The organism is Candidatus Doudnabacteria bacterium (assembly GCA_037200925.1).
Taxonomy (GTDB): domain Bacteria; phylum Patescibacteriota; class Doudnabacteria; order UBA920; family O2-02-FULL-48-8; genus JBDTSL01.
Genome location: JBBCGO010000001.1, coordinates 389,945 through 505,287 on the forward strand (window position 1 = coordinate 389,945; position 115,343 = coordinate 505,287).

Consider the following 115,343-nt stretch of genomic DNA (forward strand, 5'->3'; position numbering starts at 1 on the left):
CATCACGCGACGCAAGCGCGGCCGCGCGACCGAAGTCGTATGCTTCGCGTACTGGAACGCGCCGGGTTTCGTTCCCTAAGGCCTACAACACTCCATAAGGTGCTGATCTCCAATCAGCGCCTCGTTTTTTTTATTAGAAAAAAGCGATCGTCCGAAGACGACCGCCACAACAAACTACTTGAGCATTGAGCCTGCTCTTGCCAGTTTCCTCTTCATCGACTGCAGAGCCTTGGCGCCTTTGATCTGCTGTTCATAGAAGATGATCATGTCCCGTGCCGCTTGTTGCCAGCTGACCAGAGGACTTGCATTCCTTTGGTTTGTCTTACAGCTTTTCGCGTCGCCTACAGGAAAAAATACGACTATCTGCGGATCGCGCTCTCCCGCCAGACCCATATAGTCGCAGACCAGAACCCTGTAATCCGGCCGAATAACATCAACTCTTCCCAGTTTGTTTTCGTGAACGAAATCCGCAAGCGGGTTGAGGAAGCTGCTCTGTATTTCCCCGGCCGTCTGCAGCCAGTCCGCAGGCTCAAACTGCTCCGGCACCGATATGCTCAAAGTAAGCTCGCTCATCTAGAAAGTCCTCCTTCAGGCAACCAAGCATATCAAAAACAACCATCTCATGTCAACGACTGAAATAAAAAAGCCGGCTCAATTACGAGCCGGCTTAATAATAATTTTAGTGTCTCCCGAAATGCCTGCCGTTGCCGTTGTCGCGCCGAGGGCCCCGGTCGTGCGGACGGTCGTCGATCGTCCCGCCTTCCGGCCGCGGGATCAAAACTTTGTGTGAAAGGTTGATCCGGCCCATGTGGTCTATTTCAACAACTTTGACTTCCAGTTCATCGCCGATCTTGACCACGTCTTCAACTGCTCCGACCCTGTGCCACGCCAATTCTGAGATATGGCACATGCCGTCATGGCCGGGAGTCAGTTCCACGAAAGCGCCGAAGTCCATGATCCGCACGACTTTTCCTTTGAAGACTTCACCGATTTTAATTTCCCTGGTCAGATTATGGATTATTTCCAAAGCTTTTTTCATGCCTTCGGCATTGTTGGACGCCACCATGACCAAGCCCGAGTCTTCAATGTCTATTTTAACTCCTGTGTCGGCAATAATTTTATTGATAATTTTGCCGCCGGTGCCGATGACATCGCGGATCCTTTCGGGATTGATCTGCATGGTCTCGATCCTGGGCGCCAAAGGCGACATTTCCGCACGCGGCTTATCAATGGTTTTTTTCATGACATCCAGAATATGCATGCGCCCGTCGCGGGCCTGCTTCAACGCCTGGTCCAGAATTTCCACAGTCAGACCCTTGGTCTTCACATCCATCTGCATGGCGGTAATGCCCTTTTCCGAACCAGTAACTTTAAAATCCATATCGCCGTTCGCATCTTCAATTCCCTGAATGTCGGTCAGAACTTTGAATTTACCGCTGCCTACATCCAGGACCAAACCCATGGCCACGCCCCCGATCATAGTTTCTATCGGCACCCCGGCATCCATGAGAGCTAATGTGGAGCCGCAAGTTGAACCCATGGAAGTGGAACCGTTGGAGCCCAAAGCTTCGGACACCAGCCTTAACGTATACGGGAATTTTTCTTTTGGCGGCATGACAACTTCTACTGCGCGCTCAGCCAAGGCGCCGTGTCCCACTTCGCGCCGGCCCGGCCCCCGCATGGGAGCCACTTCTCCTACTGAATATCCCGGAAAATTGTAGTGATGGATATATCTTTTCACCGTGCCGTCCACTGTAAAATCTTCCATGCCATCAAGGATCTGCGCATCGCCTGAGGAGCCGAGTGTCACTGTGGTCAGGATCTGTGTTTCACCGCGGTTAAATAAAGCCGAGCCGTGCGTACGGGGCAGGACACCGACTTCACAGGACACAGGCCGGGTGACATTCAGTTTTCTTTCATCAACGCGCAGTTCTTTTTCCAAAATGTTTGCGCGGACGATCTTCTTGGTCACCTTTTCCAGAGCTAGGTTCGTGTGAAGCTTGTGGTTCAAGGCGCGCTCCTCAGCGCCTTTATCTGCAAATACTTCGAGAATATGAGCATGGGTTTCTTCGCGCACAGCTTCGTTCTGCTTTTCGCGGATTTCTTTGGAGAAAGTGCCGTACAAGGCCTTTTGCAATTTATCTGTAGCGAATTTTTCCACTTCAGCCAAAACCTTTTCATCGGCCAGTTCGCGCTTAACTTCCGCCTTGGCCTCACCTACCTGCTTGATAAGATCGTTTTGCAGTTTGATCAGGTCAGCCAGATGCGGCTGGGCAAATTTAATCGCAGCGATCATATCGTCTTCCGTGATCTGCTTAGCGCCCGCTTCCACCATCAGTATATGTTCCGCGGTGCCTGAGACCACGAGATCCAGATCGCCTCCTTCGCGCTCTTTATAAGAAGCGTTGAGAATGAACTGCCCTTTATCGCGTCCCACTCGCACCGCAGCCACCGGACCGTCAAACGGAATACGAGAAATGCTGAGAGCTGCTGACGCGGCATTGATCGCCACCACGTCCGGATCATTCACTTCATCAACAGAAAGAATAGTCGCCACGACCTGCACGTCGTTACGCATGCCGTCCGGAAACAAAGGACGGATCGTGCGGTCGATCAGGCGGCCGGAAAGAATTGCTTCGTCGGTTGCCCGGCCTTCGCGCTTGATAAACCTAGAGCCTTTGATCTTGCCTGCGGCATAAAGCCGTTCCTCATAGTCCACCAGCAACGGAAAATATTCCATGCCCTCGCGCAAATTTTTGCTCATGACTGCCGTGGCCAAAACCACGGTGTCTCCAAGTTTGGCCAAAACAGAGCCGTCGGCCTGCAAAGCCAAAACGCCGGTTTCAAGAGAAAATTTCTTGCCGGCTAGATCCAAACTAACATTACCTTTTTTCATTTGTTACCTTTTTTGTATCCGCAATTGTGGTTTGAAGCACAGAAGTTATAACAGTCGCCAATTCTTGGAAACTAATATAGCCTCTTTGCTGTCAGCACTCAGCGGAATTAATTATTTAAAGATCATTTGTAGTCAGCCGATTTATCGGCTCACGCAGCTCATAAATGAGCTGACTACACTTGTTCTACTTATTCAATTTTAACTTATCAGTCAGTTTATCCCAACGCTTCTCGTCCTCAGCCTTCAAATACCTCAAAAGCCTGCGCCTATTGCCCACCATTTTCAGCAAGCCCCGGCGGCTGTGATTGTCCTTTTTGTGCTCATTAAGGTGCTCGGAAACCTTCTCAATTTCGCGGGTCAATATCGCCACCTGGACCTCCGGGCTGCCGGTATCGTCCTTATGGACCTGGAACTTCTTGATGATCTGCCCTTTTTCCTTGGGAGTAAGCATTCATTGCCTTTCTTCACGCAATGGCTAGGAAAACGCCATTTGTGTCTTAATACTGGTTCATTTTATCACTCCTTTAAAGACTTGGCAAGCCTATTTTGAGGCCTATTATAAGGCTTATATTGACGTGGCTCTTGACAAAATCCCAATTTTAGTGTATAATTATATATTAAGTTAATCTTATAACAAGTCAGGAGACCAAATGACAATATTTACATTCAAACTCAAAGTCGCTGCCGCTTCCCTATTTATAGGTGCGTTGCTTTTTGCAACTTCAATGCCTGCTTATGCCGACAGCAATTCGTTCACAAACAATGTCTCGGCAAACTTCAGCGCAAATCCGGGCAACTGTAATGAATTGAATCCAAACGCTGCCAGTTCATTTACTTGGACTGCCAACATAGTAAACAACGGCCCTGGCCATCTAACGGTCGTTAAAGCGTCTTTCCGCGATGATAAGGCCGGATGCGCTGCCACAAGCATAAACCTTGATCAAAGCTTGCTTGCAATGAGCGGTCAATCTGATTATCCTGAAAATTCTACGGGCGTAGCTTCATTTACTTATAATACTTCAGCCGTAAAATGCGGACGCGTCCAGCTTGATGCAGGATTCGTGGATGATTTCGGTCATCCGTTGGTCTTTATGGGTATCGTAGTTAACTACGGCGTGGATTGTGCTCCGGTTGTTGTTGCTCCAGCTCCGGCTCCTGCCCCAGTCGTAACTCCTCCCCCGGCTCCGGTCGTGGTTCCTCCTCCGGTTGTTGTTCCTCCGCCGGTTGTAATCCCGCCTCCAGTTGTCGTTGTTCCCCCGCCGGTTGTTGTTCCCCCGCCTTATGTCACTCCTTACGTAACTCCATATGTTCCGCCGTACGTGGCTCCTTATGTCACTCCATATGTGCCCCCTTACGTGGCCCCTTATCAGCCGCCGATCACACCTATAGTTGCAGGCGCAGTAACAACCTTCGTCGCTCCGAAAACAGGGGCGACATCGGATATAGTAATTGTGCTGGCAATCCTGACCACCTTGGGTTACCTGGCCTACAGAGTATACCGATCTAAAAAAATAGCGCTCGTAAGTTAAAGCAAAAACCCGTCTTCTGAAGACGGGTTTTTTGTTTGCAAAAATTTTGACTGTTTGTTTTCGGTTATATAATCTTTAGATAACTGATTCTGTTTGGTTAACTCCCATAAGAGGTACACTGCATGTCTAAGAAATATCCGCAAAGTCGTTCGGAAAACAAATCGGAAATGCAACGCCGGCTTGCCCGGCTGGTAGTCCCGCAAAGACTGAAGGAGATCGAAGCGCGGGAAAAGCATTTCGCTTCGATCAGAAAAACTCTCAAGAAAGAGGAGCGACTGCTGAAGATTGAAAAAGCAGAGGTGCTCAAACTCGCACGCAAAAGCCGCTCCCGACGAAAGCGATAAGAGTCTTTCCAAACAATCAGTGATACCCAGCATTCGGAAAACCGGCGCTGGGATTTTTTTATTCCTTTTTGTTATACTATAGTCGTACAATCTTCGATATTATTCATTGGGCGACATGACAGAAACAAAGAGCAAACTCCAAAAATACTCTCTCCAATTCCTTGAATACCTGGAAGTTGAACGCAATCGCTCTCGGCTGACTTTGCGCAACTACGACCATTATCTCAAAAGATTTGTGGATTTTTGCGCCAAGCAAGGAGTCACGGATCCTTCCGAAGTCGACCTGGAATTGGTCCGGTCTTATCGGCTTTTTTTGAACAGGCTGGCTGCGAAAGACAGACAGCTAAAAATCATCACGCAAAATTATCATTTGATCGCCTTGCGCAGTTTCCTGAAATATCTGGCCAAGCGGGACGTAAAATCCTTGGCTGCGGAAAAAATTGAATTGCCCAAAACTCCGGCCAGAACCGTGGAGTTCCTGGATATTGAAGATGTCGAACGGCTTATCAATGCAACTGACCAGGAAGACGATAAACTGACCAAATTGCGCGACCGCGCGATCCTTGAGATGCTTTTTTCCACAGGCCTTCGCATTTCAGAATTAGTAGCCATCAAGCGGGATAACCTCAATCTTAAACGAGGAGAATTTGCCGTGCGCGGAAAAGGGGATAAAATGCGCCTTGTTTTTCTTTCCAAAGAAGCTCTGGACCACCTGGCAAAATACCTGGATGAGCGCGAAGATAATTCCAAAGCCTTGTTCATCCGCCATGACGCCAAAGAATCCGTGGAAAAACAAATGGAATCCCTGTCAGAAAAGGCGTCCGGATTGACTGCCCGTACCATCCAGCGCATTATTAAAAAATATGCCAAACTCGCCGGTATCATGAAAAAAATAACGCCGCACACTCTGCGGCACTCATTTGCAACCGACCTGCTGACCAATGGCGCGGACCTTCGGTCCGTGCAGGAGCTCCTAGGCCATTCTTCTATTTCAACCACGCAGATCTATACGCATCTGACCAATAAAAGATTACGTGATGTGTACGAAAAATACCACCGCGACGGGAAATAGGGTATACTGAAAATATAACAAACCCCAGGAGGCCTTATGCAACGATTGGTTGCGGTCTATGCATCACTCGGAGCGAGCGCTGCATACAACGTCAGTGATATAGCTGATCTGGTGCTCGGGGAAAGCTTTCCGATCGAGTTCATCGGGACGTTTCAGGCATCTGACCAGATCAGGCAGCGCGTCCAACAAGGCATTCAATACAAAATGATCCTGTTGATCCCTTCGATGGACGAACTTACCGATGCCACCCGGCTGCTGGAAAAGCTGAAAACGGACCCGGAAACAAGGTCCATCCCCTGCATATTTGCCGGGCTTGATCTGGGCACGGACAGCGACTCCTGCGAGAACACAGAGGACGAAAGCAGTCCGGAAGTTAGGGCCTCTGCAATCCTATCGTCTGCTCCGCGTAGAATGAACTAAAAAGTGCCGGGAACTAACTAACCTGCGCACTTTTTCTTTTTGGATTTTATACTTTGACTGTTTCTTTGCTGGCTATCTGCTGCCGCCATAATGCCGCGTACAACCCTTGCTGACGTAAAAGCTCGCCATGGTTTCCCTGCTCCACCAACAAACCTTTTTCCAAAACATAGATAGTGTCCGCATGCATGATAGTGGACAATCTGTGAGCCACCAGCACATTGATGGAACTTCGCTGTTGTTTTTCAATCTCACGGATGGTCTGCGTGATCTGCTCTTCAGTGATGGAATCCAGGCTTGAGGTAGCTTCATCAAAGATCAAAAGTTCGGGTTTACGAAGCAGCGCTCTTGCTATGGCCAACCGCTGTTTCTCGCCGCCTGAAAGTCTAAGGCCTCCCTCGCCGATCCTCGTATCAAGTCCTAGTCCTCCGCGAAGCAGCAAACTATCCGCTGCAGACGCTTTCAGAGCTTCTACGCAATCAGTATCTGAAGCCTTGGGGGACGCGAACAATAAATTCTCGCGGATCGTGCCGGCAAACAGCTGAGTGTCCTGCGCCACCAAGCCGATGCGGCTGCGGAATTTTTCCGTGTTTAGATCTCTGATATCCACTCCAGCGAATTTGATGGTGCCGGCAGTCGGCTTATATAATCCCACGATCAGCTTGACCAAGGTGGTTTTGCCGCTCCCCGAGGGCCCTACGAACGCTACGGTCTGGCCGGCTTTGATCTCTACATTGATATTTTCCAGCGCCGGTTTGTCGCCTGTCTCATATTTGAAATCCACATTTTGAAATTTTATATCCGTGAGCTTTTTCACAGCGATCGGATGAGCCGGCTGTTTTTCAGGCTCGATCTTCAGGATCTGGTCCAGCCGGTCCAAACTGGCTTTCGCTTCCTGATACTGCTGGGCGACGTCGCCGAACTGTCCCAGCGGATTGAAGATCAGGAAAGAATAGAACAGCAATGAGAAAAACTGGCCGAACGTAATGCCGCCCGTAAATATCAGCCACAGCATCAGAAGCATCAGCCCTGACCTTAAGGCATTGATCGTCGTGCCCTGGATAAAACTGAACGTGCGGATAATTCTGATCTTTTCCAGTTCCAGAGTCAAAATTTTATTGTTGGTCTCATTCAAACGTTTAATTTCCTGGTTCTCGAGACCCAGGCTTTTTACCAATTCCACATTGCGGATCGTCTCTGTGGTGGATCCGGCCAAAGCTGCGGTTTCGTTGATTATCCTTTTTTGGGCGGCCTTGATCTTGCGGCTGATAAGGAAAGTCGTAATGCCTAAAATCGGGATCATGGCAAAGTAAACCGCGCCTACCATCCAGTTGACCCAGAACGCATAAATGATGACCAGCAGAATCCCGATCGTGGACAGAAACAAAATATTGACAGTGCTGGTAATGAAGGCTTGGGCATCGAGCCTGGCCTGCTGAAGTTTTTGTAAAAATTCACCGCTGCGCTGGTCTTCAAAAACCGCATACGGAAGGGAAAAAGAATGCTGAACGCTGTGCGAATACATTTGCGTCCCGACTCTCTGCACCACGACATTGAGGTAATAATCCTGAAAATTTTTGGCTATCCTTGATACCAGAGCCACGCCCACATCGGCCAGCAGCAGCAAAATGATGCCGCGTAAAAATACGGAATGCGACAGAGTTGCAATTTTGCTTACGTAGTCATCTACAATGATCCGGAAGATCTGGGGATCCAACATTGAAAACACCTGGTTGACCGTCGCCAGAGCGATGGTTGCACCAAGTAATTTTTTATATTTGGATAAGTATGACCAGAGGAGTTTCATGAGGTATAATTATAGCATGAGCTTAGCCACCTATAAAAAGAAACGGAAATTCAGCGAAACACCCGAACCTGAAGGCAAACCGATCAAAGCGAAAGGTGCCTTGCATTTTGTCGTGCAAAAACACCACGCCAGACAGCTGCATTATGACTTCCGCCTGGAACACGATGGGGTACTGGTAAGCTGGGCTGTGCCCAAAGGGCCATCATTGAAGCTTGCGGAAAAGCACCTGGCAATGAAGGTGGAGGACCATCCGGTTGATTACATGAAATTTGAAGGCAATATTCCGGCGGGCAATTACGGTGCAGGCTCGGTCATAGTCTGGGATTTTGGCACGTATTTAGCTCTTGGCACGAATTCAGTAGCGGACAGCGAGAAAGCTATCAAACAAGGACTGAGAGCCGGACAGGTCAAAGTCGTGCTCAGCGGCAAAAAGCTCCAAGGCGGGTTTGCCTTGATAAAACTGAAAAGCAACTGGGGCGGAAAAAATTCCTGGCTTTTGATCAAAGAAAAAGATTCTTTCGTAAAAAAAACCGACGTCACCAGGCAGGTTAAATCCGTCTTAAGCGGCAAAAGCCTTGCCCAGATCGCCAAAACAGATAAAGTTTGGAAATCGAATAAGAAAAAATGAGAGTCCGCCACATCAAACCCATGCTGGCAACGCTGGTTGATAAGCCGTTTGACGCGGATGGCTGGCTGTTTGAGGTCAAATGGGACGGCTTCCGCGCCATCGCCGAAGTTGAAAATGATCGTGTTGAAATATATTCCAGAAATCTTCTGTCTTTCAACAAGCGGTTTTCGCCGATCATCAAAAGTTTGCAGGGACACAAATTAAAAGCCGTCCTGGACGGCGAGATCGTGATCTTGGACAGCCGCGGCAAATCGCGTTTCGAGCTTTTGCAGCATTACCAGCAAACCGGCAAAGGGAACCTGGTTTATTATGTCTTTGATCTCTTATTTCTCAACGGCAAGGACCTCCGAAGCCAGCCGCTGCTTGAACGAAAAAAACTTCTCAAAAAAATCCTGCCCCGGAATGCCCTTATAAAATATTCGGAGCACGTTTTGGACCACGGCAAAAAATTATACGAGAAGGCCAAAAAACAAACCTGGGAAGGCATCATGGCCAAAGATTACCAAAGTCCCTACCGTGCGGGCAAAAGAACCAAAGAATGGCAAAAGATCAAAAACCGCCCGCAACAGGAAGTGGTTATCGGCGGATTTACCAAGCCTTCCGGCAGCCGCAAAAAATTCGGCGCTTTAGTCATGGGTGTTTACGAGCGGGGTAAATTACTATACATCGGACACGCCGGCACCGGGTTTGACGAACAAACTTTGAATTTGGTTTATAATAAACTAAAACCGCTGATCCAAAAAAACCCGGCATTTAAAAATCCGCCGGAAACCCGCGGAGAAACCACCTGGGTCAAACCCAAACTGGTCGGCGAAGTGGCTTTCGAAGAATGGACAGAAGACGGACATATGCGACAGCCGGCTTTCCTGGGACTTAGGCCCGACAAAAAAGCAAGTGAAGTAAGAAAAGAACTGCCTAAATAATATGAAACAAGAAACCACTATCAAAATTGAGGGAAAAGTTCTCAAACTGACCAACCTGGACAAGGTCTTCTGGCCGAAAGAAAAATACACTAAAGGCGACGTCATCGATTATTATCAAAAGATCGCGCCATATATTCTGCCTTATCTTAAAAACCGGCCGGAATCTTTAAACCGCCACCCCAACGGCATTACAGGCAAAAATTTTTTCCAGAAAGACGTGGACCACATACCGCCTAAATGGGCCAAGGTTGAAAATATCTATTCGGAATCCAACGATAAAGATATCCATTATTTGGTCTGCCAGGATAAGGCCACGCTGATCTATATGGCCAATCTTGGCTGCATAGAGATCAATCCGTGGAATTCCAGGATCGGCAAGCTGCATCATCCGGATTTTATGATCATTGACCTGGACCCGGAAAAAATTTCCTTTGACCAGGTTGTTGTAGTCGCCCAAACCGTGCACGAGGTTCTAAATTCATTAAAACTTCCAAGCTATTGCAAAACTTCGGGCGCAACCGGGTTGCATATCTATGTGCCTATGGGCGCCAAATATAATTACGACCAGGTCCGGCATCTGGCGCACCAGATCGTAATTTTGGTCAACAGCAAACTGCCGAACATCACTAGCCTGGAACGCCATCCGGCGAAAAGGCAGGGGAAGGTTTACTTGGACTATCTGCAAAATAACAAAGGCCAGACTTTGGCTGTCGCCTACAGCGTCCGCCCTAAACCCGGGGCTACGGTTTCAACTCCTCTGGAATGGAAAGAAGTGAAAAAAGGCTTGAGCCCGCAGGATTTTAACATCAAAAATATTTTCGCGCGTTTGAAAAAGAAGGGCGACCTCTGGAAGCCGGTCTTGGGCAAAGGGATTGACCTGAAGTCTGTTTTAAAACGTATTGAAAAATAAAAAATCCGCCTCAATACTTAAGATTGAAGCGGCGAGCAACTAATCGAACGGGTCACCGTTTGGGTCTGCTTTGCCAAAGGTTCGATGGAAACCGTCGTAGCTACTCCTCAGAGCTTGAGCTTCGTCACTGTCATACTCAGGGTCTTTCGGATTGTACTCGAAGGGCTGATCGTTTTCAGCAACGAAATTACGACACTCCGCGCATTCCTGCAGATGTTGTTTCAGTTCTGCCAGTCTTTCATCATCAATCCTGTCATCCAGGCCGCGAGCGAATTTGCGCAACAACGATTGGTTCAAGTCGCCCCAAACGCACTCCATCTTGAATTCCTCCTTCACGCCTATTTTCTCTTGTAACCCTTTTTTGTTCTAATTATGAATCTTACTCTACTTTGACCATTTTGTCAATACTAAAACAAAATAGCCTTTTCAGGCTCTTTCAAATTTTTTCTTTAGCGAGGGTGCTGCATAAAAAAGAATTCTGAGGCCGAAGTTGCATTACCGCAACGAGGCCGAGGACTTAGGCAATAAATTTGCGTCCAGCAATTTATTGCCGTCTTTTTTTGCAGTGCCCGAGCGTCTTACTGCACAGTTACGCTGATCGTATACGGTTTGGCGACATTGCTGGCCGGCCAGTAGGGCGTGAACTGGAATGACTGGTTGGCGGTGAACGAAATTGTTTTTGATTGGCCGGCAAGTACGGTGCCGGAATTGACCACGCTGCTTCGGAAATCCAAGCCGCCGTAATAAACATTCGTGGCGCTGACATTGAATGTGATCTCAACAATTGTTCCGGCCGCAACAGAAATCACAGAAGGAGTGGCATTGCTGTCATCAGCAGAAATTGTAAAGGTTTTGATCGAGGGCGTCGGAGTTGGGGACGGATTTGGTGCTGGGGTCGGGCTCGGCGCCGGCGCAGGCGTGGGATTGGGTGTTGGACTGGGAGCAGGCGTTGGAGTTGAGCCGGTTACGCTTGCTGTGCTATTTGTTGAAGTGCTTGAAGTTGTTGTGATCGGTGCAAAACTGAAACTGCTGAGAATTTTTTCATAATCCCCATCCGCCAGTTTGCCGTTGTCTTGCTTATCATATCCCTGGGAATAGCCGTCTACAAATATGTCATAGGAAGTGCCTTTGATGTAAGCATAGCGTTCAGGGCCTCCCTCGCCCGTACATGAAACTGAAGATACCGTTGCATTGGGGTTATTAATTTTATCTGCAGTGCATGCAGGTCCCTGGATTCCCGGATCGGCTGCAGGTTGCGGATGCAGAGCCAGATTGTATGACTGGTTAAAATAATCACTCGCCTGCTTCTGGATGGATGCGTCTTTAAGTGCCACCAAAACGAGTGTTCCCACATGAAAACCTTTTATCGGCGCGGCAGCAGTGCCCAGAGCTGAATTGCCGGAAATAGTGCCGGCTTTTACACCGGGCGGGTACTGCAGGCTGAAACCGTATTTGGCATTGTTATAAACCTTCCAATCAGCCGGAATTGGTGTAATATCCGGGGCCTGGCTGGTTTGATCCGGAGTCTGAGCGGGAGTAGTTTGGTCGGAAGGAGGGTTGGCAATCAGATCAGAGTTAGATTGTGCAACTGGGGAAGGTTTTTTGATCCTTTGGCGGATAACCAAAAAGCCGAACAGCAAAGCCGCCGCAGCCACGACCAGTATAACCACTAAAGTTGTGGACCCTTTCTGATTTTTCATGATACTAGTTTAACATATGTGCTGCCTCAAGCGAAAGCTAAGGACTTTGAGCGGTAATTCTACGATTTTTTCATCACCAGAAAAATCCCGGCATAAGAAACGGCAAGCATGATGACCCAGGCGGCGATGGCCATTTGCAGGGCCTTGTCTTCCCGTTTTTCCACTTCCCGAAGCGATCGGCCGGCTGCCACAAATTGGCCCGCATCATTCTTCACAGGTACGATCACTAGAGCTTGTCTTACATCCGGTCGCGGCTGCCAAGTGACAAGGAATTCTCCGCGTTGTTTCGCTGTATCAAAAACTCCGGCCGGCGGGGTAGGGATCTTGCCGTCCAGCAGCGCATCAGACATGATCGGGTTCCCCTGCTTATCAAAAATTACCAGGTATGGACTGAGGCTTTTTGCGATGTCAATATTCTGAATTGAAAAATGCGGCTGACTGCCGGCTTGAACCTGTATTGCCGCATCTTCCGCCATCTGGATCTGGGGATCATTGGCAGTCTGGCGCAGATCCTGCTGGACTTCGGCGTATACCAACCCGCAAATGCAGAAAATGAGCACAAAAGCAACGGCGTAAGGAATGTAAGATCTTTGCATTTTAAGCATAAATAGATTTTACCAATATAATAAAAAAAGTCCACCAAGTTATTCGCCTGGTGGAGGCAGTATGATCCCTTCGGGCTGGAAGATAGTCTTTCGCTCGCCCTCTTCCACGACGCCGACTTCTGTGATCGCGTGACCGACTTCTTTACCAATCCTTATAACGTCGTCGACTTGCGAAGGCGGTACGAACAGATACAGCCCCGCTCCATAGTTGAAGGTCTTCAGGCAGTCAAGCAGCGACACCCCGATCTCCCGCATGAATTTGAAAAGAGGAGGTACCTCCACCCAGGAATGGATCCGGTAGGTGTACGGCCTCTTGTCGAATGCGATCTTGCCGACACCGTCGCCGGTGGCCGCAAGCAGCGCATGGATGTCGACTTTCTGCTCCAGCAGGTGTTCAACGAATTTCACGTGCGATTTGATCGGAATGAGGCATTCTTCACCAAGGGTTCTTCCCGTAGGAAGCTTTGTGAGAAACTGATCGGGAAGCTCGCCGCTGGTCGCCCTTTTGATGACCAGGGAAATTCCGTTAGCTCCAAGGCCTGTAGATGGGTCAACGAGGATGCGGTCACCGGGTCTCAGGTCGCGCCCTGTGATGAGCCGGCGTTTCGGGGCGATGATGCCAGTGATCGAGCCGCTCAACGATGGCGCGCTCACGACCGGCGGCGCGGATTTGATCAGATACCGCAATGACGACGATTCGCCGGCCGGCAAAGCCATGCCGACTTCCCGGCAAACCTCAACGCAGCCGCGCGCATAGTCCTCGCTTCTCTTTTCGTCAGTGAACCATTCGCTGTCGCCGCAAGCCACCTCGTCCGTCCAGACGACCGGCATCGCGCCCTGCGAGATAACGTCGATCGCAATGATAAGAGCTGCGGCTCTGGCAACCACGTCGTAGTGGCTTTTGCCGGTGTTCTGATACATCCACTCCGCTATCCAGTTGAGATTGCCCAGGCCTTCCTGCGTCACGCACCACCAAGAGGTCAGTAGTCCCGAGTATTCAAAGACGGCGCCATGAGAATTGAGGACATCTTCGTTTACATAGACTTCCCGGCTGTTGGGGAAGTTGAGCGTCTGGCTTCCTGCTCGGATCATCGCCCGTTTGAAAGGCTCGATCTTGGTGTAGTCCACTCCGGCTGCCGCGTATTCGCCGCGCATCACACACATCCTTTCGAAAAAGGTCTATTGTCCCTGCTTTAGGTTTGGATAATAGTATAAGCAATATAGCCTTTGGACACAAACAAAAAAAATCAAATCCAGTGTTTAGTCATGAGCATAGTCATGAGCAAATTATTTTAATAAAAAACCTGACTGGATAACCCAATCAGGTCTTGATCGTTTCAACGCTAATAATCTCGAAATCCTCCGTGACCGGGTTAGCCAGCATATCAGACCCAATTTTCTCGGCAGCCGCCCGGGCTTTTTTGGGCGTGATGTCTTCAAATCTGATCAGGAAAAGCTTGGCAAGGGCCACACCTGCAACCTGATGGTAACCCTGATTCGTCAGCCGGACGAGCATATCAGCTTTTTCAGGATCCGGCACTTCAGGCTTATAGCGCACCAACATCTGAACTAGGACCTGACGCGGCTTTTGAACGACTCCCCGGCCTGCCTTTGCCATGATTCTCCCTCCCCATACGGGATGGCATTATAACAAAAAACTCCCCTTTCGGGGAGTCAACATATTATCCGCGTTTAGGCTTGGAAAAAACATACAAATACAGGATGTCCAAAATGCCTAAAGTGTTCACGATCAAAAGCACGACGAACCAAACAGGTTCATTGTTTTTGGCCGCTCTCCACAGCGCCAAGCCCTTCCAGACCAGGCTCCAGATGGCCAAGATCGAGATCACCGGAAGCCAGATTAAACTATGGTAATCAAGGGGATGAAATATCATACTATTATGATAACAAAAACAGCCTCACTTGTGAAGCTGTTTTCTTTTTCTACTTAAAGAGGTAATTACATTTCACCCTTGCATTCCTTACACCGCTTGACGTGGGTCAAGGCTTCATAAATTGCCGAAAGGGCGATTAAAGCATAAATTATCTTTACCAAAGTCACATTCCAGCCCCAAGTAGCAATATCCATGTGCCAAATTGCCAAGCCCCAGTTGAGACCGCCAATCACCAAAAGGATGAAGGTCCACATGTGCAAACCCATATGTTTTCCTGACATTTTGTTTCTCACCCCCTCAAAGCGTTAGCTATTTACCCATAAAGTATATGCCTGTTGAATTAGTTTGTAAAATAACCGGGCAATTGATAAAATGTAGAACTGGTTCCTGACATGTTCTTGGAGGAAAGGACGATGAAAATTCTAATACTCGGCGCAGGCGGCCGCGAACACTCGGTTGGAAAAAAGCTGGCTGAAGAAGGACATGAGATCTATGCCGCGCCGGGCAATCCCGGCATCGCACAGATCGGCCGCTGCGTCACGGAGCTGGACGTCAAGGATCACAAGGCCGTGATCGACTACGTGAAATCCAATGGCATCGGCTTTACGTTCGTAGGCCCTGAAGCTCCTCTTGATGCGGGGATCGTCGATGACTTCGAGCGGTTTGGCCTGCCTATTTTCGGACCCACTAAGATGGCGGCTCAGATCGAAACGAGCAAAGAATTCTGCTGCACGCTGCTGGAGGCGGCAAACGTCCCGATCCCGGCAACCCTGTATTACAATAATTTCGCCGCCATGGAACAATCGGTCGCGGGCTCAAGCGGCGGGATCGTGCTCAAAAAAAGCGGCTTGGCTGCGGGCAAAGGCGCGGAAGTTGTCCGCAACAGTACCGATTTGATCCCGGCATTGACCCGGCTCAAGAAACTCGGCGATGGCAGCTTTCTTGTCCAGACTATGGAAGAAGGTCCGGAGCTGTCATACTTCGTGCTTACTGACGGGACTGATTTCGTTTTCTTAGGCTCCGCTCAGGACTACAAGCCGTTGTATCCCGGCGGGCCGAACACCGGCGGCATGGGCGGTTTTGCGCCGCACCCGATTCTGACTTCAGAGCTTCAAAAGACCATCGACGAGACGGTTGTTCGCCCGACGATCAAGGCCTTGGCGGAGGTCAGCCGGCCATACAAAGGCGTGCTGTACATTCAGCTCATGATCACCAAACGTGGGCCGGTGGTCATTGAGATCAATTGCCGATTCGGCGACCCTGAAGCGCAGCTGATCATGCCGCTTCTTAACTGCGAACTGCTGCCGCTGTTGCAGGCAACAACGAAGTCCGGTTTCTTGCGGATGATGGAGGCGAAGTTCAAACCATGGGTGTCAGTCGGAATCGTCATGGCGTCTGAAGGCTATCCGGACGATCCAAAAACAGGCCGGTTCATCACAGGACTCGACCGCGAACCGGGGCCGAATGACCCCAATCACTACGCTTACGTGTACCATGCCGGTACGAAAATGGTGGAAGACCAGCTCGTAACTTCGGGCGGACGCGTGCTGACGGTTGTGGGCACAGACTCAGAGTACGAAATGGCCAAGAACATGGCCATGATGGCAGTGAGCCTGATCTGGTTCGAGGGTGAACAGTACCGGCCGGATGTCGGGAACGAAGCGATCGCAGCGCAGGCTGCGACCTGACATCGCTCTCCCAGGTCATTTCTGCTCTCACAAAAAGACGCTCAGTATTAAACACTGGCGTCTTATTTTTTTAAATATCCTATTCTCTGGGCTTTTGGCGGTACGGCAGCATCATCTTGCCGCAGTTGCAGTTTTGTTTGTGATCTTCCCGCCACTTTTCTTTTTGCTGCTCAGTTCCTTTCTCGGGAAAAGGATGTTGCTCATGCCACTTGGTATTCATAGTTTACTAAAAATATTTATAATTTTACTTTCTGACGAAAACCAAAGCATTCGGAAGCAACCTGCCGGGTCCTGTCTTATAAACCCCATTATAGACCATGGCAGCAGATCCCCCGCCATCAAGATTAAACGCATTATCAGCTCCAAGCGCCTGCATGATGTAGGCCAGGTCAAACACGGTTGCTGAGTGGGCTATTACCGCATATAGGGTCTGGCCAGTGAGGCCCAAACCTCCGCGGTCGCTTTTCACGGTGCGCTGCTTATCGTCAAGCGTGCTTTCTACGACCACGATCTGGCCATTCTGCACCAGCAGGGGTTCATTGGAAATTCCGGCAGTGATGGGTAAATTTGCAGAGATGAGGTCTTTATATTGATTGAAAAAATGCGCTGTTCCTGAAGTATCAAAAGCCAAAAACGGCATGTCTTCTTTAATATTATTATGGGCGTTGATCATCTTGTTCAGGCGGGAGTTATAAACTTTCCAGTAAAATGAATTGGTCTTGCCCGCGCATTCAGGATAACTTGTCGGACAAAAATATGAACCATGGATGCCGGCAAATCCCTGGTTCTGATTGACAAAATCGATCAGGGATTTTACCTGGCAATTATTAAGGCAGTCATTATCGTCAGCAGTATCAGTGACAACTTTGACCTGACTCGCATCAGCCGTCAGAATATCGACTGAGAAATTCCCGCGGCTCGTAGCCACGGTCTTTCTCTCATATGTAACCGCGGGTGCCGGCCCGCAGATAGTCCCGTTGTCGGCATAACCCAGAGTGGATGCCACCACTGCATTCTGCAAATTATATCCGAAATTGATAAAACAAGCGGTGGAAGGAAAAGATCTTTTGCCCATGCCTTCGATGACCCAAATAACTCCCCCGTCATTGATCAAGGACCCGGAACGATAAGACAGCAATGACCCGGCCGGTTTGGCCAGATCATTGGCATTGGCAGGCACGACCTCGGAAAAATTAAGCCCCCAGGAATTCAAAAGTGCAATTGAAGGAACACCTTGTCTCTGCGTGTCGGTCATGTACCAGACCGTGCCTGTGCCGTCAATCACGAACGAGCCGGAAAGGTGCGCTTCCGCTGCGGATGCGATGACCTGGCCCACGGGCAAGTTCAAAGTTCCGACTTTTGCCTGGCTGAATTTAAATCCCTGCCCCAGGAAAGCATCCTGCGAGACAAAGCCGTGCTTTGTGCCGCCCGAAACCTGGTAGCCCACACCCTGCTCCAGGAATAACCGCCCGTCGCCCCAGGCAATGACCGTGTGAGGCAAAGCCAGATCATCAGATGTCGCGGGCGCTGCCTGGGCAAAGCTGTACCGGTAAGAAAAATATTTTTCAGGGGTATCGAATCCCTCCAAAGCCTGCCCGTTATCGCTGATGCGGTAGATCGTGCCCTGAGAGATCACCACGCTTCCGTGAGGATGCAGGAAGGTCGCCGCGCGGGCTGTGCGGACAAAAAACAGACAAATCAAAAGACTTCCGAAAAAAATTGAAGTCTTTAATAAATGTTCATTTTTCATAAACCTGTTGGGTTTTATTTCCTGAAAGCCGCCCCCTTCTGCCAAGGAGTTCCCAGAGCCGGCAAAACATACATGTCCAACCCATACCAACCGGCTACGCGCCAGGCCAGGATCAAAAACAATCCAAGCAATGCCAATAACGGATTAGTGCTGGTCGTTCCTGCAAACAGATAATTTAAGTTCATAAATGTGCCGAAGAAAGCGGCAATACCGGTAAATAAGCCCAATATTAAGGCAACTCCGACAAGCAATTCTCCGTAAGCAACCAAATATGAAAAGAAAACGGTGTGGTGGAGTGCGAATCCGCTGATAAACGAACCATACCAGCCCGAAACACTAGGATGAGCGCCAGTAGTTTTGGCCAAAGCGCCATTTAAGAATCCGGCAATGGCTGTTCCTGCTTTCGGACCGACCCAGGTCACATCATGAATTTTTTCCCAGCCCGGGACGATCCATTCGTAGCCCACATAAAGTCGCACAAGCAACCAAAACCAAGCCATTCTGGTGTCCGCAAAAATGAACCTCGCAAATGGCGGTTCTGCAAACTCAATATTCTTTTGCATATTTTTTTTTATTTCTTAATTATTTTGAACCTTTAATTAATTATATCAGATTATTGCGTGACTGTAACGATTCCCTGCATATATGGATGGATGGAACAATGGTAATTAAAAGCACCAATTGTGTTGAAGGTAAAAGAATAGGTCTGATTGGTTGAAAGATTCGAGCTGGCGGGACCTCCATTATCGCCGATTACCGTATGAACAGCTGAATCCTTGTTGGTCCAGACGACAGTATCGCCCTTTCTGATCATGATGGAAGTAGGGGTGAAGGCAAAGTTCTGGATAGAAATATAATGAGTTGTCGGTGCAATTACATGCGGCGGCTGCGGACCCGGAGCAGGAGTCGGCGCAGGGGTTGGTGAGGGTGCCGGGTTTGGAGTGGATGGAGCGACCACATTCAGCGGCTGCGGACCTGGATTCGGAATTGGCATTGGTGCGGGCGTTGGGTTGGGTGTTTGAGTGGTGGTGGTTTGATTACAAGCAGCAGCCAAAAACGCAACTGTACCAATAGCAATTACAAACTTATATTTAATATTCATATTTTTTGCTTTTTAATATCCGCCGGGGCTCGGAGACGGGGTTGGCATCGGCGTTGGAGCCGGCATTGGGTTGCCGGGAGCCGGCGACGGCGATGGCATGGCAGCTGGAGTTGTTGAGCTGGTGCTATTGCAGGCCGCGGCCAAAAACGCAACTGCTCCGATTGCAATCAAAATTTTAAATTTTATATTCATATATTTATTTTTAATATCCGCTGGGGGATGGGGATGGCGACGGTGTGCTGCCGGTTGTTGTCGTTGAACCAGTACTGTTGCATGATGCTGCCAAAAGAGCAACCGCAGCTATCGCAATGACCAGCTTGTATTTGATATTCATCTTTGTTTCTTTATTTAATTATTAGCAAATATATTATAACATAACAGGCTATTTTTTGGAAAAAAAGATGTTTTTGAATGCGCCACCGAAAAATTCTTCCATATAATCCAGCCCCTTGCCGCTGATCTGCTTTATCGAAGGTATGCGTTTCGGATCGTACAAATTAATATAACGATTCTTTTTGCCAAGTATCTGATCGCGCACGATCATGGCCGAAATTGCCGAATAGGTCATGCCATTGCCGGAAAATCCCGTAACTACGAATGTGTGCGGCATGATCTCGCCTATTAAGCCAAGCCCGTCCGACGGTTCCAGAATGTCACCTGACCATTTGCGCGTTATTTTATATTTATTGCCGCCCAAAACGGTTTTTATATATTTTTCCAGAGCATTAAAGCTTTTATCAGGACTCACTTTAATTTCCTTGCGGTTATCCTCACCTCCCGCGATCATCCGGTCAAAAACGCCAAAACTGTCGATCCGGAAATAATGATAAGGATTATGCATATCAAGGTACATGCCTTCGGGAATCAGTCCCTTGGCAATTTCAAGTTCGTAGACGTAAGTGACGTACATGCCTTTTTTAAAGCGCGTGCCCTGGTTGGTAAACGGCTTATATGTGGCAATTAAAACATTTTTCGCCGAGACCCGGCCTGTTTTGGTTTTTAGGGTCAGGCCTTCAATTGCCAAAACTTCCGAATTGGTAAATATCTTCGCTCCCAAAGACTCAGCCGCACCGGCCAATCCTTGCGCGAACTTGATCGGATGGAACATGGCCTGTTTCGAAACTTTCAGAAAGCCGGAATTCCTAAAATTTAATTTGCTGCCTTCTTTTGAAAGTTCAGCCTCAAATCCTGATTTTTTTACGGCTCCATACTCCCCTCTGAGTTCTTCAAATTCCTTTTGGTCTTGGGCGTAAGTATAGATCGGAACAACCTTAAACTCGCATTCGATGTTTTCTTTCTGAACAATTTGAGCAATCAGATCAATGGCGTCTTGCCCGGATCCCCAGACCAGTTTTGCTTTATTCGGGCCGAAAAGCTTGACCAGCTCGGCAAATGAGCTGTCAATCAGTTTTGTAATAAAAGCGGTTGTGTACATTGTGGTAGCCTGCAGGATCTTTTCATCCTTTTCCAAAACTACAACCTTCAACCCCGCTTTGGCCAAAAAATAGGCATTGAAAATGCCCGCAAGGCCCCCGCCGATAATTGCCACATCAGCTTCAATATTCTTGGCAAGCTTTGGATAATTTTTACTCTGCTTCAGCCCCCAACTTGATTCTTCTTTTATCATATTTTCTCCCCTAAAAAATAAGAATAACGCAAAAAACCGATATCAAAACCGACTTTTACATAAATGGCTGAAGGAAATTGCTCTTTGATGAGTTTTATTCCGGCCGAGCCCAATGTCATTTCTTTCCAGATCATCTTTGGCAGGTCTTTTAAGGACAGTTCTTTGACCGCTTTTAATCCGTTTTCATAGCCAAGTTCCCAATTCTTTCTTGTTTTGCCGTTCAGATCTTCCGTTTCTATTATCTTTAAGCCGTACTTTTTAAAATATTTTTTGTAATTTTCCGGCGTTTCCAGGCTTGGCACCGCCCAATATTCCATAAAAGGATAAAGCACAAGTTCCTCCTGGACCGGATTAAGCCCGGTTTGTTTGCACCAGTCTATAAGCAGGAACCTGCCGCCTGGCCGCAAAATTTTGGAAATTTTTTTTATAGCCAGCTCTTTATCCGGCAAATAGCATGCGGCGTCCATGTAAACAACGGCGTCAAAACTCTCACCTAGTCCGTCGATTTTCATTATATCATGCTGCTTGAACTTCAGGTTTGGTTTTTTATAACGCTTTGTATGCGATAATTGCGATCTTGATATGTCGATCCCCAGGACATTGCCCTTGGTATTGGATGCCAAAAGATCAGAAAATCCGCCGCGGCCGCAGGCCAATTCCAGGATGTTCTCAGCATTTTTAACTTTCAAAGCCTTCAGGTATTTTTCATGGGTGTATCGGAAGGCTTCATCCCAGGTTTCTTTTTCGTTCCTGAAAATCGCAAAGTGAAAAAAATCATTCCAATACTCCGCGTACAAGTCGCTGACCGCGGCAAACATTTTTTCCATGCTGACCGCATAGTGCAGTTTAAAATATTTAAAATCCTGCTTGTAAGTGTTTGTTTCCTGCATAATCCCGTTTGATCACTTTACCAGCTTTTTATATAATTCAAGATAACTTTTCACCATTTTTTCGGCTGAAAAATTTTGCGCCACCCACGCCCGGCAATCCTTTCTTCGGATCAGATCTATTTTGCCGACTGCCTTGATCATTTCATCTTTATTCCGGACGACAAAGCCTGTCCTGCCGTTTTTCACCAATTCCGGCACCGATCCCTGGTCGTAAGCGATCACCGGCGTGCCGCATGCCATGGCTTCCACCATGACCAGACCGAACGGCTCAGCCCATTTTATGGGGAACAGCAGCGCTGACGCGTTTTTATAATATTTAACTTTTTGGTATTTATCCGCTTCCCCGGCGTAGACAATATCTTTTCCGTTGATATGCCTCTTCACGTTTTTTTCGTAATATTCACGGTCCGACGGATCGATTTTTGCGACAATGATCAATTTTTTCCTTACCGATCTTGCCACACTGATCGCATCCAGAATTCCTTTGACCGCAGTGATCCTGCCCAAAAAAAGCAAATAATCTTCGGGTTTCGCCTCAAATTCAAACTCATCCATATTAATGCCGTTATAAATTACCTGGGCTTTTTTAAAAAAAGGCAGATTGTGCCTGTGGTTATGGCTTATGAACACATAATTAAAATCCCAAAGCTCTTTGTGGGATTTATAAAAAGCGATATGTTCGGGCAGGTCCGTGCGGTTATGGAATGTCGACAGGAAAGGGACTTTGATCTGGCTCATCAAATTGAAATCCAAACCGGCTGTAGCCAAATTTGCCACGATGGGTTCATAATGAAAATGAACCAGATCATATTCATTTTGCAGCCTGATGATATCAAAAAATTCATTGACCTCCCATTTGCGGTTGGCGCTTAAATCCTGAACTGTCGGAAAAGGCGCGGACTCCACAACCCGGATATGCGCATTATCAAATTTTGAGCCGCGGCTGGCAAAGACATCAACAGAATGGCCTTTTTTCGCCAATCCTTCGGAGAGTGCCGACACAATTTGCTCGATGCCGCCGTATTTTTTGGGCGGCACCGTGTTCATTACGGGAACTATCTGGGCTATTTTCATTTGTTTCTGTTTACTAACTGTTCGTACAATTTGGAATAGTTTTCCGCCATAATTTTTCTGTCAAAGCGCTTTTCCGCTGCCAAGCGGCAGGTGTTCCGGTCGATCTGGTCGATCTTGGGAATATATGAGAGGAATTTGGAAAAATTCGGCGCCACAAAACCTGTTTTGTTGTGGTCTATGATCTCCGGCACTGAGCCTTGATTAAGAGCGATGACCGGAGTTCCGCAAGCCAATGATTCCACCAGCACCAAACCGAATGCTTCGCTCCATCGGATCGGGAAAAGCGTGGCGCGGGCGTTTGCATACAATGCGCTTTTCTGTTTGAGCCCCACTTCGCCCACAAATTTGATTTGCTTGCCGTCCGCATAGCGCATTATTTTATTGCGGACAAATGCCTGGTCCCTGATCTCCCCGGCGATGATCAATTTTTGTTTAAGTTTCCGGGCCGCCAAAACCGCAAGATCGGCGCCTTTTTCCGGCGTCAGTGAGCCGATGAAAAGCAGATAATCCCGTTTGGGATTCTTCAAAACCTTATAATCGTCCAGGTTTATGCCGTGATAAATTGTTTTTACCCAATTTAAGTAAGGCGTGATCTTTCTTTGAGCATTGCTGATGGATACAAAAGCGTTTTTTTTGAAGGCCTTGGCCAGATAAGGAAAATCCGGACTGGCACTGCTGTGGATAGTGCTCACGATCGGCTGTTTGATCAAAGGCGAGAATGCGAGGAATTGAAAACCAAGGTGGTTGTGAATGACATCAAACTCCGAGATCCTTTTGAAAACTTCCGCGTATTCCAAGAATTCATAAGGCATGATGCCGGACCAGGAAAATCCTCCCGCAAGCTCATACATGGTTTTCGGGATGACTTTTACCAGGCGGCCGCGAGTGTGCGATCCGCCGCAGGCAAAAACAGTGACCTGATGGCCCATCCTTGATAGTGACTGCTCCAGATCTGAAACAACTAATTCAGATCCGGCATATTTCTTAGGCGGAACTGTTTTCCACAACGGAGCTAGCTGAGCTATTTTCATACTTTTTTAGTTTTTGCTCTATCTCGCTTAATAATAGCGCAGATTTTAGTTTTGTAGTAGTCGTTTCATAATAGACGTAAAAAACGGAAAAACATAATATAGCAATGAGAAACAATGGAAAAGAATAATATTCCCCTCTTAAGGCAAATGCGATTCCCAGAACTAATGCCAAAGTCCCGACGCAAATTTCCCAAAGAGTATTTTTAATAACGCTCGGCATTTTGGGAAGTATGAATTTATTGGTCCGCTCAAAATACGCTACCCTGTCAAAAAAAGGCTTAAACAGCATTATTGCATACGTCCAGCTCATTCCGGTATGTACGAGAAACGCCCGGACAATATTCTTGAAAGGGTATTTTTTTGCATAAAGAACAATAAAGGACATCAGTTTGATAAAATGAAACAGAACCAGACTGAATGCGGAAAGCAGAACTATAAAATCCACAGTAGGGTTTCTGCTTATAACATTGGCATAAACCAGCAAGGATAAAATTATAAGCGCGGCTATCGGCAACAATGTAAAATTGACCCATGCCAGAAAGCTTCCGATAATTCCGATCTTTTGTTTGATCTTTAACTTGCTTAGCAAAATTTTTCTGAGATTTTTCCTTAAAATCGTTATATTGCCGTCCGCCCATCTGGATTTTTGTTTTTTATAAGATTCCAAATCGTACGGCATAAGCCCCGTTCCCATTATCTTATTTACAAAAACTCCCTTGTAGTTGCTTAGGGCGATTTTTAAGCCGACGTCGGCATCCTCGGTGATGCTGGAATTGTCGTACGGACCGACCTTGGATAATATTTCTGTTTTAAAAACCGTCAAAGTCCCGGTTGCACTGACAAAACCAAACCGATTTGCAGCTTTCATGTAAGTATCAAAAAAATGCTTGTATTCCAAAAAAACTCCGAAATTTTCGGCGCCCACATTCATATACGCTTGGGGAAATTGAACAAATGCCACGCTGGGATCGCTGAAATAAGCCAGCGCCTCTTTTATAAAATCGGGTTTGATTTCGTAATCCGAATCAATTGTGGAAGTATATTCCGAATTTTTGTCGGTTTTTGTGCCTAAATAGTTTAGCGCCCCCGCCTTAAACCCTGAAAGTTTTTCGATATGAAAAAATTTAAATTTATCGCCAAGTGTGCTGCAAAATTTTTTAACCGGCACCCATATATCAGTGTCTTTAGTATTATTATCCAAAAGCAAAACTTCGAAATTGGGATAATCAAGGCGGCTTAGGGATATGAGGCTATTTTTCAACAACGCCGGCGGCTCATTATAAGCGGCAATATGGATCGAAACCAAAGAACTATCCTGATTTGTTTTAATTTTCAGATTTGCCGCGGGAGACAAAAGGGAATAAAAAAACTGCAAAAATACATGCAAAATCAAGAGCAGGAAATTAACAACAATTAAAACTGCCAAAATAAAAAGGATTACCGAGCCTGTAATTTCCATTAAAATTTGTACGATCGCATGATGAATGTAAGCAGGTTACTCCGAAAATAGCCGCGTTTTCTTCAGTATATTTATTGCTTTTAGTTATCCTGATTATACCAAAAAATCGCTTTTTTGGCGATTTTTTTTGCGTTCAGATTATTTTACGGTTTGTCCCAAGGCCAGAATATTGCCTTCGGAATCCTTGAACCAGGCGCTTTTCCACTTATCCATAATCGCAACCCCATTGACTGTTTTCATCTCGGGCATGTCGTATTCTTCAAACACCACGCCGCGGGCCCGCAGTTCCTTCATTTCTGCGTCCAGGTCATCCACTTGGAAACTCGCCTGCGTGTGCTCAACAGTTACAGGCGGCCTCTGGTAAAGAAAGATCTCAGTCCCGCCTCCGCACTTAAAACTTGCTCCTCCTGGCATTGGCGCATCTTCCTTCAGGTCCAGTTTTTCCGTATAAAATTTTCTGGCCCGTTCAAGATCTGCGGCAGGCAAAACCGCGGTTACTTTTGCGTTGCTTAACATAAATTTTAAAATTAATGCTTATAATATAATTACTATAAATAATCTTTATGTTTTAAGCAAGCGGCTTTGGTTTGCGATATTTTCCAATCTGGAAAATCTTTTCGCAACCAAATACTGAGCGATGGCGCAAAGGACGAACAAGATCGCGATCGGGGCCGTATTCACTCCGGATAAATGCGTGATGTCAAAAAATTTGGTCGCCAAGGGGATTTGAAAAACCGCCCACAAAGTGACAATTTCGAACACGGCAAATCCGGATAACATCATTTTTTGAGTGCGCGAAGTAAAGCCCTGATATACGCTCGGCGTGAATATCAGGAACAAAAAAGCCAGAACAATATAGGCAAGCACAACAAGCGTGTTCGACTCTGCTATTTTTAAATATTTCGGACTCATGAAAAATATTACCCCCAGAGCCAAAGCTTGAAAGACGGCGCTAAATAGCGCAAACGGCAAAACCCGGCGCAAAAACGATTTGGCCACACTTATCCGGAGTTCCGCAGCTGGCCTAATGGCCCAATAAAAAATCAGCACGCTGGGCAGTCCGATCGTAAAATAATCCATCAAAGTAATATTCAAGGGAGTGAGCGGGAAAATATATCCGAAAATGCTAAGGATAACGAAAATAAAAAAACCTAAGATCACCTGATTGAAGAACAGGCTGGACAGGATCTCAATATTCCGTATAATATTTTCTGCGCGCTTCACTCCTTCCGGCAGCGCTGAAAAACTGTTGTTGATGAGGACCACGGCCGCAAGTCTTCTTGTCGCTGGTGCTCCGTCAAACATGGCGATGCCCAGATCTGATTTTTTTATGGCCAGAGCGTCATTCACCCCATCCCCGACCATGGCGGTAAATCCGGATTTTTTGAAGCCGGTGATGATCTTTTCTTTCTGTTCAGGATTGATCCTGGCGAAGATGGTATAATCGGAAGTTTTTTTGTCAAAATCATCCTCTGACCATTCCTCTATTTCAAGCCCGGTAATGATCGCGTCCGCATTTTTAATTCCGGCCAAGACCGTTACTGCGTGAACGGTGGCGGGATTATCCCCGGAAATCACGCGGATGACCGTTCCCCGGTCCTGAAAAAAACTGACCACATCCTTGATCCCCGGCCGAAGGTTATTAAAAAAAACAAAGACTGCGACCAATGAAAGTTTCGCCTGTATCAGGTCAGTGGGCAGCACGCGGCCTTTCTTTCTGGCAACGCATAGCAGGCGCTTGCCGTCGCGGGCGTGCGTTTCCAAAAGCTCCTTCAGCCATTTCTGTTCTTCCTCTGAACAATGCGGTAAAAAAATATCCGGGCCTCCGACCAAAATTACCTCGTCTTCTGCGCCTTTTTTAGCCAGAACGGCCCCATACTTCCTTAAAGAAGAAAATGGGATGGATTGGGCCTTCGATGCCGCGTAATCGCCGCCGATAAATTTTTTGACCGCACGAATGGTTTCCGACGAATCGTCTGATGCCCGCAAGTAAGCGATCGTCTGCTCTTCCGCTTCTTTTTTTATAATCCCGGTTGGCACAAACATATTTTCGACCACCAGGATATTTTCAGTCAGAGTGCCGGTTTTGTCTATGCAAAGATTCTTGATCCGCCCAAGTTTTTCAGTGGCGTTGATCTCCTGGAGCAAAACATGTTTTCGCAAAAGACTGACTGCGCCATACGCGAATAAAATGGTCGTGGCCAGGATCAAACCCTGCGGCACGAGCATGCTGGCGAGCGCTCCCACATTCTTGACGATGCTCACTATCCCCTGATCAACTATGCTCCCGCGCGCGATAACGAATATCAGAACGAGCATCAGCAGATAGCCCGTATACCTGATCACCGTATTTATCGAACGCTGGATGGGACTGTAGTTAGTTGAGTACTTTTTGATATTTTTGGTCATTTGCGAGATCCGGCTGTCGGCAACCGGCGTTTCAACCCGCAGCACTCCCACACCTGCGGTAACAATGCCCCCGGCCAGCACTTTCTCTCCGGAGGATTTAGCAAACGAATTCGATTCTCCGGTAAGAAGCGCGGTATTTACTTCCAAACCGTGCGCGGAAAGCAGGATCCCGTCGCACGGGATCTGGTCACCGAGCGCAAGCTTGATACGATCATTCTTCTGAATATTGTCGGTAAGTACGGACTCCTGTGTTCCGTTTGAATTCAGGCGGACATAATGCAAAGCGGTGAGCAATTGCAGCTTTTCCAACGCCAGCAAAGCGCGCACTTCCTGGACGATGCCGATCAGAACCGCGGTAGATATGGCCAATGCAAAGAAAAATCCCGCCTGGGTCTGATGAAATACAAGCAGGATTATCACAACAGCATAAATGATTATGTTCGTGAACGAAAGAACATTGCGAAAAATGATCGGACCGAGATCTTTGAGTATATTTTTTATAAAATCAAATATTTTATCCATGAAACATCAAAATTTTTTTTATTTCAACTCTATTTATGCCTTAAGCTAAGGCGGACGGGATATATAAATTATATCAAAAAATCGCCTTTTCGGCGATTTTTTTAAAATCTTATTATAGAAACTGCGATCCGGCTCAATGCGCCAGTTTCTGTTGCAATGCATCAAGCAGTATTTTTAGGTTGCTTATGGTAGTTTGAGCCCCTGCCGCATCTTTTGTATTAAGGCTGCCAATGAGTTTCGCGGTTTCGGTTTGGATCGCCTCAGCTGCAATAGCATTATTTGCATCCGGATTTACACTAGATTGAACCGGCAAACCCGCTTGCTGCCCAATGGCTGGATTGATCGTCGCAGCTCCGGCTACCAAACCCTTATTTACCTCGGAAAGTTTTTGTAAAGCCTTGGCGCTCAATCCAGGAGTCGTCACGCTCAATTTTTCTGACTGGAAGGATGTGCCGCCTGATGCGTTGTCTGCAAAAACTTCAAACTGATACACGGTATCGGGGGTTAAGCCGGTGACTTCATATTTAGGCTCTGTGGTTGTGGCGATCAGGACACTGTCCTGATAAATTTGATAACCCGTAACGCCATTGGGATCTAAAGCCGCGTTCCAGGAGATCGTAAGCGAACTGCTTGCAACTTTGGATGCGACAATGACTCCCGGAGGCGTCGGATAAATAGCAGCGCTCATATTCGGCAACGTGTATAAAGAATCCGCAATGATGGTGATATTTGTTCCTTCATCAGCCCAGTTATAAAGCCCTTCCATATCGCCGTACGAAACGTTGATGCAGCCGTGGCTCATAGGATGGCCAAAATTGTGGTGCCAGAATGCCCCGTGAATATAGTAATTCAAAGGGCCTGTTTTGAACATCAAATTCCATTTGGTATTGGGAAAGCTGTATGTCGCCCCATTGTAGTTAACGGTCGGTTTTTTCTTTAAGACAGTATATTCGCCGGGCGGGGTTGGCGTTGCAGGAAGGCCGCTGGAGATCCTAAACTCACCCGCGAGCTTATCACCTTCCATGTACACCAAAGTTTGGTCCTTCAGGCTGACATAAATGTGTTTTTCCGGAACAACCGCTGGCTGCTCGGGCGGGATCATCGGCGGTACGCTTACATCAGCGTTTACGGTTTGAATTCCCAGAACAAGCAATGAAGGATCTGAATAAGCGGAAATAATTAAAGTCGATATACTGATTCCCAAAAAGCATATCACGCCAAAAGCAAATATAGTGTTGATTTTCGTTGTGAAAAACGACACGATGGAGGAATAAAATTTATCCATTAAGTTGAGTTCTTATTTAGTTGTTTTTTTGTTTTCGCCTATATGGCGGACAACCTTTTTGTTTCGAAATCAGTCCTTTTTGACCTTACTATAATTATAGCACAGAAAAGAAAAAAAATCAAGTACCTTTAGCGCTTGATTTTATGAGCTAAATAAGACTGGTTTAAAAATCAGGCGCGCCGCAAGCTTTCAGGCCGCTGAGGGTTAGCGGTTTATTATCTTGGGCCAATATATCCATGATCGGGCATGGGAGCGAAAGTGGCGGCGGCCTCATGCCATCTGCAAATTGATCCGTCGAAAGGCCTGCTCTATGTTCAAAATGAGGAGGGTCAACCTGTTCAAGCCCGCAGTACGTACCTATCTTTGCAAGTTTATCAAAATCAATATCATAACCATTCCACCGGTCGACGACATCAACGGCAAAACCATAGTTGTGAAGGCTTTTCCCCGGCTCAGCCCAGCTGATAATATGTCCGTCGACCGTTCGTCCCGAATTATAGATGGCCAACTGATCTTCTAAACTACGAAAGCCTGATGTGATCCGTAACGTATAGCCATATGCTGCCGCAACCGGGATAAAACATTCATTGATTTGTGTTGAAAAGTTAGGGTCCAGAGCCGTTGGCACAACAATACTCTCTCCTAAAACCATTTTGGCGTGTTTTCCGTTTTGCGAAATGAAAAAAGATCCGGCGATTATACAGATTAAAAGCAAGGCTGATGCGATAAGATAATAATTTATTTTATCTTCGAGATTCATGAGTATTAATATTCTTTAACCGAATGTAAACGTGAATGCTTCAAAGCCCGCCGCAGGAATGGTAATTTCTATCGTATGATCAGTATAATCGGCTGAATCAAAAAGCGTATATAGCTCAGAAGCACCGACCATCACATCAGGCTGGGTCTTGCCGTCCACCGTAATGCTGATCTTTTGCGGCGTTGGGCTGTCTGCCACAATATGCACTTTGCCGGAATGGAACTTCAGCCTGATCTTACCGCTGGGTTTTGTCATCGTGATCTTATCGGAGCTGAACTGCCAAGCGCCTGACAAGGCAAAATCATTCAGATCCAAATTACTCGGGAAACTGTAATTCGTTTCCTTGCTTGAAGGCTGCTGCTGGGAAGTTAAATTAGCAAGCCGGTCAGTTCCGAAATACATTTCCGGCGAGCCGATTCCCGAAAGGTCCTGGCCCGGCTCATTCAGCGATTCCGTTCCCAGCCCCAGCAGGGTCCGGATGGCGTTTTCCATTTTATCATAATTCCCTTCGCCGAAGTCAAAGTAGACGACATTGCCGTTCTGGTCGATCAGATACTCTGCGGGCCAATACTGATTCGAGTAGGCATTCCAAGTCGCCAATTCATTATCCTGTGCCACCGGATAATTTATTTTGAACCGCTTGATCGCATCCGCTACATTGGCCGTGTCTTTTTCAAACTCAAACTCCGGCGAATGGACGCCCACGACAACAAACCCTTTGTCTTTATAAGTGTCATACCATTTGGTGACAAACGGCAGGGTCCGGATGCAGTTGATGCAGCTGTAGGTCCAGAAATCTATCAGCACCACTTTGCCTTTAAGTTCCTTCATTGTCAGCGGGTCTGAATTCAGCCAATGGTCAATGCCGGTAAATTCAGGAGACGGCCCGTAATTTTTAATATCAACTGCTGTACCATTTGATCGGTTTGGATTATTATTTGGCACGAGCTTGCTTTCCAGTGTTGAGGTCGGGAATATATTGGCAAGCTGATTCTCTATCTGGATATCAAAATTATAATACATGGCCACAGCCAGAAGAATGATCAATATTCCAAAAATTCTCTGGAGCAGGACCGAGTATTTGGCTATTCCGCGGATCTTCGTGGTCACAGCCTGACTGGCGTAAGCGATGATCAGCATCGGTATCCCCGCTCCGATAGCATATGCTGCTAGAAGCACCAAAGATCTGACGAAATTTGCCTGCAGGGCTATCAGGGTCAGTATTGCGCCCAATACAGGGCCTGCACACGGCGTCCACACAACACCCAGGGTCATTCCGAGTATAAATCCGCCCAGATTGTCACTGCGCAGTTTTCCGGCTTGGCTGGCGCGATTGATGACGCCATTCAATCGCATAGTCAGAAGTTCAAACGGCTTTGACCAGATCATGAATACGCCGAAAATTCCCAAAAGAACGATCGCCGAGTTGCGCAAGATGTTCGGATTCAGTCCCAAATGCCTGGTCAGGTAGGACAAAAAAACGCCCAAAACGGCGAATACGATGACGAATCCGGAAACAATATATAACGGTCTTGTTTTGCTGGTATGGCCTATGGATGTGCCGAGCAGAACCGGGAGCAAAGGCAAAATACAAGGCGCTCCTATCGTCAGAACGCCTGCTAAAATCGCAAATAATATCTGGATCATTAAATAAATTATATCAAAAAACCGCCATTTTGGCGATCTTTGTTCAATTCTTTTTAAACTTCAAAACTTTCCAGCAGCTTTGGAATGGTGATCTTGAAATCAGGATGACCTTGCTCCAGAATTTCTTTCAGCGCTTCGGCTTGCGGCAGTTCGGTGTGGACCAAAAATAAATTCTTCAGGCCCTGGATATTTTTTATATAATCTTTCAAAAAATCCTGATCCCCGTGCGCGCTGAATTCGTTCATGGTAATAACGCGAGCGCGAATATTTAAACTGGAACCCAAAATTTGTATGGGACTTTCACCGTGATGTATTTTCCGGCCAAGCGTGCCCTCGGCCTGATATCCTGTGATCAAGATCGTATTTTTCGGATCTTCAATATTGTTCTTCAAATGATGAAGGATGCGGCCGCCTTCCATCATTCCTGAAGAGGATATGATGATGAATGGCCCGGGTCTGGTATTCAAAGCCTTGGATTCTTCCACCGTATGAATATACTGCAAATTTTTGAATGCCAGAGGCAGTTCATTTTTGCTGAAAAAATCCTGATCGGTCTCAGCGTCAAAATCTTCTTCGTGCTTGGCAAAAACTTCGCTGATGTTCAGCGCCAGCGGGCTGTCAACGAATATGGGAATGTCCTGGACGATCTTCCGGTCCGTCAGATCATGCAGAATATACACCAATTCCTGCGTCCGGCCCAGAGCGAATGCCGGAATGATGATCTTGCCGCGGTTTTTGATGGCGAAATCTATGACTTCGCGCAGCTGGCCGGCAGCATCAGACAAAGGTTTGTGTTTGGTCCCTCCGTAAGTTGCCTCGCTGATCAGAACATCGGAATTTTCCTGTACAGGCTCCGGGTCATGCAGGATCGGCGCTCCCGGCTGGCCTATATCACCGGTATAAGCCAAACCTCTGATAGTATCGTTCTCCTTGATCTCAAGATAAGTAATTGCGGATCCTAAAATATGGCCCGCGTCGTAAAATTTAAACCGGATGCGGTCATTGATCTGGGTCCATTGCCCGGTTAAACGAAAATACGGGACGATCTCAAAATACTGGAAGATATTTTCAGCCTCTTCTTTCGTGTACATGACGCCGGGACTGGGAATTCCCGGGTGATTCTGAGCGTATTTGGAATCCATGGACTGGACCATGGCGCTGTCGATCAAAATAAATTTGGCGATATCTGCCGTGGCACCGGTGCAATAAATTTTTCCTTTGAATCCGTTCTTTACTAGAATGGGCAGCATGCCGCAATGATCCGCATGAGCATGCGATAAAATAACGCAGTCAATAGTCTTGGCATCAAAAGGCAAGGTCTGATGTTCCGGATCCCCGCCGGTGTGTTCGCCCTGCTGCAAACCGCAATCCAAAAGTATTCTGGATCCTTGCGTTTCGAGCAAATGTTTGGAACCGGTGACAGTTTGCGCCGCGCCGTAAAAAGTTATTTTCATATTTTACTCTTTAATGTCCCCTCCCGTACTAGGAAAACTGGGTACTTGTCCAGAATTGTTCATTTGAACAATGGGTCCTTGGGGGAGCAGCAGATCCAGGCTGTTGGCAGGGAGCACGTCTTTGAATTGATAGCCATAGGAGTAGAAGACTGCTTCAGACGGAAAACCATACCGAAGATCAGTGCCCAGAAGATATACGGTTCCCTGATTAAGAATCAAAGCTCCTACCGGGTGCCTGATGTTGGAAGAAAGGATGGATTCCCCTTCAGGAATAGCACTCGTGTCTGCTCGTATGACATTGGATAGTTTGTATCCTAGGGCTGTGAATACGGCCATAGAGACAAAAGGACGTTTAAAGCCCTGGGACATGACATAGATCACCCCATGGTCCAGCAGAAGAGAGCCGTCTGATGTTAGGGTATTGGAAGCCTGCTGATTCGTACCTGGTGGTACATATGGGGCACAACAGGTTGGGCCTCCTCCGCCAGAAGGTGGAGGTGGAGGCGGAGGGGGCGGAGTTGAACCACCGAAATTCCAGTTGATATTGCCTCCCCCATCAATACAATTGGTACAGGTGACCACGGATGTAGCATGAGATGAGGATACGGAGAGATATGATAGAACACTTGAACCTTGGGAGTCTAGATTCCAGGCAGAGGAACCTGTGGTGAATTTCTGGATGCGGCCGTTGTTGGCATCTGCGACATAAATATTACCGGAGTGGTCCATTGTAATACCTAGCGGAACAGCAAACTGGCCATCGCCCGAACCAGGTATCCCGCTCTGACATCCGGAGGTGCAAATTTGAAACGCATTTGTTGTTCCATCTTGAACACCCCAGCCGAATGTGAGGAGTAAATTACCCGAAGGGTCGAATTTCTCAATGCGGTTGTTTTGGATGTTGGCGACATAAATATTATTTGATGAGTCAATTGCAATACCTTGGGGATCGATAAACTGTCCATAGCCCCCACCTTCCGAACCAGCCTGGCATCCGGATGTGCAGATCTCAAACTGATCTGCTCCATCCTGCACTCCCCAGCCGATGGTATACTCAAAGACCGGCTCACCCGTGTTCAGAGAAAATTTCTGGATGCGGCTATTGTCAGAATCTGTGACATAGATATTATTGAACGAGTCAATTGCAAGGAATGCTGGCTCATTGAACTGGCCGGCATCCGAACCTCGTATCCCACCCTGGCATCCGGAGGTGCAAATTTGAAACGCATTTGTTGTTCCATCTTGAACACCCCAGCCGAAGGTGGAAAGAAAAGCACCGTCAGGGTCAAATTTCTGGATGCGGTTATTGCTAGCATCTACAACATAAATGTTGCCCGAAGAGTCAAATACAATTCCTTGAGGATACTCAAATTGCCCATCGCCGGAACCTTCGGTTCCCCATTGAGTTACAAATCCTTCACCGGAATTGAATACCTCAATACGATGATTACTGCTATCCGTGACATAAATATTATTGGAAGAGTCAATTGCAATACCTCCGGGAACTAAGAATTGGCCGTCACCGCTGCCGCCAATCCCAGTTTGACAGCCCGATGTGCAGATCTCAAACTGATCTGCTCCAGTTTGTACTCCCCAGCCGAAGGTGGAAAGGAAATTGCCGGAAGGGTCAAATTTCTGGATGCGGCTATTTCCTTGATCCACGACATAAATATTACCTGAAGAGTCATTTGCAATGCCTATAGGATTATTTAATTCTCCTTCTGGGCTACTATTGCCGAACTTTGAGAGAAAATTCTCTGAAGGATCAAATTTCTCGATACGTATGCCGCTGTCCGCAACATAAATATTGCCGGAAGCATCAACCGTAACACCTACAGGTAAACTTGTCTGCCCCTCGCCCCCTGGCACATCTGGGTCATCGGCGGGTATCCCAGCCTGGCAGCCGGATGTGCAAATCTGAAATTCTTCTGTTCCGTCCAGCACTCCCCAGCCGAAAGTAGATTGAAAGGCGCCATTAGAACCAAATACCTGAATGCGACTATTGCCATAATCTGCAACATAAATATTATCTGAGGAGTCGGTTGTAATACCGCCGGATGCATTGAATTGTCCGGCACCTGGGCCGGATATCCCGGCCTGACATCCTGACGTGCAGGTTTGGAATGCATTTGCACCAGTCTGCACCCCCCAGCCAAAGGTAGATTGAAAGGCGCCCGAAGTATTAAATTTCTGGATACGGCTATTGTCGTTGTCTGCAACATAAATATTATCTGAGGAGTCAATGGCTATATAATAAGGATGCTTTAATTGGCCATCGCCTGAGCCAAAACTTCCCCATGCGGAAATAAAGTGGCCGTCGGGACCAAATTTCTGGATGCGATTATTGCCGGCATCAGAAATATAGACATTGCCTGAAGAATCGGCCGCAACACTAATACCGCCAGACCCGTCAAATTGGCCGGGACCGGAGCCTGCTATTCCGGCCTGACAGTTTGAATTACAGACTTGGAATGCAGGTGTTCCATCCAGCACCCCCCAACCAAAGGTTTTAATGAAAGTACCGGCGGATGTGAATTCCTGGACGCGATTAGTATCTACTATGTAAATATTATTAGAGGAATCAACTATAATACCGCCGGGCGCATCGAATTGGCCGTCTCCCGTGCCGAAACTTCCCCATTTGATAATAAAATTGCCGGAAGGATCAAATTTCTGGATGCGGTTATTGTTAACATCTACGGCGTAAATATTTCCTGAGGAGTCATGCGCAATGCCTGTGATCTGGCTAAAATTTCCATCAACGGTATTGCTTCCTATACCAAACTTCGAAGCAAACACAGGCTGACCGGTGCCGGGTGCATGGTTCAAAGTCAGTAATCCCGTAGAAACACCAGTCAGAGTAAGTGTGCCTGTGACAGTTGTAGTATTAGCAGGGTCAAAGGATAAGGTGTCTGCAATGGTTGTGATCTTGGTTAAGTTATAGAAAGTATTGGAACCAAGTATGGTTTGGTTGGTTCCTGTGAGGATAACTGTGGAGGTATCGGCATGCAATTCGCCGTTATTGGTAAGGTTCCCTGAGATATTGAATGTGTTTGTACCCAGATGTAAGGCGCCCCCATCTGAGATGGTGATATCATCGATGGATTGATCATTGGTTAATGTAACTTCATTATTTATCGTGGCGGAATCCAGATAAGTTGGATAATCAATACCCGCGATCCCGGGAGAAGTATTGCCCCAGGTAGCCCCATCATTCCAATTGCCGTCTTGTACAGAAGTAAAAGAAGAAGGAACCAATACGGTTACAAAGTTCCAGTTGATGTTCCCTCCTTCATCAGTACAATTGGTACAAGTGACGGCAGATGCCGAGTGAGATGAAGATACGGAAAGATATGATAGTGCGCTGGATCCTGAAGAGTTTAGATTCCAGGTATCGGCAGAGGTGGTGAATTTTTGGGTGTAAACATAAATATTATTTAATGGGTCAACCGCTATGATCCCAGGTTCTGAGAACTGGCCATCACCCGCGAAACCATTTATTCCACCCTGACATCCGGAGAAACAAGTCTCAAAATGATTTGCTCCATCCAGCACGCCCCAGCCGAATGTGAGAAGGAAATGGCCTGCTGGGTCAAGTTTCTGGATACGGCTGCTTTGACTGTCGCTGACATAAAGGTTGCCCGATGAGTCGATGGCAATACCTTGAGGACCATTAAGCTCACCATCACCCATACCGGCTATTCCAGCCTGGCAATTGGATGTACAAGACTCCCACATATTTGCGCCAGTTTGTACTCCCCAGCCGAAAGTGGAGAGAAACGTGCCCGAGGAATCAAATTTCTGGATGCGATTATTGAAATTATCCGGGACATAAACATTATTAGAAGAATCAACCGCTACACTGTTAAGCCCGCTAAACTCACTTTCGCTTGTGCCGGGACTTCCCCATTTGGTAACGAAGTTGCCGGAAGGGCCGAATTTCTCGATGCGGGTATTCCCGTTATCTGCAACATAAAGATTGCCGAATGAGTCGAAGACCATAGCCTGAGAATTATTAAATTGGCCATCGCCTGAACCAACTATTCCACCCTGGCATCCGGAGGTACAGATCTCAAATTGATTTGCTCCATCCTGCACTCCCCAGCCGAAAGTGGAAAGGAAATGACCTCCCGAGTCAAATTTTTCAATACGGCTGTTTAGATTTCCGGCATCACTAACGTATATGTTACCCAGGGTGTCGGTTGTAATACCCTGAGGAAGATTGAATTGCCCGTCACCCGAACCTGCTAAGCCAACCTGACATCCGGAGGTACAGATCTCAAATTGATTTGCTCCATCCTGCACTCCCCAGCCAAAGGTAAAGAGGAAATGGCCTGACGGATCAAATTTCTGGATGCGGTCACTGAAACTGTCTGCAACATAAAAATTTCCTGAAGCGTCGGCTCTTATGCCTCCGGCTTGATTTATTACGCCTTCCGCTTGGTTATCGCCGAATATTGAGAGGAAATTACCCGAAGGATCAAATATCTTGACTCTGTAATTGTTCGAGTCCGTGACGTAAACTTTGCCGGAAGAGTCGGTTGAAATACCTGCGGGGGAAAAAACAAAAAAACTGTCACCGGAGGGAGGACTTTCCCACTCGGTGAAAAAACTGCCGTCAGAGTGAAATTTCTCTATGCGGGCATTATTACCGGCCCAATCAGCAACATAAATATCGCCCGCTTGATCAACTGTAATAACCTGGGGATTAGAAAACTGGTCCAGACCATCTCCTGTAATTCCAGCCAGGCAAGGCGTTGTTAAGTTTGTACAGATCTCAAAATGATTTGCTCCATCCTGTACTCCCCATCCGAAGGTGGACAGGAAAGTGCCGGCCGAATCAAATTTCTCAACTCGATAGTTGCCGTTATCGATTACGTAGAGATCATCTGATGAATCAATGGCGATGCCTAAGGGCTGATTAAACTCGCCATCGCCAGAGCCAATACTTCCCCACTGGGAAATGTAATTACCCGCAGAGTCAAATTTCTGGATACGATTATTGTTAGTATCTGTCACATAAAGAAAGTCGTCAGATGAGTCGATGGTAATGCCTGAAGGCTGATTAAACTCGCCATCGCCAGAGCCAATACTTCCCCACTGGGAAATGTAATTACCGGAAGAATCGAATTTTTCGATACGATTATTGCCACTATCTACAACGTAGACATCAGAAGCGTCAGCAGTAGTTGTAATACCGGTAACACTATCAAACTGCCCATTGTCTGTGCCACCACCTCCCCATCTCGTAATGAAGTTGCCTGAGTGGTCAAGTTTCTGGATGTAATTATTGGAGTCATCCGCCACGTAGAAGTTACCCAAAGAATCGGTGGCAATGGCAGTCGGCGACTGAAAATTTCCACCAACCGAAAATGTATCAATCCCGATCCTGGAATCAAAAACAGGGCCATTGCTGGGTGAATGATTAACAGTCAGCAGTCCCGTAGAAACTCCGGTAAGGGTCAGTGTGCCTGTGACGGTAGTAGTATTAGCCGGATCAAAGGAAAGAGTGTCTGCAACAGTTGTGATTTTGGTTAAGTTATAAAAGTTATTATTTCCCAGTATTGTCTGGTTGCTGCCTGTAAGGATAACATGGGAAGTGCCGGCATTCAGGGTGCCGTTATTAGTAAAGTTCCCGGAGACAGAGAAAACGCGTGTTCCCAGATCTAAAGTGCCGCCATCTGAGATAGTGATATCGTGGACGGATCGGTCTTGTGTTAGTGTTACGTTGTTTTCTATAGTCGCATCATCTGTCGGACCTGGAAAATCAACCCCAATGACTCCGGGAGAGGTATTGCCCCAGGTAGCTCCGTCATTCCAGTTCCCGTCCTGCGCGGAGGTGAAAGAGGAGGCAAAAGCTTTATGGGGAGCCAGAATAGCCAAAGCAAAAAAAACCGCCAGCAAAAAAGGCATTGCTGGAAAAAATTTCAATCGTGTTTTTGTTTCAGGCCCCATAATAATTTAAGATGTGATCTATTAAAACTTCTTTGTTTTAGTTAGCGGGTCCCCCTCCCGTACTAGGAAAACTGGGTACTTGTCCAGAATTGTTCATTTGAACAATGGGTCCTTGGGGGAGCAGCAGATCCAGGCTGTTGGCAGGGAGCACGTCTTTGAATTGATAGCCATAGGAGTAGAAGACTACTTCAGACGGAAAACCGTACCGAAGATCAGTGCCCAGAAGATATACGGTTCCCTGATTAAGAATCAAAGCTCCTACCGGGTGCCTGATGTTGGAAGAAAGGATGGATTCCCCTTCAGGAATAGCACTCGTGTCTGCTCGTATGACATTGGATAGTTTGTATCCTAGGGCTGTGAATACGGCCATAGAGACAAAAGGACGTTTAAAGCCCTGGGACATGACATAGATCACCCCATGGTCCAGCAGAAGAGAGCCGTCTGATGTTAGGGTATTGGAAGCCTGCTGATTCGTACCTGGTGGTACATATGGGGCACAACAGGTTGGGCCTCCTCCGCCAGAAGGTGGAGGTGGAGGCGGAGGGGGCGGAGTTGAACCACCGAAATTCCAGTTGATATTGCCTCCCCCATCAATACAATTGGTGCAGGTGACCACGGATGTAGCATGAGATGAGGATACGGAGAGATATGATAGTACGCTTGAACCTTGGGAGTCTAGGGTCCAGGCAGAGGAACCTGTGGTGAATTTCTGAATGCGGCCGTTCCGAGTATCTGCAACATAGATACTACCGGAAGAGTCTATAGCAATACCGGAAATAAAGCTAAACTCTACATCGCCAGGGCCCCCGCTTCCCCATTGGGTAATGAAATTGCCTGAAGGATCAAATTTCTGGACGCGATTATTGTCTGCATCCGTAACATAGATATTACCGGAAGAGTCTATTGCAATGCCTTGCGGATTAGCAAGTTGGCCGTCATCTGAACCATATATCCCGGCCTGACAAGGTGTCGTTAGTTCTGTGCAAATTTCAAATTGATTTGCTCCATCCTGCACTCCCCAGCCGAAAGTGGAGAGGAAATTGCCATCAGAATCGAATTTCTCGATGCGGTTATTGTCTATATCTGTGACATAAATATTACCGGAAGAGTCTGTTGCAATGCCTTGAAATGACTCAGAAGGTATGCTAAATTGTCCTTCACCTGAGCCGGGACTTCCCCACTGGAGAAGCAAATTGCCGGAAGGATCAAATTTTTCGACGCGATTATTTAGGGAATCTGCAACATAGATATTATCAGAAGAGTCAATTGCGATTCCTTGAGGTGAGTTGAACTGCCCGTCTCCTGAGCCGGGACTTCCCCACGAGGTAATCGTGTAGGAATTGCCGTTCGGGTGAAATTTCTGGATGCGATTATTGTCGGTTTCTACAACATAGAGATTGTTTGATGAATCAAAAGCAAGACCTGTTGGACCGCTAAATTCCCCGTTGCCGGAACCTGGAATCCCGACATGACAGTTTAGTGTACAAATTTGAAACATATTTGCTCCATCCTGCACTCCCCAGCCAAAAGTGAGAAGAAAATTGCCTCCCGAGTCAAATTTCTGGATGCGGTTATTAAAACTATCAGTGATGTAGATGTTGCCCGAGGCATCGAATGCAACATCACTGGGATAACCCAATGCTTTCTCCGGCGCCTTATTTACAAATTTCGAAATGAAATTACCCGAAAAATCAAATTTCTGGATACCATTCTTTCCGTCATCCGAGACGTAGACAAAAGATGAGTCAGATGAAATAGTTACAGGACCCTGAAATGCGCCTTCCTCTCCCGAATCAAGTCCGGCCCGACAAGGTATTGTTAATTCTGTGCAAACTTCAAATTGATTTGCTCCATCCTGCACTCCCCAGCCGAATGTGAGCAGAAAACCACCAGCAGGGTTGAATTTCTGAACGCGATCATTAAAATAATCTGTGACATAAATGTCATTTGAAGAATCGGCATTAATTCCAGTAGGTCCTCCAAACTCGCTATCACCTGAACCATTACTTCCCCACTTGCCAAGAAAATTGCCTGCGGAATCAAATTTCTGGATGCGGTGATTGAAGTAATCGGCGACATAAATATTATTTAAATGGTCAACCGCAATGCCTTGAGGAAAATTAAATTCGTTGTCGGCAGTACCAAAAGTACCCCACTCGCTTTGAAAATTACCAGATGAATCAAATTTCTGGATGCGATTATTGCCGGAATCGGCGACATAGACATTACCGGAAGAGTCGGTTGCAATGCCTTGATATGTCTGATCAGGCATTTCAAACTGTCCGGGGCCGGAACCCTCGCTTCCCCACTGGGTAATATAATTGCCTGCCGAGTCAAATTTCTGGATGCGATTATTGCCGGAGTCGGCGACATAAATATTATTTAAATAGTCAACGGCAATGCCTTGAGGAAAATTAAATTCGCCGTCGCCTGAACCAAGCAACCCGGCATAACAACCGGTTAAAGTAGTGCATGTTTGCAATTCAGGCGTCGTCCCATCTTGCACTCCCCAGCCGAATGCAAACAGAAAATTGTGGTTCGGATCAAATTTTTCAATGCGGTTATTCCAGCGATCTAAGACGTACATATTATCGGAAGAGTCATTCGCAATAATTACGGGTGAATTGAGATTTCCTCCAAGTGAGAATACGTCTCTCCCGATATTTGAATCAAAGACAGGTTGACCCGCGCCTGGCGAATTGTTCACAGTCAGCAGTCCCGTAGAAACACCGGTAAGAGTAAGTGTGCCTGTGAGAGTGGTCGTATTGGCCGGGTCAAAGGAGAGAGTATCTGCAGTATTTGTGATTTTGGTTAAGTTATGGAAAGTATTAGGTCCAAGTATGGTTTGATTTGTGCCGTTGAGAACAACGGTAGAAGTTTGGGCGTTTAAAATGCCGTTATTGTTAAAGTTCCCTGAAACGAAGAAGGTGTTTGCTCCCAGATCTAAAGTGCCGCTGCCGGATATAGTGATATCATGGACGGATTGATCTTGGGTCTGTGCTACTTCGTTTTCAATCGTTGCATCATCAATTGAGTTCGGATAATCAACACCGGCAGCTCCTGGTGATAGAAAACCCCAGGTCGCTCCGTCATTCCAGTTGCCGTCTTGTACTGAGGTAAAAGATGCAGAGACATTTGGAATGAAAGTTGAACATACTGTAGTGACACCCGTCACAACACCATATCCGGGAAAATTACTTGCACCTGGTGCGAAACAGGCATTACCATTGACGGTGCCGTAGTTGATGCTTGTACCCTTAAAGCTGGCATTACCGACGACAGAAGGATCCATAGTATAAAAATTTCCACTTGCATCATTGAAGGTGGGATTGCCGGTAACACTGCCTAAATTTTCACTTAAACCATTGAAAACGGGGTTGCCGTTGATAAATCCGTCGTTAGTGCTTGAATCATTGAAAATGGTATCGCCATTGATGGTGCCAAGGCTGAAGGCTGAATCATTGAAAGTAACATCACCGGTGATAGTGGTACTATCATTGCGGCTTGTATCATTGAAGATAAACTGAGTGATCAGATTACCGCTCACATCTTGGGCTCTGCCGTTGACTCTTCCCCAAGTTTGACTGCCCGAAAGAGTGATTGCCCCGCCTGAAGCAGAAGTGAAAGTGGCATCTCCGGATACTAAACTCGGATTGTAACTGGAATCATTGAACACGGCATTCCCCGTAACAGTGCCGCTGTTGGTGCTTGAACCATTGAAAATGGTGTCGCCGGTAACAGTGCCTTGATTGTAGCTTGAATCATAGAAAATAGGATTGTTGGAGATAGTCGCAAAGTTCGCACTTTGATCCCTGAAGATAAACTGAGTGATCAGATTACCGCTCACATCTAGAGCCCTGCCATTAACTATTCCCCAAACTTGTTGACCGGTGAGAGTAACCAGACCGCCTGAAGCATAGGTGAACGTAGCATCGCCGGTCACGGTGCCTGCATTAGAGCTTGTATCATTGAAAATAGGATTGCCGATTATATCAGTGTTGTTGGCGCTTGTATCATTAAAAACAGGATTGCCGGTAATAGTGCCGCTGTTTTGGCTTGTATCATTAAAAACAGGATTGCCGGAGATATCGGCGGAGTTGACGCTCGTATCGTTGAAAGTGGCAACGCCGGTGACAGTGCCGTTGTTGGAGCTGTTGTTGTTGAAAGTGGCATCGCCGGTGACAGTGCCGTTGTTCGTAAAGTCCCCTGATGACGAAAGAGTGTGTGCTGCGAGATTTAAAGTGCTGCCGGCAGAGACAGTGATGTCTTGGATGGATTGGTCTTGTGTCAGCGTCACTGTGTTTTCGACGGTCGCATTATCTGTGGGACCTGGAAAATCAGCACCGGCAACTCCGGGAGAGGTATTGCCCCAGGTCGCTCCGTCATTCCAATTGCCGTCTTGCACGGAAGTAAAAGATGTGGCAACTGGACTTATGATTTTCTGAATTGCTGCAGCAACATAACCGGCTAAAATTCCGTATCCGGCATCGGTTGGATGAATGCCATCGTGATAATACGTTGTATCTGAATCTTCCCCGGGCTGACCCATCACGCTGCTCGATGCAATATCTGAAAGGCCGTCTGCAAAGCTCGGCCAATTAGCCCGAAGCAAGCTGTTAACAGTTTGTCTGTCTGCTTCGAACGTAGGGAGCGTAGGTTCGGTCCTGGGGAGTATTGTATTTACAATTACTTTAAAACCGACCGCTCTCCTGGCCTGCGCGTACGAAACAATACGATTGTACGTTGTGATTGCATCTGCTCCAAAATGCAAATCATTAGTCCCGCCCATCAGAGTCACAATATTAGTTGTATCCGCACCCAGAAATTCAGGATCAATTTGAGCAGGCGCATCGTTGATCATATCAAGTAGCGTTCGCGAAGATCCGCCCATATTTTGATAAGTTGGCCCAGGACCAAGAATGGCTTGCACCTGACTTGGATAATCTTGTCCCGTACTTGCCAGGTAACCCTGAGTTATGGAATCGCCGTCGAAAATAAGAAGAGGATTTGAGGGTATTGAAGCTATTCCATATTTGGCCATCAGGTAAGATTCAATTTGTCCGATCTGTACCCTAGATAGCGCACTGTTGTAAATAATAATTTCAGCTATATCGCCATGTAAATTATAACCGCCGCCGGAAATGGAACCGATCGTTAAGGCACCGCTCAAGCCTAAATTACCTGATGCCACACCGGGTTTTTCAGAACCGTTAAAGCGCAGCCGGGCATGCGTGCCATCATACGAGAAAGTTTCAATTGTGGGATCCGATATCAGGGCAGATCCCGGTGATGGCATGGCGACTTGTGTACGCGGCGCTGTAAGATTACCCGTCTGTGCCAAAATGGCGTTAGCACTATTACTGATACCGCCGCTGAACCAGGCAGCTCCCTGATTACTTGTGGTAAGCTCTAAATCTTCATCTGTTTTGGTCTGTACGATAAAAAACGTAAAACTCGTATCGAATGAAGAATCAAGAAATGAAGACGTATCCATATTTTGCGCCCCATTGAATCTAAGAACCGGATGACTATTTATAATATTAGTTTTATACGTGGGTCTGCTGCCTGCCGTTAACTGTGTTGCGTTGTTTGCTCCTAAAGAACGGTCATTCCATTGTTGGACAGTGTCCCCATCAATTGCAGGGGTCGTGCCGTCTTTGGTAACTCCATTGGATGCATCCATCCAAAGTTTAAGCCCGGAGATCTGATCAGGGGTAACCGCAAGAGCTTTATGCGGAGCCAGAATGGCCAAAGCAAAGAAAACCGCCAGCAAAAAAGGCATTGCTGGAAGAAATTTCAATGCTATTGAAATTAACTTATTATTTCCGGTCAATTGTGTTTTTGTTTCAAGCCCAACTAATCACTTATTAATATAATTATAGCACATGGAAGAAAAAAAAGCAAGAGGACGCCTTATTATCTTGGGAAACAAAAAAACCAGCATTGCTGGCGTTTTTTGCAGGAGCTAAGGGTTAATCCTCTTTTCTTAAACTCCGGATATAATTTTCAATTTCATTATCTTCGGTATCAAACTTCGATCCTTGAATCCTGCTTCCTATCAGCAAGTGATACAACTGATAATCTTTGGCATCGGAGTGTTCTTTAACAAACTCCTGAGCAAATTTCTTTTTATTCAGATTTAATTGATCAAAATCAGAACGATCAGAAGCAGCATTGGAATCGACCTCAGAAGCGGCCTTTGACAATATCGCCGCAAGCTCGTCGATCCGGGCTTGGTTTTCCGGACTTATGTCTTTTCTTTCCGGACTGTCTTCATGCTCAAAATCTCTTCGCTCTGGCATAAAATTTATAGTTGAGTTTAAGATGCTTTTTTCCCTCTGAGGAAATGCGCTATCAAAAATATAACTGCAATGACGAGTATGATGTGTATGAACCCGCCCAGCAAATGCAAAAACAAACCCGCAACCCAAAGAACAATAAGTATTCCCGCTATTGTTAGAAGCATAGATTCTTTTTAATTATGAAAACTTATTAATATTGTATACTAAACAAATCAAAATAACTATCCCGGCCGAATATTATAAAATTAGCCTAGCGAATGTAATTGCTTGAAATGTTCGTGGTGAAGTTTTAGCACTGACTCTGCGGTTACTTTCGGTGCCGACGGCAATTTGATTGAGACCAACAGCGCCAACAGGATAAATAATGTTCCAAACCCGAGTGCTGACCTGGTCGCGTCTACTGTTGCCTGGTGGCTGATCGAAATTATTTCGCCTCCGATCGATTGCGGGATCGCGCCGCCCAAATTCGCTCCGCTGCCAAACTCAATGTTTGAAGACTGTGCAGTCACCGCCTGCGCAACTGTTGGTTTTATATCCTGCGGTATGACCAAGCTTTTATTGACGCCGCTGATCAGATTGGCTGATAAAGCCGAGATCAGGATCGCGCCAAGGATCGCCGAACCAAGCGTTTGGCCCAAGGACCGGATGGTGCTGTTCACTCCCGAAGCTTCGCCTGACTGCTCCACGGAAACCGCGGACAAAGTCAGGTTGCTGGCTTGGCCGAATATCAAACCCACACCAAGTCCGAACAAAGCAAATCCCGGAGCCATGGCCCAGGCGCTGGCGCCGACATGCAGGCTTTGGCGCAGAATAAAAAACGCGATCGCATCAAGGATAATGCCGAATTGGATTATCCTTTTGGGCGTTGTGAATTTGCTGATCCAAGTGGAAAGCGGGGCGCCGACCAAAATTACGATCGTCATCGGTATCATGGCAATACCCGTCTGGATCGGATTGAAGCTTAAGACAGACTGCAGATAGACCGGGACCGAAAAACTTAAGCCCGCCTGCCCCAGAGCCAGAATGCCCGAAACCACCGAACCCGTGATAAATGTGGAGTTTTTGAATAAATTCAAAGAAACAAGGGGTGTGCGCCCGGACAACTCGCGGATATTTTCCCACCAGGCAAACACTCCCAAAATAATTATGCCGATCAGCATGAACAAAGGAGCGGCGGAGATCCCGCCCAAGTTTACGGTATGGTTAAAAATAACCAAAGGTGATACGGCGTGCAACCAGCCGTAAGTGGACGTCTGGATGAACCCGAACACCAAGGACAGCATTCCGAGAGCCGAAAGCAGGACGCCGACAATATCAATGCTCGGCGCTTCTTCAGTCTCGCGGTATTCTTTGATCAATACCGAGGACAGCACCAGGATCGCCGCCACAACTACATTTATCCGGAATGCCCAGCGCCAGCTGTAGTTCGTGGTAAACCATCCGCCGATGACCGGCCCTAGAGCTGCCGCTCCGCCGATGATCCCGCCCCAGATCCCAAAAGCTATCTGCAGATCGCGGTCTTTGTAAGTCGATCTAAGCAGCGAGGCTGTGGCCGGCAGCATCAGGGCCGCGCCAATGCCTTCAACGATTGCCTCGCCCAGGATCATGAAGCCCACTGTATGTGCGATGGAAGTCATAAACGAGCCGACGGCAAAGATGATCGCGCCGATAACGAACATTTTTTTCCGGCCGAACAGATCACCCAACCTTCCGCCGGTGATGGTGAAAGCGGACAGCATCAGTGCATACGCCGTGATGACCCACTGGATCTTTTGGATCGTGGTATGCAGATCGCCGATTATTGTGCGCAAAGTGACGTTCAGGATCGTGGTGTCCAGAATGATGATCGTCAGAGCCAAGCTCATGACCAAAAGCGGCACCCATTTGAGGAATTTATTCATAGATTATTTAGTGAGGTTATCGGTTAATTCTTTCAGCAAAAACAGCAGTTGTCCCTGTTTTTCCTTTGACAGTTTTTTAAATGCCTGGTTTAAAAGATCAGTAGGATGGTCTTTGATAATATGTTTGAGCAGTGCTTTGCCTTTTACGGTCAAACTCAGCTGGATCTTCCGCCTGTCCTGCTTGTCCGCATGGCGCGATATCATTCCTTTTTTCTGCAATTCATCAATATAAGGAACCAAGGAAGGCGATCTTATTCCGAGCTTCTTTGCGATATCAGCCAGGGTTATGGGACTGTATTTAAGAATCGAAAGCACTCCATACTGAAAAGGCGTGATGGAAATGCCCGCCTCAGTAAACTGGCGCTCGATATCGGCTTTGGCCTGTTTTACCAGGCTAAACAGCAATAATTTTAATGATTTGGATTCAGCCATAATATTCGCTAAATTGATTAGCTACCTAATTATAAGCCACCTAACGAATTCTGTCAAGGGGCAAACAAAAAACAGCCCGATCGACGGACTCTTAAGCATTTACATCAACATTTTGGGCAGATGCGAATTAAGCTTTATTTAACGTGATTAAAACAATTTCTGAATTTGTCCCGACCCGCAGCGGCGGACCCCAGGTCCCCACTCCGCTTGATATAAAAACTTGCATTAGGCCCGATCTTTTAAGTCCGTAATCAAAGCCTTTATAGATCAATCTTGGGATAAATCGCAGCGGCCACATCTGGGCCCGATGAGTATGTCCCGATATTTGCAACGAAATTCCCGCACCAGAAGCGATGTCAACATTATCCGGAACGTGTTTGATCAGGATGGAGGGGGAATTTGGGTCAATTTTCATCCGGTCCAAAACCTCTTTGTATCGCTTGGGATCTGCCGTCTGTTTATAATCAACTCCGATGAGCTGCACGCCGTTTATTTTTATAAGTTCATTTTGCAAAACTTTAATCCCCGATTTTGCGATCGTCGCCACATCTTCTTCGGTCGCTTTTACGGAAAAGCCGTCATGATTGCCGGTAACAAAATAAACTCCTTTGGGCGCCGACAATTTTTTCAGAGGCTTGATGATCTTTGCGTTATCAACTTTTACCCCGTCGTAAAGGTCCCCGCCGATCAGCACAATTTCCGGATTGAGCTCATTTATTCTGTTTGCGACTCTTTCCGCGAATCTTTGCCCGCGGACATGGCCTAAATGCAGATCAGAGACAAAAACTATCAGGCGGTTGTTCCAAGCATCGGGTAAATTACGCAGGCTGATCTTTACTTTTACGATCTTTATTATTTGCGAATGGATGACGCCGTAAGCCGCAATTAAAATTGCCAGTCCGAATAGTATTTCTCCCTGGGTTTGCAAGTTCGCGAAAATGAAACTGGCGAAGCCCAAAACTACTCCTGCCAGGAACAGATACAAGACTAGTCCGATCCAAACAGCCATTAACTTGTAAAGCGTGCGGATAAAAAAATTGTTGAACTGAAAAGAAATTGCAATTGACCCGATGAATATGGCCGGCAATGCGACAACTGCTATTCTAAGGTATATTAAGAATTTGCCCGCAAAAACCGGAAAAACCAAAAAAGCGGCTTCGTAAACCACGAAGTGCGCCAATAATAAGATCCCGAAAATTATCGAGATAAATATTGCTATCTGCGGTATTTTCAAATTACTTTCTTTCTAAAGAGTATTTATATTATTTCACCGGGGTCGCACTCTGAAGCCTGTTCGCCGAAATCTTCAGCTGCTGTTCTATTTGATTTATAAAATCATACAGATCCTTTGCGGCGCCGGTGGTACTGCAGGAAATATCCCCGCTGGTCTTCCCGTTATAGGTAATAATAGTGCTTGTGCCGAAGGAGACCGATTTGACGCAATGTTCTTTGAGCTTGCTGACATCCCCTGCCTTCTGCAACAGGGACAGCAGGTTTTTTGTGTCTATCGTCCCGGCTTTAAAATCCTGACCCGGGTTACTTTGCACGAGCGCGGAAGCGCTGCCGTCCGAAAAGATCCTTATTGCAAAGGGCAAAGCGTTTGTTGAACCCGAGTTATTAATTAAGGCTAGCGAAGTAACTGAAGACGGAGCAGGCGTCTTTGCGGGAACAGAGCTGGGATTAGGGGCCGCGGTTTGCGAATTACACGCCGCTGCCAACAGACCCAGTCCCAGCACCAGAAAGATTATTTTCTTCATAGGTTTCAGATTAGATTAATACTTTGACTGAATTATAACAAAAAAACATCAGCTTTCGCTAATGCTCTTTGTTATTAAAGTTATTTATCGCAGCCTCGGATCACTATTACTCATTATATCCAAGATCGGTTTAGTCAGATCGTAGGCATTGGCGGCAACCACCAGATTGTCGCGGCCGCCGTTGTTTATAAATACGTCGTGGCTTGAGATCGGTATCAATCCCTGATCGTGGACAAAGTAAACGGTGCTGCCGTTTTTAATCCAGGAGCCCCACGGGTGCGCCATGTTGGCCGATCCGATAATGAAACCTGAATTGATCAGGCTGGGATCAGAGCCGACGATAACATTGCTAAGCTTGAAACCCAATCCCCGGAATGCGGCCAGGTTCCCGAATCCGGTCTTTGTATTTTTATACACAATATATATGGTTCCGTTATCATTCAGCAGCGTGCCATTGGAATAAATGCTGGTTCCTGCGACATTGCCCGGATAAGAAAAATTGTTCAGCACATTGATGTACATGGTGCCTGAGATCACAGAACGGCCGATGTAATCGGAAGCCCGGACAGTGAAGTTATAATTTCCCGCAATTGTGGGTGTGCCGACAATGTTCCCGTTTGAAGCAACCAGCAGGCCGGGAGCCATGCTGCCGCTATTGAGGCTAAAACTATAAGGACTGGTGCCTCCTAAAACTTGCAATTGGTAATTGTAATATTGTCCCGCTACTGCCTGCGTCGGGGTCAGGCTGGAAAAATACAGAGTTCCGGAATTGTTGTTATAACCTCCGACAATAACATAGAGCGTTCCCAAATTGCTTGAATTCTGGCTGGAATAAACCGTGATCGTCGTGCTGCCGGAATTCATCCCGTAAAGGTTTATCGTGTTTCCGGAAATGCTGGCGCTGACGACATTACTGTTGGTGTTGCCTGAAATATAATAAGTGTTGAAACTTGAATTAAGGTTGTTGAAGATACTGATCGAGGTGCTTTGGCCGATATTCAGATTCACGTTGTTCTGGCTGAAACTGATAGTTCCATTGCTGCCGCTGCCGCCGACCGTGACGAACAGGGTGCCCGAATTGCTCGAATTCAGAGTTGAATTCGGAGTGGAATAAACCGTGATCGTCGTACTGCCGGGATTCATCCCGTAAAGGTTTATCGTGTTTCCGGAAATGCTGGCGCTGACAACGCTGCTGTTGGAATTGTTCGATATATAGTATGTGTTGGAGACGGAGTTAATATTATTAAAGATGCTGACAGAAGTACTTTGTCCGACGTTCATAGATACGTTATTTGGACTGAAACTTAAATTCCCAAAATTATTACTACCGCCGACCGTGACGAACAAAGTCGCAAACAGACTGGAGTTCTGGCTCGAATAAACCGTGATGGAAGCGCTCCCCGGATTTTGACCATAAAGATTTATGGTGCTTCCTGAGATATTGGCATTGACAACGCTGCTGTTGGAATTGTTCGATATATAGTATGTATTAGTGATCGAACTGACATTATTAAAGATGCTGACAGAAGAGTTTTGTCCGACGTTCATTGATACGTTGCTTTGGCTGAAACTTAAACTCCCGAAGCCGTTGCCGCCGCCGACGGTGACGAACAGGGTCGCAAAATTGGCTGAGTTCTGACTGGAATAAACTGTGATCGTGCTGCTGCCCGAATTCAGACCATTAAGATTGATGGTGCTTCCCGAGACGGACGCGGTAACCACATTGCCGTTGGAATTATTGGAAATAAAGTATGTGTTGAAATTCGAATTATTACTGTTAAAGATGCTGATGGAAGCGGATTGGCCGGTGTTCAAATTGACGTTGTTCTGGCTGAAACTGATCGTTCCCGTATTGTTCCCGCCCCCGACCGTCACAAAGATCGTTCCTGATTGATTATTCGCAGAGTTGACTACAATGCTTGTTGAGCCGATGCTGTTCCCCGTGATCGTCAGCAGGTTATTGCTGATCGAAGCTGAGGCAACAAAACTTTGCGAATTGCTGGATATAAAGTACGAGTTAAAATTTGAATTATTATTGCCAAAAATGCTGACCGAGGCGCTCTGGCCCACGTTCAGCGAAACACTGCTTTGGCTGAACGTTAAACTCCCGAAGCTGTTGCCGCCGCCGACGGTGACGAACAAAGTCGCAAAAATACCGGGATTCTGGCTTGAATAAACCGTGATAGTAGTGCTTCCGGAATTTTGACCAAAAAGATTTATTAAGTTCCCGGATATGCTGGCGCTGACAACATTATTATTGGAATTATTGGAAATATAATAAGAGTTGAAATTTGAATTATTGTTGTTCAAGATGCTGACGGAAGAGCTTTGTCCGATATTCAAACTCACATTGTTCTGGCTTAAGCTGATGCCATTGCCATTATTCGGATTGGTATTGCCGTCGCCCACGGTGACGCTGATCGTTGCGGTATAATTGTCAAAAGTTCCCAGTTGGATCTGGGAAGTGCCGTTTGCCAGGCCGTATATGGTCACGACGTTGTTGCTGACATTGGCATAGGCCACATATGTATTAGAGATCATAGTTACGTTCACTATCTCGCCGGACGGCGGGAATACTGTCACAGTCGTATTTTGTCCGACGTTCAAAAAAACATTGGTTTGAGATAATGACAAACTCCCCTGCGCCAAGGCCGGATTTATAACAAGGAATAAAGCCAAAATGGCGGCAAAAGCATAAATTTTTAAGACATGATTTTTCATTTATTTACCTTTCAATTCAATAAGTTATCTATATATTGTTATAACACATACATTTAAAACTGCAATCTATAATAGGTATAAAAAATCGCTGAATACGGATGATTCAGCCTTTTTGTTGGTTTTTATGCCAATTCCCCGATACTACGGAGCTTTTCGCGATTATCCACTTGCGATTAATAAGTATACTTTCTTTAAAGGTTAAAGTCAACAGCTGCAAGTTGTCACCGTAAGGTTTATCCTAAAAGGAAAAGATTCGGATCTGGACAACAATAAAACATTGTTAAACGGTTTTGGATATTTTAACTAATTTTCAGATCAAATTCACAATAGTCTTGTATATTTTGGCAATATTTGTTTTGAAAATATAGTCTAATATACAATGTATAAAGGTCGGACCATATAAATAATTAAATAGAAACTGAAAATGCTTAAAAAAATTTCATCAGCAATATTAGTTGTTGCCTTTGCGCTAGTCTTGCCAAGATTAAGTTCGGCTGCGGTTCAGCCTCCGGCTTTCCTTACTGTGATCAAGCATGTGATCAATGATAACGGCGGCACTGCAACTGCTTCTGATTTTACGATGACGATTAGCGGAGTTACGGTAATCAATCCTCTTAATCCTTTAGACCCTCATCCTGCTTCTTTTCCGGGCCAAGAATCACCCGGAACTGACAGAACAATTATCTCAGACGGTACATATAATGTGACCGAGTCCGGGCCTGCAGGCTACACAGCCACTTTTTCCGCCGGCTGTACCGGCACGCTTGCGCCATTTGACAGTCAGACCTGCACGATCACCAATGACGATATAGCGCCTCCGCCTCCTCCTCCAAATCCGTGCCCGACCCCGCCGCCGCCGAAATATTAATTATTTTCAATTAATCAAAAAAATCACCAAGATTCATGGTGATTTTTTTAGACCAAAAATATATTATTCTGATGGCCTGGGGCTTGCCCATTCGTGCAATACTTCTTCCGCAAATTCGGGGTTGACCGAAGACGCGCGCTCCAATTCTCTCGGGCCTACCCCCGGCGATATCCTGAACAGATCGAATATCTGCTTTTTAACGATGCTTCTTTCCTGCTCTGATTCTGCTCTCGATGCCTCTTCAAGTTTATCTGCAAACCTGCTTGTCGGGATCCAGTAGCCATGAAGGGGCTTGTCGTCGGTTTTTGTGACCACCCATGCCCTGATATTCTGCTGTTCGTCATCCGGAGCCTGCGTAATTTTACGGGTAAGCCTCCCATTGCCGTCAAGCACGATCAATCGTTCCTGGCCGCTTTCGTCTTTATTCCTATACACCAGGATCTTGTCATATTCCCGGGGAACAGATTCAGTAGAAAAGTTTGAATTTGTCCGCTCTCTTATTTCCTCAAATTTATCCGGATGCTCTTTGAAATATTTTCTTGCCCCGGCAGCGCTGATGCTTCCGGTCGTTCCGCCGATACCGCCGTCTTCTCCGGCGATCTTAAGGACCTTGGTCGTAAAATAATCCATGTAAACCAGCGAATCAAGAGGCAAAGTTTCTTCCTTTACGTCAACATTAGATGCGGTAAGGATTTCCACTATGCCGAATTTGAGCTTGAAGCCTCTGAAGTCCGCCCAGATCTTGTTTAAGATATCACGCAGACTGCCGCTCATTTGATATTTTTCGGGATCGGTCAGCCAGCCGTCTATCTCTTCCGCACGTTTCGCATATTCATCCTCCGACAAGCCCGGCTGCTTTTTCGCCTCATGCTTCATAATATCAAGCATCATCTTCAGGCGTACTCCTTCCTTGAGGTGTTCGGGGTAAGGGTCTGTTTCAAAATATTTCATTTCTGAGCCGGTCTCTTTTATGCGTTCTTCTATGGGACGAGCTTCCGCCTCTTTCGCATTTTGTTCTCTTGGGTCTTTTTCGTTTTCCATACATAGAGTTTAACATTTTATTGAAACAAAAACACAAGCTTCCGAGGTGGGGCGATTAGCCTATTAAAGGCCTGTTTTATCCTCTAAACAAACACCTGACGAGAACCCTTACAGCATCCTTGACAATTCTCTTAAAGTATGATATACTTATAGGTCAATATGAATTCAGCCTTTTACGAGGTCTTGTGCCAATTAAGCGGATTTCCATGATCAATAATAAATTCAACAATTCAATAGTCAGTGCAACAATGGTTGTTTGTACTGTATTAACTTTTATTCCTAGTCATGCCGTTTTTGCGGCTGTTGGCCAGAATAATGTTAAGTCTGTTGTCGCAATCAAGATCTATGATACATTGACGAACAAATACATTTCGACCGGCTCGGGAGTTGCCATTGATAGCCGGAACATTCTCACGAACTATCACGTTGTTGAGAATGCAGTTTTGTCACCTGTAAGATACCGTGTTGTTTTTTGCACGAGCATGGTGATCAACAATTTGCCTGACTGCAGTTACGTTGCGAATCCATACGGTTTACTCGGGCATGAACAAGGAAAATTCAGCCAAGAGTTAGATCTGGCCATCATAACATTAGTTGGAAAATTTACTCCTGCTGGTTTTAAGAGCATCACGGATATGGCGATAAATGAATTTCCTGACATGGGATTCATTCAATTAGGAAACAACAGCATCGACCCCGTTAATTATAGATTTCAAATCGGAGACAGCGTAGAAACCCTGGGCTACCCGGCAAACGGCACTTCTGCGAATTCCAATATTCCTTTGACGTATAGCCAAGGCCAGATAAACGGGTTTGCCTATTCCGATAAAAATCCGGGATTGCTAAAATGGATCAAAAGTTCGGCCAAGATCAACCTGGGAAGTTCCGGCGGCGGTGCTTTTGATGCCAGCGGAAAATTCTTAGGGATAATGTCAGGCAGATGGATTGATTCCAAAGGACAATTTATGCAAAGCTATCTGATTCCTGCTACTACGATCAATTCGTGGCTGCAGGGGCAAGGATATCAGGTAAACAAAAATGAAGGATTTACAGCTTCAGCACCGGCCGCAGTTATCACGGCAAAATAAAACCGCCTTTATGGGCGGTTTTTTGTTTTGGATCAAGATCCTTTTACGATCTTACTAACTAGGGCAATCCATGTAAGAATATCCATTGCAGGCATGTTTTAATAAATAAGCAATATAAAACCCTAAAAATAAGGCTAAAAGTAAGCTCGCGATGATGCCGACTTTTGCCAGCTTAAGTTTTTTAGCGTTGCCTTTTTCGAAATAAAAACTAAGCAAGCCGAACATAAGAGCAAGAATCCAAGCAAGAGGTGCTATCAAAAAACCCAGCGATTGAACAGATTCACTGACCCCACGATAAACTAACCAGACCTTGTTAATATCATAAGATGACCAAGTAACAATTATAGCGGTCACGATACTAATTATCGAACTAAATAAACTTAGGAAACCTAAATTTATTTTTTTCATGGATTAAATTAAAATTTTAATTGGGTCGCATCGTGCAGGATGTTAGAACTGCGGTTATTTGTTCTTATGCTTAACTTCAATTTCGGTTAAGTCGATCTTTTTCCTTTTGTGATAGATGCGAGAATCAAAGCACCCTCATTCACTTTTGCATTCCAATCAATTGATGTCATGGTTTTTTACTTCACCTTGAGCTGAACCTCATGAATGCCAACTATCAGGAGCCAGGCACCTGAAATAAGAGAAGCGAAGGAAACTACCATCGCTATAGACGCGATGTAAAGTCCGGCAATGTGTCCAAATATAAATAAACTTGAACCTATTACCTGAGTTACATAACAAACTGTGCCAAAAATCAACCGGCCAATTCTAAGTCCCACGGAGCTCCGGCCTATTCTAATAGCTCGGATGTATCCTCTGATATAAATATATGTCGCAATAACCGAAACGCCCAACCATTCAATACCGATCGCTTTATGATTTTGGCCCCCGATTAGGACAAAAGCACAAATCATGAAGACGGCTGTAAAACCCGTCAGGGTTCCTATTGCACGATTTTTGTGCGTGGGGTCCCTAGTAATGATGCCAAGATTGATCGACATGGCCACGAATACCAATCCTGCAAGAGCCGCTGCTCCGCCGCCAACCATTATGAAAAAATCATGCCATTGTTCCGGTCTAAAAATATCCATAAACTAAATGTATCAAAAAAATGTAGTCTAGGTAAAAGAACCTAACTTGATTTCACCGTCTCTTTTATAAGAAGCAATAATTACACCACTCGGTGTTACACTCGATTCCAAAAGCTTGAAAGCTGCCGGGATAGTCCCTTCGCCAAATAATCGTTTACCCTTTCCAAGTGTGAGAGGAAATATCTTTAACCATAATTCATCAACTAGATCATTGGCGAATAACGTTTGACAGAGCACGCTGCTGCCGTAAACCTGGAGCATGGGGCCGTCTCCTTGTTTTAATTTCTTTATCTCGGAAGCGACGTCGCCCTTTATTTGAATGGTTTTTTCCCAGGTGGTCTTAATATCGCTATTGCTTACTATGTACTTGGTAGCATTCATAAGGCTTGGCCACTGGCCCAGATGATACGGCCAAAATTTGGCCCATATATCATAAGTGATTCTCCCCAAGAGCAGATCAAGCGGCCCACCCATTTGTTTGGCCATTTCCTTTCCTCCGGCTTCGTCCATGAATGGCACTGTCCATCCTTGAAATTTAAACCCATCCGAAGGGTCCTCGTCCTTACCCCCTGGAGCTTGAATCACTCCATCAAGCGACATAAATTCTAGAACTACTATTTTTCTCATATAAAAAATATTAATTACTAACTATAGCTTAATCCAATTCCGCTTTTGCTAATGTCCTTTGTTGGGGTGCCCGATGGGGCTCTAGCCACCACTTTCCTGTGTGCGACGAATAATGGTTTGAAATCGTCGTGCGGTTCTATGGCTACAACCTTTTGATCCTGCACCCAAATTCGTTTAATTGTTGTTTGTATCCACTCACGCTTTTCTTCCATATCTATCGTGTGCCAGAATTGTTTGAAGTCCTTGAGGAATTTTTCAGTCTTTTTTGTATATTCAGCTTCCTTAAGTTTACCATTATTATTTACTAACCCCAAACTTTCGTATTTTTTCAGCTCGCTATTGATGTCCTTGATTTGCTGTAGGTATTCAGCTTCTGTGAGTTCTTCGGTATTCTGCCATTGAAAGTTTACTTTTTTCTTTCTGGCCTGCAACTTATCTACGATCGAGGTGTCCTTCACTGATTGGCTGGCTTGCTTAAATAAATCCTTGAGCTTGGATAACGTATGCTCAATAATATCTGAGGGTATATTAAACCCCTCCATAAAATCCAAGACCTGCTTATCAATCACGTCCGCTTTCACAATCGGTTGTTTGCAACTCTTATTCTCTTTCCTAAATTTACAACCATAGGCCAAATACTCGCCGTTCTTCCACTTGTAATATTGGGCATACATCTTTGGCAGCATTCTGGCGTTAGGGTCATTCTCCTTGCCCTTAAGCTCTTTATAGCTGTAGTAGCAATATACCAACCCTTGCAGTAAATAAAATCTATGTTGAGCAACTGGCCGCCCAAAAGTATTCCTGCGGCCAGCTATGGCATCCTGCACCTTATCAAACAACTTTTGCGAAATTATAGCTGGGTGAATACCTTTTATCGTCGGGTAATTTTTCTTCCGAGAAAATACCATACCAAGGTAAACTTTATTGCTTAGGATGTCTTTAATAGTGCTATAAGTATAGGGTCGGCCAGATTTAGTCCGTGCCTTTGCTTTATTCATTTCAACGGCTACATCCGCATACGAATACCGGCCGGTCGCATATAATAAATATATTTTCTTTACGTTCTTTGCTCCGAGAGGATCAATCCGCCATTCTGGATCATAAATCGGCCGTCCTTTTTCTTTATCAAAGCCGATTTTCTTTTTCGTGTATCCCGCTGGCGGATTGCCAGTCTGTTTGCCTTGTGTGCGTTTCTCCATCAAAGAGTTCCTGACCCAAAAGCTGATCTGTCTTGAAGTGTGCTCATCAAATAATTCGTTAATCCCCTCGTTTAGAAAAGAACTCGGATCATTCCAGTCATTACCAAAGTTCTGGGTTACTGATGTTACATCAATACCCAGTTTCTTCCTAAGCAATTCTTTGTAATGCCTGGCTTCTTTGACATTGCGAGCAAACCGAGAGGTGTGATAAACCAAGATGACTTCAAACTTGTGTAGCATCGCATCCGTAATCATCCTTTGGAAATCGTCTCGCTTCAAAGCATCCGTGCCTGACACCAAATCCTTATACCACTCCACGATTTGAATGTTGTGTTCACTGGCGAACTTCTCAATTGATCGCCTTTGGTTATCAGGCGAAAAACCCTTATCCTGCTCCTCAGTACTTTCGCGGATATAAGCAATGCCTGTTTTCAGTTTTAGAGAGGGTTTTTTAATCATAACTAATTAACTTACAGTTTTCTGTATCGGGTAGCACTACCCATACCCAACCGTTCTATTTTCTTAAATTTCAATAACTTGTCCAATACTTGATTAACTGTCGGCCGAGCGACTTTAGCTTTTTTGCTAATCTCTTGGGGAGTGGCCTCGTCTACAGTTTGCAGATACTTCCAGACCAATATCTGCTTGGGTGAGAGTAGTTTCTCTATGTCTTCTTTATTGAGCAAGCCAATGGCTATTTTTGACTGCTTAAGCAGTATGTCAAAGAAGAACTCCAACCACGGGGTTATATCTTCTCTCTTGCTCTTAGCTGTCTGTTGGCTCTTTCTTAAGGCAATATAGTATTCTGATTTATTATCCTCGATCAATTTTTCGTGGGAGACATAAGGCATATAGACAAACCCTTCTTTCAAAAGAAGTAAATTTGTAAGGACACGGGAAAGACGGCCGTTGCCATCTTGGAACGGATGAATGTTCAGAAATTCTACAAGGAAGTTGCCGATCACAAGTAGCGGATTATATTTCTTAATTTTGAGCTGGGTTTCTGTCCAATCTACTAATTCTTGCATTTCTTTCGGTGTTAAGTATGCGGGAGTGGGATTAAATAAAGTTGCAACGAAATTACCTTGAGCATCCGTCATATCAACTCTATTCTCGCCTTTTTTATAATCGCCCTTATGACCCTGATCTTTTTCGACATACTTAAGCAGCTCGTTATGCAAATGCTTAATTGAGCTTTCGGACAATTTTATTGTCTGCCAAGCATCAAAAACATTATTTAGCAGATCAAAGTATCCCTGCACTTCTTGTTTATCTCTCGACGCAAACTTCTTCATTCCCAAACCACGAATGAATTTCTCGACATCTTCATCAGTTAGTTTAGAGCCCTCAATACGGGTCGAGGCTCCTGTGGAGGTGATTAAAACCCATTTCTTAAGCCTGCCTAACAACTGTGGGCTCAATTGTGCCCCTGATGTCCAGCGACCCTTAAGATCGTCAATTTGGGCGATTTTAGCCCAAATAGCATCCGGTATGTTACTAAGGCGTTTATCGAAGTTTTTCATAGTTATTTAGCTAATATAATGATATATATAAGATTATATACGATATATAAAATAAAGTCAAATTGTACTCCCGCTTGTAATGCTTGAGGAGTTCATCATTTTCGATTGTTAGATTTATCATAATTTCAATTTTATTAATAGCTTGAATTTGAATTCTAAATAAAAACAGCCTTTCGGCCGCCATTTATTGCGAATCACGAAATTAAATATGTAATTCTAGCCTTTTCAGCATTTAAGATAATTCGAACAATTGATTCGCTATCCCAAGTAGCTCGTCTTTCTTGGCTACATTATCAAACCATTTTTTAGGAATTCCGCCAATTCCGTAATATGCTCCGGCAAGTTGTCCGTATATTGCTCCCGTGGTATCAGCGTCATCCCCAAGATTGATTGCCTTGAGTACTCCGTCTTCAAAGAATTCCGAGTTATAAAACGCCCACAAAGCCGCTTCCATAGATTTAACTACAAATCCACTCCCTTCTATAAAAGGCGGATCATGATGTTTGAAAGAACCACGGGCAATATTTTCTATTTCTGATGTGAGTTGATTATTTTTCCAGAAATCTGGAATCGGAGAATATAAATCAGACAATAATTCTTCTTTCGAAACCCCATTTAATGCCCCGATAATAAGTCCGGTGTAATATTTGCAAGCATCAGAACATAACTGAGAGCCATGGGTAATTTTTGAGCTTAATCCAGCATTTTTTACTGCTTGCTCTGGATTACTTCTAAAATACAAAGGTATTGGAGCAAGTCGCATAAGACTTCCATTTCCGTCAGAATTTCGAGAAGAAATCGCCACATACGGATCGTCTCCATTTCGGTATGTCAGGAGCGCTCTAAGTATTGTTTGGCCGACACCAATAGCCTTTCCTGAGCTTGAACAGTATCCTGTTTCAAGCCATTTTTTATATTTTTCAATTTGATCAACAGGATCAAAAGATTTTTTCTCGATTAAACTGTTTGCAAGACATAATGCCATAGCAGTATCGTCAGACCAATGACCAGCGGGTAAATCAAACCAATCAGAATCTCTAAAATCAGTTATAGGTTCAAATTCGCCAACTGCTTTAAATTCTGCGGGAACTCCGAGGGCATCGCCAATTGCTAAACCAAACAAGGAGCCATGATATTTTTCCAATAGCTCCTTTCGCACAAGAATTTTTTGTTTTGATTCGATTTCCATATTATTTTAATTTAGAAAAAAACTTCCAAATCGCAAACATACCATAAGTGTCTAGTTTACAATATTCCAACATCTGACTTTCCTTTTCTTTCGCCATCTCCCCAACTAATTCACCTTTAGTTATTTGTCGATAAGCCTCGATAGCATCGGTACCATTTTGTACACCAAGTGTTTCATAGGATAAATCTGAAGCCCCTGTTAGTTTGGCGACTATTGGCAAGACTTTTTTAATTGAGGCTCTGCCTTCAAATCCTGGATGTACGTAATGTTGATCCTCAACTATATCCATCAAATCGTATGTTCTTTCAACTACCTTAAGAAAAAAATCTTTATATTCTGGTAAAAAAATTGCAAGTTCGCGATTTCGTGTATTTTCGAATTTTTTAGACCACGAAATAACCGTTCCCTTATTACCGATATGTTCTCGTAAATTCTTCGCGATACGCTCAGAGGGCTCTCCATCTAAGATTAGACATTCGAAATGAGTAGGCTCTGAATTCTCGTCATTTAGAACATGTAACGAATATTGAAAAACAATTTGTTGGTAGGGACGATATCCGCTATACGGAGGGATGGCAGTTGGATATGTTTCATAGTCGAGAAAATAAAGAGGAAATACAAGCGAATCGAGTTCGGTCTTGATCGACTTAATATCAATCAATGGTTCTTGAGATTTATGAACCATGATTTGATTTAGTTTTCTTGGTTTACTAGGTTTTTCATTTTTTTTTGATTCTTTGGGCTTTAATCTATCGTCTATTGGCACATTGCCAATTTCCAGTATACCCTCATTAAGTAACTCCTCTAGATATCTCTTACTATTTCCAATTCTATTTAAATCATGAACGCTGTATCTAGGTACGCTCGGGTTGATATAAGAAAACGCTGTGCAATGAGCACTGCGACCCCTATAGTAACAAGGGCATGGAACCGAAGGCATTTTTTTACTTAATAAATAGTTTTGGGCCTGCTCCATTTCTTCTACGGCAATTGGTTTCAAGCGTTCTATCGCCTCGGTCTTATCCTCGATGATGAAAAGTTGACCTGGTGTGAAATCTAGCTCGCCTTTTCTAATGTATGCTCGATTGAGACGGACAAGATATTTTTTATCCAATGGTACTCCACATGCTTCAAGAACATTCGCCTGGAAAGCAAGGTCATATTCGTATTGAAGTTCTCTTTTTTATTAACTCTCTTAGGTTTTCCCTCGTCTTCTTCATCATCCTCTTCGGTTGATGACATTTTTATTTCATATATTTCGTATTTCTGAATTGAATCGTTCCATTTCAGGACGTCGGCAGCAGCAACGTATCTATCAGTCGCAAAAACAGCCTGATAAATTACAGGTGTTCGCTCCGTAATAAGTTTTTGAGTCAATTCTTGAGCACCTTCGCTCCGCCTCTCAACGAGATAACCCCCAGGAAACATTCCCCGTGCTAATTCTTCTACCTCATTGCCCATCACAGCTAACGATTTCTCGAAATCCGATACTTCAAACTTTGCATACTCTTTAGACTCATGTCTTTTTACCCAAACGTTGTTTGGACACTCTCGGTAGAGAATAAAATCAGTTTTTGTAAGGAGTGCCATAAATGTTAAGCGTTACGCGTGCCTTTGCAATAAGGAAAACGAGAGCACCCATAAAACTTTCCTCTCCGGCTGTTTCTCAAGACCATACGTGAATTACAGCGAGGACATAACGAATCAGTTAGGACAGGCGCTGGTCTAGGTATGGATGTTGTTGTCAGGCGTGTACTGAGGTTTTTGCACGCATTGCAAAATCTCCCATAGCCAGTAATCAAATCAGCATCTTTGAAATCAATTAATGGCTTTACTTCTTTGCATCTTGGGCATTCCCTAATATCACCATTTTGGAGTCCTTCTATAGTGCCTTGTATATTTGCAAGAAGTGAGTTGGCATTCTCTGGATTTTTAAGTAATCGCGCAATTCTATCATCAAGGCTCGCAATCGGGTTTTTCCCACTGTTGAACTTATTGATTCTTAAAAATTTATAGCCATAACTTTCTAATACTTTCTGGCGGTATACGTCATCATTGGAGTAGTAGTGCTCATAGTTGAATTCGTTGACTTCATCTGCATCTTTGAAGTGTTCTAAGAAACCATCGTACTCAATGATGATTTTGTGTTCCTTGTGTCGCTCATCGGTATAGATAAGATGAAAATCAACCTCGTATGCTGGATGAGTGTAGGTGGGGTCTAGTTGTTTTAGATATTTTCCTATTTCAAACTGTGGCATAAATTCAATTGAATCTTTGTGCTGTTTCCAAAATTTCGTTTGATAAAACCAATTTAGCACTTCTGGCTCTTTTTTAGAGTTTGGATCTGTCTCGGAAACGCCGTGCTCTTTTCGCGCTTCGTCCAACATATATTTATAGTGTCTTAACGCTTCTCCAGCAGAGCCGGTGAAGTCCTCCAGGGGCTTGCTCAATACGAAATGGACGCACTCTTTGGCACGACTAAAGCCCACATTCAAACGCTGCGCTTTTAGTTGCCCGTCCTCTTCAACATCTACCTTGCTTAAATCCTTAATGAATACGCCCCAGAGCTTATCGCTGTGTGGAGAGGCTACCATTGAGTAGTAGATGATGTCGCGTTCTTCTCCCTGGCAGGTGTCGAACGTCATTATCTTGAGTTTCAGCTTGTCCTGGAAATAATCCCACTCTGGCATTTTGCCAATCATTTCTACCAGGAGCTTCTGCTGATTTGTGTGTGGTGTGATAATACCCACGCTCACGACTTTATCTTCATCCTTTAACCGTTTAAGTTCAGAGATGATAAACTCAACTTCTTTAACATTAGTGTTAGGATAGCGTTCATCTGCTGTCGTGGTCTCAACATACGAAAATTTTATTACTTCGTCTATGGATTTCCCGCGAATCTTCATCACTTGCAAACTTTCCTGATAGAAATACTTGTTTGAATAGGAAATGATTTCTTTATAACCTCTAAAGTGTTTCAGCAATTGGATATTGTAGTTGCTGACGAACTCAAAGAACTCAAGAATAGAAGTCTTGATGTTGAATTTTTTGAGTCTTTCCAATTTTATTGGATCGGTGGAGACGTTAGCTCTAAAATTAGCATTCAATCCGTTCAGGTACTCACGGTTAGTATCTCCGCGCGCTTGTGCCGCTTTGATGTTACTAAATTGTTTTTTGTCTCCTAGAATCAGCACTTTCTTTGCCCGCAAGAGGGCAGGAAATGCTTGGGCAATGCTTACCTGTGAGGCTTCATCAATCACCACTAAATCAAATAATCCTGGCTCTAGTGGTATATACTCAGCGTAGTCCCTAATGCCTGCCAATATGCACGGAAAAGCCTCTTTGAGCTTCTTAAACTCATCTCTCGGGAATTTCTGTTTATTCTTTATGATATTCTTTAATGTTTGGGCATCGTTGCGATTGTTTTCACAAAAATCAATTAGCTGTCCATCGAGAAGGTATGTTACTTGAGTAGTAACCAAATCTTCAATTTGCCTCATACGAGCGGCGTAGTTCAACTCGAGAATGTTGGAAAAATCTTTGCTCACTTTTTGCTTTAGGTTCAAGTATCTAATCTGTTTATCAAATTCTAGTTCATCACCGTCCGTAATCGCGTTGCTTATCACTGTGGCGAACTGTTCGGTATTGATACCAATCTTTTTTGCTGTCTTCGGATATTTCTCAACAATCTCTTTGAGATACCCTACCTTCTCACTCAGAGCGACGATTTCTTGAACGCCCAGTATAATCGCCTCATCAGTAAGGAGCTTGTGAGCCATCGCGATGAAATCGTAGTCACCTACATTTTTTCCATTTATTTCGTCACCAAGTTTTTGAGCATAACTAAAAATCTCTTGTATGTCTTTAAGTTCCTGGAGTTGTTCGTGGGGATTGGAGATCATGCTGTGAATAAAGGTTTGCTTGAAACTAATATCCAATTCTTCTGCTCGTTTTTTACTAAACAGATATCCGACTGCCCAAAGTTTCAGCTTTGAATACTGCTCGATGAAATATTGGAGTTTCTCTAAATCTTTTGAGTCAAACTGTGAGAACTTACTGATAGCGTCAATTTTATTATAAAATGTCGCCTTTACTTTCTGTATACTTTCAAGGGCCAGCATTAATAAACGCAAGAAATTTTCGGAGTCATCTAGTGTTCGTATACTTTTAGGGGTTACCTCAAGAAGCTCAAAAAACTTCTGCGTGACATTAGAAGTGAAAACGTTTTTAATTTGCTGCAGTGAGCTTCGTAACTCTCCAAGTTCGATGGCCACTTCGTCTTGTGGAGCCAACTCTTCAAAATCGAAAAATAAAACTTTTTCACTAAAATAAAGTTCCAAATCAAAAAATTCTTGGATTTCTTTGATGTTTATATTCTCATAAGCAACCATCTCCGCTTCCAAGTCTTCTTTTAGAGAATTTCCAGATTTGATAATGGTTTCTTCTATATTCTCATAGTCATTTTTTACTGCGCGATGATAAGTTTTTATTCTATCGATGGCACTTTGAGCGAGAATTGAATTATAAGTATTGCCGGTTTTTCCAAGTCTTAAAATTGGGTTCTGAAAGTTTTCATCATTGCGAACCTTATTCATCGTCTGGGTAATTTTGTCTTCGACGACGTCCAGCGCTTCCTTTTTATCGGAAAGAACCAATACCGATTGGTTTTTCAAAATTGCATCGAAAATAATAGCGGTAATGGTATGACTTTTTCCCGTTCCTGGCGGCCCCGAAACTACTAAATAGTTGCAGCCTTCTTTATTAATTGCAGATAGGATTTGCCGCTGCTCGCTATTGAGTGGTATTGGACTTGGGTAGACAAGCTTATCTGCTGTTTCTGTACCGTCCCATTCACCCTCAACTTCCGGATTGAAAGGCTGAGGATTATTTCTAATAAAGTCGTCTATCAGTTTATTAAAAATTTCTGCAAGATTGCCACCTTCTAGGCTTAACATCTGGAGGATTTCTTCGTAGTCATTAACCAACGCTTCGTCCGACTTATCAAATAAACAGATGTAACTGCTGTTAGAAATACGCACAGACGCGCCACGGGCGATTGTAGATTCACCGCTTGAAAATTCCGACGTACCTTCAAGTCCAAAAAAATGAGACATTTCATTTAGAACATCGTTGATGATTTGAGGGAAATCATCTTTGTGTTGAGACAAATAGATAATGCGATCTGAAATAGTCTGTAAGCTGCCCGTGGTCCCTTTTTGGGTATTGTGCTCTTGAACTACGAACTCAAGAGCCTTTTTATTAATATATACCTGTGAATCGAAGTCGATACTTAAGGTGTCTCCTTCTCGTTTAGTTGAAAAAGGGATATAGAAAATCGGGTACTTACTGTTATTGAAAGAAATATCTCCAAAGTAAAGATAAAATTCTTGCTTATCCAAAATGCTTTTGTTACGCTCCATCTCGAAAAGTTCCAAAAACAAATCAGCAACTTGGAGATTCTCAAAAAAGGAAGTGAGGTTGCCTTTTACGTCTTGTGGAATGAATACTGATTTGAGTTCTTTTGTGAGATTAACCTTCTCTTGAGCAATAATAAGATTCAATACTTCTGAAATTTTGTTCTCCAACAACCGAAGTATGACTGCGGTCAACTCTTCTTCAATAAGATAAATATTGTCTTCGTCGCCTAGGTTAAGATTTTGCAAGGGCTTCTCAACGCTTTCAACAAAAGGGTGCACCAGTGCACTACGAATAATCTTTGAGGCTTCTTCAAGAGAGTTAGTAAGAGCAACGTCGTACTCTTTTGCATATAAAGTGCCCGCCTTCTCTATTTCATCAGCGACTTTTTCAGTAATGCCAGCGATTTCTGTATTACTGATTTTACCTATTTGGAGCTTGATTAAATCAAGTAAATTTTTAGGAAGGTTTGTTTTATAAACCCCCTTCTCAATTTTATTCAGAATGTCTTCATCAAAACTTTTGCTAATAAGTTTTGATGTTAGCTTGCTGAAAGAAGGGTACTTTTGAAGATTCAAACCAATTAGTAAATTGTCATTGTTCCGAAACTCGATAGCCCGACGAGGGAGCTTATGTTTATGGAAATCCGTCTCCAAGAAATCCATAAAATACTTAGCAACCTCTTTGATAAATAAGAGGCCATTTTGTTCGACTTTTTGAATTAATGTTGCTGGTTTCATTTTATTGGGATTACTTGTTGCGAAGATTAGAGTTTCTTTTTAGGAACTCCTCAATCTCTATTTTATTAATACGCCAGTGCCCGACTTTCGTTGCCTCAAGCTTCTTACTCTGGATATAGCGAAAAACGGTCTTATAGCTAAGGCCCAGTTTCTTTGCCGTTTGTTCTATTGTTAGATAGTCTTTTGTCATAGTTAATTACTATACACCATCTGTCCAAAATTGTCAATAATTGTCCAATTTGTCCAGCAACCGGCCGTGATACTAATATTTGCTATAAAAACCGTATTGAATTGAGACCGATATTTACTATGCCTTAGTGTCATTCCTGACAGCAGTATTTGCGTAATACTTAGGGCGGGTGGATTTGAGATGAATTTATGATTTGGTTGCTTGTTACTGATAGAAGCGGATGATACTAATAATTGCTAAAATAAACTCTGTTGTTTCTGACTGGATTTTGGATTGATTCCAAATTCTTGCAAGACAAAATTTAGGACTGCCCCGTCAGGAACATTCAGCTCTATCCCCCTAACCTCAATGTCCTTTATCTCTTTAAGGCGTCTGAAATAGGTGCTGCGAGAGCCAGTGGTTTGCTTAAGATGATTCTTTAGCCCTGCCCAACCTTCCAGCCTTAAAACTCCTACAGCTTGGTATAGCTGTGCCTTAAGTTTTCCGTCACTATAATTCTTTTCGATAAAATCCTTGACCTGTTGGTTAAGCTGCCTGTAATCATAATCCTTTGAAACAACCAAACCATTCAAGGGATGATTAAATATCTGGTCAACTTCGTGCTTCAATAGATCATTGGCAATGTTATACTTGAAAACTTCTGCCAAGGTAAAATTCTTTTTTGACGGATAAAACTTAGATAGGAATTGTCTGACTGAAGTTACATTGTGCAGGGTCAATTCAAACCTAAGAATAGATTCCTTATTATCGGCCAGCTTTCTGTGAATTTCTTTTTCTTCTTTGGTAAAACCCTGATCCAGCAAACTCTGAATTTGGTCATAAACCACAAAATGCGACGACGTCCTATTGAAGTATTCAAGATGGGTTAACTGACCATTAGGATTAAATTTTGGTTCAAATGACGAACGAAATCGGTATTTAGAATGAGCTAAAATTGCCAAAGCTTCTTCGGTGGTGCCGAAGGCTTTCACGTTGAGGTTCTTACAATAAGAGACCATCGTTACTACTCCGTCCCTAACACTATTTCGAGAAGCCGATACCTTGATTGAAGCTAAAAAACTTATGATTGAGTCAATCAGAACTTCAAGATCAGCTTCGGATATTTCATAATAATTCTGGCCGTATTTGAGTTTGGGCAAAGAAACCTCGAGGTATAAATAATTATTACCTCGATTAAAACTGCTTTGGTGTGTCCAGTATTTCATAATGTAAATGCCCTTGGCTTGCTGGGATTTACGAAATTGGTCGCTGGTATGAATTAACTTTTTAATTCTTTTCTTGCCGTTCTTATCGTTGTCAAAACTCCCCTTGGCATCCTGAAAATAAGGGTTGTTTTCAACCGAATGAAAATTTGAAATTCTGATTCTTACGCTATCAATCATAGAGGGGGTTTTTTAAGAGATGGTTAAGTCGCCACCCTGGTCTTAGGAGAACCCCCTCTAAGAGTTGAACCTACAGCCAAGGTAGCAGCTTTACTATCCCTGTTCTTAATAACTTGTTTTTGCCAGTAATTAAAGAAGTATCTGGCTAAGGCGTCAGACACAGCTTCTTTGTTTTCTTTGGTTAGTTTTGTTCTATGATTTGTCATTTTTTTGAAACAAAAACAGCCCCATCAGGGCTGTTCTCGTAAGAACAGATTCTAATGGGGCTTCGTAAAGCCTAAGCCACAAAGTCTCGTAAGGCCTTATGACACTTATTTGTCGGGGATAATTTTCAAATCCTTTGGGATTTGGAGGGTCTCGCTACACTTGCTACATTTATGCGTTCCTCTCATAAAGTGAGACATATCTTCAATTTTGAAGATCAGGTTGCCGCATTTGCTACAAACACAATTCGCACTCTTAATTCTTGGTGAAATTATACCTTCTTTGATGTAGTTGTCAACTTGTTTCTTAAATCTTTCCTCAACTTTAAGGGATATATCGTCGGCCAAATTATCAAATCTCTCTTTTAAAGCCATCACGGCCGACCTGACTTCAAATGCAGGCGATGGAGATGGGCTTGGTGAGTAAGATGGCGATGGTGAAAACGAAGGAGATAAACTGATCTGTTCGACGGTAAGACCAAAATCATATTTTTTATTCAGAGAAACAACACTACTAATAACTCGGTCACTGGCTTCGGTCAATCTTATTGTAGGTTCAGTTAAGGTGGCAAAATTAGTGGTCAACTGTTGTATTGATGATACAACCTTTCCAGCCTGAATAAATACGGGAGAATGAGCTAAATCAGTCAACACTTTTGCGGAATTATTTAGGTCAATCAACATTCCATTATTAACTGTCATAACCGTGCCTAAATTTGCAAGATTCTGGGTTGCCAAGACTAGGCTAGGAGAATGGATCGTTTCTGCTAATGCCCTTGCCGACCTGGTTATATCAGTAACAATTGCATCGTTGATCGAAGTTCCAATAATAGCAGAGACTGGTGCTGGTTTTTTCAAATCAACTTCGTCTTTTTTCTTGTTTTGAGGGGGTTTAGTGTCGGACATTACTTAGAGGGGTTTATATGCATCAATATATTAACAAAAAACAGGCTTGCCGCCTATTTCAAATTTTGGAATCGCATAGTAAAGGATGTTAGAACTCAAATATATACTACACAGAGTGCTTAAAACTACCCTAGAATATTTTAGGAGTTATAATTATTTTCAGTCCTCTAACCATTTATTTTTTTGAATGATCCCAATAAAATATGCGGTTGCGTGTGTTGCAAGTGTAAGTCCAGTCTTACTTAACCCGTCCCAATCGCCGATAGAAATAAAGTGATAAGCCATTATTATAGCCCAAAGCAATACTATCGCTGGTAAGACATAAATAACACAAATCAAAACATTATTTACTGCGTTTAATGCAGTTTGTTTCCGTCTATGACTTTGTGAAGCATCATCAGCTTCCAAATCAGCCTCTGTTGCAACATTTTTGCCTTTCCTTTTCATATTAGACTATGGTTTGCCCTAGTAAGAATCTTGCTCTCAATGTTGCCGCAGATTCTGAAACCTTAAATTGCTCTGCAACTTCCGGCAAACTAATAGCATTTTTCCAAACCCTTAAAAATAAGTCTTTAGGCATCAGTAAATCAGCCGCCATATTATTGGCTTCAATTTCGATCTTTTTTTCAGCGTCTGTTAACTCTCTGCCCTCTTCGCTATTAAGTGCCTTAACAGGTTGTTTAATATTATCAATATGTTCATTATTTGTATCAAAAAGATGTTTATGTTGAATGAAATGAGCTATTTCGTGAGCAATTGTAAAACGCTTCCTTGTTAACGGGTGAGAAGTGTTAATGTAAATAACAAAGTTGTCGCCCTCTTTGCTCAAAGAACCAGCATAATTATCATCTAATTCGCTGGTTTCTACTACATATAGACCTAATTCTTTTGCCAAATCAACAATAGGCACAGGATTTTGCTGAGCATATTTTGCTAAGATTTGTTCGGTTTTTTGATCCATACTTTTTAGAAAATAATGCCTAATTCTATACTACCACACCCTCTGGGTAAAGTCATTGGATAAAATGAGCCTTGCATTCTTCAATTGAAAACCTAAATTACCCAGCTTTAATTTATAGAAAATAAATTTTGGGGTGCCAGACGAGAATCGAACTCGCGTGACCGCTGCCACAGAGCGGCGTTCTACCATTGAACTACTGGCACCATAACAATTTAATTACACTACTTGCTACACATCATAATGGCCACATCCTAACAGTTTAATTTGCTTCCACATTGGAAAGTCAGCGGCCGAGCGGAATCGGACCCACGTGACAGCTGCCACAGAGCTGCGTTCTACCATTGAACTACGGGCACCTCGTCTCAGTTTGTAGACACTTCGCGATTTTGCTTCGCAAAATACGCTACGGTCTACACGCTGCTCCTCTCAAAAAATTTGTTCTCGGCCTTCGGCCTGCGACTCAAATTTTTTGTGGTTTAAAAGCTACTTACTTGCGACCATGACCGCGAACACGACCACTGTCAGTGCAAACATCCAACCCACAGTATACCCAAAAAACTTCAGCGCTTCTTTTTTCTGTCCATCAAAATACATCAGCACCGGCCGGCCCAATACTAACGCGCTGGTGATCGCGGCGGATAGCACAAACAACATCAGGACTAAGATAGGAGTAAACGCAGTATCTTTCTGTCCGAACCAAACAGACCCATGGTTCATGATAGATGCGACGAGAGTGACATACAGCAGCACCAAAACCGCATGACCCAAACTGTGAGCAACTGGATTGTCTTTCATATTTTATCCTTTCTTGGTGCCCCTGGCTGGAATCGAACCAACATCAAGGCCTTAGAAGAGCCTTGCTTTATCCATTAAGCTACAGGGGCGCAATTTTAACAAAAAATCCCCACACAGATTGGAGATTCAGCATAAACATACCTGCTGTGTCAGGTAGGTTTGGATCGATTTTTTAAAGCCTCTTAATTATACTCCTGTTCAGCCTAAATGTCAAAAAATGTTAATTTTTGCTTAGGTTTCTGTTATAATAATATCAACAATTTTGGGCGGCTATCCTCAATAGAAACCCAAAAAAACAACTAAAAAGAGGGCTTATGCTAAAGGCATTTTGGCTTTTCTCGCTCATCCCTACTTTCCTGTTGGTGTCAGCCACGACAGTCTACCTCCACCGGGCTTCTACCCACGTTTCAGTAAAGTTCATCTCCGGCGTCAGATGGTGCTGGAAATTCATTATCTGGTTCACGGGCGGTCCGGACGAGGCTCAGTGGGTTGCAGTTCATCGCTACCATCACGTCTACAGCGACAAACCAGGTGATCCGCACAGTCCGCACATAGATGGTTTCCCACAGATCCAAATGGGAAACGTAATCTTCTACGTGCGATGGATCAGAAATCATTCCGAGCTGGTCGAGCGGTACTCGCGCGATGTGAGAAAGAGATACGGCTGGTGGGACCGCCATGTGTTCTGCCATCCCCGCTACGGCATCCTTGCCGGGACCGCGACCCTTTGCATGATGATCGGTTTGTACTTTCACTCAGTTCGGATCGGATTGTACGGCGGCGTGATCGCCGCGTTCATGCATTTTCTGCAGTACGTTTTCCTGCTCACACCGTCCATCAACGGCTTATGCCACTGGCCGCACAAATGGCTCGGCGGCTACCAGCACAGATTTCTGAAAGAGAACCAATGGATAGCCGTTGACCACGCGCTGCTTACATTCAACAATTGGGTCGTCGCGATGCTGACCGGCGGTGAAGGCTTCCACTACAACCACCACTGGGAACGCATGTCCGCGCGGTTCTCGAAGAATTGGATAGAACTGCCCGCAGACTGGGGCTACTGGCTCTGGATCTGGCCCATGGAAAAACTGGGCCTGGCTTACGACGTGAAAGTCGCAAAATGGACCTACATATAACCGCTTAACCTTTCGGGGTTAGGCGGCTTTTTTTGTCTGTTAATAAATGAAACAATTTACGCGATCAAACGTATAAATTATAGAAAGGAGAACAAATATATGGCATGGTATGGAGATTCAAAAGGGCACGCCGATGCTGGCAAAAAAGGGGGCAAGGCCCAGGGTAAACGCAACAATCCGGGAAATTTCGCTAATGATCGGGAAAAAGCCAAACGCGCAGGCCGCAAGGGCGGCTCAGCCTCAGGCGGCGCGGACTAAATTGGTCAGCCGGTAGCGGAAACCAGGAACAGATCAATATCAAGTTTGGTATTGGAATCCGAGCTTTTTATCCTATGGTCTATCAGAAGCAGCTGCTGGAGCAGCTGCTTTAATTTTGCAACTGAAATATTTTTGAGGTTTTTCGCAGTAATAAACACGCGCCCCGGGCTCCAGCCTAGTTTTTCCGCGATCTGCTCGTTGGTATGTCCGGCCGACTGCAAAAGGCTTGTGACCAAAAGGCTTCTTAACTGTTCGGAAAGCAAACCTATCACTTTTATAAAAGTGGTTTTTTCCTCGGTTGTGGCTCCTGCGATAAAATTCTCCAGAGCTTGGAAAGCGCCTTTTTGATTTTTGACGATCATCTCATCCGTCAAAGCAAAAACCGAATCCGGGATCTTGGGCTTTACCAGCGAATTAACGTCCTGCGGCTCGATGCGGGTGGTGTTGCTGGAAAGTTTCAATAATTCGGAATAAACTTGCCAGAGGTCAAAAGCTTCTTTGCGTTCTATAACCTTGCCCCCGGCTTTTTTTTCTTCGTACAGGTCCCGGCCCAAAAATTGGGCCAGGCGGTTTACTGCCCCGTCAGAGATCTCTGAGCCCAAAGTTTTGGCCATGGCTTTGATCCATTGGTCCAGAACCGGGCCATGCGGCAGGTTGAACTCCGTCACATTAATGCCTGATGCCAGGAATTTTTTGGTGAATCCCAGGCGGCGGTCAATTTTCAAGGTTTGCCAGAAAACCAAAAAATTATCAGCAGGCACGTTTTGGATGAATTGCAAAAGAAATTCGGCTAAAACGGCCTGATCCGCTTTTTTCGGCAGACTATCGCGGATGATGATCAGTTTCTTGCTTGAAAAAAGTGACGGCTCCAGCAAATGCTGCAGATTTTTGATGAGCTCGGTTTCGGACAGATTCTCGCCGTCAAACAGGCTGATGGAAGAAGCGGAATATTTTTTGGCGAACTCGGCTTTCCATCGGTCAAGTTTACGGCGCAGCGAAAAATCGTCCTCGCCGTAAAAAAGAAAAATGTTAGAAGAGGGAGAGGTTTTTTCCGTCATGCTTTTTTGTCAATTTCTGATTGATGATCTTATTTATGTCCGACTGTCTGATCTTCCACTGTGAGCCGATCTTGAATGCCGGCAGCTTGCCGGATTTGCACCAGCGCCAGATGGTCTGGTTGGACACGCCGAAAAATTTGGATAACTGCTCGACGTTCATTATCTTATCGTCTTTGCCATTCATATGCCTCAAGCTTATCATTCCCAAACGTTGATTTCAAGGCTCAAAAATGCTATATTTTGGAAGCTATTCAGCAAAACGCGTCCGTGGTGAAACGGATATCACAACGGTCTTCGGAACCGTTATTGGGGGTTCGATTCCCTCCGGACGCACCAAAATATTATGAGAACAATTTTTGAACGAGAAATAATTCCTGTGCCTGAGTTTGATGAAAGCAGGATTTCGCCTGATAATCTCATTGAAAAAAAGAAAAGCCTTTTTGAAAAAGTCCGCCAAGGTGTATATAAGCGCTTGAATGCGATGGCCCTGGCGGGTTTTTTGACTGTAAGCCTTTCTTCGGAAAGCTACGCAGATCAGGTAAAATTTGCAAAGCCGGAAAATGCTCCTGCTCATTTTGTCATCGAAAAAGAGGTAGACGCGGATAAACTGGAGAATTTCAAGAATAAAGTAAAAGCGGAAGAGCCGGAGTTTGCACAATGGACCGAGGACTATGCCTCTTCAGTAAAAAAAGGAATGGATGAGATGTCCGCCCAGATAGATAATTTTAGCCCGGACAAAGACCGGAAGGAAGAAAAGGAATTTGAAGTTGAAAGCAGTGACAAAAAAATTTACGGCTTGAATCCAAAATATCTGGTAAAACGAAACCATAAGGTATTGGAAGAGCTCAGAACGAATAAGGATTTCCGCAAGGCCCAGCAGATGCTGAAAGACAACCTCGAGAACATTCTTTGGAGATTTATTCAGATGGATGATTCTGCGGCCGTCAGAAATACTATGCGCGAAAAAGTAGAAAAGCCAAATATAGATTTTAAATATCACCAGGGCTTTGAACTCGACCGCAGTCTCGCGGTTACCACCGTACACCCCCAACAAGATGGCGAAAAACTGCAGTCGAATCTTAAATTTTCCCCGACAAGTTTTGTTGATGTAAACGGCAAGATCGACATAAATCTTTTTGTAAACACATTTGTCCATGAACTCTACCACGGCATGCATCCGGGAAGCCAAAAACAAGAACCCGGACTGATGACCGGCTTCCAGCTAAATATGATCGAAGGGATCGCGCAAAACGTCACCTTTGAGGTCATGCAGTCTATCGCCAGGAACAACGATATCAAAAGCTTAAGACCTGAAGTTGGCATGAACGGGTACGATGAGCTGGTGGTATTGGCTTCCATTACAGATGCGGTCATTCGGCCTTCCAAAAATCCGGACCTCCTGGCCCAGTGGAACGCCGGCATAATAAGCGAACAAAAATTTTTATCTGCTTTTAAAAAAATTCTCCCGGATATTGGCATTGATCCGGGCCTGGCCGACGACCTGGCAGAACTAAGTTCCAATCAACGGGATCCTGAAGTTTATTCTCCGGTGACCAAAGCATATGAAAGCATGCTGGCTCGGCTCAAAATAAGCGGCTATGAACTGTCTCCCAAGTTCGTCGAAGGTATACTCAAAAACGGAAGAAAAACCGATAGCACACAAGACCAGAACGTGGCAATAAACCTAAAACTGAGCAAATTAAATGAGAAGGTTTCCAGGCGAATGGAAAATATAAAAAACAAAGAATGAAAGTGTTTCAGCGCAGAAAAGAAAATTTTGTCTGTGGGTATTGCGGCTACAAAATCACGGGAACAGGCTATACCAATCACTGCCCGAAATGCCTGTTCAGCAAGCACGTGGATATCAATCCCGGGGACCGGGCAGAGATCTGCCAAGGATTGATGGAACCGATCGGAATCGGGCAAGAACATAACGAATTTACAATTTTGCATAAATGCATTAAATGCGGAGCAATTCGAAAAAACAAGACTGTCAAAGAAGACGATTTTGATTTAATAGTAAAACTGACTCAGTAGCCCTAACAGGCTCTGTTTTTTTAATCTTTTTTGGCATATAATTTACATAACAACAGCATTACGCAAGGAGGATGCATGACGGCTGAGCAAGCGCGGAGCTTGAAGCCTCATTCGATTATTTGGGTCGATGGCTACGGTACCAAAATCGTCCGCCGGTTCCCCGGCCGAGAGCGCGCAGAAGTCGTTGCAATCGACGACGAAGGGATCAACGTGAGGTTTATCGATCTTGATGCGGCTCCGCAGCTCAATGTTCCTTTTGAGATGGCTCATAATGAACCCTCGCCGCATACCGCGCATGTCCACCTGGAGATCACGCCGTGAACAAGCCGAATGAGTCGAACCGGATCCAGCGGATACTGGAACTGAGCCGCATTAACACGCGGCCAACACCGAAACCAGCACCCAAACGCACCCCATCTTCTTCGCCGCCAAAGTGACTGGGGTCTTTTTTTACTCTTGAAAAAACCTCTTAATAAATGTAAACTGAATAAGCTTTAGGCATTAAAGCCCAACAAAAATTAAGTGCGGAGACCGTAGGTCGGGCACGAATTTTTGTTGAGAGGAGCAGCATGCAGACCGTAGCACTTTTTGCGAAGCAAAAATGCGAAGTGTCTGCCAGTCTGCGACGAGGAGTGGTAGCTCAACTGGTAGAGCAGTTGCCTCTTAAGCAATTGGTTCTGGGTTCGAGTCCCAGCCACTCCACCACAAAAAATCTCATTCATTTTGAATGAGATTTTTTGTTATCAAAACATAATCAATAGAAATCTTATTGCCGAAAACGATAGTATAGCCAAGCTATGACCGCGATCAAACCCAATGTTCCCACGATCAGCAATATCCAATACAGCAGAACCGGTTCAGTGGATGGGGCAACCAAGTTCACTGCCGGCACGCCGACCGGAACCGGTTGAACCTCGGGCGTGGGGCTTGGTGATGGCGCCGATATTTGCTTTTGGTCAAGCGCCTGGGTTTGATTGTAAGTGCTGTCAGGGCTATTAACACTCTGGCTGTAGTTTGGCGCTGTGTTTTGCGGGATAGGCTGCAAAGGCGTGCCTATCGGGACCATGCGGGCGGCAATTGATGGCCTGGCGAAAAACAAAACTGCCAGCAAGATTGAAAAAAATATTTTTTGCTTCATAAATTAATCGGAGTCCCAGCTTATTTGCTGATAGCCGTTCACGGATAAAGGAAAACTCGGCGGCGGACCGTAGAGAAGATTGGAATCATATACTGTGTTGGTCGTCAAGTATCCGGAGAGCAGACCTCCGGCCCCGTTGACCCAGCTCCAGGTCCAGGTGCCGTAGCTTGAGATAGATCCGTAGATCGTGATGGAATTCTTCATATCGCCCGCAAAATAATACCGCTGCGTGCTGCCGTTTTGCGCGATCATGGCCGCATCAACCTCAAGGTTCGTGGGGGCAAAAAAAGTCACCAGCACATCCTGCTGTGCGATCAGTCCCAATTCCGAACTGCCGTCTTTCGCGCTGTAAACAAGATTATTCGGGATGAGGATGCTGGGTGCGGTTGGCGCATTATAGGGCAAGCTCGCTGCTGCCACCATGGCGCGTCCCGCCACAGTCCCCTCAACCCAGGTCCTGTCCTCTACATATATAAGGCCGTTTGTCGGGATCGCCTGAGTGAATTGCAGGGTCCGGGCATTGTAATCAAGGTCCTCATTGTGCGCAGCGTTATTGACATCATACCCTGTTGCATGAGCTCTCAGGGAAGTTACCTTATAAACGCTTACCGTGCCAGTGGCATTGAACACAAGCGAGTAGCCCTGAGCGTTTGAAGGCGGCAGATAAATTCCGCCGGCTTGCGCGCCGCTTTTGATGGTCGCCAGATCAGAGGTAATGGTGGAAAAATCCACGCTCGGCAGAGGGAACTGAAAAAAATTCTTCGTAGCCACAGCAGCTGCTCCCCAAACTCCATTTTCGATTGCAGGACAAGGAGGAGAACCGGACCAGGCTTGGCAGGTATAGGTCTGCTTGGCGGAAGTGATCGGGGCATTGCCAATCCCGTCAAACCTTATTCCGCCGTTACTGTGCAGCGCGCCTGATACGCTCTCGGTGGGGCCTATCCAAACGTCGGAATTGGTCAAAAAAGCATATTTGGCCAAAGATGGTATGCCGTACTTCGTGGTAACCGTACGTTTAACAGAAGGATTTGTCAAAGTGTAAGCTGTGGATTGGATCGTAACTATGGTGGACCCTGCCGGAGGCGGCGTTATGGTCAGGCTGTATCTGCCGATGACCTGGTTGGTGTCCTTATCCAGATAATCGTGGACATACGGGCCGGGAGAATTAGTGCCGTCTTTGTAATCAACCGGAAAATGAACCAAATGCCACTGGTAATAATTGTTCCCCGCCTCCGCGATCTGGAATGCCTGCTCGCGGTTGACCGTCGAACGTATGGCTTTCAGCTCATAAACCGAATAGCTTATCACTGAAACCATGAGTGTTGAAAAAATGAAAATGATCACGAGCTCGTAAATGATCACAACGCCGGATTGATTCGTCTTTTTGTTCATCAGCTTCCTAAATTAGTTTTAAGATTGCGGATCGCCCCGCTGGCCGTTTCGGTATAGGTTCCGCTGGATCCTACCCCGGCCTTTTTAAATATGGTCAAATTGATCTTGACCAGTTTGACGGCTGTGACATTCAGCGGCTGGACCAAAGGATTTTCAACCACTCCGGAATATGTGCCGTCATAATAATAGAAAATCGGATTTGCGCCGTTAGCCACATCTTTCTGTACCAAATTCACAGTTTCACCGCCAAGATTATAGAGCAAAGGATTTCCGGTAGGCTTGGTGACTCCTTTATACAAAGCACCGGCTTGGAGGAAATACCGGATCCGGTTGACGCTGCCTGCCGCATTTGGAGGAAATACCGGATCCGGTTGACGCTGCCTGCCGCATTGGTATAAAAGATCAGCTGTTGAGCTGTCGCTGATTCCAGCGCGTATCCTCCGGTGTCTGAAGTTGTGGCATCGCGCAATTCCTGGATCAGCGTAAAAGCTACGCGGCGGGCGCTGTCATTATTGGCAAGCAAACTTCCTTGCAGCGAGCTGTTCACAAGCACAGAGGAAACCAAGGCTACTATCCCGTAAGCGATGATGGAAAAAATTGCAACGGAAATCATCACTTCTATCAGCGTGAATCCCTTTTCTTGTTCTCTGTTGGATGTTATCTGTTTCATGCTTACGGGCTCATCAATACCTGGATCGACTGATTACCAGAAATATTAAGACTGTTCACCGAGAATGGCTGATAACCTGGTAGTGTCACGTCCAAACTATAATTATTGTCAGCGGTTAACCCGCCAAAGCTTGTTTGTCCGGGGGTTGCGCAGCCGGAAACATAATTGATCGCAACACTTGTCAAAACCGGAGTTTGCAGGCTATCAGTCGTGGCCAGAAATGCTTTATACCGGATATAGCGGTCGTTATTGTGAATGCTTGCAATGTTGGTTCCTGAAACGGTGTAGTAAGTTCCTGCCGTGCCGTCAGGCCCCATAAAATTCCAAGTGGCGTTATCGGAATTACTGGCGATCTGGAACTTGAGGCTGGTTGCCGGGTTTTGGGAAGTCGGGTTCCAGGTCAGAGTGGTAAAATTTGAAGCGCCGCCGGTATCGAACGTGGAAGAAACCACTTGCCCGGAAGCTACATAATTCCCTGAAATATTTTTCAATCTGATCCCGGTCGGCAGAGAGCTGTTGTCAATATTTCCGTCATCGGCAAAGTAGCGGGTCGCAGCCGCAAAATCAGTCTGCCCCGGTCCGCCCGTCCAGTCGCTTTGCACCCAAACGCTGCCGCCCGTGGTCCCGTTAAAATCCTGAGGAGTCGCGCCGCCTCTGTGCAAATGCACACCCGCCCCTGCAAGCGCATTGCCCGTGCCTGAATCCTTTACGATCACCAAAAGGCTGTTCGCAGTCTGAGTTCCCAGGATCATGGTGAACGTCTGGTTGGCTGCCGGCAGCACGCTGATCTGCTGGATGGGCGAAGTGCCGACTACCATCAGATTCTGGCCGGTAAGCAGGGTCGGGGTGTAGTTGTCCCATTCCAAATTATTCAGAGCGATCAATCCTGCCGAAGAAGTCAGGTTATTGTTGTATTTCAGAACATTCGGGGTAAGGCCGATCAATTTTGCCCCTGTCAGGTTTACTCCGACATTGCTTAGCGCGCTGCAGGTGGAAGGACCGCTGGCACCGAGGGTAATGGTATCGGTGTCCAATGTCACAGCGCCGTTGCGTGCGAGCATCCGGCCGCTAACATTGACGCCGGTCGTAACTGTAATGGATGTTAAGGCCAGGACATTTCCTGCGAAGTTGGAAAAAGTTCCAAACGTTGCTGAACTGCCGACCTGCCAGAAAACATTGCAAGCCTGAGCGCCGTTTATGAGACTGACGCTGCTCGCCCCTGCCGTGATAAGGGTTGATGCAGCTTTGAAAATAAACACCGCATTCGGATCGCCTTGGGCATTAAGCGTCAGAGTTCCGGTGATCCCAAAAGTTCCGGAAGCGGAATCATATACCCCTGCTGTCTCTGTAGTTCCGCCAAGTTCTGTGGGAATTGTAGAAGTAGTAGATTGTCCTGCAGCATTATTATAGGCTGCGACGAGGTCTGTTTTCGCTTGAGCAGCCGTTGAATCAGCCACATGCTGTGCCCCATTGACCGTGCCGGGGGGAAAGCCGGTAACTGAAGTGCCGGGACTTAAGCCCAGATCCCCGTTGATGCCGCTGGAACCGGTATTGGTTATGGTCGAGCCGGCCAAAACCGCAAAACTGCCGGCAGTTCCCAGATTTACTTGCGCAGCGCCGCAGGTGGAACCGGTGGCGCCGAGGGTCTTGATGGTAAGTTTGCTGAACAGATCAATAGAAAAACTGACTAACGTCACCTGGCTGTTGACTATAGTCGGGTCAGGTTTGGTCGGGTTGGGATTCGCTACCGTTATCGGGTAAGTCTGGTCGGTAGAGTATCCTGCTTTCGTTACTACAATATGATAGATGTTCACTCCGGGGGGCAAGCCAACTTCCACCCAGTTGCCGGATGAATCAGTAGTGCGGTCGAGGATTATTGTTCCGGCAATGTTCTGGATATGGACGGATGCTCCGGCAATTGGTTGTCCTGTTGCGTCAAAAGCTTTGATCCAAAGCGCGCCGGCATTGACAGTGCCTTCGAGACCAAAAGGGGTGATGTTGCTTGAAAAAGATCTGACCACACCGGTAGTCATATTTTGTATGTTCAGCTTCACCTGTTTATAATCATCCGGAGCGGCATCAGTGCCCAAAAGAACCGTGCCATCTGCCGGATCATCCACAAAAGTCACTTCATAATAGACCTGATAATTAATACCTTCGATGACGATTGTCGCGGGCGTTACGTCATCGGGCAAAACACCAATCGGATTGCCGTGCGCTGTTCCGACCTGGCTATAAGCCAGGTTTCTGACCACTTCCAGATAATTGGTTGCAAGGCTCGCTATCGTAGTTTGTTCCCGGGAGGCCCGAACGCTCCTTGTCATAACCGAAACAAGACCGATCACTCCGACCAGCAGAACCGCAAATATGGCTATCGCCACCACCATCTCAATTATCGTAAATCCGTAGCTATTTTTTTTAAATTTAAGCATTATGTTTAAGGCGAATATTTGAAGGGGTCGGGGTTGGTCAGCGTCAGGCCTGCGGGCTGGAAGCTGTCCAATGCATCAAGGAACTTGGAGACGTCGCTTAGTGAAGTGCGGTTGATTCTGACAATGCTGTTATTTTCCGAGACCTGCGGCTGAGGCGATAATTTGGTGTACAGCAAAAAGTAAGCCAGGTAGGCCTCGATCAGGATCACCACGACCAGGATCAGGGTGGTAACCATGCGGATGCTGATTTTTTTGGGTAAAGCAAGTTTCATATCAGGGCTTGGGTCTCTGTACAAAAAATACGGCATTAATAGCGCCTGTAAGATCCCCCGAGTGGACGACCTCTCCACTGCCTGCGGTAGCGGTATCAGAGGTAGCGGCGCTGACGGTAAGTTTGCTGACCTCGGAAAAATTCGGCAGGTGCTCTATATATTGAAGGAAAGTGACCAGAGAGGTGAATGTGGATGAAATACTGACCGTGTAAGGGATCTCTTCTATGTCCGGGTTCCCCGTTATGATCTGCTTGGCCGTGGTATCCAAGGTCTGGTCCGTCGAATTCAGGGGTTCCTGGATCGTCATCCCTTCCTCGGTATTGGATGCCAGCGCCGCGGCCTCGACCTCCTGTATCGCCGTCTGCAGATTGTCGCGCGGCAAAATGCTGTTTTGGATCTTGTCGGTATTGGAAACCGCGCTCAGATCCGATTGGGAATTCTTATAGGCTATGATCTGGTCCGAAAGATTATTCAGCTGCGTCTGTTTTGCTATGCCGGCATTATACAGATCGCCGACCTGATTCAAATTCGGGCGGATGAGAAAAGCAAAGATAATGACGCTGACAATAAAGCCGCCGACTGAAATTAAAATCAATTTGGTGAAAATTCTCATGGGCTGTTGATCTTGTCGTTGTTTACAAAAAAAGTAAAAGTAAAATTGGCGGTTGTGGCCCGCTCAAGGTTTGAAAGCGGAAAATTTATGCCGTGAAAAAAACCTGATTTTATTATGCTGGTCCAAAGCGCAATCACATCTTCGCGCGTTTTGGCTTGGCCCGCGATATCAACCCTCCCCGTTTCCCGGTCAAGGATTATCTGGTTCAGCTGAACAGTCGTGGGAGTCAGGTTCGCCAGAGCGATCAGGGCGTTTGACCAGTAGTAATGATGGGATTTAAGATTATTGATCTCTTTGACGCTGTTGTTCAAAGCCAAAACCTTGTCCTGCAGGCCCTTATAGTCAGCGGAATTAAGAATAGCCATGTTTTGAGCGATCTGATCGTCCGTCTGAGAATTGCTTCTCATAAGATAGATCCTGGTTCCCACCGCCAGCCCCAAAAAAACCAGCAGGCTTAGCGTAAGCCATGTCCAAAACATGAACAGCCTGCCGAACAGGAACTCAAATGTGACTTCTTTTTGCGCGTCTTGGGGCAGGAGGTTGATTATTTTCATATGCTGTATTCGTTAAAGTTGACTCCGCGCAAAGCCAGGCCGATGACCGTGGTGTAGCCTAAGGCGGAAAGCCGGTCAAGCGGTACTGGGATCTTCGGGTCAACTGCAACATTCGCCCACGGATCGGCCAGAATGACTTTGGCCGCAGAGCGGACCGACCCGAGGTTCAGCCGGTCGGAAATATATTCGGCAATTCCGGTCAATTTAGCCGAGCCTCCGCAGAGCAGGATCGTATCAATGCTTTTGTGGGTTGTTTCGTGTTCTTCAAAGAACCTGATGACATTTTTTATCTCATCCACGAGGTTGTCCAGGATCGGCAGGATCGCTTTGCGCACTTCCAGCCCTTTGTCGCCGGTCAAACCCAGCTCCTGTTTCATTTTTTCGGCTTGCGGCGCCGTGACTCCGAGATTTCTGGAAATGCTTTCCGTAAACGCGTTGCCGGCGATCGGAATGCTGGAAGTGTACTGGATGATCCCGTTGTCCACGATGATAAAACTGGTCAGCTTGGTTGCCGGGTCCACGATCAAAACGCTTTTGGTCGCAAGGTCTCGGCTGATCAGAGCTCTGGCCGTCGCCTGCGACTCCAGCTCCATGGCCACCGGCACGAGTTTGGCTTTTCTAAGCGAAGAAACAAGCGCGTCTATATAATCTTTGGGAGTGGCGTGCGCCAAAACCTCAAGTTTGTCTCCCCCATCCTTGATGATCTGCCAGTCAAGGTAAACCTGGTCCACAGGCACCGGAATATCCTGTTCAAGTTCGAACGGGAGCGCGGTCCCGATCTCGCTTTCCGCCATTTTGGGAATTGTCAGGGTGCGCACAAATGATTTGGCTTCCGGAACGGAACAGACCACGAACTTGGTGTCTATCTTGCGCGCCGCCGCAATCGCGCGGAGGATATTGTCCGCCAGCCGGTCTTCGCTGATGATCATGTGATTATTGACCACCTGTTCGGACAGCGGGGAATCGGTAAAAGGTATTGACGCCAAACGGCCGTGCGCATAGACCAGCTGCATGACTTTGATGGAAGAATCGGAAATATCCAGGCCGAATGCTTTGATTTTTTTACTGCTCAAAAATGAGAACATTTTATTTCAGGATCAAACGATGACTTGTAGAAATTATAGCACTTAATATTAACTTATGCTTGAACTAATATTGTAGATCGGCATGATCAAAGCCACGGCCAAAAATCCGACCGCTACCCCCATGACCATCATGATCAGCGGCTCCAGAATTGACGACAGGTTTTTCATGGTCTGGTCCACTTCCTGCTCGTAAAAATTCGCCACTTCCTCAAGCACCACGTCCGTGGTGCCCGATTCCTCCCCGACTTCCATCATCTGGATCACCAGGTTGGAAAATAATTTCGGCTCTTTTTTGAATGCCGTTGTCAAAGGAGAGCCGATCTTCACTTTTGACGCCGCATCAAGAATGGTCCGTTGGTAATAAATATTGCCGACGACGTTCGAAGAAACTTCCAGCGCCTCGACGATGGTCATGCCGCTTTTGATCAGCGATGCGAACACGCGGACAAACCTCGCCAGATTGATCTTGATCACAATGCCGGAAATCACCGGGGTATAAAGCACTAATTTGTGAAGAACTTTTTTGCCGCCCATGGTCGAGCGCCAGTAAAAAAACCCGGCCACGGCCAGAACGGTGCCCAATAAAATAAATATGCCGTAGTGGGCAAAAACATCGACGAGCCCGATGACGATCCTCGTCGGGAGCGGCAATACGACGTTCAGGTCCGTAAATGTCGAGGTCAGTTTCGGCAGGACAAAGGTCAGCATCAGATAGCCGACAATGGCCAAAGCGATCAGGACCATGATCGGATAGGTCAGGGCTCCCCGGGCTTTGGAAACCAGGTCATAATCCCTCTGCATCTGCTCGGCCAGATATGTCAGATTTTGTTCGAGGTTGCCCGACATTTCCCCGGCCCGCACCATGCTCACGAAAATTCCGGAAAATACATTGGGGTATTTCGCCATGGCATCGGCCAGTGAAGTGCCGCTCTCAACCTGCGCAGCAACCTCGTTCACGATCTTGGCAAACCTCGGATTGGGCGTCTGTGCGGCCAGGACCTTCAGCGACCTGGTGGCCGGAAGACCCGCCTTGATCATGACCCCGAGATTTTTGATGAACGTGATGCGGTCAATGAGTTTGATGGGGCGGAAGATCTGGAACAAATGGCCGATATCAAAAGCCTGGTGAACCGCCTTGATCGATGTCGGCAGCAGGCCCTGGGCGCGCAAAGCGTCAACCACAGCCCGTTCGTTCATGGCCTGCATTATGTCTTTTTGGATGACGCCCGCTTTATTCCGGGCGGTGTATTGGAAATCCATATCAGGAAATTTCTAAATTACTAAAATTCCAAGTTCTAAATTTTTGTTGATTAGGCATTAGTAATTTTTTAGAAATTATAATTTCAGAACTTCAGTCATTTTTTTTTACTCCCTGCTCACTCTCACTATCTCCTCTATCGTCGTCTTGCCTTGCAGGCATTTGATGAATCCGTCCTGCCACATCAGGATCATCCCTTCCTCCACGGCCTTTGCCTCCAGCTGGCTGGTCGGCGAGCGCTTCATGATCAGGTCCTGGACCATAGTGGAGATCTCCATCACTTCATAGATGCCCTTGCGGCCGCGGTAACCCGAATGCCCGCACTTATCGCATCCTTTTCCGTGAAAAAAAGTCAGTTCCATCAGGCCGGTTATTTTCTCGTCAATGAATTTCTCGCGCTTGAGGATGGCCAGCAGGGCCGGGACGTCATAATCTTTTTTCAGAGTTTCTTCAAGCTCCGCGTCAATTTTGATCTCTTCCTTGCAGTCGGGGCAGATCTGGCGGGTCAGGCGCTGGCCGACCACGACGTTGACCGTGGACGCGATCAGGTACGGCTCCACGCCGATATCCAAAAGCCTCGGCAAAGCTCCTGCCGCATTGTTCGTGTGCAGGGTGGATAGCACGATGTGCCCGGTCAATGCCGCGTGCACGGATTCCTCGGCGGTCTCAGCATCTCTGATTTCCCCGATCATGATGATGTTCGGGTCCTGCCGTAAGAGCGCCCGCAAACCCATGGCAAAGGTCAGGCCGATCTTGGGACTGACCTGCGTCTGGTTGATGCCTTCTATGCGGTACTCTATCGGGTCCTCGATGGTGGCAATGTTCACACTCTTAGTATTCAGAAGCGACAGGATAGAATACAAGGTCGTGGATTTTCCGCTGCCCGTGGGCCCGGTGACCAGCAGAGCGCCATGCGGCTTCTTCACGTTCCTCATAATGACCTCGTAATTGCGCGCGATAAATCCGAGTTCCTCCAATGTCATGGCTTTCGTGGACTCGTCGAGCAAGCGCATCACGACCTTCTCGCCGTCAAACACGGGGATGGTGGATACGCGCAAAGAGATATTGTAATTCTCCTTCGCAACCTTGAACCGGCCGTCCTGCGGCAAACGGTGCTCGTCTATCTTGAGGTTGGCAATGACCTTGATGCGGGCGATCAGCGCCGGCTGGATGATCTTCGGCAAGGTCATGACATCATGCAGCACGCCGTCAATCCGATACCTGACCATGACCTCTTTTTCCTGCGGCTCTATATGAATGTCCGATGCTTTTTCAAATATCGCGTATTCCAGCAGAGTATCCACCACGCGGACCACGGGAATTTCCTCCGCCATTTCTTTGAGCTTTTCCGTGACATTCTCCGTGCCGGCCGCGCCTTCTTTTTCCTGCTTGGTGATGATCTTGGCAAACTCCGCCTCAAGACTCGTGTGGTACTGCTTCAGCCCGTAGTCCAAAGACGCTTTGCTGATGAGAAAAGGCACGATCTGCAGGTCGGTCGTCTTTTTTATGGAATCCCGGGTCTCCAGATCATCCGGGTCCGTCATGCCCACGTTCAGCTTGCCTTTCTCGCTGCCGAAAGCGATAACCTTATGCCTGCGAGCTATCGGCTCCGGCACCAAAAGCAGAACTTCTTTGGGTATCTGGCCCATGTCCGTCAGGTTCTTGTATTCCACATCGAAAAATCCGGCGATGATCATGGCCAGTTTTTCTTCGTCAATGATCTTTTTCTCAACCAGAAGGTCGTTCAGCTCGCGCCTGCCTGCCACAGCTTCTTTTTCTAAAGTTGTAAAAGCCTCAGCAGTGGTGAGTTTTTGGGCCACCAGGCTCCGCTTCAATTGTTCTGTGTCAAAAGCCATAAGATAAAAAATTCTAAATTACTAAAGTCCTAAGTTCTAAATAATCTCGCAACCCTGAACTTGGTATCGAAACCCTGAACTTGTTTCAGGGTCTCTTAATAAAATCGTCATATACATCTTTCCATTCCGGATTATCTTTTTCTATAAGATTTATCTTCCATTGCCGATGCCAATTTTTGATCTGCCGCTCTCTTTCAAAGGCCTGTTCGATTGTCTCACATGGTTCATAGTAGACCAGTTTGTCAAGATTATATTTTTTCGTGAATCCCTCCACTAGTTTTTCTTTATGCTGCCAAATTCTTTCCAATCCTATGCCGGTGGCTCCTGTATAAAGAACTGTATTCATCTTGTTGGTTAATATATAAACTCCCGGTTCTTTTTCTTGCATGTATCCAAAGATGCTGAAACGAGTTCAGCATTGCGGTATGGGTAATTTCCTATTTGAACCTTGAACCTTGAAGTTTATTTCTGTTGGACTTTGGACATTGGTCATTTGGTTTTCTTTTAGCCCCTTTTATTGGTATTTTTTATTTCTAAAACTAAAAAATGTGCCATCATTATAGCACATTCAGTCAAAAAATCAAAAAAATAATTAACCTCTTTAGTAACTCCCCCTTCCTCCGCCCTCTTAACTAGAAGAGGGCGGGGCAGGGTGAGGGGAGTTAAAATTAAGCGGCGGAGGAGTTACGGGATACGGCTACTGCGCTATTCCGCCGTCATCATAGGAAGCAAGATCAGAACTGCTCAACCGAATTATCTTATTCAGCGACAGCTTCATGTTCCGGAATACCGCCATAGACGGTATTCCGAGTTTGGCATCACCCGAAACTATATAAATAGTGGACCCGCTGTCGCGGATGAGAGTGTTGTCAGGATAACCCATGGCCCGTCCCAGGTTATCAGCAGTCATCACATCAGAACCGATGATCTGAACGTCGGAAAATTTCAGCCCGCGCGACAGGAACACTGATCCTGAGGTGAACGGCCGGAATTTTCCGTCGGATGCCATGAACACGGTTTTGATATCATCAGCTTTGACCAACATACCGTCAGCAGATGTTATCGCGCCCAAAACCTGGCCTGGGGCTGGAACTATGACAGGAGTCGCAGCCGAAGCTGGAGATGGAGTCGAAGCTGCCACGGGAGGCAAAATACCGTTCCCGCTGCCGCCCCCTCCTCCTCCGCCACCGCCGCCGCCGGAAATAATATTTGCGGCAAAGCTTGCGGCGATCGTGTGATCTAACTTAACGCTACTGAATGTGTAGCTTGCGACTGCGCCGACAGAAACGCCGTCAGCCAGAACATCGGCCACATGAAAACCGGAACTGGGACTGATAGTGAAAGTTTGATCCATGCTATCATTGACCGAGACCGGACCGACAGGAGAAATAGAGCCATTCGTGTCAGCTGCAGCTGTGATAGTATGCGCTAATTGCGAAGAAGAAAGAGTGAGATTATCGAACAGGAAACCTTTGCCCAGATCTGCCGCAGTTGCAGCGCCGCTTTCGCGGAATTCAACTGTCTTGATGATGCGCGGAGTGGGTTCAGTCGCAGATTCGCTGTCAAACACATAATAATTCTCCCAGCTGGTGCCTGTGTGGACAAGTGCTCCGTCAATATATACTTTCACAATATCATTGGACGGGCCGTCCAGCATATCCATCGTAAGTTTTATCGTATGCGGCGACGTCCTTGTCAGGTCCGTTGCAATTTGAGTCTCCACAAAATTAGCCGGGTTTGTAGCGCCCTGCACATCGTCAAAGAAAACATTGATGCCAGCTGTGCCGTCTTCAAACCGCAGATAGCTCATGCGCGAGCCGTCCCCGCGGTCAGGCGATAATGAAACATGCAAACCGGGCTGCATAGCAGCTTGCGTTGAAGCCATATCAAACTGCATTTCAAAATGATTTTGTTTGGTTCCCACAGGAAATGCTCCGTTAGTAGAAGCAGTCTCCCCTACAGAGTCAGCCAAAGGCTTGGCAAATGTCTGGTCGCCGAATCCGCCTGAGGTCACAGCGTCCGAGATGCGGAAGGTTTGAGTGCCGAAAGATGCATAGCCGTACGTGTTCGCAACCACTGACTGATCATATGCTCCGATAGCTTTCCAGCCGTCCTGTGCGTTGATGGTTCCGGGTGCATAAGTTTCAAAATTAATGGCATTGCTGTCTGCATGCGATCTGTTCGCCGCAAAAAAACCGCCTAGGACCAATGCGGCGATGCTGAAGACGCTGATGCTAATTCTCAAAGACCGGGTTTGGGTTGTCATTTTGTTTGCTTTCAATTACGTTTTTTCTACCTCTTTATCGTATGCGTTGCGCAAACAATATGATACGAACGGATCGAACATAAAACCGCCGACTTCCGGCGGTATTTATGGATAGTATGGCTTTCCCTACTTCGGGCGGATGTCTTCCCTTCTCCCTCTGGGAGAAGGTGGCCGAAGGCCGGATGAGGGATTATGTCTTAAGCATATCCAAAATCCTCTCTGCGACTCCTTCAAGATTATTGTTTATTTCGTTGTTCCAGATCCGTAACACCTTGTAACCAAGTTTATTGAGGTACTTACCTCTTTCAATATCTTTGTTAGCATTCTCAGGTTGATTGTGTTGCCCTCCGTCTATTTCTATGACCAGTTTATATTTATAGCAGCAAAAATCAGCAATGTATTTGCCGATCACGAATTGCCGGCGGAATTTATAATCATAAAATCTTCGGCTGCGAAGCAAATACCAAAGTTGATTCTCTTCCGGAGTTGAAGTTTTTCTCAGCTTCCTCGCCAGTTTTGTAATATTTTCTTCTTGCATCAAACCCCTCACCCGCCCCTTCGGGGCACCCTCTCCCGTTGGGAGAGGGTAAATTAGATTTAATTAATTATATCAAACGAAAACATTTTTGCTCATGAGCAGAGTCATGAGCAAATAAAAACCCGCCTCTGGATTGAGGCGGGTTTTTGCTCGATTCACCCTCCCACCAAAATTTGGTGGGAGGGTTTATAGTTTCGAGAAACTAACTGCTTATCTCTTAACTAACTATGGGTTAGTTGTGCAATGACCAAGTCTGAGTTGGGTAATTGAAGAGGTAAGTGTGATTTGGACCCACGCCGCCAGTAAACGCTGTTGGGTTGCTGCCCGCGGTATCAAACCACGAGAAGTTGTCTGCAACGGTAAGCGTGGTCGTGATGCTGGAAGTTCCAGCTGCGCCCAAGGTACCGGTTGTAGTTCCGAACAACGTGAAGGTTGTCGCGGAGGTAACCTGGTAGTTAGCCGGGAAGACGCAGGTATCTACTGCAGGAGCAGTACCAACAACGGTACAAGTAACGCCTGCAATGGTAGTGCTGCCAAGAGCAAGTCTTGTAGATGTGGTAGTAGCTGCAGGGGCCACGATAGTGCCCGAAGGAGATATCGAGAACTCGAGCTTGCCGACTGCAATAGGACCTTTGGCGTTCGGTGTGATGGTCACATCAAAGAGATGGTTTTCACCAACCAACAATCCGGCATTGCTCGTGGTTGTCACGGAAAGGATCGGAACTGAGCCAACCATGTTCATGGTATTGGCTGCAAGCGGGGTCAACCCTCTGGTGAGAGTGCTGCCGCCTGAGGTGAACCTCACATAGCTCAACAGCAGTGTTGAGAGTGAGCCGGAAGCAACACCATTCGTGCCAACCGATGCATAGGTCGGCAGGGCGTTCACAAAGATACCGCCGCCGCCGTTTGGAACAGCAATGGACAAACCGGTCAGATAAGCTGTGCCGGCAATCGTTGCAGCTTCTGTTCCGGTATGAGTTCCGGCAGGAAGAGTGCGCAACACGCTGGCGTGAGTGGCATCAATCACAGAAAGTACTGTGAAGTCTTCCGGAGCAACTGAGGCAACCGTAATCACAGAACCAACGCCCAAGTTCGCGGTTGAACCGAGAACTAATGCGTTAGTAATATTGCTTACTACTTCGCCCGTAAGATGCGCAATAGCAACTGTGCCATTGAATCCGCGGACAACAGTAAGAACAGCACCAGCTACGTTTGTAACCAGCATTTGTTCAGCGGCACCACCAGCTGTAGTAACAGTGATGTTTGCGCCAGAAACAATACCGGCGCCTGAAGTCACGGTTACAGTGGTCGTTACGCCATCAATACCGCCATTAAGCGTGGTATTGGCTGGGTTTGCAGCAACAGCTGTGGTCAGCGTTGTAGCAGCCGGAGTTGAGACAACTGCGGAAGAACCGCCAACTTTGACTGAAGCTACGGTGTTAGGAACAGCTCCTTTGACCGCGAATTTCAGTTCGGAAAGATTGGCTGCGCCGCCGGTTGAAACGAAGTTGAAGGAATTAGTGCTACCGTCAACAGAACCGCCGGAGGCAGCAATGTATTGCTGAGGTGTTGAGCCGGAGGAGGTGAAGGTCGGTGTGCCCAAAGCACCTGAAGTCAGAGTGATAAGCTGGCCAACTGTGGCTGCAGCCGGGGTCAAACTGACATTGGAGCTTGCGCCCAGAGCAGTCGGCAACAAGGTGGCCCTGAATTGAGAGCCGGTGCTGTCAGTGCTGGTGTCGGCAAGAATGCCAATGGTGGTTGAACCGCCCGGAGGCAGAGTGAAGTTAACCGAGAAGTTGTTGGCAGCTGTCGGGTTGATAGGTGTAGAACCTGAGCCCGAAGTTTCCGTAGTTCTCAAGTTAGAGAAGTTGGTCAGAGCAGGGAAAACACCTGATGACGCAGTGTTCGTCAGCACAGTAGTACCGTCAGCTCGGGTCAAACCAACTGAGAGGTTGGTGACGCGGACTCCTTCTGAGGAGCTGTTGTTCTGCATCGTGAACTCAGCAATCTTCACACCAGAGGTGTTCGGATTGGCGTTCTGGTCTGCATAAGAGCTCTTGGATACTGAGAGAGTGCCGGTCTGAATGGTCAAACCGGAAGTGGTCAGGGTGCTGGCTGGCAGGACATTGGTCGTGTTCAGCGAGCTTAGGCCCTGGGCTGAGGAAGAACCGAACAAGATAGCGGATGTAACAGTGCCTGCAGTGTAATTGGCAAAGGCATTGTTCTGCATGTCTGCGCGGATTTCCAACCAGCTGTCAGTGCCGGCAGGAGCGATCATGGAAGAACCAAGAGTGTAGGACAGGGTACCTGAACACCAGTTTTGGCTGGAACCGACCTGGCCAAGAGTGGTCAAGCTGGAACCAAAGTACAAAGCTACGTTGTTCAAGCCATTGGCAGTGTTGCCAGGACAGCCGCCAGCCTGAGCCGGTATTGTACCGCTCAAGCCTGGTTGGATCACCAAAGTCATAACTTTGATGTCTTCACCATAAGCATGCAGTCTGAACCGGCCGATGACCGCATTGGTCGCTCCGCCGGTGACATTGGTCAAGGACTGGAAAGTAGGATCGATAACAGCGCTCAATGTGCCCTGGCTGATCAAAACGCTGGCTGCCGTCAGAGGCGAGAAAGCAGCGTTATTGACAGTTGGGGAAACGTTCACATTCAACTGGGAATCGGTAACCGTGAAGTCTGCTGAGTTCTGCAAAGCGAACTGAACCGTGCGGTTCGAGCCTTTTTGCACATCAGCGCGGACTTCAAGCGTGGTAGTGCCGGGTTGGCAGAAGAGGTGGCGCGGCATTGAGGTCAAAGAACACAAAACCGTTGACCACAGCAACAGGACTGCCTATCGGTGCGCCATTAACGTACAACTGGATATTGGATAGCGCATCAAAAGGAGCGGAACCAATAAGCTGAAGCTGTAAGCTCTTGAAGTACACGGAATGGGTATTGACCTGGACCGGGATCTGCCAGAACGAGTAACCGGTTGAACCGGCATTTACGGTCGGGGTGCCTGTCGGGGTCAGAGAAGCGCTGGTGAAGTTAACGCCAGCCAAGAGACCGGTACCTGAGGCAATGGTGAACAGGTTGCCCTGGACATTGGCATTGGTCATAACTGAATCGCCACTAAGCATAAACCCAACCAGGGTCATGCCAGAGTCTGGCCTGCAGTTGCAGTGGAGGCAATATCAGCCTTGACCGCAAGCGTCTGCGGGCCGCTGATGGCGAGGTTCAGGTTATTGAATGTAACTAAGCCATTGGTGTTAATGGAAGCGGCATCAGTGATGCGCTGGGTGCCGCGATACAGGTAAACATTGTTTACAGCTGTATTGGTGGACACGCCCGGTGCGCTGCAGAGTGATCTGCGAAACTGTGCCGGTGCCATTGAACAAGGGGTGCAGCAAGTCGGCGCTGGCCTGGCCTGCGACGATACTGCCGGCAGCCGGGTTGTCAGAAGCGAGGCTTACTGAAACCGAACCTGACGGTGGAGGAGGAGGATTGAAGCCTCCGCATCCGGAGAGCAGGACTACGACACCGGTTTGAGGCAAAGCCAAGTCAGCCGCGTTGGCTGCTACGACTTTGGCCAGTGTCATGCCGTGGGATGCGAACACATCCATTGACGGGTAACCCATGCGGCCGGTGGATGACATAAGCCAAACAGTTCCATTGCTGAGAACTGTGACGCCGGCTGGATGAGCGGAAACTGTGTCGTTCATGTTTGCGCCTGTTGGCAGGTCAGCAAAGGTGTTGAACGGAGCAGATTGGACGTTGGAGAAGCTGTAGCCGCCGCCGCTGAAAACAGCGCCGGAAGTAAAGCCTCTTTTTTGTCCGCTTGTAACGAGATAAACGAGTGGGTCGCCTGGGCCTTTAACTAAAGTGCCATCGGCGTAGACCATAATAGGACCTACTGGCAAAGCTAGATCTTCCGCACTTGCCTGGCTAAGCTGACCAAAATTGTAGCCATAGGATTGGAAGACTTCAGCTGACGGGAATCCGCGTCGTGTGCCGCCGGTAATGAACCAGGCGGTGCCATTTGAGATCACTATACAGCCATCTGTATGAACCGCTGCGGAAGCGATAAGAGGAGCAGAAAGCATGGCGCTCCACAGTAAAGTGGAAACGGTCAGGCCGACTGCAACAGCTTTCCGAGCGTTTGAAGATAATTGCATTGTATTCTCCTGTTTATAGGTAAGCTTTCGGGATCAGGATTAATTATTCATATGAGACAATCAATCCCTAACCTATAAAACGAACCTGTAAACATGTTTTGATTAATTTTTTATCCCGATATACGGGAATATTTTGTCCCGATATACGGGAACATGGAACTAAACGCCTGTCCGTCTAACGGGACATTTAAAGAAAACAAAGACCGACCATCCAGCACCAGTTTTCGGTTATAATTACTTGGTTTAGACTGCTTCGCTTCGCTCGCAGATTCGAATTTGCGAGGAAGCCGCAAGGCTGACGAAGCAATCTATAATTATGTTAATTATTTAAGCCAAAAACTGGGGCTGGAACAGTGCCTTATTTAGGCAATTTTAATTCCATTTGTTAAGACGCACGTTTGCATAGTCAGTTACAGATAAAGTGTTGATAACACCATATTGCAAATGACTTTGCAAACATCGATGAATTTCGCTGGGGTTAGCCAATATTCGCAAAATAAAACAACCGCGATCTATTGAACCGTGGCAGTTATAATGCTTATTATTCGGCTGACTTGTAAGAGATTTTCATCGAGTACAAGCATTATGGATTAAAAAAACATTTTTGTCAAGCAAAAATAATGCTAACTTATCGCATCTGCAAGCAACCGTAGGTTGCGCGGCAGTCTAAATCAATTGTCATTCCGGACCCGATCCGGAATCCAGAAATAAAGCTTTATGCTGGATCCTGAAACAAGTTCAGGATGACATATTCGGGATGACATAAAATTGATTGCTTTGTCGTGGACAATTGGCTGACTTCTCGCAAATTCAAACGTTTTCTGTTAAAATTGCATTTGAACTAAGCGGGATTTTTTTGCGGGTGTTGTATAACGGTATTACCTCAGATTTCCAATCTGATGACAGGGGTTCGACTCCCCTCACCCGCTCCAAGGAATGGTTCGTCAGGTCATTCGACCTGACGCCCGGTCGGATGACCGGGCGATTCCCGCATCCCGCTCCAAAATAAGGGAATTTTAATTTATCCCCAACCAACCTGATAGGTGTTGATAGTTCTAAACTTATTATCCACAATTTTTCAAAACAATCTAAATCGTCCCACTTTCTGCTCGTACGAGCAAAAATCGGTATCGAATTACTGGCATTTAAAATTGTTCGATCTTGCCGGCAACAATTGAAATGTTAGAATCTATTTTTAATTCTTCGGCAAATTCCTTAAGTTCATCGAAAATCTGAAAAGGACTGATAAAAACGCTTTTTTGGATCTGGGTGTAGCCGTGCCTGATAAGATAACGCCGGAAGTTATCCCTGGCCCTATGCTTTTCCTCGGGAATATCAAACATGATGATCGTAGACTGCCCATCTGTTCTGTTCATTTTTACTAGCGGCTTTTGACGCAATTTTTTCGCTTTGTCGGTCAGGATATATGCAGAGCCGTCGTGTTTTCGCACCTTTGTAACCAAGCCGTTCTTTTCAAATCTTTCAAGTCTCCGGTAATAGGTCGTTCTGGGAATTCGGTGAATTTTTAATTTCCCATAAGGCGTAAAAACGATATCCTCTATTAAGAGGCCCAAGTCCTCTGCCATGGCAAACATTTCTACTGCAATTTCATAGGCAAGCTCTTTATTGTTCATGAACCTATCGTACCACTTTCTGCTCGGTCGAGCAAAAAATGGTACTCGAGATATCTAAAATATATCTAAATATGTGTTATAGATTTATTCTTCCTGGTCGGGGTGCTGGGAATTGAACCCAGTCTACCTGCTCCCAAAGCAGGCGTACTACCGGTATACGACACCCCGTCGTCTCAGCCGGCAGACGCTTCGCGATTTTGCTTTGCAAAATGCGCTACGGTCTGCATGCTGCTCCTCTCAATTTCAAATGCCATAAACTACCCTTGTCAGCATTTGAAATTGTAAAAAAACAACTTAACTGCTCTATTATACAAAAATTCGGTTGTAATTAAAACCCCCGAATCCGCCAGACGGCGAACGGGGGTTTTTGCATATAATAATTTTAACTCGGCATGGAAGTCCGGACGGCTTCTTTCAGATTTTTGCCGGCGCGGAACTTCGGGACCCTGGTGGCCGCGATCTGGATCTTCTGCTCCGGGTGCTGCGGATTCACGCCCATGCGGGCCGAGCGGCTGGAAACCATGAAAGCGCCGAAGCCCGAAATATTAACTTCCTGCCCGTTCTTCAGAGCATCGGTTATGACTTCCACGAATCCATGCAGGATCTTTTCCGCTTCGCTTTTGCCCACAGCCAGTTTGGCCGCCAAAGTATCTATCAATTCTTGTTTGTTCATAAACTTTTATTCCGCAGCATTAACTTGACTAGAATATAGCAGAAAGCCAAATTTAAGGCAAAACTGCCGGCCAAAAACCACAACCACTGCCTGCTTGTATTTACAGGCGTTGGATAGGATAAAACAGGCCCAGCGGCAACTGCGGCAATTTCGTTCGAGCCGCTGACTATGCCGGTGGAATCTGCTTGTGACTGCGAATCAACACTTGCGACTGCAAGCCGATCTTGGCGGATCGGTTCGGAGATCGTTGAAGACGTATTAACTTTCTTAACCGGAACAGCGGCTGCAGCCAAAGCTATTTGATTGGCGGCTCCAGGGGTCAATTTGACGCTCCAGGCGTAAGTGCCGTCCGCAGTTAAATTGTAAGATTGCTCGGGAGGCGCATCCTCGTATTCCACTGCCGCCACCGAAACTTGCTTGGGATCTGTCAGGCTGACTGTTTCCTTGCCGGTATTGTTGAGCGAAATATTGCTTTCAGATTTAGGGATGACCAAATAGCCGCTTGCGGGAATTGTAACTGACAACTTATAACTTGTAGCACTGTCAGCTATCTTAAATCCTGTCAGATCCACATCTTCCGCACCCGGGTTAAATAATTCTATGAATTCCTCCTGCTGGCTCTTTCTTAATGGTTCAGGAAAAAGTTCGTTAATGAGAATTGAGATCTGCTGCGGTTCTGGTACCGATTCGGACCGGATATTCGCGGCATTGGGCGTTGGGTCGCCCCAAACCCATTTGCCGTTCACAAAAGCGCAGCTTAGATCTTCTGCGGCATTTTCATACGCCACCGAATCGATCAAAACATTATTTTCATTGAACAGACGTACCGTATCGGAAGTGTTATTCAGGCTGAACTTGCCTGCCGGAATGACCAGCACGGCAAAGCCTCCGGGAGAAACTATCGGGCTTTGGATCTTGTAGCTTGATGAACCAATATCACTGCCGACCAACCCGTCATCCAGAGTCCAATTATGCAAATATACCGGCTCAGTTCCATTATTTGTAACCTCCACCCACTCCGCACCGGAATCAGGACCTGCAGGGTTGGGAAAAATTTCATTGATCTTTATCAAAGTTTGCGCAGCCGCAGTAATTCCGGTCTCGGAACTTTCTATGAATTGATTGGGCTCGCCTTTGGTCGGGAATTGTGTCCAGGCATAGATCCCGTCCGTTTTCAGAGCATAGGCAATGTCAATTTTCGCACTGTCATTGTAACTGACCTGCTTGAATAAAGTTTTACTCGGCCAAAATATTCTTAAATTATCACCTCCGGTATTATCCAGCACAAAAGCCGAGTCTGGCAGATCGATGGCCAAATAACTCTTGGCCAAAACGGAAACTCCGGCAGGAATAGTATAGGCGGAAGAGCCGATAGAGCCGTCGGCCGATTCATCATCAATGATCCAGCCGCCCAGATCCACATCAGCGGGCGAGTTATTGTAAAGTTCCACCCACTCCGCTCCCGCATCAGGACCGTCCGGATTCGGCAGGAATTCTGAGATCAAAATATCGGATGAATAAACCGGCATTGCCTGACCTCCGCCGCCTGACTGCTGCTGATCATCAGCCGGCGGGCTGGGCGGTGGTGGCGGTGGCGGAGGTTCAGCAGGAGGCGGTTCCGCGGGTGGCGGCTCGGCAGGCGGGGGCTCTACGGTAATTGCCGGCACAGCCGGGCTTTGTGAATTCCTCGGATGAGCGGTGGCTTGCAGAAAAAAATCAGCGGCATTGTTATTGGTATCAGCGCCATTGCCAAGGTCAGCTCCCGGCATTCGTTCCAGACTCTGATTCGCCGCAGGATTGGAAGCGAACGCCGATGCTTCCACAAATGCATTTGCCGCCAATCCCCATGCAACGCTATCAATGATGGTGCCCGTATCCTCTGCGCCACTGCGTAGCGCCACGCCATTGTCATCCGCAATACTGCCCGTGGTCGCAACATCAGGCGTTGCCGCGATATCCGTAAAAGAAGAATTGGCCCACAAATAAAATCCATGCGGATGCACGATCGTAGAGTCAGTCCAGGATTTCAGAGAGGTGTCAGTCGTGCCGGTCTTGGTTCTTTTTACCAGGCGCATGCCGGACAGGTCAATATCGGCTGATGTGGGATTATATATTTCCACAAAATCATTAGTGGTTTTCCCGGGCCCGCCGGTTGTCTGCACCTGGCTGATGACCAGGTGGTCCGCATCAGCAAGCGCCAGCAATGGAAAAAATAAAATACAAACGGGAGCAATCATGAAAAAAATATATCGAATTCGCTTTATCATAAAATTATTGTAGTCAGCCGATTTATCGGCTATTAATTAATTATAAAAATGCTATAAACAATTCGCGAGTCCCAAAACCGCATCTGCGAGCGACCGCAATTCCTAAGCCTAGTTTAGGCGGTTGCGTGGCAGTCTAATCTAAGGATTAGATTGCTTCGTCGCTGCGCTCCTTGCAAATGCGTCATATTCACGTGGAATTCTAATCCAAGTCTTCATAAAGATCTTTCCAGTCTTTGTTAAGACTTTCTATTAATTTTACTTTGTCATTTCGAGACCCTGCTTTGATTTGTTTTTCTCGATTAAGTGCTGACTCTAAATCACTATAAACTTCATAATAAATTAATTTGTTGATATTATATCGCTTTGTAAAACCTTCGACCAGTTTTTGTTTATGCTCCCATATCCGTTCTTTCAAACTCTTACCGGTAGAACCGGTATATAAAACAGTATTTGTATAATTTGTCATTATGTAAACAAACGATAACTTGTCTTGCATAGATTAGATTGCTTCGGAGCAATGCTCCTCGCAAATTCACCTAAATAATTCTGACAGGGATAAGATTTTTCGAACATAAAAGCGCCTTATGCTTTAGGCGCTTCTTTTTCTTTATCTTCTTTTGTTTCTTTCTCCCGGGCTTCCCCTGCCAGCTTCTCTTCTTCCGGCAGCTGCTTGTAGAGGGTTCCCATCACTCCGTTGATGAACTTGCCGCTGCTCTCCCCCCCCGAAAGCCTTGCCCAGCTCCACCGCCTCATTGATCACCACTTTCGGCGGCACCTCTTTGCTGAACATCAGCTCGTAGATCCCCAGTCTCAGGATGTTCCGGTCAATGACCGTGATCTGCTCCAGCGGCCACTCCGGGGCCGTTTTGACGATTATCTTGTCAATGTCCTCCAAGTGCTTTTCCACTCCGTTTATCAGCTCAAAAATAAAAGCGGGATCATCGAGCCCGGGCGCAAACTGTTTGACGTTGAATTCCGTGATCGCCAAAAGCGGCCTTACGCGCTCGTTGAAGTCCCACTCATATAAAGATTGCATTGCCACCGTGCGGGATAAATGCCTGTTGGCCATACTACTTCTTTGCTTTCTTGACTTTGACCTTGATCACTTGGCGGCCTTTGTAGTAACCGCAGTTCTTGCAAACTTCATGGGGCAAAGTTGGAAAATTGCAATTCTTGCAAACCGACAATGCGGATGCTTTCAGATGATCGTGCGAGCGTCTCTGATTCCGGCCCGACCGGGTTTTATGCTTCTTTGGAACTGCCATATTTTTTCGTTGAATTATTTAAAATTACTATAGATGTATAACATAAAAGACCATTAGGGTCAAATAAAACCCCACACCAAAAATTTTGGTGTGGGGTTAAAAAAATTCTCAAATATCTGTCGGTGAACAGGAGTTTCTGACATTTTGTAAACAAAATTTCAGAATTCACCGACAGATAACTGAGAACTTTGGGAAACGGGCGGGGAATGACAGTCGATGTTGACTGACTTACTCATTCCCCTTCTTGCGCGTAACTTTTGGCTTAACCCACCAATCCAGCACAAGGCTGGCTATCAAAGCGGGGATGCCGAAGGCCAAAATAACATTGGCTAACTCCTTCATATTGGTGCCTCCAAGTAGTTTTTGAAGCGGGGCTGGGATCCCGCTTCTTTTGGTGTTTGCAACTACTTCTGATCCTCCGGTAAAAAATCTTCAAACCAGAGATAGATGCGGTCGAGCCAAATGGTCATTCGGCGGTAGATGCGCGAAGACGTGAATCTGGGCAGACGAACGACGACGATTGTGATCATGCTCCACTCCGTCAGAAACTAAGTTTCCGGGTTTCCGAACGCCGAGTGTACGAGCGCCGCCGGTTCGGGAGTATTCTAACCCTTTTCTCTCTTGCGTTCAAGCAGGAGGAACAGGGTAAAATTACTTTCCGATCCTCTGGATCCAAATTGATTTGGGTCCAGGGGAAGGGAGCAGGCTGGAAAACGGGTTCAAGCCTGCTGTCTTGGGGTTTGTTTTGGCGGGTTGCATGTCACATCTCCAGCTGGTCGAGCCAGTCCTGAAGGTTCCGCTCAGCCCGCGCCTTTATCTGGCATAGCCGGCATTCCGCGATGTGGTCAAACATGAGACGCTTGACCTCGCCAAATGCCGAGCGGACGGGCTTGCCGGTCCTTACTGATTCGACATAGTCGGTCACCTCGTCGTCCGTCATGCACCGCTCGCCATGGTATTCCATCTCTCACCTCAAGGTCTGCTCAGGCAGACATTGGCCAACTGCACGGGAAGTTTGTTGCATAATTCTTCCTTGTGCGCGGCCAGATACCCCAGGCCGACGGCGGCGATACCTACGGCAATAAAAATGATCATGATGACCAGTAATTGCCTATCGGTGAGAGGCTTCGGGTCTTCTTCATCATTCGTCATGATTCACCTCTTCACGGGTTGCGAATCGAGCTCGTTTTGAACCTTGCGGCGGCGGATATTGCAACCGGCGCACGGTTTCGCCCTGTCATCCCCATTCAAGTGCACTAATATCCGGGCGTTGTCTTGCATCGAGAAACCAGTAGCGTCGTCGAAGGTCCTCACACCACAAAATACCTCAATCTCCGCCAATGTGAGACACTTGCCGCCATAGACCATCTTCATAAATCCTCCTAAAACTTTCCGTTTTTTCCGTACAACTCCTCTGGATCCAAATCGCTTTGGGTCCAAGGGAATGGGGATGTCTTTCTTGGGAAGACATCCGGTTAAAATTCATGGCTCAAGACCATGCGCAAGCGCTATGCCTGCGGTTTCCTCCTTAATCCTTGTTGGCCACTCGAGTCCAATTGTTCGAGCCGCAGTTTGTGCAGGTCAGCCAGCCCTTTTTCCAAATGAAAGGTTTTTTGGACTTACATTTGGGGTTGAAGCACTTCCGCAAATCTTCGGAAAGGGGCTCCAGGGATTTGATCTCCAATGCGCGAATGAGCTGAGGCTCTGAGACTACCTCATGCGCTTCGTCAGAGGAAAAAAAGACGTAATATAGCTCTATCCCCGCGAAGGAAGTAATCGCCTTGTTCGCCCGGGCCATTACAATAACATCGCCTGCTTCCTCGGTGCCATCGAGCAAGACACAATTGTATTGTGCCTGCTCGTCCCATTTAATTTCCACATGTGCCTCACGCGCCATATGCGCTAACTGAGCTGTTTACAAAAAATTGCTGACCTTAGAATTTGATTTTCGCCAGGATAATGCCCCACAACATGAGGATCAAAGCTAAGATCATCATGATACCGAGCATCTCCGGGTAAAGCGGCAAGCCCGTGATCATCAGGAACAATCCGCCTGCACTCTTGTAGAACACGAGCATCAACACGACGTAGACAGGCAATGTGACAAGAACGTAGCCGATCGTTTTACGAACCATGTGGACCCTCGTGCTTGGGAAACTCTTTTGCGGGAGCTTGATTGCTTGCCCACAACTCTGAATGCTTAGTGAACTTTACGGGGCAAATAGATATCCGTGTTACAACTTTTAAGTATTCAGAATAGTGGGAGCAATTCCTTTGTTTTCACAATTGAATGTACTTAACTGTTATAGGTTCGAGACTGATATTCAGTGATTCTCTCTTAACTTTAGTTAACTACACTCGCATTCTAGAAACAAATTTATTCAATTTTTTCTTTCGTTTTGTTCTTACATTAAGAAACAGGATTCCGATCCTCTGAACTCCATTCTCCGCGAAATTAATGGCGGATGAAGTACAAGGGAAGAGAGAACTGTTGGCGGGCAGTTCTTTTGGTGCTCTATTGAGCAACCTAATGTTTATTAATCCGGCCGCCAAGCCGTTTTTTTTTGTGAACTCCTTTTATTGTTGCGGGCTGCGGATGAGCATCGCGATGGCACAAATGGCCAAGGCCAGCACGATTCCGGTGAGCGCTATGACGTGCGTGCCGTTCTGTTCCAAGAACAGCCATTGAAACATTCTATCGTTCATTCTGTACTTCTTTCTTGCTGTGACAAGGGACCCATATTACCTTACAAAGATAATGATCACTACGTCTGCAAACAATACGATGGCAAATATCACCATGGCACAATTGAGCGAAAGGTTGACGTACCCATCAATTTTAGTCCGATTCAGCTTCATGTCACCTTCTTGACTTAAACTAGGAAAGAACTCGGGAATTATTTCCCTTCCAAAATCTTCTAGCTTTAGAAAACTTAGGAAGAGGCGAGACGGTTATTGACTGTCTCGCAAACTTCGCACACACGAACTTCCTCCTGTAAATTATCTATCCGCGCATCGCATGAGTCGACCAGTACTCGATTGCTATTGCGAATTGCTCGGCGGTATACCAGTCAGAATATGTCCCACCGGGTAGGCCCAGCATGTCGCGAGCCATGGCCACCGGATGCATGGGTACCCGTTCTTCGGCTGGACATGCGTCGAATGAAATGATCTCCCACTCGTGATCGCCGACGGGCCCGTGATCTTTATCTAGAGAATCGCGGTGACGGATAACGATATCCACCACACCCTTAGCCGGCATCTTCACGCCGCCGAGTGCGGTAACTACGAGAAGTTTACTCTCACCATCTCGGCGCGCTTCGAAAGTTGCCTTTAAAGGCGTTTCGTCCGTTACTTCGACGACACTTGTGAAAAACCCTTTTGACGAAACCGGGACATCCTTCTCTCCTTCGCGATACCCGTTAGAAGCGGATTTGAAGCGTTCTTCGACCATAGCGATGAGAGTCTCCCAACCGCCTTCAAAATGCGAGAACCGCGATTCCGGAGTCTGTCTTTTCACGAATTCTCCGATGCCGATCAATTTCATATCACCCTCACTATTTAGCTAGGAGCCAAAGAACTCGGGAATTATTTCCCTTCCAAAATCTTCTAGCTTTAGAAAACTTAGGAAGAGGCAGGCTTGAAAACGGGTTCAAGCCTGCTGTCTTTGTTTTGGCGGGATTCCCGATCGATGCACGGGAGCTAACGGTTTTGAGTCTGATCGAGAAAGAGATAGGTGCGAAAGTCATCCGACAAGCGCACGTATGGTGACAGCTTGCGCGCCAACTCTTCAACGTTATCGATTCGCGGCGGCGTGGCACCGATCCAGAAGATCGTGCCGTCCTTCTCTTCGCCGTTCTCCTCGTAGATGTCGATGCGCTCGCCGTCTTCATCGATCATGTAGATCTGGCCGAAATACGACTGCAGCGGCGGATCCCATCCGACCAGCGCCTCGGTCTTGCTGTCTATCTTCAAGATATACTGGGACATTCTAACTCCTCCTATTTACCGCAGATTGACTTCATCGCGGCGTAGACCGATTGCTCCTGCTTCGTATCGAGCGAACGAAGCGGAAGCAACGTCGGCTTCTGGCGGTAGAACTTCACCGCCTGACAGATCACAAGCCACCCGAGAGCGAAGACGATAAATGCTGTCATGCTGACCTCTTTTTGAATTGAGTATTTTGTTTCGGCGATACTGGGTGCTATCAGGCAAGTAACGGGCTAAAGTTTATTTGACCCCCTTAAACCTGATAACAGCCCAACATTCGCGGAAACAAATGAGAAAATTACTAATTTCTAATATCTAATTTTTAATGTTCTCTTCTTTGAATCCAAATTGTTTTTAGATTCAAGGGAGAGAGAACTGTTGGCGCAGTTCGTTGTGGTTGCTACTGATGAGCAACCGGTGTGTAGAACTTGCGGCCGCCAAGCCGTTTGTGACTTCCTCCGTTAACCTCGAGTAGCTTGTCTCTGTCGCTGCATATACCGCTCTTTTCGGTACCGCCGACTTGTCCAAGCAAGCTGAAATTCAACTCGGTTGCTCACTCGAACGACATGGTATACGGCTTTGAGTTCCAATGCATCATCCTTTCGTCTCAATGCGTGGTTCTCAAAAACCCCGAACTCTTGGTGACCGTTAACCGCGGCCCAGAGGCAGTGTGACGTCTCGGCTGTCGTGTACGTAAATCCATCATGGTGTTCCGCGAGATACTCGCCGAATGCTTCGGTGGTTTTGAACACGACGCGATCCTTAATGATCTTAACGTCATCGCCGTGGATTTCCCGAACGGCCTTGATCTGGCCGAGCGACATCTTCTGACGAGAAACCCAATAAATCTTCTCCATCTGAACCTCCCCACCTTTTAGGTGAGAGAAACGAACTGTCATTACTTCCACGATTCTGGGTGCTTAAGCATGATTGCTTGAGGACAAATGTTGATTTTTCCTGCTAAATCAAGATAAGCCCCCAGAATGGTGGAAACAAAAAATGGTCCCGCAGGACCATTAAATTGCTCATACTTACTCGGTCCTGAACGAATAAGTACTATTATTCATATTGGTAAGGTAATAGTCAATTGTACACTTAAATGCCGGTTTTGTCAAGCCTTATACCCAGCTTTATGTCAATAAAGGCTAATATTAGCCAAAAAAGAAATTATTAAAGGCTTAGATTGGCCAAAAAGGTTATGCTGGTATGGTTTGATTATAATAATCGAGGATCGAATTTGCGAGGAGCGTTAGCGACGAAGCAATCTAATCATTGGAATAGATTGCCGCGTCGGCCTACGGCCTCCTCGCAAATACGAAAAAGACTAGGCCTAAACCTAATCTTTTCTATTTTCTACTTACTATTTTCTTCTCTTAATAATCCATTCCGCCCATGCCTCCCATGCCGCCGCCCATTGGAGGGGCTGACTGCTTGGGCTCAGGCTTGTCCACGACCACTGCTTCAGTGGTCAGAAGTTCGCCGGCCACCGATGCGGCGTTCTGGAGCGCAGTACGCGTGACCTTCACCGGGTCAATGACGCCTGCGGCGATAAGATCTTTGAGGCCTGAGCGCCAATTGTTCGCATCAAACGATCCGAAATCAAATCCGGTGTTGCTGTCGGATCTTTGGACCTCAGAAAGCACGGATGATTCGGAAAGTCCCGCGTTCATGGCAATTTGCTTTAAAGGCACTTCAATTGCGCGGCGCACGATCATGACCCCGATCTTTTCCGCGGCTGTCACCGAATTGCCGAAGTCTTCCAGCTGGGGCGCGATCTTTGCCAGGGCTGCGCCGCCGCCGGCGACGATCCCTTCCTCAACCGCGGCCTTGGTGGCATTGAGCGCATCTTCAATTTTGAATTTCTTTTCCTTCATTTCCGTTTCAGTGGCGGCTCCGACTTTGATCACGGCCACGCCTCCGGCCAGCCGGGCGAGCCGTTCCTGCAATTTTTCCTTTTCATAGTCGGAAGTGGAATTCTTGAGTTCGGTCTTGATCTGCGTCACGCGGTCTTCGATCTTTTTCTTGTCGCCCGCGCCGTCCACGATCGTGGAAGTTTCTTTATTGGCGATGACCCTGCGCGCCTGGCCCAGCTGCTGCAGAGTTGTGGTTTCCAGTTTCAGTCCCAGTTCCTCGGTGATGACTTCGCCGCCGGTCAGCACGGCGATATCCGCCAGCATTTCTTTTCTGCGGTCGCCGAATCCGGGAGCTTTGATCGCCAGAGCATTAAAACTTCCGCGCAATTTATTGACGATAAAAGTGGTCAAAGCCTCGCCTTCAATATCGTCGGCGATAACAACCAGATCCTTTTTGCCGCTCTGCGCCACTTTTTCCAAAAGCGGCAGGACATCCTGAATGGAGGAGATCTTTTTATCAGTGATCAAAATATACGGATTTTCCCAGATCGCTTCCATGCGCTCGGGATTGGTAACCATGTAGGGAGCCACAAATCCTTTATCGAACCGCATGCCTTTTACCACTTCTTTCTGAAGCCCGATGGTCTGGCCTTCCTCAACTGTGATGACGCCGTCCTTGCCGACCTCGTTCATAGCCTCGGCAATGAGCTTGCCGACTTCCGGATCCAAGGATGAGATAGTAGCCACTTGCGCGATCTCTTCCGAGGTTTTTACGTCTTTTTTGACCTTCTTCAGCTCGTCAACGACGAAAACCACGGCTTTATCAATGCCGCGCTTGACCGACAGAACATCCGCCTGATTGCGCAATTCTTTCCAGTGGTAGAGAATGGCTTGCGCCAAAACCGTGGCCGTGGTCGTGCCGTCGCCGGCCACATCATTGGTTTTTTCCGCCACTTCCAGCAACAGCTGCGCCCCGACGTTTTCAAATTTGTCTTCCAGCTGGATCTCCTTGGCGATGGTCACGCCGTCATTGGTGATGGTCGGGCTGCCGTAACCTTTGTCCAGGATGACGTTGCGGCCCTTGGGACCCAAAGTGACTTTGACGATGTTCGCCAGCTTGTCCACGCCGATCATTATTTTTTCACGAGCATCAGATGAGCTCAAGATCATTTTTGCCATATTAGTCCACTATCCCGAGGATATCCTCGTCTTTAAGAAATTTATATTCTACTTTGTCCATTTCGACCTCATCGCCCGAATATTTGCCGAACAGGACCTTGTCGCCGACCTTCAGCTGGAGTTTCTTTATTTTTTCGCCGTCCCCGATGGCCGCAACTATGCCCTGCTCTTTCTTTTCTTTCTCGGCCGTGTCCGGCAAAACTATGCCGGACTTGGTGACTTCCTCGCTCTTGATAGGCTTGACCAGAACCCGGTCGCCTAAGGGTTTGATGTTCATATATTTCCTTTCTTGAATAAAAAATGCCCCGAGGCATTTTTTATTTTTTTCGCTGGTTTATTATATAACTTTACGGCAAGCTTTGCAAGAGCCTAAAAATTCAATTACAATATGCTTACTAAGGGGGGCTAGCATGGAAAAAATCTTTTTCGGATGGACCCATCGGAACAGTACCGGCAAAACCATCTGCTTCACAATAATGCTTGACGAGGCCGATATAACACGCGTCGCCGAAATGGTTGCGCAAAAACCAGAAAGCGGCTTCGTCAATCTCCGTGCACAAATCCAGATCGAACCGGTCGAGAAACAAACTGGTAAAAATGCTGAGATGGACGAGATGTTGGTAGGCGGATCTTAGGTTCGCCTTTTTTTTATCTTTTCCAGTTCTTCAATGTATCTGTAAGCGATCTCTGCGCGCACGTCATAGCCGTGGAGTTTCAGCATGTCGGCATTGGCCACAGTGGTGGAAGCTGCAACCCTGTTCTCGGGAAGTCGGAAAGTATGGCTGATATGGATGCGGGCCAGGAGCGGTTCAATCAAAGCTGCGGGGATCGAGAGCAAAAATTCCAAAATAAACCTAATGACCTTGATTGCGGTATGCGGTTCTTTAATCGTATTCAGCCGCAAAGCCGGCTCGAAATTCGGAAAATAAGTTTTGATCCAGGAATTTTCTTTCATAAAATATTCATATTCCGTTTGGTTCAGGATCGGCCGCATACTAGCCAGCCAAAAAACCAAATAAGGATCTTCCGGTTTGATCAGCAGCGGTTGCAAATTTTGACGGTTTTGAGAAACGAAAAAACCGAAGCAGAACCGGTCTTTGATCCGCTGCCGGGTTTTGTACACACCGAGCAGGCGGAATAGAACGATGATCACGGAACGGACAAAATACAGCCGGTTGGGTCTGCTGACCACAAAAAAATCAATATCAGAATCACTGTCAGCCGTGCCTAAGGCCAAACTGTTGATCACCGAGATCTGGCGGACAAACGGCAAAACAGCCAGCCAATGAAAGTATTTGTCGATCTTCCGCCATTTTTTGGTTAATTCCAGCTGATTGGCGTTGTGTCGGCCCAGATCCCATTTTTTCAGCGCGAACAAATTGCCTTCCTGGATGATCTGATCGTTAGCTGCCAAAAATGAAAGCATTTTATCAACGTCTCTTTGGGTCGATCTTACTCCCAGAAGTAATTCATAAACCCTCTTCCCGGAAAGCGGCAGATTATACAAACTGAAAAATGCCAGAGTTGAAATTACGGCTTCGGCTAAGTTTTGTTTTTCTTTTGTCTCAACTGCTAAATCCTGCGGCATCGATCTCCTTCCACTCGTCGTTATAATCGTCCCATTTGTACGCTTTGATCTTGTGTGAAAATTCAGTTTCTGAAAAAGTGTATTCAGTTCGAGCCGACTTTCCCTGCTGGTGCGAATAAATTTCCCGCTTAGATAAAACAACCGGCTTGGATTCCCGGGTTAATTTAACTTTGCCCATGGGCGTAGGAAAAATTAAAACTTCGATTTTTCCCTGCTTCACCGGGCCGTCTGCTGAATCCATGGTCAAATCCTCAAAGTGCTCGTCTTCCACTTTGAATTTACGGTGCAATTCTTCTTTCAGCGCTTCCCATTTTTCGTCCTGCATGGTATTATTTCCTCTTTTCTTCTCCCCTTGCGGGAGAAGATGCCCGGAGGGCAGATGAGGGGTGAATAAGATTCAAAAGAATCTTTTCAAGGACTTTTTTAGGATTCCGGTCTAAATCGCTATTCCAAAATCTAAGCATTTTAAATCCTTGCTTTCTCAAATATGTTTCTCTTTCTCTATCCATAATTATATTAACAGATTTATTATGCGGACTGCCATCTAATTCAATAATTAAGCGTTTTCGGAAACAACAAAAATCGGCAATATAGTTGTCAATTCTAACCTGCCTGCGGAATTTAAATCCAAATAGTCTTCGATCTTGTAGCCAAAACCAGAGTTTTTTCTCTTGAGTGGTTTGTCTCTTTCTTAAATTCCTGGCTATATTTACACGCTCTTTCATTCACCCTCACCTGTCGCGTTCCGCGACATCCTCTCCCGTCAAGGGAGAGGAAAAATTGAAATTGCTCACTTCTGTTCTTTGGGACAATAACTTCCTGTCCGCCCGTTAAACTTTATGCTCTTTATAATACTACCACAAACTTTGCATTTCTCGCCCGCCCGGCCGTAAACTTTGTGCAAAAGCCCGTAAGTTCCCCAGTCCCCGCTTGGCCTGACAAAATCCCCGACCGATGAGCCGTAATGATCCACCGCATCCTGCAAGATCTTTTTAATGCCTTTGAACAATAAGTGTTTTTCCGCATCTGACAGGCTTTTTACTCTTCTTGTCGGCCGGACCTTGGCGTAATACAAGATCTCGTCAGAATAAATATTCCCGATGCCGGCAATGATGCCTGGGTCCATCAGCCAAGGTTTGACTAAAGCGTTGGATCTTTTCAGCAAAAGCTTTTCAAACTCTAGGTAAATGAATTTTTTATCCAGGGGTTCCGGCCCATATCCCAGCAATTCCGGAACCCGGGATAATTCTTTGTCCGTAACCAGTTTCAGGTAGCCGAACTGGCGGGAATCATTGTAAAAAAGCCTGGAACCGTCAGTGAAATCAAAGATCACATGCGTGGATTTGGCGGGAAGGCGGACCGGCGTGTAATTTTCAATGTTCAAAAGCTTAATTTGTCTGTCCTTATGTTTCTTGTCCAGAAAGATCAGCTGGCCGGTCATTTTTAGATGGACCAAGATCGCGAACTTCCCGGCCAAGTCAATAATGATCATCTTTGCGCGCCTAGAAACATCAGTGATCTTTTGTCCTTTCAAAGTACGGGCGAATTCGGAGCTTACATTTTCACCGGGTTTCCGTAAATTAGATAAAGTCTTAGGTCCCATGGCCACCATTTTCGGCAGCAGGACCCGGACCTCTTTGATCTTCTTATTTTTGAGTTTCGACCGCAATTCATTGACCACGGTCTCAACCTCTGGCAGTTCAGGCATTACTTTCTGTAAATTACTACTCAGACATTATAGCAAAATCTGCAAAAAGAAAAGCCCTTTGCTTCCGCTTAGGACTTGACCGATATCTTAAGCCGATTCCTGTCGTAAGTTATAGTGACGAATTTGTGGATCTCGCCGTTTTTTTCCAGCCAGAAAGATTTATGATACAGTTTCACGTTCAGCCCCTGCGCCTCGTAAAAATCGGAAATAGCCTTTCGCAGATCCTCGGCGTCAAACGGTTCGCGAACCGTAAACCCCATATCTTCATCATCTTCCCTAATGCGGGAAGAGTTCCGCGAGTCTCTGCAACCGTATTGATCCGGGATGAGTTTGTCCGGAAATTTCTGGAGCAAAAATCTGCAAAGAGTTTCGGGCTCGTTCATGCTTCCCCCTGTTTATAAAATATTATAACAAATTCGGCAAAAAGAAAACTGCCTATTGCTGGCAATAGGCAGAAAATTGGACGCCGGCGAACGGATCATTCTTGCAATCCTAGATTTTCAGCCGCTGCTGTCAATAAAAAACAGCCAATTCCGGCTGTTTTGTTTAGAGTCTGCAGATAGGAATGTATTTTATTCGTCCATCCGCTTATAGCTGCGGATCTTTTTCTTCATGTCCCAATGTTCAATTTCATGAGCCGCTTCTTCCGGGGTTTCAGAAGCGTGGATCAAATTATAGATCGCGCGCTTGTCTTTATTGGCGGAAGCGGCGGAATCAACTGAAAAATCCCCCCGGATCGTGCCCATTTCAGCCAGCGCCGGCTGGGTGTTGCCCGAAAGCTTTCTGACCATGTCCACGGCGTGAATGCCTTGCACCACAATTTTTACCACCGGGCCCGAGCTCATATAATCCACCAGCCAGCGGCGGACGTGCGGTCCGATCTCTTCCGCTTTGGCGGTGCCCATTTCTTCCATGGCGTCATAGCCGTATTTTTCGTAAGTGGTCAAAGTTTTGGTCCCAAGCCTGGTGATCCAAGCTTCATCTTTCGGATAGTGGCTGTCCATCTCTTCTTTCGTGGGCTGATGCATTTCCAAAGCCACGATCTTGAGACCGACCTGCTCGATCCTGCGGATGATCTCGCCGGTCAAGCCGCGCCTGACGCCGTCAGGCTTGACCATGACAAATGTTATTTCTTCTTTCGGATGCGCCTTGGGCATTTTACCCCCACACCAAATGCTTAGAAAACAAAATTGTTTCTAGCAAATTAATTTTTTCTGGTTTCAACATAATTCTATTTTATCCGCCACAATTGGTGTGGGGGTTTATTTAATCGTTATCTTATTAATTATAACCGGCGTATTGGGAAGAGACGGTTCGCCTTGCAGATTTGGCTGGACCGGCACTGCCGCGATTTTGGTCACTACATCCATGCCGCTTGTGACATAGCCAAAAAATGTGTAGTTTCCGTCGAGGGACGCGTGAGTGTTTGGACTCTCGGTTGTCACTATAAAAAACTGACTGCCCGATGAAGGTCCTTTGGCTGCGGTTGATGCCATACCAATCGCGCCAATGTTCGCCTTCAGCCCGATCTCGGCAGGAACAGTATAACCGGGACCACCCGTGCCCCAGGTCGAGACATCACCTTTGATCGAATTCGGATCGCAACCTTGTATCACGAAGTCTTTCAGAATGCGGTGGAACTTCGTGTTGTTGCAGTAATTCTCATTGGCGAGTTTGATAAAATTCGCTACTGTCAGCGGCGCTGATTTTGCGTCCAGCGTCACTTGAAAACTTCCCATATTGGTATCGATCGTTGCCACAGAACCGGCCGACGCCGCAGGGCTGGCCGGCGGAGTGGCTGCCGGGGAAGGAGTGGGAGGAGCCGGCGTGGGGTTTGGAGTGGTTTGAGCTTGATCGTTGGTGGGCGCCTGCGCTTTGTTCGTACGGAAATAAAAATATCCGCCTATCAAAATAATGACCACGACAATTGCGATTAAAACTTTACCTAAAGTATTCATATTTTTAATAATTTAATTTCCTTAAGTTTAGCAATAAATCCGATTTTTGTAAACCCTCGGCCGAAGAACAAAGCGCAGATGATCGCGTAATAGACGCACACAGCCCAAAAACTAATGTGCATTGAAACTGCGGCAAACGGCAATGACGCGAACAATCCGATGACCTTGATGATATAGGTCAAAAGCAAATACGTCACCCAGGCCAAAGGCAGAGCCAGCTTCAGCCAGATCAATCCTGCAAGGCCTGTCAAAAATCCGAACAGCATCGTGACCGGCACAATGGGCAACACCAAAATATTCGGCAAAAGCGCCACGAGCGACAATTGCCCGAAGTTGAACACCAAGATCGGCAGGGTAAAGATCTGCGCCGAGAGAGTGGCCAAAAAATATTGGCGCAGAACTTGCGGCAGCCATGAAAAGTGAGGCTCAAGCACGGGCGAAATATAAATAATCCCTAGAAGTGCGGCAAATGACAACTGGAATCCCACATCAAAAACCAGGATCTGCGGATTGATCGCAAGCATAACCACCGCGGTAAATGCCAGGGAGTTGGCAGCCACGCTCAAGCGACCAACGTTGAGGGCCAGCAGCAGCAAAATGCCCATGATCCCGGCTCTGATCGCGGAAGCCGAAGCGCCGGTCATCACGACAAATATGACAATTGCCAAAACCGAAAATAAAAAAGAAAATCTCCGGCGTACTCCCAGCCACTGCAGGATCCAGGTCATGGCAGCTGCAATAATCGTAATATTGAACCCGGAAATAGCCACAATATGCGAAGTGCCGGTGCGGTTGAACTGATCGGTCAGGGTTTGGGGGATCGTGCGTTTGGCGCCCAGAAGCAATCCTGCCAAAAATGAATTCTGCGGCTCCGGCAAAATATCGCTTAAACGGTCCGTAAATTTTTTCTTAAGGAGCAGAATCTCCCGCATGACAGGATTGCCGAAATTGCCCGCAGCCACGCTCAGTTTGGGCATGTAGGCGACGGCATCAATGCCGAATCGTGATAAATAATTTTTATAGGAAAAATCCGGATATTCTTTCGGCTCGGAGATCTTGGTTTCAAAACTCAGCTTCTGGCCGTATTCATATTCAGGGAACCGGTTCACAGTCAGCAGTAATTTTGAATGAATAGATTTTTCATTCACTTTTAAATTTCCCAAAGTTAAATAAATTTTGTCAGACCTGATATCCGGCTCGCTTGAGATGATTCCGGTAACCTGCGCTTTTTGGCCATAAAATTGAGCAATATCGTTTTGGGCAAAATCCTGCTTGAACCTTAAACTGCCGAGGATCATGACAAGTCCGGCCAAGCCGATAACTACGGCTAATTTATTATTCCAGCCGACTGTCGCGACAATTATAAAAACCATGGCCAGTATAGCCATGGTTTCGTAGTTGATGTAGCGCCCCAAAAATACTCCGAATATCAAGCCCAAGCAAAGGATCAAAAAAATTTTGGACTTATTGAGGGTCATGCCAAAGGAGGAGAAGTTACCACAACATTGATTTCACTTCCGTGACCAGATCATCCAGGTCTACGGTCTTTTGTTCTTTTTCCCGCAAATTTTTAATATTCACTTTCCTCTTTTTAGCCTCATTCGCGCCGTAAATTACCGCCACCTGCATGTTTTTACTTTCCGCATATTTAAACTGTTTATCAAGTTTTGCGGTTTCAAAATAAAATTCCGTATCAATGCCGGCATTGCGCAATGTGGTCGCAATTTTAAGATAATCGGGAATCAAATCCTTATCCATATTAAACACGATCACTTCCGCGGCAGTTTGAGGCGCGATCTTGCCTGAATCGGAAAGCGCAGCAAACAGCCGGTCCAAGCCGATCGAGCCGCCCACAGCGGGCATTTCCTTGCCGGAGATCTTGCCGATCAAATTATCATATCGCCCGCCGCCGGCAATTGAGCCGAACTCCGGTTTGGCTTTCAGCACGAATTCAAAGATCATACCGGTGTAATAATCCAATCCCCGCGCCAATGTCGGGTCAAACTGAAAATTGTCCATACCGAAACTGCCCAGCAAACTTTCAAACTCAGCAATGAATTTTTTGCCTTTTTTCTGCATTTCGGAGCGGTATTCGCTCAGTTTGAAATTAAATCCGGCCTGCTTGATCCGCTCAGCCACTGTTTTCTCTCCTAATTTATCGAGTTTGTCGATCAGGCGCAAAAAATTGGCAATATCGCTCGTGACAAATTTTCTTTCGCCCAAAACCTCGTCAATGATCTGCCGGTTGTTGTACTTGACCACGACCTCGCCGACTTCCAAAGATCTGAAAGCTTCGTTCAATGTCGCGATCACTTCCGCATCGGCGATCAGGGAATCTGAGCCCACAATATCCGCGTCGCACTGCATCAATTCCCGGAACCGGCCCTTCTGCGGTTTTTCCGCGCGCCAGACATTGGCGATCTGGTAACGCTTGAAGGGTTTCGGCAAATTCGAATTATTGGTCACCACGCGCACCAATGGCAGAGTCAGATCGTAGCGCAGGGCCACTTCACGTTCGCCCTGGTCCATGAAGCGATAGATCAATTTTTCGTCCTCGCCGATCTTGCCGGCCAAAAGTTCATATGGTTCCAGAGACGGCGTATCAATAGGAGCAAAGCCGAAGCGTTCGAAAACTTCGGAAATTTTTGCGATCATTTTCTTCCGCGCTATCTGCTCCTGAGGCAAGTAATCGCGAAAGCCTTTGAGGACTTGGGGGATATCTTTTGACATAAGCTAATTTTAACATAAAAATAAGCAAAAAAAAATCCTGTCCCAGTCTGCAA

At 46.3% G+C, this 115,343-nt stretch carries 117 protein-coding genes and 6 tRNA genes (1 of these 123 cut by a window edge); 20 read left to right on the forward strand and 103 right to left on the reverse strand.

Annotated elements, in window-relative coordinates:
- A protein-coding gene (locus tag WDN47_02345) for a hypothetical protein (GenBank protein ID MEJ0021404.1) crosses the window boundary here: on the forward strand, positions 1–79 show its final stretch. It extends 311 nt beyond the left edge of the window; the window shows 79 of its 390 coding nt (coding positions 312–390); the start codon falls outside the window, past its left edge; its stop codon occupies positions 77–79.
- A 95-nt stretch (positions 80–174) separates the two neighbouring features.
- Here WDN47_02345 and WDN47_02350 read toward each other — a convergent pair whose 3' ends face one another.
- From WDN47_02350 to rpsO, 3 genes are all read right to left on the reverse strand, one after another.
- Positions 175–573, reverse strand: coding sequence for a hypothetical protein (locus tag WDN47_02350; GenBank protein ID MEJ0021405.1), 399 nt, complete (start codon positions 571–573; stop codon positions 175–177).
- A gap of 106 nt (positions 574–679) precedes the next feature.
- Entirely contained in the window at positions 680–2,896 is a 2,217-nt protein-coding gene (locus tag WDN47_02355) for a polyribonucleotide nucleotidyltransferase (protein MEJ0021406.1), read from the reverse strand.
- A 184-nt stretch (positions 2,897–3,080) separates the two neighbouring features.
- Positions 3,081–3,347, reverse strand: coding sequence for a 30S ribosomal protein S15 (gene rpsO / locus WDN47_02360; protein ID MEJ0021407.1), 267 nt, complete (start codon positions 3,345–3,347; stop codon positions 3,081–3,083).
- A 199-nt stretch (positions 3,348–3,546) separates the two neighbouring features.
- Between rpsO and WDN47_02365 the strand changes: the two genes are divergently transcribed.
- The 4 genes from WDN47_02365 (at position 3,547) to WDN47_02380 (ending at position 6,261) form a co-directional block, all read left to right on the forward strand.
- Positions 3,547–4,425: a hypothetical protein gene (locus WDN47_02365; GenBank protein MEJ0021408.1), complete on the forward strand. Its 879-nt coding sequence runs from the start codon at positions 3,547–3,549 to the stop codon at positions 4,423–4,425.
- A gap of 122 nt (positions 4,426–4,547) precedes the next feature.
- Positions 4,548–4,769, forward strand: a complete 222-nt coding sequence (locus WDN47_02370) for a hypothetical protein (protein MEJ0021409.1) — start codon at positions 4,548–4,550, stop codon at positions 4,767–4,769.
- A gap of 115 nt (positions 4,770–4,884) precedes the next feature.
- On the forward strand, positions 4,885–5,841 hold the full coding sequence (gene xerA, locus WDN47_02375; GenBank protein MEJ0021410.1) for a site-specific tyrosine recombinase/integron integrase: 957 nt from the start codon (positions 4,885–4,887) through the stop codon (positions 5,839–5,841).
- A 36-nt stretch (positions 5,842–5,877) separates the two neighbouring features.
- Positions 5,878–6,261 (forward strand): hypothetical protein, encoded by a 384-nt coding sequence (locus WDN47_02380; GenBank protein ID MEJ0021411.1) that lies wholly within the window; start codon positions 5,878–5,880, stop codon positions 6,259–6,261.
- A 46-nt stretch (positions 6,262–6,307) separates the two neighbouring features.
- On the opposite strand, the gene WDN47_02385 is transcribed toward WDN47_02380, so the two are convergent.
- Positions 6,308–8,065 carry an ABC transporter ATP-binding protein gene (locus WDN47_02385; protein ID MEJ0021412.1) on the reverse strand — a complete coding sequence of 586 codons (1,758 nt, stop codon included), beginning with the start codon at positions 8,063–8,065 and terminating at the stop codon, positions 6,308–6,310.
- Here WDN47_02385 and WDN47_02390 point away from each other — a divergent pair.
- The 3 genes from WDN47_02390 to ligD (WDN47_02400) are packed head-to-tail and all read left to right on the forward strand — an operon-like array spanning position 8,064 to position 10,526.
- Positions 8,064–8,693 (forward strand): DNA polymerase ligase N-terminal domain-containing protein, encoded by a 630-nt coding sequence (locus WDN47_02390; GenBank protein ID MEJ0021413.1) that lies wholly within the window; start codon positions 8,064–8,066, stop codon positions 8,691–8,693. The genes WDN47_02385 and WDN47_02390 overlap by 2 nt on opposite strands.
- The gene (ligD, locus tag WDN47_02395) at positions 8,690–9,616 is read left to right on the forward strand and encodes a non-homologous end-joining DNA ligase (protein MEJ0021414.1); all 927 of its coding nucleotides are present in this window, start codon (positions 8,690–8,692) and stop codon (positions 9,614–9,616) included. Before WDN47_02390 ends, ligD (WDN47_02395) begins: the two co-directional genes overlap by 4 nt.
- Position 9,617: 1 nt before the next feature.
- On the forward strand, positions 9,618–10,526 hold the full coding sequence (gene ligD / locus WDN47_02400) for a non-homologous end-joining DNA ligase (GenBank protein MEJ0021415.1): 909 nt from the start codon (positions 9,618–9,620) through the stop codon (positions 10,524–10,526).
- Between the two features lie 39 nt (positions 10,527–10,565).
- Here the strand turns inward: ligD (WDN47_02400) and WDN47_02405 are convergent, their stop codons facing one another.
- From WDN47_02405 to WDN47_02435, 7 genes are all read right to left on the reverse strand, one after another.
- Positions 10,566–10,862 (reverse strand): zf-HC2 domain-containing protein, encoded by a 297-nt coding sequence (locus WDN47_02405; protein MEJ0021416.1) that lies wholly within the window; start codon positions 10,860–10,862, stop codon positions 10,566–10,568.
- 242 nt (positions 10,863–11,104) lie between these two features.
- Positions 11,105–12,226: a hypothetical protein gene (locus WDN47_02410; protein MEJ0021417.1), complete on the reverse strand. Its 1,122-nt coding sequence runs from the start codon at positions 12,224–12,226 to the stop codon at positions 11,105–11,107.
- Positions 12,227–12,285: 59 nt separating this feature from the next.
- Complete coding sequence (locus WDN47_02415; protein MEJ0021418.1) at positions 12,286–12,831, reverse strand: hypothetical protein; 546 nt, start codon at positions 12,829–12,831, stop codon at positions 12,286–12,288.
- 39 nt (positions 12,832–12,870) lie between these two features.
- Entirely contained in the window at positions 12,871–13,986 is a 1,116-nt protein-coding gene (locus WDN47_02420; GenBank protein MEJ0021419.1) for an AIR synthase-related protein, read from the reverse strand.
- 166 nt (positions 13,987–14,152) lie between these two features.
- A complete protein-coding gene (locus WDN47_02425) occupies positions 14,153–14,449 on the reverse strand; it encodes a phosphoribosylformylglycinamidine synthase subunit PurS (GenBank protein MEJ0021420.1) in 297 nt (98 codons plus the stop codon).
- A 64-nt stretch (positions 14,450–14,513) separates the two neighbouring features.
- Positions 14,514–14,726, reverse strand: a complete 213-nt coding sequence (locus WDN47_02430) for a DUF5652 family protein (GenBank protein ID MEJ0021421.1) — start codon at positions 14,724–14,726, stop codon at positions 14,514–14,516.
- 65 nt (positions 14,727–14,791) lie between these two features.
- Positions 14,792–15,007: a DUF378 domain-containing protein gene (locus tag WDN47_02435; protein ID MEJ0021422.1), complete on the reverse strand. Its 216-nt coding sequence runs from the start codon at positions 15,005–15,007 to the stop codon at positions 14,792–14,794.
- A gap of 132 nt (positions 15,008–15,139) precedes the next feature.
- On the opposite strand from WDN47_02435, the gene purD reads away from it, so the two are divergent.
- Positions 15,140–16,414 (forward strand): phosphoribosylamine--glycine ligase, encoded by a 1,275-nt coding sequence (gene purD, locus WDN47_02440; protein ID MEJ0021423.1) that lies wholly within the window; start codon positions 15,140–15,142, stop codon positions 16,412–16,414.
- Positions 16,415–16,493: 79 nt separating this feature from the next.
- Here the strand turns inward: purD and WDN47_02445 are convergent, their stop codons facing one another.
- The 26 genes from WDN47_02445 to WDN47_02570 form a co-directional block, all read right to left on the reverse strand.
- The gene (locus WDN47_02445) at positions 16,494–16,634 is read right to left on the reverse strand and encodes a hypothetical protein (protein MEJ0021424.1); all 141 of its coding nucleotides are present in this window, start codon (positions 16,632–16,634) and stop codon (positions 16,494–16,496) included.
- 24 nt (positions 16,635–16,658) lie between these two features.
- On the reverse strand, positions 16,659–18,164 hold the full coding sequence (locus WDN47_02450) for a phosphodiester glycosidase family protein (protein ID MEJ0021425.1): 1,506 nt from the start codon (positions 18,162–18,164) through the stop codon (positions 16,659–16,661).
- A 14-nt stretch (positions 18,165–18,178) separates the two neighbouring features.
- On the reverse strand, positions 18,179–18,727 hold the full coding sequence (locus tag WDN47_02455) for a DoxX family protein (GenBank protein MEJ0021426.1): 549 nt from the start codon (positions 18,725–18,727) through the stop codon (positions 18,179–18,181).
- Between the two features lie 50 nt (positions 18,728–18,777).
- Positions 18,778–19,266 (reverse strand): cupredoxin family copper-binding protein, encoded by a 489-nt coding sequence (locus WDN47_02460; GenBank protein MEJ0021427.1) that lies wholly within the window; start codon positions 19,264–19,266, stop codon positions 18,778–18,780.
- 12 nt (positions 19,267–19,278) lie between these two features.
- Entirely contained in the window at positions 19,279–19,458 is a 180-nt protein-coding gene (locus WDN47_02465; protein ID MEJ0021428.1) for a hypothetical protein, read from the reverse strand.
- A 10-nt stretch (positions 19,459–19,468) separates the two neighbouring features.
- Complete coding sequence (locus WDN47_02470; protein MEJ0021429.1) at positions 19,469–19,600, reverse strand: hypothetical protein; 132 nt, start codon at positions 19,598–19,600, stop codon at positions 19,469–19,471.
- A 48-nt stretch (positions 19,601–19,648) separates the two neighbouring features.
- Positions 19,649–20,893: an FAD-binding oxidoreductase gene (locus WDN47_02475; protein ID MEJ0021430.1), complete on the reverse strand. Its 1,245-nt coding sequence runs from the start codon at positions 20,891–20,893 to the stop codon at positions 19,649–19,651.
- Positions 20,890–21,783, reverse strand: coding sequence for a methyltransferase domain-containing protein (locus WDN47_02480; protein MEJ0021431.1), 894 nt, complete (start codon positions 21,781–21,783; stop codon positions 20,890–20,892). The genes WDN47_02475 and WDN47_02480 overlap by 4 nt, the downstream gene beginning before the upstream one ends.
- A 12-nt stretch (positions 21,784–21,795) precedes the next feature.
- A complete protein-coding gene (locus tag WDN47_02485) occupies positions 21,796–22,857 on the reverse strand; it encodes a glycosyltransferase family 4 protein (GenBank protein MEJ0021432.1) in 1,062 nt (353 codons plus the stop codon).
- Positions 22,854–23,888, reverse strand: a complete 1,035-nt coding sequence (locus tag WDN47_02490) for a glycosyltransferase family 4 protein (GenBank protein ID MEJ0021433.1) — start codon at positions 23,886–23,888, stop codon at positions 22,854–22,856. The genes WDN47_02485 and WDN47_02490 overlap by 4 nt, the downstream gene beginning before the upstream one ends.
- Positions 23,842–25,347, reverse strand: a complete 1,506-nt coding sequence (locus tag WDN47_02495) for a glycosyltransferase family 2 protein (protein ID MEJ0021434.1) — start codon at positions 25,345–25,347, stop codon at positions 23,842–23,844. Before WDN47_02495 ends, WDN47_02490 begins: the two co-directional genes overlap by 47 nt.
- 138 nt (positions 25,348–25,485) lie before the next feature.
- A complete protein-coding gene (locus WDN47_02500) occupies positions 25,486–25,863 on the reverse strand; it encodes a VOC family protein (GenBank protein ID MEJ0021435.1) in 378 nt (125 codons plus the stop codon).
- 45 nt (positions 25,864–25,908) lie between these two features.
- A complete protein-coding gene (locus tag WDN47_02505; protein MEJ0021436.1) occupies positions 25,909–28,278 on the reverse strand; it encodes an HAD-IC family P-type ATPase in 2,370 nt (789 codons plus the stop codon).
- A gap of 133 nt (positions 28,279–28,411) precedes the next feature.
- Positions 28,412–29,563, reverse strand: coding sequence for a L,D-transpeptidase family protein (locus tag WDN47_02510; protein MEJ0021437.1), 1,152 nt, complete (start codon positions 29,561–29,563; stop codon positions 28,412–28,414).
- A 163-nt stretch (positions 29,564–29,726) separates the two neighbouring features.
- On the reverse strand, positions 29,727–30,323 hold the full coding sequence (locus WDN47_02515) for a M15 family metallopeptidase (protein MEJ0021438.1): 597 nt from the start codon (positions 30,321–30,323) through the stop codon (positions 29,727–29,729).
- A gap of 15 nt (positions 30,324–30,338) precedes the next feature.
- Positions 30,339–31,970 carry a cytochrome c biogenesis protein DipZ gene (locus WDN47_02520; GenBank protein ID MEJ0021439.1) on the reverse strand — a complete coding sequence of 544 codons (1,632 nt, stop codon included), beginning with the start codon at positions 31,968–31,970 and terminating at the stop codon, positions 30,339–30,341.
- A gap of 53 nt (positions 31,971–32,023) precedes the next feature.
- Entirely contained in the window at positions 32,024–33,424 is a 1,401-nt protein-coding gene (locus WDN47_02525; GenBank protein ID MEJ0021440.1) for an MBL fold metallo-hydrolase, read from the reverse strand.
- A 3-nt stretch (positions 33,425–33,427) separates the two neighbouring features.
- Positions 33,428–39,337: a 6-bladed beta-propeller gene (locus WDN47_02530; protein ID MEJ0021441.1), complete on the reverse strand. Its 5,910-nt coding sequence runs from the start codon at positions 39,335–39,337 to the stop codon at positions 33,428–33,430.
- Between the two features lie 79 nt (positions 39,338–39,416).
- Positions 39,417–45,161, reverse strand: a complete 5,745-nt coding sequence (locus WDN47_02535; protein ID MEJ0021442.1) for a 6-bladed beta-propeller — start codon at positions 45,159–45,161, stop codon at positions 39,417–39,419.
- Between the two features lie 190 nt (positions 45,162–45,351).
- Complete coding sequence (locus WDN47_02540) at positions 45,352–45,681, reverse strand: hypothetical protein (GenBank protein ID MEJ0021443.1); 330 nt, start codon at positions 45,679–45,681, stop codon at positions 45,352–45,354.
- 17 nt (positions 45,682–45,698) lie between these two features.
- On the reverse strand, positions 45,699–45,845 hold the full coding sequence (locus tag WDN47_02545; protein ID MEJ0021444.1) for a lmo0937 family membrane protein: 147 nt from the start codon (positions 45,843–45,845) through the stop codon (positions 45,699–45,701).
- An 81-nt stretch (positions 45,846–45,926) separates the two neighbouring features.
- Positions 45,927–47,582, reverse strand: coding sequence for an MFS transporter (locus tag WDN47_02550; GenBank protein ID MEJ0021445.1), 1,656 nt, complete (start codon positions 47,580–47,582; stop codon positions 45,927–45,929).
- A 3-nt stretch (positions 47,583–47,585) separates the two neighbouring features.
- Positions 47,586–48,014 carry a MarR family transcriptional regulator gene (locus WDN47_02555; GenBank protein ID MEJ0021446.1) on the reverse strand — a complete coding sequence of 143 codons (429 nt, stop codon included), beginning with the start codon at positions 48,012–48,014 and terminating at the stop codon, positions 47,586–47,588.
- Between the two features lie 127 nt (positions 48,015–48,141).
- Positions 48,142–49,248 carry a metallophosphoesterase gene (locus WDN47_02560; protein ID MEJ0021447.1) on the reverse strand — a complete coding sequence of 369 codons (1,107 nt, stop codon included), beginning with the start codon at positions 49,246–49,248 and terminating at the stop codon, positions 48,142–48,144.
- Positions 49,249–49,276: 28 nt separating this feature from the next.
- A complete protein-coding gene (locus WDN47_02565) occupies positions 49,277–49,771 on the reverse strand; it encodes a hypothetical protein (GenBank protein MEJ0021448.1) in 495 nt (164 codons plus the stop codon).
- An 84-nt stretch (positions 49,772–49,855) separates the two neighbouring features.
- On the reverse strand, positions 49,856–52,492 hold the full coding sequence (locus tag WDN47_02570) for a hypothetical protein (GenBank protein MEJ0021449.1): 2,637 nt from the start codon (positions 52,490–52,492) through the stop codon (positions 49,856–49,858).
- A 424-nt stretch (positions 52,493–52,916) separates the two neighbouring features.
- Here WDN47_02570 and WDN47_02575 point away from each other — a divergent pair, with 424 nt between their 5' ends.
- Positions 52,917–53,360, forward strand: coding sequence for a hypothetical protein (locus WDN47_02575; GenBank protein ID MEJ0021450.1), 444 nt, complete (start codon positions 52,917–52,919; stop codon positions 53,358–53,360).
- A 63-nt stretch (positions 53,361–53,423) separates the two neighbouring features.
- Here WDN47_02575 and WDN47_02580 read toward each other — a convergent pair whose 3' ends face one another.
- Entirely contained in the window at positions 53,424–54,401 is a 978-nt protein-coding gene (locus tag WDN47_02580) for a hypothetical protein (GenBank protein ID MEJ0021451.1), read from the reverse strand.
- Positions 54,402–54,607: 206 nt separating this feature from the next.
- Between WDN47_02580 and WDN47_02585 the strand changes: the two genes are divergently transcribed.
- On the forward strand, positions 54,608–55,489 hold the full coding sequence (locus tag WDN47_02585) for a serine protease (protein MEJ0021452.1): 882 nt from the start codon (positions 54,608–54,610) through the stop codon (positions 55,487–55,489).
- Positions 55,490–55,543: 54 nt separating this feature from the next.
- On the opposite strand, the gene WDN47_02590 is transcribed toward WDN47_02585, so the two are convergent.
- The 16 genes from WDN47_02590 to WDN47_02665 all read right to left on the reverse strand — a co-directional run bounded on the left by WDN47_02590 (position 55,544) and on the right by WDN47_02665 (position 71,805).
- Positions 55,544–55,897 (reverse strand): hypothetical protein, encoded by a 354-nt coding sequence (locus WDN47_02590; protein ID MEJ0021453.1) that lies wholly within the window; start codon positions 55,895–55,897, stop codon positions 55,544–55,546.
- A gap of 176 nt (positions 55,898–56,073) precedes the next feature.
- Positions 56,074–56,586, reverse strand: a complete 513-nt coding sequence (locus WDN47_02595; protein MEJ0021454.1) for a hypothetical protein — start codon at positions 56,584–56,586, stop codon at positions 56,074–56,076.
- 27 nt (positions 56,587–56,613) lie between these two features.
- Positions 56,614–57,213 carry a dihydrofolate reductase family protein gene (locus tag WDN47_02600; protein ID MEJ0021455.1) on the reverse strand — a complete coding sequence of 200 codons (600 nt, stop codon included), beginning with the start codon at positions 57,211–57,213 and terminating at the stop codon, positions 56,614–56,616.
- Positions 57,214–57,230: 17 nt separating this feature from the next.
- Positions 57,231–58,871 carry a recombinase family protein gene (locus tag WDN47_02605; GenBank protein ID MEJ0021456.1) on the reverse strand — a complete coding sequence of 547 codons (1,641 nt, stop codon included), beginning with the start codon at positions 58,869–58,871 and terminating at the stop codon, positions 57,231–57,233.
- A gap of 11 nt (positions 58,872–58,882) precedes the next feature.
- Positions 58,883–59,935, reverse strand: a complete 1,053-nt coding sequence (locus WDN47_02610; protein MEJ0021457.1) for a Fic family protein — start codon at positions 59,933–59,935, stop codon at positions 58,883–58,885.
- A 232-nt stretch (positions 59,936–60,167) separates the two neighbouring features.
- The gene (locus WDN47_02615) at positions 60,168–61,124 is read right to left on the reverse strand and encodes an ADP-ribosylglycohydrolase family protein (protein ID MEJ0021458.1); all 957 of its coding nucleotides are present in this window, start codon (positions 61,122–61,124) and stop codon (positions 60,168–60,170) included.
- A 1-nt stretch (position 61,125) separates the two neighbouring features.
- Positions 61,126–62,238, reverse strand: coding sequence for a DUF2779 domain-containing protein (locus tag WDN47_02620; protein ID MEJ0021459.1), 1,113 nt, complete (start codon positions 62,236–62,238; stop codon positions 61,126–61,128).
- Positions 62,181–62,714 (reverse strand): hypothetical protein, encoded by a 534-nt coding sequence (locus tag WDN47_02625; GenBank protein MEJ0021460.1) that lies wholly within the window; start codon positions 62,712–62,714, stop codon positions 62,181–62,183. The genes WDN47_02620 and WDN47_02625 overlap by 58 nt, the downstream gene beginning before the upstream one ends.
- Positions 62,715–62,719: 5 nt before the next feature.
- The gene (locus tag WDN47_02630) at positions 62,720–67,279 is read right to left on the reverse strand and encodes an AAA domain-containing protein (protein ID MEJ0021461.1); all 4,560 of its coding nucleotides are present in this window, start codon (positions 67,277–67,279) and stop codon (positions 62,720–62,722) included.
- Positions 67,280–67,705: 426 nt separating this feature from the next.
- Positions 67,706–68,851, reverse strand: a complete 1,146-nt coding sequence (locus WDN47_02635) for a hypothetical protein (GenBank protein MEJ0021462.1) — start codon at positions 68,849–68,851, stop codon at positions 67,706–67,708.
- 311 nt (positions 68,852–69,162) lie between these two features.
- Positions 69,163–69,960, reverse strand: a complete 798-nt coding sequence (locus WDN47_02640) for a hypothetical protein (protein ID MEJ0021463.1) — start codon at positions 69,958–69,960, stop codon at positions 69,163–69,165.
- 159 nt (positions 69,961–70,119) lie between these two features.
- A complete protein-coding gene (locus WDN47_02645; GenBank protein ID MEJ0021464.1) occupies positions 70,120–70,407 on the reverse strand; it encodes a hypothetical protein in 288 nt (95 codons plus the stop codon).
- A gap of 1 nt (position 70,408) precedes the next feature.
- Positions 70,409–70,921 (reverse strand): ImmA/IrrE family metallo-endopeptidase, encoded by a 513-nt coding sequence (locus WDN47_02650; GenBank protein ID MEJ0021465.1) that lies wholly within the window; start codon positions 70,919–70,921, stop codon positions 70,409–70,411.
- Positions 70,922–71,050: 129 nt separating this feature from the next.
- A tRNA-His gene (locus tag WDN47_02655) sits at positions 71,051–71,124 on the reverse strand.
- A 280-nt stretch (positions 71,125–71,404) separates the two neighbouring features.
- Positions 71,405–71,716 (reverse strand): hypothetical protein, encoded by a 312-nt coding sequence (locus WDN47_02660; protein MEJ0021466.1) that lies wholly within the window; start codon positions 71,714–71,716, stop codon positions 71,405–71,407.
- 14 nt (positions 71,717–71,730) lie between these two features.
- Positions 71,731–71,805 (reverse strand) — tRNA-Arg (locus WDN47_02665).
- Positions 71,806–72,030: 225 nt separating this feature from the next.
- On the opposite strand from WDN47_02665, the gene WDN47_02670 reads away from it, so the two are divergent.
- Both WDN47_02670 and WDN47_02675 read left to right on the forward strand, forming a co-directional pair.
- Positions 72,031–72,852 carry a hypothetical protein gene (locus WDN47_02670; protein MEJ0021467.1) on the forward strand — a complete coding sequence of 274 codons (822 nt, stop codon included), beginning with the start codon at positions 72,031–72,033 and terminating at the stop codon, positions 72,850–72,852.
- Between the two features lie 99 nt (positions 72,853–72,951).
- Positions 72,952–73,110: a KGG domain-containing protein gene (locus tag WDN47_02675; protein MEJ0021468.1), complete on the forward strand. Its 159-nt coding sequence runs from the start codon at positions 72,952–72,954 to the stop codon at positions 73,108–73,110.
- Between the two features lie 5 nt (positions 73,111–73,115).
- Here the strand turns inward: WDN47_02675 and WDN47_02680 are convergent, their stop codons facing one another.
- Positions 73,116–74,168 (reverse strand): hypothetical protein, encoded by a 1,053-nt coding sequence (locus tag WDN47_02680; GenBank protein MEJ0021469.1) that lies wholly within the window; start codon positions 74,166–74,168, stop codon positions 73,116–73,118.
- The gene (locus tag WDN47_02685) at positions 74,140–74,352 is read right to left on the reverse strand and encodes a helix-turn-helix domain-containing protein (protein MEJ0021470.1); all 213 of its coding nucleotides are present in this window, start codon (positions 74,350–74,352) and stop codon (positions 74,140–74,142) included. Before WDN47_02685 ends, WDN47_02680 begins: the two co-directional genes overlap by 29 nt.
- 77 nt (positions 74,353–74,429) lie before the next feature.
- On the opposite strand from WDN47_02685, the gene WDN47_02690 reads away from it, so the two are divergent.
- From WDN47_02690 to WDN47_02710, 5 genes are all read left to right on the forward strand, one after another.
- A tRNA-Arg gene (locus WDN47_02690) sits at positions 74,430–74,504 on the forward strand.
- Positions 74,505–74,511: 7 nt separating this feature from the next.
- Positions 74,512–75,918 carry a hypothetical protein gene (locus WDN47_02695; protein ID MEJ0021471.1) on the forward strand — a complete coding sequence of 469 codons (1,407 nt, stop codon included), beginning with the start codon at positions 74,512–74,514 and terminating at the stop codon, positions 75,916–75,918.
- On the forward strand, positions 75,915–76,205 hold the full coding sequence (locus WDN47_02700) for an RNHCP domain-containing protein (protein ID MEJ0021472.1): 291 nt from the start codon (positions 75,915–75,917) through the stop codon (positions 76,203–76,205). Before WDN47_02695 ends, WDN47_02700 begins: the two co-directional genes overlap by 4 nt.
- A gap of 99 nt (positions 76,206–76,304) precedes the next feature.
- Complete coding sequence (locus WDN47_02705) at positions 76,305–76,526, forward strand: hypothetical protein (protein ID MEJ0021473.1); 222 nt, start codon at positions 76,305–76,307, stop codon at positions 76,524–76,526.
- Positions 76,527–76,834: 308 nt separating this feature from the next.
- Positions 76,835–76,910 (forward strand) — tRNA-Lys (locus WDN47_02710).
- A 61-nt stretch (positions 76,911–76,971) separates the two neighbouring features.
- Here the strand turns inward: WDN47_02710 and WDN47_02715 are convergent.
- The 18 genes from WDN47_02715 to WDN47_02800 form a co-directional block, all read right to left on the reverse strand.
- The gene (locus tag WDN47_02715; protein MEJ0021474.1) at positions 76,972–77,343 is read right to left on the reverse strand and encodes a hypothetical protein; all 372 of its coding nucleotides are present in this window, start codon (positions 77,341–77,343) and stop codon (positions 76,972–76,974) included.
- Between the two features lie 3 nt (positions 77,344–77,346).
- Entirely contained in the window at positions 77,347–78,735 is a 1,389-nt protein-coding gene (locus WDN47_02720; protein MEJ0021475.1) for a pilus assembly PilX N-terminal domain-containing protein, read from the reverse strand.
- The gene (locus WDN47_02725) at positions 78,735–78,971 is read right to left on the reverse strand and encodes a hypothetical protein (protein ID MEJ0021476.1); all 237 of its coding nucleotides are present in this window, start codon (positions 78,969–78,971) and stop codon (positions 78,735–78,737) included. Before WDN47_02725 ends, WDN47_02720 begins: the two co-directional genes overlap by 1 nt.
- Positions 78,968–79,405, reverse strand: a complete 438-nt coding sequence (locus WDN47_02730) for a prepilin-type N-terminal cleavage/methylation domain-containing protein (GenBank protein ID MEJ0021477.1) — start codon at positions 79,403–79,405, stop codon at positions 78,968–78,970. The genes WDN47_02725 and WDN47_02730 overlap by 4 nt, the downstream gene beginning before the upstream one ends.
- 2 nt (positions 79,406–79,407) lie before the next feature.
- Positions 79,408–81,837 carry an ice-binding family protein gene (locus tag WDN47_02735; protein MEJ0021478.1) on the reverse strand — a complete coding sequence of 810 codons (2,430 nt, stop codon included), beginning with the start codon at positions 81,835–81,837 and terminating at the stop codon, positions 79,408–79,410.
- Between the two features lie 5 nt (positions 81,838–81,842).
- A complete protein-coding gene (locus WDN47_02740) occupies positions 81,843–82,109 on the reverse strand; it encodes a hypothetical protein (GenBank protein MEJ0021479.1) in 267 nt (88 codons plus the stop codon).
- 1 nt (position 82,110) lies between these two features.
- Positions 82,111–82,722: a hypothetical protein gene (locus tag WDN47_02745; GenBank protein ID MEJ0021480.1), complete on the reverse strand. Its 612-nt coding sequence runs from the start codon at positions 82,720–82,722 to the stop codon at positions 82,111–82,113.
- Entirely contained in the window at positions 82,719–83,276 is a 558-nt protein-coding gene (locus WDN47_02750; GenBank protein ID MEJ0021481.1) for a PilN domain-containing protein, read from the reverse strand. The genes WDN47_02745 and WDN47_02750 overlap by 4 nt, the downstream gene beginning before the upstream one ends.
- Positions 83,273–84,349, reverse strand: a complete 1,077-nt coding sequence (pilM, locus tag WDN47_02755; protein ID MEJ0021482.1) for a type IV pilus assembly protein PilM — start codon at positions 84,347–84,349, stop codon at positions 83,273–83,275. Before pilM ends, WDN47_02750 begins: the two co-directional genes overlap by 4 nt.
- A 60-nt stretch (positions 84,350–84,409) precedes the next feature.
- The gene (locus WDN47_02760) at positions 84,410–85,621 is read right to left on the reverse strand and encodes a type II secretion system F family protein (GenBank protein MEJ0021483.1); all 1,212 of its coding nucleotides are present in this window, start codon (positions 85,619–85,621) and stop codon (positions 84,410–84,412) included.
- Positions 85,622–85,726: 105 nt separating this feature from the next.
- Positions 85,727–87,475, reverse strand: coding sequence for a GspE/PulE family protein (locus WDN47_02765; protein MEJ0021484.1), 1,749 nt, complete (start codon positions 87,473–87,475; stop codon positions 85,727–85,729).
- Between the two features lie 85 nt (positions 87,476–87,560).
- Complete coding sequence (locus WDN47_02770) at positions 87,561–87,863, reverse strand: GIY-YIG nuclease family protein (protein MEJ0021485.1); 303 nt, start codon at positions 87,861–87,863, stop codon at positions 87,561–87,563.
- 309 nt (positions 87,864–88,172) lie between these two features.
- Positions 88,173–89,720, reverse strand: coding sequence for a hypothetical protein (locus WDN47_02775; GenBank protein ID MEJ0021486.1), 1,548 nt, complete (start codon positions 89,718–89,720; stop codon positions 88,173–88,175).
- Between the two features lie 211 nt (positions 89,721–89,931).
- A complete protein-coding gene (locus WDN47_02780; protein ID MEJ0021487.1) occupies positions 89,932–90,279 on the reverse strand; it encodes an endonuclease domain-containing protein in 348 nt (115 codons plus the stop codon).
- A gap of 232 nt (positions 90,280–90,511) precedes the next feature.
- Complete coding sequence (locus WDN47_02785; GenBank protein ID MEJ0021488.1) at positions 90,512–93,076, reverse strand: hypothetical protein; 2,565 nt, start codon at positions 93,074–93,076, stop codon at positions 90,512–90,514.
- Positions 93,033–93,410 (reverse strand): hypothetical protein, encoded by a 378-nt coding sequence (locus WDN47_02790; protein ID MEJ0021489.1) that lies wholly within the window; start codon positions 93,408–93,410, stop codon positions 93,033–93,035. The genes WDN47_02785 and WDN47_02790 overlap by 44 nt, the downstream gene beginning before the upstream one ends.
- A 14-nt stretch (positions 93,411–93,424) precedes the next feature.
- Positions 93,425–93,616 carry a hypothetical protein gene (locus tag WDN47_02795; GenBank protein ID MEJ0021490.1) on the reverse strand — a complete coding sequence of 64 codons (192 nt, stop codon included), beginning with the start codon at positions 93,614–93,616 and terminating at the stop codon, positions 93,425–93,427.
- A complete protein-coding gene (locus WDN47_02800; GenBank protein MEJ0021491.1) occupies positions 93,555–94,445 on the reverse strand; it encodes a hypothetical protein in 891 nt (296 codons plus the stop codon). The genes WDN47_02795 and WDN47_02800 overlap by 62 nt, the downstream gene beginning before the upstream one ends.
- A gap of 858 nt (positions 94,446–95,303) precedes the next feature.
- On the opposite strand from WDN47_02800, the gene WDN47_02805 reads away from it, so the two are divergent.
- Positions 95,304–95,377, forward strand: a tRNA-Gly gene (locus WDN47_02805).
- Positions 95,378–95,590: 213 nt separating this feature from the next.
- Here the strand turns inward: WDN47_02805 and cas2 are convergent.
- From cas2 to WDN47_02905, 20 genes are all read right to left on the reverse strand, one after another.
- Positions 95,591–96,079, reverse strand: a complete 489-nt coding sequence (gene cas2 / locus WDN47_02810; GenBank protein ID MEJ0021492.1) for a CRISPR-associated endonuclease Cas2 — start codon at positions 96,077–96,079, stop codon at positions 95,591–95,593.
- Between the two features lie 94 nt (positions 96,080–96,173).
- Positions 96,174–96,247: transfer RNA gene (locus WDN47_02815), tRNA-Pro, on the reverse strand.
- 214 nt (positions 96,248–96,461) lie between these two features.
- A complete protein-coding gene (locus WDN47_02820) occupies positions 96,462–96,752 on the reverse strand; it encodes an HU family DNA-binding protein (protein ID MEJ0021493.1) in 291 nt (96 codons plus the stop codon).
- A complete protein-coding gene (locus WDN47_02825; GenBank protein ID MEJ0021494.1) occupies positions 96,749–99,019 on the reverse strand; it encodes a lamin tail domain-containing protein in 2,271 nt (756 codons plus the stop codon). The genes WDN47_02820 and WDN47_02825 overlap by 4 nt, the downstream gene beginning before the upstream one ends.
- A 199-nt stretch (positions 99,020–99,218) precedes the next feature.
- On the reverse strand, positions 99,219–99,515 hold the full coding sequence (locus WDN47_02830; GenBank protein MEJ0021495.1) for a GIY-YIG nuclease family protein: 297 nt from the start codon (positions 99,513–99,515) through the stop codon (positions 99,219–99,221).
- 111 nt (positions 99,516–99,626) lie between these two features.
- The gene (gene nusB / locus WDN47_02835; protein MEJ0021496.1) at positions 99,627–100,088 is read right to left on the reverse strand and encodes a transcription antitermination factor NusB; all 462 of its coding nucleotides are present in this window, start codon (positions 100,086–100,088) and stop codon (positions 99,627–99,629) included.
- 1 nt (position 100,089) lies between these two features.
- Positions 100,090–100,284: a 50S ribosomal protein L32 gene (gene rpmF / locus WDN47_02840; protein ID MEJ0021497.1), complete on the reverse strand. Its 195-nt coding sequence runs from the start codon at positions 100,282–100,284 to the stop codon at positions 100,090–100,092.
- A gap of 404 nt (positions 100,285–100,688) precedes the next feature.
- Positions 100,689–100,814 (reverse strand): hypothetical protein, encoded by a 126-nt coding sequence (locus WDN47_02845; protein MEJ0021498.1) that lies wholly within the window; start codon positions 100,812–100,814, stop codon positions 100,689–100,691.
- Between the two features lie 230 nt (positions 100,815–101,044).
- Entirely contained in the window at positions 101,045–101,224 is a 180-nt protein-coding gene (locus WDN47_02850; GenBank protein ID MEJ0021499.1) for a hypothetical protein, read from the reverse strand.
- 32 nt (positions 101,225–101,256) lie between these two features.
- On the reverse strand, positions 101,257–101,436 hold the full coding sequence (locus WDN47_02855) for a hypothetical protein (protein ID MEJ0021500.1): 180 nt from the start codon (positions 101,434–101,436) through the stop codon (positions 101,257–101,259).
- Positions 101,437–101,439: 3 nt separating this feature from the next.
- Positions 101,440–101,658, reverse strand: a complete 219-nt coding sequence (locus tag WDN47_02860) for a hypothetical protein (protein ID MEJ0021501.1) — start codon at positions 101,656–101,658, stop codon at positions 101,440–101,442.
- A 154-nt stretch (positions 101,659–101,812) separates the two neighbouring features.
- Positions 101,813–102,181: a hypothetical protein gene (locus WDN47_02865; GenBank protein ID MEJ0021502.1), complete on the reverse strand. Its 369-nt coding sequence runs from the start codon at positions 102,179–102,181 to the stop codon at positions 101,813–101,815.
- A 37-nt stretch (positions 102,182–102,218) separates the two neighbouring features.
- Positions 102,219–102,419 carry a hypothetical protein gene (locus WDN47_02870; protein ID MEJ0021503.1) on the reverse strand — a complete coding sequence of 67 codons (201 nt, stop codon included), beginning with the start codon at positions 102,417–102,419 and terminating at the stop codon, positions 102,219–102,221.
- 442 nt (positions 102,420–102,861) lie between these two features.
- Complete coding sequence (locus tag WDN47_02875) at positions 102,862–102,990, reverse strand: hypothetical protein (GenBank protein MEJ0021504.1); 129 nt, start codon at positions 102,988–102,990, stop codon at positions 102,862–102,864.
- Positions 102,991–103,288: 298 nt separating this feature from the next.
- The gene (locus tag WDN47_02880; protein MEJ0021505.1) at positions 103,289–103,831 is read right to left on the reverse strand and encodes a DUF3228 family protein; all 543 of its coding nucleotides are present in this window, start codon (positions 103,829–103,831) and stop codon (positions 103,289–103,291) included.
- A 155-nt stretch (positions 103,832–103,986) separates the two neighbouring features.
- Positions 103,987–104,274 carry a hypothetical protein gene (locus WDN47_02885; GenBank protein ID MEJ0021506.1) on the reverse strand — a complete coding sequence of 96 codons (288 nt, stop codon included), beginning with the start codon at positions 104,272–104,274 and terminating at the stop codon, positions 103,987–103,989.
- Positions 104,275–104,285: 11 nt separating this feature from the next.
- Positions 104,286–104,441 (reverse strand): hypothetical protein, encoded by a 156-nt coding sequence (locus tag WDN47_02890; protein MEJ0021507.1) that lies wholly within the window; start codon positions 104,439–104,441, stop codon positions 104,286–104,288.
- A gap of 294 nt (positions 104,442–104,735) precedes the next feature.
- Positions 104,736–105,131, reverse strand: coding sequence for a hypothetical protein (locus WDN47_02895; protein MEJ0021508.1), 396 nt, complete (start codon positions 105,129–105,131; stop codon positions 104,736–104,738).
- 516 nt (positions 105,132–105,647) lie between these two features.
- A complete protein-coding gene (groL, locus tag WDN47_02900) occupies positions 105,648–107,306 on the reverse strand; it encodes a chaperonin GroEL (GenBank protein ID MEJ0021509.1) in 1,659 nt (552 codons plus the stop codon).
- 1 nt (position 107,307) lies between these two features.
- On the reverse strand, positions 107,308–107,583 hold the full coding sequence (locus WDN47_02905) for a co-chaperone GroES (GenBank protein ID MEJ0021510.1): 276 nt from the start codon (positions 107,581–107,583) through the stop codon (positions 107,308–107,310).
- 133 nt (positions 107,584–107,716) lie between these two features.
- On the opposite strand from WDN47_02905, the gene WDN47_02910 reads away from it, so the two are divergent.
- The gene (locus WDN47_02910; protein ID MEJ0021511.1) at positions 107,717–107,941 is read left to right on the forward strand and encodes a hypothetical protein; all 225 of its coding nucleotides are present in this window, start codon (positions 107,717–107,719) and stop codon (positions 107,939–107,941) included.
- Here the strand turns inward: WDN47_02910 and WDN47_02915 are convergent.
- From WDN47_02915 to hisS, 9 genes are all read right to left on the reverse strand, one after another.
- On the reverse strand, positions 107,938–108,894 hold the full coding sequence (locus tag WDN47_02915) for a hypothetical protein (GenBank protein MEJ0021512.1): 957 nt from the start codon (positions 108,892–108,894) through the stop codon (positions 107,938–107,940). The genes WDN47_02910 and WDN47_02915 overlap by 4 nt on opposite strands.
- A complete protein-coding gene (locus WDN47_02920) occupies positions 108,872–109,219 on the reverse strand; it encodes a hypothetical protein (protein ID MEJ0021513.1) in 348 nt (115 codons plus the stop codon). The genes WDN47_02915 and WDN47_02920 overlap by 23 nt, the downstream gene beginning before the upstream one ends.
- Before the next feature lie 4 nt (positions 109,220–109,223).
- Positions 109,224–109,619: an endonuclease domain-containing protein gene (locus WDN47_02925; protein ID MEJ0021514.1), complete on the reverse strand. Its 396-nt coding sequence runs from the start codon at positions 109,617–109,619 to the stop codon at positions 109,224–109,226.
- A 65-nt stretch (positions 109,620–109,684) separates the two neighbouring features.
- A complete protein-coding gene (gene mutM, locus WDN47_02930; GenBank protein MEJ0021515.1) occupies positions 109,685–110,602 on the reverse strand; it encodes a DNA-formamidopyrimidine glycosylase in 918 nt (305 codons plus the stop codon).
- Between the two features lie 68 nt (positions 110,603–110,670).
- Entirely contained in the window at positions 110,671–110,985 is a 315-nt protein-coding gene (locus WDN47_02935) for a hypothetical protein (protein MEJ0021516.1), read from the reverse strand.
- A gap of 189 nt (positions 110,986–111,174) precedes the next feature.
- Complete coding sequence (locus tag WDN47_02940) at positions 111,175–111,759, reverse strand: nucleoside-diphosphate kinase (GenBank protein ID MEJ0021517.1); 585 nt, start codon at positions 111,757–111,759, stop codon at positions 111,175–111,177.
- 105 nt (positions 111,760–111,864) lie between these two features.
- Entirely contained in the window at positions 111,865–112,560 is a 696-nt protein-coding gene (locus WDN47_02945) for a peptidylprolyl isomerase (GenBank protein ID MEJ0021518.1), read from the reverse strand.
- A complete protein-coding gene (locus tag WDN47_02950; protein MEJ0021519.1) occupies positions 112,557–114,038 on the reverse strand; it encodes a ComEC/Rec2 family competence protein in 1,482 nt (493 codons plus the stop codon). Before WDN47_02950 ends, WDN47_02945 begins: the two co-directional genes overlap by 4 nt.
- 16 nt (positions 114,039–114,054) lie before the next feature.
- Entirely contained in the window at positions 114,055–115,290 is a 1,236-nt protein-coding gene (hisS, locus tag WDN47_02955) for a histidine--tRNA ligase (GenBank protein ID MEJ0021520.1), read from the reverse strand.
- Positions 115,291–115,343: the final 53 nt, after the last annotated feature.

Excerpts from the sequence above, each read along its gene's own strand:
- WDN47_02350 (MEJ0021405.1), bottom strand. The coding sequence starts at position 573 with ATGAGCGAGCTTACTTTGAGCATATCGGTGCCGGAGCAGTTTGAGCCT.
- WDN47_02355 (MEJ0021406.1), bottom strand. The coding sequence starts at position 2,896 with ATGAAAAAAGGTAATGTTAGTTTGGATCTAGCCGGCAAGAAATTTTCT.
- rpsO (MEJ0021407.1), bottom strand. The coding sequence starts at position 3,347 with ATGCTTACTCCCAAGGAAAAAGGGCAGATCATCAAGAAGTTCCAGGTC.
- WDN47_02365 (MEJ0021408.1), top strand. The coding sequence starts at position 3,547 with ATGACAATATTTACATTCAAACTCAAAGTCGCTGCCGCTTCCCTATTT.
- WDN47_02370 (MEJ0021409.1), top strand. The coding sequence starts at position 4,548 with ATGTCTAAGAAATATCCGCAAAGTCGTTCGGAAAACAAATCGGAAATG.
- xerA (MEJ0021410.1), top strand. The coding sequence starts at position 4,885 with ATGACAGAAACAAAGAGCAAACTCCAAAAATACTCTCTCCAATTCCTT.
- WDN47_02380 (MEJ0021411.1), top strand. The coding sequence starts at position 5,878 with ATGCAACGATTGGTTGCGGTCTATGCATCACTCGGAGCGAGCGCTGCA.
- WDN47_02390 (MEJ0021413.1), top strand. The coding sequence starts at position 8,064 with ATGAGGTATAATTATAGCATGAGCTTAGCCACCTATAAAAAGAAACGG.
- WDN47_02385 (MEJ0021412.1), bottom strand. The coding sequence starts at position 8,065 with ATGAAACTCCTCTGGTCATACTTATCCAAATATAAAAAATTACTTGGT.
- ligD (MEJ0021414.1), top strand. The coding sequence starts at position 8,690 with ATGAGAGTCCGCCACATCAAACCCATGCTGGCAACGCTGGTTGATAAG.
- ligD (MEJ0021415.1), top strand. The coding sequence starts at position 9,618 with ATGAAACAAGAAACCACTATCAAAATTGAGGGAAAAGTTCTCAAACTG.
- WDN47_02410 (MEJ0021417.1), bottom strand. The coding sequence starts at position 12,226 with ATGAAAAATCAGAAAGGGTCCACAACTTTAGTGGTTATACTGGTCGTG.
- WDN47_02415 (MEJ0021418.1), bottom strand. The coding sequence starts at position 12,831 with ATGCTTAAAATGCAAAGATCTTACATTCCTTACGCCGTTGCTTTTGTG.
- WDN47_02420 (MEJ0021419.1), bottom strand. The coding sequence starts at position 13,986 with ATGCGCGGCGAATACGCGGCAGCCGGAGTGGACTACACCAAGATCGAG.
- WDN47_02425 (MEJ0021420.1), bottom strand. The coding sequence starts at position 14,449 with ATGGCAAAGGCAGGCCGGGGAGTCGTTCAAAAGCCGCGTCAGGTCCTA.
- WDN47_02430 (MEJ0021421.1), bottom strand. The coding sequence starts at position 14,726 with ATGATATTTCATCCCCTTGATTACCATAGTTTAATCTGGCTTCCGGTG.
- WDN47_02435 (MEJ0021422.1), bottom strand. The coding sequence starts at position 15,007 with ATGTCAGGAAAACATATGGGTTTGCACATGTGGACCTTCATCCTTTTG.
- purD (MEJ0021423.1), top strand. The coding sequence starts at position 15,140 with ATGAAAATTCTAATACTCGGCGCAGGCGGCCGCGAACACTCGGTTGGA.
- WDN47_02445 (MEJ0021424.1), bottom strand. The coding sequence starts at position 16,634 with ATGAATACCAAGTGGCATGAGCAACATCCTTTTCCCGAGAAAGGAACT.
- WDN47_02450 (MEJ0021425.1), bottom strand. The coding sequence starts at position 18,164 with ATGAAAAATGAACATTTATTAAAGACTTCAATTTTTTTCGGAAGTCTT.
- WDN47_02455 (MEJ0021426.1), bottom strand. The coding sequence starts at position 18,727 with ATGCAAAAGAATATTGAGTTTGCAGAACCGCCATTTGCGAGGTTCATT.
- WDN47_02460 (MEJ0021427.1), bottom strand. The coding sequence starts at position 19,266 with ATGAATATTAAATATAAGTTTGTAATTGCTATTGGTACAGTTGCGTTT.
- WDN47_02465 (MEJ0021428.1), bottom strand. The coding sequence starts at position 19,458 with ATGAATATAAAATTTAAAATTTTGATTGCAATCGGAGCAGTTGCGTTT.
- WDN47_02470 (MEJ0021429.1), bottom strand. The coding sequence starts at position 19,600 with ATGAATATCAAATACAAGCTGGTCATTGCGATAGCTGCGGTTGCTCTT.
- WDN47_02475 (MEJ0021430.1), bottom strand. The coding sequence starts at position 20,893 with ATGATAAAAGAAGAATCAAGTTGGGGGCTGAAGCAGAGTAAAAATTAT.
- WDN47_02480 (MEJ0021431.1), bottom strand. The coding sequence starts at position 21,783 with ATGCAGGAAACAAACACTTACAAGCAGGATTTTAAATATTTTAAACTG.
- WDN47_02485 (MEJ0021432.1), bottom strand. The coding sequence starts at position 22,857 with ATGAAAATAGCCCAGATAGTTCCCGTAATGAACACGGTGCCGCCCAAA.
- WDN47_02490 (MEJ0021433.1), bottom strand. The coding sequence starts at position 23,888 with ATGAAAATAGCTCAGCTAGCTCCGTTGTGGAAAACAGTTCCGCCTAAG.
- WDN47_02495 (MEJ0021434.1), bottom strand. The coding sequence starts at position 25,347 with ATGGAAATTACAGGCTCGGTAATCCTTTTTATTTTGGCAGTTTTAATT.
- WDN47_02500 (MEJ0021435.1), bottom strand. The coding sequence starts at position 25,863 with ATGTTAAGCAACGCAAAAGTAACCGCGGTTTTGCCTGCCGCAGATCTT.
- WDN47_02505 (MEJ0021436.1), bottom strand. The coding sequence starts at position 28,278 with ATGGATAAAATATTTGATTTTATAAAAAATATACTCAAAGATCTCGGT.
- WDN47_02510 (MEJ0021437.1), bottom strand. The coding sequence starts at position 29,563 with ATGGATAAATTTTATTCCTCCATCGTGTCGTTTTTCACAACGAAAATC.
- WDN47_02515 (MEJ0021438.1), bottom strand. The coding sequence starts at position 30,323 with ATGAATCTCGAAGATAAAATAAATTATTATCTTATCGCATCAGCCTTG.
- WDN47_02520 (MEJ0021439.1), bottom strand. The coding sequence starts at position 31,970 with ATGATCCAGATATTATTTGCGATTTTAGCAGGCGTTCTGACGATAGGA.
- WDN47_02525 (MEJ0021440.1), bottom strand. The coding sequence starts at position 33,424 with ATGAAAATAACTTTTTACGGCGCGGCGCAAACTGTCACCGGTTCCAAA.
- WDN47_02530 (MEJ0021441.1), bottom strand. The coding sequence starts at position 39,337 with ATGCCTTTTTTGCTGGCGGTTTTTTTTGCTTTGGCTATTCTGGCTCCC.
- WDN47_02535 (MEJ0021442.1), bottom strand. The coding sequence starts at position 45,161 with ATGCCTTTTTTGCTGGCGGTTTTCTTTGCTTTGGCCATTCTGGCTCCG.
- WDN47_02540 (MEJ0021443.1), bottom strand. The coding sequence starts at position 45,681 with ATGCCAGAGCGAAGAGATTTTGAGCATGAAGACAGTCCGGAAAGAAAA.
- WDN47_02545 (MEJ0021444.1), bottom strand. The coding sequence starts at position 45,845 with ATGCTTCTAACAATAGCGGGAATACTTATTGTTCTTTGGGTTGCGGGT.
- WDN47_02550 (MEJ0021445.1), bottom strand. The coding sequence starts at position 47,582 with ATGAATAAATTCCTCAAATGGGTGCCGCTTTTGGTCATGAGCTTGGCT.
- WDN47_02555 (MEJ0021446.1), bottom strand. The coding sequence starts at position 48,014 with ATGGCTGAATCCAAATCATTAAAATTATTGCTGTTTAGCCTGGTAAAA.
- WDN47_02565 (MEJ0021448.1), bottom strand. The coding sequence starts at position 49,771 with ATGAAGAAAATAATCTTTCTGGTGCTGGGACTGGGTCTGTTGGCAGCG.
- WDN47_02570 (MEJ0021449.1), bottom strand. The coding sequence starts at position 52,492 with ATGAAAAATCATGTCTTAAAAATTTATGCTTTTGCCGCCATTTTGGCT.
- WDN47_02575 (MEJ0021450.1), top strand. The coding sequence starts at position 52,917 with ATGCTTAAAAAAATTTCATCAGCAATATTAGTTGTTGCCTTTGCGCTA.
- WDN47_02580 (MEJ0021451.1), bottom strand. The coding sequence starts at position 54,401 with ATGGAAAACGAAAAAGACCCAAGAGAACAAAATGCGAAAGAGGCGGAA.
- WDN47_02585 (MEJ0021452.1), top strand. The coding sequence starts at position 54,608 with ATGATCAATAATAAATTCAACAATTCAATAGTCAGTGCAACAATGGTT.
- WDN47_02590 (MEJ0021453.1), bottom strand. The coding sequence starts at position 55,897 with ATGAAAAAAATAAATTTAGGTTTCCTAAGTTTATTTAGTTCGATAATT.
- WDN47_02595 (MEJ0021454.1), bottom strand. The coding sequence starts at position 56,586 with ATGGATATTTTTAGACCGGAACAATGGCATGATTTTTTCATAATGGTT.
- WDN47_02600 (MEJ0021455.1), bottom strand. The coding sequence starts at position 57,213 with ATGAGAAAAATAGTAGTTCTAGAATTTATGTCGCTTGATGGAGTGATT.
- WDN47_02605 (MEJ0021456.1), bottom strand. The coding sequence starts at position 58,871 with ATGATTAAAAAACCCTCTCTAAAACTGAAAACAGGCATTGCTTATATC.
- WDN47_02610 (MEJ0021457.1), bottom strand. The coding sequence starts at position 59,935 with ATGAAAAACTTCGATAAACGCCTTAGTAACATACCGGATGCTATTTGG.
- WDN47_02615 (MEJ0021458.1), bottom strand. The coding sequence starts at position 61,124 with ATGGAAATCGAATCAAAACAAAAAATTCTTGTGCGAAAGGAGCTATTG.
- WDN47_02625 (MEJ0021460.1), bottom strand. The coding sequence starts at position 62,714 with ATGGCACTCCTTACAAAAACTGATTTTATTCTCTACCGAGAGTGTCCA.
- WDN47_02630 (MEJ0021461.1), bottom strand. The coding sequence starts at position 67,279 with ATGAAACCAGCAACATTAATTCAAAAAGTCGAACAAAATGGCCTCTTA.
- WDN47_02635 (MEJ0021462.1), bottom strand. The coding sequence starts at position 68,851 with ATGATTGATAGCGTAAGAATCAGAATTTCAAATTTTCATTCGGTTGAA.
- WDN47_02640 (MEJ0021463.1), bottom strand. The coding sequence starts at position 69,960 with ATGTCCGACACTAAACCCCCTCAAAACAAGAAAAAAGACGAAGTTGAT.
- WDN47_02645 (MEJ0021464.1), bottom strand. The coding sequence starts at position 70,407 with ATGAAAAGGAAAGGCAAAAATGTTGCAACAGAGGCTGATTTGGAAGCT.
- WDN47_02650 (MEJ0021465.1), bottom strand. The coding sequence starts at position 70,921 with ATGGATCAAAAAACCGAACAAATCTTAGCAAAATATGCTCAGCAAAAT.
- WDN47_02660 (MEJ0021466.1), bottom strand. The coding sequence starts at position 71,716 with ATGAAAGACAATCCAGTTGCTCACAGTTTGGGTCATGCGGTTTTGGTG.
- WDN47_02670 (MEJ0021467.1), top strand. The coding sequence starts at position 72,031 with ATGCTAAAGGCATTTTGGCTTTTCTCGCTCATCCCTACTTTCCTGTTG.
- WDN47_02675 (MEJ0021468.1), top strand. The coding sequence starts at position 72,952 with ATGGCATGGTATGGAGATTCAAAAGGGCACGCCGATGCTGGCAAAAAA.
- WDN47_02680 (MEJ0021469.1), bottom strand. The coding sequence starts at position 74,168 with ATGACGGAAAAAACCTCTCCCTCTTCTAACATTTTTCTTTTTTACGGC.
- WDN47_02685 (MEJ0021470.1), bottom strand. The coding sequence starts at position 74,352 with ATGAATGGCAAAGACGATAAGATAATGAACGTCGAGCAGTTATCCAAA.
- WDN47_02695 (MEJ0021471.1), top strand. The coding sequence starts at position 74,512 with ATGAGAACAATTTTTGAACGAGAAATAATTCCTGTGCCTGAGTTTGAT.
- WDN47_02700 (MEJ0021472.1), top strand. The coding sequence starts at position 75,915 with ATGAAAGTGTTTCAGCGCAGAAAAGAAAATTTTGTCTGTGGGTATTGC.
- WDN47_02715 (MEJ0021474.1), bottom strand. The coding sequence starts at position 77,343 with ATGAAGCAAAAAATATTTTTTTCAATCTTGCTGGCAGTTTTGTTTTTC.
- WDN47_02720 (MEJ0021475.1), bottom strand. The coding sequence starts at position 78,735 with ATGAACAAAAAGACGAATCAATCCGGCGTTGTGATCATTTACGAGCTC.
- WDN47_02730 (MEJ0021477.1), bottom strand. The coding sequence starts at position 79,405 with ATGAAACAGATAACATCCAACAGAGAACAAGAAAAGGGATTCACGCTG.
- WDN47_02735 (MEJ0021478.1), bottom strand. The coding sequence starts at position 81,837 with ATGCTTAAATTTAAAAAAAATAGCTACGGATTTACGATAATTGAGATG.
- WDN47_02740 (MEJ0021479.1), bottom strand. The coding sequence starts at position 82,109 with ATGAAACTTGCTTTACCCAAAAAAATCAGCATCCGCATGGTTACCACC.
- WDN47_02745 (MEJ0021480.1), bottom strand. The coding sequence starts at position 82,722 with ATGAGAATTTTCACCAAATTGATTTTAATTTCAGTCGGCGGCTTTATT.
- WDN47_02750 (MEJ0021481.1), bottom strand. The coding sequence starts at position 83,276 with ATGAAAATAATCAACCTCCTGCCCCAAGACGCGCAAAAAGAAGTCACA.
- WDN47_02760 (MEJ0021483.1), bottom strand. The coding sequence starts at position 85,621 with ATGGATTTCCAATACACCGCCCGGAATAAAGCGGGCGTCATCCAAAAA.
- WDN47_02765 (MEJ0021484.1), bottom strand. The coding sequence starts at position 87,475 with ATGGCTTTTGACACAGAACAATTGAAGCGGAGCCTGGTGGCCCAAAAA.
- WDN47_02770 (MEJ0021485.1), bottom strand. The coding sequence starts at position 87,863 with ATGCAAGAAAAAGAACCGGGAGTTTATATATTAACCAACAAGATGAAT.
- WDN47_02780 (MEJ0021487.1), bottom strand. The coding sequence starts at position 90,279 with ATGCAAGAAGAAAATATTACAAAACTGGCGAGGAAGCTGAGAAAAACT.
- WDN47_02785 (MEJ0021488.1), bottom strand. The coding sequence starts at position 93,076 with ATGCCGCGCCACCTCTTCTGCCAACCCGGCACTACCACGCTTGAAGTC.
- WDN47_02790 (MEJ0021489.1), bottom strand. The coding sequence starts at position 93,410 with ATGCTTAGTGGCGATTCAGTTATGACCAATGCCAATGTCCAGGGCAAC.
- WDN47_02800 (MEJ0021491.1), bottom strand. The coding sequence starts at position 94,445 with ATGCAATTATCTTCAAACGCTCGGAAAGCTGTTGCAGTCGGCCTGACC.
- cas2 (MEJ0021492.1), bottom strand. The coding sequence starts at position 96,079 with ATGAACAATAAAGAGCTTGCCTATGAAATTGCAGTAGAAATGTTTGCC.
- WDN47_02820 (MEJ0021493.1), bottom strand. The coding sequence starts at position 96,752 with ATGAACAAACAAGAATTGATAGATACTTTGGCGGCCAAACTGGCTGTG.
- WDN47_02825 (MEJ0021494.1), bottom strand. The coding sequence starts at position 99,019 with ATGATAAAGCGAATTCGATATATTTTTTTCATGATTGCTCCCGTTTGT.
- WDN47_02830 (MEJ0021495.1), bottom strand. The coding sequence starts at position 99,515 with ATGCAAGACAAGTTATCGTTTGTTTACATAATGACAAATTATACAAAT.
- nusB (MEJ0021496.1), bottom strand. The coding sequence starts at position 100,088 with ATGGCCAACAGGCATTTATCCCGCACGGTGGCAATGCAATCTTTATAT.
- rpmF (MEJ0021497.1), bottom strand. The coding sequence starts at position 100,284 with ATGGCAGTTCCAAAGAAGCATAAAACCCGGTCGGGCCGGAATCAGAGA.
- WDN47_02845 (MEJ0021498.1), bottom strand. The coding sequence starts at position 100,814 with ATGATCACAATCGTCGTCGTTCGTCTGCCCAGATTCACGTCTTCGCGC.
- WDN47_02850 (MEJ0021499.1), bottom strand. The coding sequence starts at position 101,224 with ATGACGGACGACGAGGTGACCGACTATGTCGAATCAGTAAGGACCGGC.
- WDN47_02855 (MEJ0021500.1), bottom strand. The coding sequence starts at position 101,436 with ATGACGAATGATGAAGAAGACCCGAAGCCTCTCACCGATAGGCAATTA.
- WDN47_02860 (MEJ0021501.1), bottom strand. The coding sequence starts at position 101,658 with ATGAAGATGGTCTATGGCGGCAAGTGTCTCACATTGGCGGAGATTGAG.
- WDN47_02865 (MEJ0021502.1), bottom strand. The coding sequence starts at position 102,181 with ATGGCGCGTGAGGCACATGTGGAAATTAAATGGGACGAGCAGGCACAA.
- WDN47_02870 (MEJ0021503.1), bottom strand. The coding sequence starts at position 102,419 with ATGGTTCGTAAAACGATCGGCTACGTTCTTGTCACATTGCCTGTCTAC.
- WDN47_02875 (MEJ0021504.1), bottom strand. The coding sequence starts at position 102,990 with ATGAACGATAGAATGTTTCAATGGCTGTTCTTGGAACAGAACGGCACG.
- WDN47_02880 (MEJ0021505.1), bottom strand. The coding sequence starts at position 103,831 with ATGAAATTGATCGGCATCGGAGAATTCGTGAAAAGACAGACTCCGGAA.
- WDN47_02885 (MEJ0021506.1), bottom strand. The coding sequence starts at position 104,274 with ATGTCCCAGTATATCTTGAAGATAGACAGCAAGACCGAGGCGCTGGTC.
- WDN47_02890 (MEJ0021507.1), bottom strand. The coding sequence starts at position 104,441 with ATGACAGCATTTATCGTCTTCGCTCTCGGGTGGCTTGTGATCTGTCAG.
- WDN47_02895 (MEJ0021508.1), bottom strand. The coding sequence starts at position 105,131 with ATGGAGAAGATTTATTGGGTTTCTCGTCAGAAGATGTCGCTCGGCCAG.
- groL (MEJ0021509.1), bottom strand. The coding sequence starts at position 107,306 with ATGGCAAAAATGATCTTGAGCTCATCTGATGCTCGTGAAAAAATAATG.
- WDN47_02905 (MEJ0021510.1), bottom strand. The coding sequence starts at position 107,583 with ATGAACATCAAACCCTTAGGCGACCGGGTTCTGGTCAAGCCTATCAAG.
- WDN47_02910 (MEJ0021511.1), top strand. The coding sequence starts at position 107,717 with ATGGAAAAAATCTTTTTCGGATGGACCCATCGGAACAGTACCGGCAAA.
- WDN47_02915 (MEJ0021512.1), bottom strand. The coding sequence starts at position 108,894 with ATGCCGCAGGATTTAGCAGTTGAGACAAAAGAAAAACAAAACTTAGCC.
- WDN47_02920 (MEJ0021513.1), bottom strand. The coding sequence starts at position 109,219 with ATGCAGGACGAAAAATGGGAAGCGCTGAAAGAAGAATTGCACCGTAAA.
- WDN47_02925 (MEJ0021514.1), bottom strand. The coding sequence starts at position 109,619 with ATGAAAGAGCGTGTAAATATAGCCAGGAATTTAAGAAAGAGACAAACC.
- mutM (MEJ0021515.1), bottom strand. The coding sequence starts at position 110,602 with ATGCCTGAACTGCCAGAGGTTGAGACCGTGGTCAATGAATTGCGGTCG.
- WDN47_02935 (MEJ0021516.1), bottom strand. The coding sequence starts at position 110,985 with ATGAACGAGCCCGAAACTCTTTGCAGATTTTTGCTCCAGAAATTTCCG.
- WDN47_02940 (MEJ0021517.1), bottom strand. The coding sequence starts at position 111,759 with ATGCCCAAGGCGCATCCGAAAGAAGAAATAACATTTGTCATGGTCAAG.
- WDN47_02945 (MEJ0021518.1), bottom strand. The coding sequence starts at position 112,560 with ATGAATACTTTAGGTAAAGTTTTAATCGCAATTGTCGTGGTCATTATT.
- WDN47_02950 (MEJ0021519.1), bottom strand. The coding sequence starts at position 114,038 with ATGACCCTCAATAAGTCCAAAATTTTTTTGATCCTTTGCTTGGGCTTG.
- hisS (MEJ0021520.1), bottom strand. The coding sequence starts at position 115,290 with ATGTCAAAAGATATCCCCCAAGTCCTCAAAGGCTTTCGCGATTACTTG.